At 51.9% G+C, this 115,343-nt stretch carries 108 protein-coding genes, 1 tRNA gene and 1 other RNA gene (1 of these 110 only partly in view); 52 read left to right on the top strand and 58 right to left on the bottom strand.

The features are described 5' to 3' along the window. The 4 genes from AACH41_RS02170 to AACH41_RS02155 all read right to left on the bottom strand — a co-directional run. Positions 1-194, bottom strand: the 5' portion of a protein-coding gene (locus AACH41_RS02170; RefSeq protein WP_338656422.1) for a hypothetical protein. Its footprint begins 40 nt before the window's first position; only the first 194 of its 234 coding nucleotides appear in the window; the start codon lies at positions 192-194; the stop codon falls past the left edge of the window. A 321-nt stretch (positions 195-515) separates the two neighbouring features. Then, positions 516-845, bottom strand: coding sequence for an HNH endonuclease (locus AACH41_RS02165; protein ID WP_338656421.1), 330 nt, complete (start codon positions 843-845; stop codon positions 516-518). A 206-nt stretch (positions 846-1,051) separates the two neighbouring features. Then, positions 1,052-1,927: a PA4780 family RIO1-like protein kinase gene (locus AACH41_RS02160; RefSeq protein ID WP_338656419.1), complete on the bottom strand. Its 876-nt coding sequence runs from the start codon at positions 1,925-1,927 to the stop codon at positions 1,052-1,054. Between the two features lie 187 nt (positions 1,928-2,114). Beyond that, positions 2,115-2,963: an SDR family oxidoreductase gene (locus AACH41_RS02155; protein ID WP_338656418.1), complete on the bottom strand. Its 849-nt coding sequence runs from the start codon at positions 2,961-2,963 to the stop codon at positions 2,115-2,117. 89 nt (positions 2,964-3,052) lie between these two features. On the opposite strand from AACH41_RS02155, the gene AACH41_RS02150 reads away from it, so the two are divergent. Then, the gene (locus AACH41_RS02150; RefSeq protein ID WP_338656416.1) at positions 3,053-3,451 is read left to right on the top strand and encodes a helix-turn-helix domain-containing protein; all 399 of its coding nucleotides are present in this window, start codon (positions 3,053-3,055) and stop codon (positions 3,449-3,451) included. A gap of 93 nt (positions 3,452-3,544) precedes the next feature. Here the strand turns inward: AACH41_RS02150 and AACH41_RS02145 are convergent, their stop codons facing one another. After that, positions 3,545-3,880, bottom strand: coding sequence for a zinc ribbon domain-containing protein YjdM (locus AACH41_RS02145; protein WP_338656414.1), 336 nt, complete (start codon positions 3,878-3,880; stop codon positions 3,545-3,547). Between the two features lie 140 nt (positions 3,881-4,020). Here AACH41_RS02145 and AACH41_RS02140 point away from each other — a divergent pair, with 140 nt between their 5' ends. Next, positions 4,021-4,818: a transglutaminase family protein gene (locus AACH41_RS02140; protein WP_275356588.1), complete on the top strand. Its 798-nt coding sequence runs from the start codon at positions 4,021-4,023 to the stop codon at positions 4,816-4,818. A gap of 19 nt (positions 4,819-4,837) precedes the next feature. After that, positions 4,838-5,698 carry a transglutaminase family protein gene (locus tag AACH41_RS02135; protein WP_194749225.1) on the top strand — a complete coding sequence of 287 codons (861 nt, stop codon included), beginning with the start codon at positions 4,838-4,840 and terminating at the stop codon, positions 5,696-5,698. 100 nt (positions 5,699-5,798) lie between these two features. On the opposite strand, the gene tkt is transcribed toward AACH41_RS02135, so the two are convergent. Beyond that, complete coding sequence (tkt, locus tag AACH41_RS02130; protein WP_275356586.1) at positions 5,799-7,784, bottom strand: transketolase; 1,986 nt, start codon at positions 7,782-7,784, stop codon at positions 5,799-5,801. A 273-nt stretch (positions 7,785-8,057) separates the two neighbouring features. Between tkt and fae the strand changes: the two genes are divergently transcribed. Next, positions 8,058-8,609: a formaldehyde-activating enzyme gene (fae, locus tag AACH41_RS02125; RefSeq protein WP_049639931.1), complete on the top strand. Its 552-nt coding sequence runs from the start codon at positions 8,058-8,060 to the stop codon at positions 8,607-8,609. Positions 8,610-8,703: 94 nt separating this feature from the next. On the opposite strand, the gene AACH41_RS02120 is transcribed toward fae, so the two are convergent. Both AACH41_RS02120 and AACH41_RS02115 read right to left on the bottom strand, forming a co-directional pair. Continuing rightward, positions 8,704-9,717: a Gfo/Idh/MocA family oxidoreductase gene (locus AACH41_RS02120; protein WP_338656410.1), complete on the bottom strand. Its 1,014-nt coding sequence runs from the start codon at positions 9,715-9,717 to the stop codon at positions 8,704-8,706. A gap of 112 nt (positions 9,718-9,829) precedes the next feature. Further along, entirely contained in the window at positions 9,830-10,468 is a 639-nt protein-coding gene (locus tag AACH41_RS02115; protein WP_338656409.1) for a response regulator transcription factor, read from the bottom strand. Between the two features lie 157 nt (positions 10,469-10,625). Between AACH41_RS02115 and AACH41_RS02110 the strand changes: the two genes are divergently transcribed. The 6 genes from AACH41_RS02110 (at position 10,626) to AACH41_RS02085 (ending at position 18,391) form a co-directional block, all read left to right on the top strand. After that, positions 10,626-11,882, top strand: a complete 1,257-nt coding sequence (locus tag AACH41_RS02110) for a hypothetical protein (RefSeq protein WP_338656407.1) — start codon at positions 10,626-10,628, stop codon at positions 11,880-11,882. Between the two features lie 8 nt (positions 11,883-11,890). Beyond that, positions 11,891-13,762 (top strand): ATP-binding protein, encoded by a 1,872-nt coding sequence (locus AACH41_RS02105; protein ID WP_338656406.1) that lies wholly within the window; start codon positions 11,891-11,893, stop codon positions 13,760-13,762. 77 nt (positions 13,763-13,839) lie between these two features. Further along, positions 13,840-14,523: a PEP-CTERM sorting domain-containing protein gene (locus tag AACH41_RS02100; RefSeq protein ID WP_338656405.1), complete on the top strand. Its 684-nt coding sequence runs from the start codon at positions 13,840-13,842 to the stop codon at positions 14,521-14,523. A gap of 164 nt (positions 14,524-14,687) precedes the next feature. Beyond that, a complete protein-coding gene (locus AACH41_RS02095; protein WP_338656403.1) occupies positions 14,688-16,256 on the top strand; it encodes a hypothetical protein in 1,569 nt (522 codons plus the stop codon). Between the two features lie 83 nt (positions 16,257-16,339). Continuing rightward, the gene (locus AACH41_RS02090; protein WP_338656402.1) at positions 16,340-17,023 is read left to right on the top strand and encodes a PEP-CTERM sorting domain-containing protein; all 684 of its coding nucleotides are present in this window, start codon (positions 16,340-16,342) and stop codon (positions 17,021-17,023) included. A gap of 156 nt (positions 17,024-17,179) precedes the next feature. Further along, positions 17,180-18,391, top strand: coding sequence for an NnrS family protein (locus AACH41_RS02085; RefSeq protein WP_338656401.1), 1,212 nt, complete (start codon positions 17,180-17,182; stop codon positions 18,389-18,391). A 3-nt stretch (positions 18,392-18,394) separates the two neighbouring features. On the opposite strand, the gene AACH41_RS02080 is transcribed toward AACH41_RS02085, so the two are convergent. Continuing rightward, positions 18,395-18,946 carry a thioredoxin family protein gene (locus AACH41_RS02080; protein WP_338656399.1) on the bottom strand — a complete coding sequence of 184 codons (552 nt, stop codon included), beginning with the start codon at positions 18,944-18,946 and terminating at the stop codon, positions 18,395-18,397. A gap of 111 nt (positions 18,947-19,057) precedes the next feature. Between AACH41_RS02080 and AACH41_RS02075 the strand changes: the two genes are divergently transcribed. The 13 genes from AACH41_RS02075 (at position 19,058) to AACH41_RS02015 (ending at position 30,442) form a co-directional block, all read left to right on the top strand. After that, the gene (locus AACH41_RS02075) at positions 19,058-19,792 is read left to right on the top strand and encodes a 16S rRNA (uracil(1498)-N(3))-methyltransferase (RefSeq protein WP_338656397.1); all 735 of its coding nucleotides are present in this window, start codon (positions 19,058-19,060) and stop codon (positions 19,790-19,792) included. Positions 19,793-19,833: 41 nt separating this feature from the next. After that, positions 19,834-20,301, top strand: coding sequence for a nuclear transport factor 2 family protein (locus AACH41_RS02070; RefSeq protein ID WP_338656395.1), 468 nt, complete (start codon positions 19,834-19,836; stop codon positions 20,299-20,301). Between the two features lie 8 nt (positions 20,302-20,309). Then, a complete protein-coding gene (locus AACH41_RS02065) occupies positions 20,310-21,239 on the top strand; it encodes an AEC family transporter (protein ID WP_338656394.1) in 930 nt (309 codons plus the stop codon). Between the two features lie 162 nt (positions 21,240-21,401). Continuing rightward, on the top strand, positions 21,402-22,574 hold the full coding sequence (cfa, locus tag AACH41_RS02060) for a cyclopropane fatty acyl phospholipid synthase (RefSeq protein ID WP_338656392.1): 1,173 nt from the start codon (positions 21,402-21,404) through the stop codon (positions 22,572-22,574). A 316-nt stretch (positions 22,575-22,890) separates the two neighbouring features. Further along, positions 22,891-24,459 (top strand): amino-acid N-acetyltransferase, encoded by a 1,569-nt coding sequence (gene argA / locus AACH41_RS02055; RefSeq protein WP_338656391.1) that lies wholly within the window; start codon positions 22,891-22,893, stop codon positions 24,457-24,459. A 171-nt stretch (positions 24,460-24,630) separates the two neighbouring features. Next, positions 24,631-25,467 carry a Tim44-like domain-containing protein gene (locus tag AACH41_RS02050; protein ID WP_338656390.1) on the top strand — a complete coding sequence of 279 codons (837 nt, stop codon included), beginning with the start codon at positions 24,631-24,633 and terminating at the stop codon, positions 25,465-25,467. A gap of 131 nt (positions 25,468-25,598) precedes the next feature. Next, entirely contained in the window at positions 25,599-26,483 is an 885-nt protein-coding gene (argB, locus tag AACH41_RS02045) for an acetylglutamate kinase (protein WP_194749209.1), read from the top strand. A gap of 33 nt (positions 26,484-26,516) precedes the next feature. Beyond that, positions 26,517-27,134 (top strand): glutathione S-transferase family protein, encoded by a 618-nt coding sequence (locus tag AACH41_RS02040; RefSeq protein WP_338656388.1) that lies wholly within the window; start codon positions 26,517-26,519, stop codon positions 27,132-27,134. Positions 27,135-27,149: 15 nt separating this feature from the next. Beyond that, a complete protein-coding gene (locus AACH41_RS02035; RefSeq protein WP_275356569.1) occupies positions 27,150-27,815 on the top strand; it encodes a pyrimidine 5'-nucleotidase in 666 nt (221 codons plus the stop codon). A gap of 58 nt (positions 27,816-27,873) precedes the next feature. Beyond that, positions 27,874-28,467 carry a nucleoid occlusion factor SlmA gene (gene slmA, locus AACH41_RS02030; RefSeq protein ID WP_275356568.1) on the top strand — a complete coding sequence of 198 codons (594 nt, stop codon included), beginning with the start codon at positions 27,874-27,876 and terminating at the stop codon, positions 28,465-28,467. A 22-nt stretch (positions 28,468-28,489) separates the two neighbouring features. Then, complete coding sequence (locus AACH41_RS02025) at positions 28,490-28,714, top strand: DUF2788 domain-containing protein (RefSeq protein ID WP_194749205.1); 225 nt, start codon at positions 28,490-28,492, stop codon at positions 28,712-28,714. A gap of 71 nt (positions 28,715-28,785) precedes the next feature. Then, the gene (locus tag AACH41_RS02020; RefSeq protein ID WP_338656386.1) at positions 28,786-29,433 is read left to right on the top strand and encodes an SGNH/GDSL hydrolase family protein; all 648 of its coding nucleotides are present in this window, start codon (positions 28,786-28,788) and stop codon (positions 29,431-29,433) included. A gap of 67 nt (positions 29,434-29,500) precedes the next feature. After that, positions 29,501-30,442, top strand: coding sequence for a sensor domain-containing diguanylate cyclase (locus AACH41_RS02015; protein WP_338656385.1), 942 nt, complete (start codon positions 29,501-29,503; stop codon positions 30,440-30,442). A gap of 22 nt (positions 30,443-30,464) precedes the next feature. Here the strand turns inward: AACH41_RS02015 and AACH41_RS02010 are convergent, their stop codons facing one another. The 21 genes from AACH41_RS02010 to mraZ all read right to left on the bottom strand — a co-directional run bounded on the left by AACH41_RS02010 (position 30,465) and on the right by mraZ (position 53,498). Then, on the bottom strand, positions 30,465-31,682 hold the full coding sequence (locus AACH41_RS02010; protein WP_338656383.1) for a multifunctional CCA addition/repair protein: 1,218 nt from the start codon (positions 31,680-31,682) through the stop codon (positions 30,465-30,467). A 21-nt stretch (positions 31,683-31,703) separates the two neighbouring features. Continuing rightward, positions 31,704-32,663, bottom strand: coding sequence for a complex I NDUFA9 subunit family protein (locus tag AACH41_RS02005; RefSeq protein WP_338656382.1), 960 nt, complete (start codon positions 32,661-32,663; stop codon positions 31,704-31,706). A 68-nt stretch (positions 32,664-32,731) separates the two neighbouring features. Then, positions 32,732-34,711 carry a transglycosylase SLT domain-containing protein gene (locus AACH41_RS02000; RefSeq protein WP_338656381.1) on the bottom strand — a complete coding sequence of 660 codons (1,980 nt, stop codon included), beginning with the start codon at positions 34,709-34,711 and terminating at the stop codon, positions 32,732-32,734. Positions 34,712-34,743: 32 nt separating this feature from the next. Then, entirely contained in the window at positions 34,744-34,926 is a 183-nt protein-coding gene (locus AACH41_RS01995) for a hypothetical protein (RefSeq protein WP_194749199.1), read from the bottom strand. Between the two features lie 21 nt (positions 34,927-34,947). Next, on the bottom strand, positions 34,948-35,883 hold the full coding sequence (lpxC, locus tag AACH41_RS01990; protein WP_338656380.1) for a UDP-3-O-acyl-N-acetylglucosamine deacetylase: 936 nt from the start codon (positions 35,881-35,883) through the stop codon (positions 34,948-34,950). Positions 35,884-35,990: 107 nt separating this feature from the next. Continuing rightward, the gene (ftsZ, locus tag AACH41_RS01985; RefSeq protein ID WP_194749197.1) at positions 35,991-37,151 is read right to left on the bottom strand and encodes a cell division protein FtsZ; all 1,161 of its coding nucleotides are present in this window, start codon (positions 37,149-37,151) and stop codon (positions 35,991-35,993) included. 83 nt (positions 37,152-37,234) lie between these two features. Beyond that, complete coding sequence (gene ftsA, locus AACH41_RS01980; RefSeq protein ID WP_194749196.1) at positions 37,235-38,473, bottom strand: cell division protein FtsA; 1,239 nt, start codon at positions 38,471-38,473, stop codon at positions 37,235-37,237. A 36-nt stretch (positions 38,474-38,509) separates the two neighbouring features. Next, positions 38,510-39,214 carry a cell division protein FtsQ/DivIB gene (locus AACH41_RS01975; RefSeq protein WP_275356562.1) on the bottom strand — a complete coding sequence of 235 codons (705 nt, stop codon included), beginning with the start codon at positions 39,212-39,214 and terminating at the stop codon, positions 38,510-38,512. Positions 39,215-39,231: 17 nt separating this feature from the next. Beyond that, positions 39,232-40,152 (bottom strand): D-alanine--D-alanine ligase, encoded by a 921-nt coding sequence (locus AACH41_RS01970; RefSeq protein WP_194749194.1) that lies wholly within the window; start codon positions 40,150-40,152, stop codon positions 39,232-39,234. Next, entirely contained in the window at positions 40,149-41,054 is a 906-nt protein-coding gene (gene murB / locus AACH41_RS01965; protein WP_338656376.1) for a UDP-N-acetylmuramate dehydrogenase, read from the bottom strand. Before murB ends, AACH41_RS01970 begins: the two co-directional genes overlap by 4 nt. After that, the gene (gene murC, locus AACH41_RS01960; protein ID WP_338656374.1) at positions 41,051-42,460 is read right to left on the bottom strand and encodes a UDP-N-acetylmuramate--L-alanine ligase; all 1,410 of its coding nucleotides are present in this window, start codon (positions 42,458-42,460) and stop codon (positions 41,051-41,053) included. Before murC ends, murB begins: the two co-directional genes overlap by 4 nt. After that, positions 42,457-43,551, bottom strand: coding sequence for an undecaprenyldiphospho-muramoylpentapeptide beta-N-acetylglucosaminyltransferase (gene murG, locus AACH41_RS01955; protein ID WP_338656372.1), 1,095 nt, complete (start codon positions 43,549-43,551; stop codon positions 42,457-42,459). Before murG ends, murC begins: the two co-directional genes overlap by 4 nt. Next, positions 43,548-44,714, bottom strand: coding sequence for a putative lipid II flippase FtsW (gene ftsW, locus AACH41_RS01950; RefSeq protein WP_228518902.1), 1,167 nt, complete (start codon positions 44,712-44,714; stop codon positions 43,548-43,550). The genes murG and ftsW overlap by 4 nt, the downstream gene beginning before the upstream one ends. Beyond that, complete coding sequence (gene murD, locus AACH41_RS01945; protein ID WP_338656370.1) at positions 44,699-46,069, bottom strand: UDP-N-acetylmuramoyl-L-alanine--D-glutamate ligase; 1,371 nt, start codon at positions 46,067-46,069, stop codon at positions 44,699-44,701. Before murD ends, ftsW begins: the two co-directional genes overlap by 16 nt. Before the next feature lie 28 nt (positions 46,070-46,097). Beyond that, positions 46,098-47,201, bottom strand: a complete 1,104-nt coding sequence (gene mraY / locus AACH41_RS01940; protein ID WP_194749189.1) for a phospho-N-acetylmuramoyl-pentapeptide-transferase — start codon at positions 47,199-47,201, stop codon at positions 46,098-46,100. An 8-nt stretch (positions 47,202-47,209) separates the two neighbouring features. Further along, positions 47,210-48,574 carry a UDP-N-acetylmuramoyl-tripeptide--D-alanyl-D-alanine ligase gene (murF, locus tag AACH41_RS01935; protein ID WP_338656368.1) on the bottom strand — a complete coding sequence of 455 codons (1,365 nt, stop codon included), beginning with the start codon at positions 48,572-48,574 and terminating at the stop codon, positions 47,210-47,212. Next, the gene (locus AACH41_RS01930; RefSeq protein WP_275356555.1) at positions 48,571-50,001 is read right to left on the bottom strand and encodes a UDP-N-acetylmuramoyl-L-alanyl-D-glutamate--2,6-diaminopimelate ligase; all 1,431 of its coding nucleotides are present in this window, start codon (positions 49,999-50,001) and stop codon (positions 48,571-48,573) included. The genes murF and AACH41_RS01930 overlap by 4 nt, the downstream gene beginning before the upstream one ends. Beyond that, positions 49,998-51,725 (bottom strand): penicillin-binding protein 2, encoded by a 1,728-nt coding sequence (locus AACH41_RS01925; protein WP_194749186.1) that lies wholly within the window; start codon positions 51,723-51,725, stop codon positions 49,998-50,000. The genes AACH41_RS01930 and AACH41_RS01925 overlap by 4 nt, the downstream gene beginning before the upstream one ends. 25 nt (positions 51,726-51,750) lie before the next feature. After that, positions 51,751-52,029, bottom strand: a complete 279-nt coding sequence (gene ftsL / locus AACH41_RS01920) for a cell division protein FtsL (RefSeq protein WP_313988604.1) — start codon at positions 52,027-52,029, stop codon at positions 51,751-51,753. Between the two features lie 36 nt (positions 52,030-52,065). Continuing rightward, entirely contained in the window at positions 52,066-53,055 is a 990-nt protein-coding gene (gene rsmH, locus AACH41_RS01915) for a 16S rRNA (cytosine(1402)-N(4))-methyltransferase RsmH (protein WP_338656367.1), read from the bottom strand. Next, on the bottom strand, positions 53,052-53,498 hold the full coding sequence (mraZ, locus tag AACH41_RS01910; protein WP_275356553.1) for a division/cell wall cluster transcriptional repressor MraZ: 447 nt from the start codon (positions 53,496-53,498) through the stop codon (positions 53,052-53,054). Before mraZ ends, rsmH begins: the two co-directional genes overlap by 4 nt. 331 nt (positions 53,499-53,829) lie before the next feature. On the opposite strand from mraZ, the gene AACH41_RS01905 reads away from it, so the two are divergent. Together AACH41_RS01905 and AACH41_RS01900 are read left to right on the top strand one after the other, a co-directional pair. Further along, complete coding sequence (locus AACH41_RS01905) at positions 53,830-54,213, top strand: glutaredoxin family protein (RefSeq protein WP_338656364.1); 384 nt, start codon at positions 53,830-53,832, stop codon at positions 54,211-54,213. A 323-nt stretch (positions 54,214-54,536) separates the two neighbouring features. After that, positions 54,537-55,730, top strand: coding sequence for an outer membrane protein transport protein (locus AACH41_RS01900; RefSeq protein WP_338656363.1), 1,194 nt, complete (start codon positions 54,537-54,539; stop codon positions 55,728-55,730). A 69-nt stretch (positions 55,731-55,799) separates the two neighbouring features. Here AACH41_RS01900 and AACH41_RS01895 read toward each other — a convergent pair whose 3' ends face one another. The 4 genes from AACH41_RS01895 to rnpB all read right to left on the bottom strand — a co-directional run bounded on the left by AACH41_RS01895 (position 55,800) and on the right by rnpB (position 59,334). Next, positions 55,800-56,426, bottom strand: a complete 627-nt coding sequence (locus tag AACH41_RS01895) for a hypothetical protein (RefSeq protein WP_338656361.1) — start codon at positions 56,424-56,426, stop codon at positions 55,800-55,802. Further along, positions 56,381-56,899, bottom strand: a complete 519-nt coding sequence (locus AACH41_RS01890; RefSeq protein ID WP_338656360.1) for a hypothetical protein — start codon at positions 56,897-56,899, stop codon at positions 56,381-56,383. Before AACH41_RS01890 ends, AACH41_RS01895 begins: the two co-directional genes overlap by 46 nt. 105 nt (positions 56,900-57,004) lie before the next feature. Next, positions 57,005-58,615, bottom strand: coding sequence for a diguanylate cyclase (locus tag AACH41_RS01885; RefSeq protein WP_338656359.1), 1,611 nt, complete (start codon positions 58,613-58,615; stop codon positions 57,005-57,007). A gap of 376 nt (positions 58,616-58,991) precedes the next feature. After that, an RNA gene (rnpB, locus tag AACH41_RS01880) (RNase P RNA component class A) lies at positions 58,992-59,334 on the bottom strand. Positions 59,335-59,395: 61 nt separating this feature from the next. On the opposite strand from rnpB, the gene ung reads away from it, so the two are divergent. Continuing rightward, positions 59,396-60,088, top strand: coding sequence for a uracil-DNA glycosylase (ung, locus tag AACH41_RS01875; protein WP_338656357.1), 693 nt, complete (start codon positions 59,396-59,398; stop codon positions 60,086-60,088). Here the strand turns inward: ung and pyrC are convergent. Then, complete coding sequence (gene pyrC / locus AACH41_RS01870) at positions 60,085-61,119, bottom strand: dihydroorotase (RefSeq protein WP_338656356.1); 1,035 nt, start codon at positions 61,117-61,119, stop codon at positions 60,085-60,087. The genes ung and pyrC overlap by 4 nt on opposite strands. Before the next feature lie 12 nt (positions 61,120-61,131). Beyond that, positions 61,132-61,989, bottom strand: coding sequence for a 16S rRNA (cytidine(1402)-2'-O)-methyltransferase (rsmI, locus tag AACH41_RS01865; RefSeq protein WP_338656355.1), 858 nt, complete (start codon positions 61,987-61,989; stop codon positions 61,132-61,134). Positions 61,990-62,081: 92 nt separating this feature from the next. Between rsmI and AACH41_RS01860 the strand changes: the two genes are divergently transcribed. The 3 genes from AACH41_RS01860 to AACH41_RS01850 all read left to right on the top strand — a co-directional run bounded on the left by AACH41_RS01860 (position 62,082) and on the right by AACH41_RS01850 (position 63,500). Further along, positions 62,082-62,438: a YraN family protein gene (locus AACH41_RS01860; RefSeq protein WP_338656354.1), complete on the top strand. Its 357-nt coding sequence runs from the start codon at positions 62,082-62,084 to the stop codon at positions 62,436-62,438. Positions 62,439-62,517: 79 nt separating this feature from the next. Beyond that, entirely contained in the window at positions 62,518-63,087 is a 570-nt protein-coding gene (locus AACH41_RS01855) for a BON domain-containing protein (RefSeq protein WP_275356544.1), read from the top strand. A gap of 125 nt (positions 63,088-63,212) precedes the next feature. Continuing rightward, a complete protein-coding gene (locus tag AACH41_RS01850; protein WP_194749175.1) occupies positions 63,213-63,500 on the top strand; it encodes a DUF3579 domain-containing protein in 288 nt (95 codons plus the stop codon). Between the two features lies 1 nt (position 63,501). On the opposite strand, the gene AACH41_RS01845 is transcribed toward AACH41_RS01850, so the two are convergent. Further along, positions 63,502-64,002, bottom strand: a complete 501-nt coding sequence (locus tag AACH41_RS01845; protein WP_338656353.1) for a TlpA disulfide reductase family protein — start codon at positions 64,000-64,002, stop codon at positions 63,502-63,504. A 269-nt stretch (positions 64,003-64,271) separates the two neighbouring features. Here AACH41_RS01845 and trxA point away from each other — a divergent pair, with 269 nt between their 5' ends. The 4 genes from trxA (at position 64,272) to AACH41_RS01825 (ending at position 68,053) form a co-directional block, all read left to right on the top strand. Beyond that, entirely contained in the window at positions 64,272-64,598 is a 327-nt protein-coding gene (gene trxA / locus AACH41_RS01840) for a thioredoxin TrxA (RefSeq protein WP_194749174.1), read from the top strand. Between the two features lie 81 nt (positions 64,599-64,679). After that, a complete protein-coding gene (rho, locus tag AACH41_RS01835; protein ID WP_194749173.1) occupies positions 64,680-65,939 on the top strand; it encodes a transcription termination factor Rho in 1,260 nt (419 codons plus the stop codon). 103 nt (positions 65,940-66,042) lie between these two features. Continuing rightward, positions 66,043-66,243, top strand: a complete 201-nt coding sequence (gene rpmE / locus AACH41_RS01830) for a 50S ribosomal protein L31 (protein WP_018987393.1) — start codon at positions 66,043-66,045, stop codon at positions 66,241-66,243. Between the two features lie 124 nt (positions 66,244-66,367). Further along, complete coding sequence (locus AACH41_RS01825; protein WP_338656351.1) at positions 66,368-68,053, top strand: glycosyl transferase; 1,686 nt, start codon at positions 66,368-66,370, stop codon at positions 68,051-68,053. A 42-nt stretch (positions 68,054-68,095) separates the two neighbouring features. On the opposite strand, the gene AACH41_RS01820 is transcribed toward AACH41_RS01825, so the two are convergent. From AACH41_RS01820 to AACH41_RS01800, 5 genes are read right to left on the bottom strand one after another with little or no spacing between them, the layout of a single operon-like run. Next, complete coding sequence (locus tag AACH41_RS01820) at positions 68,096-68,293, bottom strand: formate dehydrogenase subunit delta (protein ID WP_275356542.1); 198 nt, start codon at positions 68,291-68,293, stop codon at positions 68,096-68,098. 55 nt (positions 68,294-68,348) lie between these two features. Further along, positions 68,349-69,251, bottom strand: coding sequence for a formate dehydrogenase accessory sulfurtransferase FdhD (gene fdhD, locus AACH41_RS01815; protein WP_338656349.1), 903 nt, complete (start codon positions 69,249-69,251; stop codon positions 68,349-68,351). Beyond that, entirely contained in the window at positions 69,251-72,142 is a 2,892-nt protein-coding gene (gene fdhF / locus AACH41_RS01810; RefSeq protein ID WP_338656348.1) for a formate dehydrogenase subunit alpha, read from the bottom strand. Before fdhF ends, fdhD begins: the two co-directional genes overlap by 1 nt. An 18-nt stretch (positions 72,143-72,160) precedes the next feature. Further along, positions 72,161-73,726, bottom strand: a complete 1,566-nt coding sequence (locus AACH41_RS01805; protein WP_338656347.1) for an NADH-quinone oxidoreductase subunit NuoF — start codon at positions 73,724-73,726, stop codon at positions 72,161-72,163. Then, positions 73,719-74,198 (bottom strand): formate dehydrogenase subunit gamma, encoded by a 480-nt coding sequence (locus AACH41_RS01800; RefSeq protein ID WP_194749169.1) that lies wholly within the window; start codon positions 74,196-74,198, stop codon positions 73,719-73,721. The genes AACH41_RS01805 and AACH41_RS01800 overlap by 8 nt, the downstream gene beginning before the upstream one ends. Before the next feature lie 131 nt (positions 74,199-74,329). On the opposite strand from AACH41_RS01800, the gene moaA reads away from it, so the two are divergent. From moaA to lplT, 8 genes are all read left to right on the top strand, one after another. Next, entirely contained in the window at positions 74,330-75,340 is a 1,011-nt protein-coding gene (gene moaA, locus AACH41_RS01795) for a GTP 3',8-cyclase MoaA (RefSeq protein ID WP_338656345.1), read from the top strand. Further along, complete coding sequence (gene mobA / locus AACH41_RS01790) at positions 75,340-75,918, top strand: molybdenum cofactor guanylyltransferase MobA (protein WP_338656344.1); 579 nt, start codon at positions 75,340-75,342, stop codon at positions 75,916-75,918. The genes moaA and mobA overlap by 1 nt, the downstream gene beginning before the upstream one ends. After that, complete coding sequence (gene glp, locus AACH41_RS01785) at positions 75,915-77,183, top strand: gephyrin-like molybdotransferase Glp (protein ID WP_338656343.1); 1,269 nt, start codon at positions 75,915-75,917, stop codon at positions 77,181-77,183. Before mobA ends, glp begins: the two co-directional genes overlap by 4 nt. An 89-nt stretch (positions 77,184-77,272) precedes the next feature. After that, the gene (locus AACH41_RS01780; protein ID WP_338656341.1) at positions 77,273-78,055 is read left to right on the top strand and encodes a TonB family protein; all 783 of its coding nucleotides are present in this window, start codon (positions 77,273-77,275) and stop codon (positions 78,053-78,055) included. Between the two features lie 6 nt (positions 78,056-78,061). After that, a complete protein-coding gene (locus tag AACH41_RS01775; RefSeq protein WP_338656339.1) occupies positions 78,062-79,543 on the top strand; it encodes a HAMP domain-containing sensor histidine kinase in 1,482 nt (493 codons plus the stop codon). Between the two features lie 109 nt (positions 79,544-79,652). Then, complete coding sequence (locus tag AACH41_RS01770) at positions 79,653-80,114, top strand: peroxiredoxin (protein WP_194749399.1); 462 nt, start codon at positions 79,653-79,655, stop codon at positions 80,112-80,114. 12 nt (positions 80,115-80,126) lie between these two features. Then, positions 80,127-81,521 (top strand): PhoH family protein, encoded by a 1,395-nt coding sequence (locus AACH41_RS01765; protein WP_194749163.1) that lies wholly within the window; start codon positions 80,127-80,129, stop codon positions 81,519-81,521. Between the two features lie 21 nt (positions 81,522-81,542). Next, positions 81,543-82,709, top strand: a complete 1,167-nt coding sequence (gene lplT, locus AACH41_RS01760) for a lysophospholipid transporter LplT (protein WP_194749162.1) — start codon at positions 81,543-81,545, stop codon at positions 82,707-82,709. Positions 82,710-82,775: 66 nt separating this feature from the next. Here lplT and AACH41_RS01755 read toward each other — a convergent pair whose 3' ends face one another. The 5 genes from AACH41_RS01755 to AACH41_RS01735 form a co-directional block, all read right to left on the bottom strand. Further along, positions 82,776-84,101 carry an NAD(P)/FAD-dependent oxidoreductase gene (locus AACH41_RS01755; protein ID WP_194749161.1) on the bottom strand — a complete coding sequence of 442 codons (1,326 nt, stop codon included), beginning with the start codon at positions 84,099-84,101 and terminating at the stop codon, positions 82,776-82,778. Between the two features lie 74 nt (positions 84,102-84,175). Beyond that, complete coding sequence (locus AACH41_RS01750; RefSeq protein ID WP_228518896.1) at positions 84,176-84,685, bottom strand: c-type cytochrome; 510 nt, start codon at positions 84,683-84,685, stop codon at positions 84,176-84,178. Between the two features lie 140 nt (positions 84,686-84,825). Continuing rightward, complete coding sequence (locus tag AACH41_RS01745) at positions 84,826-85,308, bottom strand: cytochrome c (protein WP_194749160.1); 483 nt, start codon at positions 85,306-85,308, stop codon at positions 84,826-84,828. 222 nt (positions 85,309-85,530) lie between these two features. After that, on the bottom strand, positions 85,531-86,406 hold the full coding sequence (locus AACH41_RS01740) for a quinoprotein dehydrogenase-associated putative ABC transporter substrate-binding protein (RefSeq protein ID WP_194749159.1): 876 nt from the start codon (positions 86,404-86,406) through the stop codon (positions 85,531-85,533). A gap of 245 nt (positions 86,407-86,651) precedes the next feature. Then, positions 86,652-88,517, bottom strand: a complete 1,866-nt coding sequence (locus AACH41_RS01735; protein WP_194749158.1) for a PQQ-binding-like beta-propeller repeat protein — start codon at positions 88,515-88,517, stop codon at positions 86,652-86,654. A 302-nt stretch (positions 88,518-88,819) separates the two neighbouring features. On the opposite strand from AACH41_RS01735, the gene pip reads away from it, so the two are divergent. The 7 genes from pip to AACH41_RS01700 all read left to right on the top strand — a co-directional run bounded on the left by pip (position 88,820) and on the right by AACH41_RS01700 (position 98,537). Continuing rightward, positions 88,820-89,776, top strand: a complete 957-nt coding sequence (pip, locus tag AACH41_RS01730) for a prolyl aminopeptidase (protein ID WP_338656335.1) — start codon at positions 88,820-88,822, stop codon at positions 89,774-89,776. A 15-nt stretch (positions 89,777-89,791) separates the two neighbouring features. Beyond that, positions 89,792-91,066 carry a YhjD/YihY/BrkB family envelope integrity protein gene (locus AACH41_RS01725; RefSeq protein WP_338656333.1) on the top strand — a complete coding sequence of 425 codons (1,275 nt, stop codon included), beginning with the start codon at positions 89,792-89,794 and terminating at the stop codon, positions 91,064-91,066. A gap of 123 nt (positions 91,067-91,189) precedes the next feature. Beyond that, positions 91,190-92,698, top strand: a complete 1,509-nt coding sequence (locus AACH41_RS01720; protein WP_313988526.1) for a tetratricopeptide repeat protein — start codon at positions 91,190-91,192, stop codon at positions 92,696-92,698. Positions 92,699-92,922: 224 nt separating this feature from the next. Then, a complete protein-coding gene (locus AACH41_RS01715; protein WP_313988524.1) occupies positions 92,923-93,462 on the top strand; it encodes a YfiR family protein in 540 nt (179 codons plus the stop codon). 6 nt (positions 93,463-93,468) lie between these two features. Next, positions 93,469-95,544 carry an EAL domain-containing protein gene (locus AACH41_RS01710; protein ID WP_275356528.1) on the top strand — a complete coding sequence of 692 codons (2,076 nt, stop codon included), beginning with the start codon at positions 93,469-93,471 and terminating at the stop codon, positions 95,542-95,544. Between the two features lie 72 nt (positions 95,545-95,616). Then, positions 95,617-96,891, top strand: a complete 1,275-nt coding sequence (locus tag AACH41_RS01705) for an outer membrane protein transport protein (RefSeq protein WP_338656329.1) — start codon at positions 95,617-95,619, stop codon at positions 96,889-96,891. A gap of 173 nt (positions 96,892-97,064) precedes the next feature. Continuing rightward, positions 97,065-98,537: a porin gene (locus AACH41_RS01700; protein ID WP_338656327.1), complete on the top strand. Its 1,473-nt coding sequence runs from the start codon at positions 97,065-97,067 to the stop codon at positions 98,535-98,537. Between the two features lie 61 nt (positions 98,538-98,598). On the opposite strand, the gene AACH41_RS01695 is transcribed toward AACH41_RS01700, so the two are convergent. From AACH41_RS01695 to AACH41_RS01685, 3 genes are all read right to left on the bottom strand, one after another. Further along, the gene (locus AACH41_RS01695) at positions 98,599-101,166 is read right to left on the bottom strand and encodes an EAL domain-containing protein (RefSeq protein ID WP_338656326.1); all 2,568 of its coding nucleotides are present in this window, start codon (positions 101,164-101,166) and stop codon (positions 98,599-98,601) included. Between the two features lie 306 nt (positions 101,167-101,472). Further along, positions 101,473-102,132 (bottom strand): pyridoxamine 5'-phosphate oxidase family protein, encoded by a 660-nt coding sequence (locus AACH41_RS01690; protein ID WP_194749152.1) that lies wholly within the window; start codon positions 102,130-102,132, stop codon positions 101,473-101,475. A gap of 287 nt (positions 102,133-102,419) precedes the next feature. After that, positions 102,420-102,875, bottom strand: coding sequence for a hypothetical protein (locus AACH41_RS01685; protein ID WP_275356524.1), 456 nt, complete (start codon positions 102,873-102,875; stop codon positions 102,420-102,422). Between the two features lie 300 nt (positions 102,876-103,175). Between AACH41_RS01685 and AACH41_RS01680 the strand changes: the two genes are divergently transcribed. Further along, positions 103,176-105,422: an EAL domain-containing protein gene (locus AACH41_RS01680; protein WP_338656325.1), complete on the top strand. Its 2,247-nt coding sequence runs from the start codon at positions 103,176-103,178 to the stop codon at positions 105,420-105,422. Positions 105,423-105,447: 25 nt separating this feature from the next. Here the strand turns inward: AACH41_RS01680 and AACH41_RS01675 are convergent, their stop codons facing one another. The 3 genes from AACH41_RS01675 to AACH41_RS01665 form a co-directional block, all read right to left on the bottom strand. Then, entirely contained in the window at positions 105,448-106,182 is a 735-nt protein-coding gene (locus tag AACH41_RS01675; protein ID WP_338656324.1) for a hypothetical protein, read from the bottom strand. 206 nt (positions 106,183-106,388) lie between these two features. Beyond that, complete coding sequence (locus AACH41_RS01670; protein ID WP_338656322.1) at positions 106,389-106,823, bottom strand: hypothetical protein; 435 nt, start codon at positions 106,821-106,823, stop codon at positions 106,389-106,391. Between the two features lie 444 nt (positions 106,824-107,267). Continuing rightward, positions 107,268-107,591, bottom strand: a complete 324-nt coding sequence (locus AACH41_RS01665) for a hypothetical protein (protein ID WP_275356520.1) — start codon at positions 107,589-107,591, stop codon at positions 107,268-107,270. A gap of 339 nt (positions 107,592-107,930) precedes the next feature. Between AACH41_RS01665 and AACH41_RS01660 the strand changes: the two genes are divergently transcribed. After that, on the top strand, positions 107,931-108,248 hold the full coding sequence (locus AACH41_RS01660) for a DUF4398 domain-containing protein (RefSeq protein ID WP_338656320.1): 318 nt from the start codon (positions 107,931-107,933) through the stop codon (positions 108,246-108,248). Then, positions 108,248-109,186: an OmpA family protein gene (locus tag AACH41_RS01655; RefSeq protein ID WP_338656319.1), complete on the top strand. Its 939-nt coding sequence runs from the start codon at positions 108,248-108,250 to the stop codon at positions 109,184-109,186. The genes AACH41_RS01660 and AACH41_RS01655 overlap by 1 nt, the downstream gene beginning before the upstream one ends. 87 nt (positions 109,187-109,273) lie before the next feature. Here AACH41_RS01655 and AACH41_RS01650 read toward each other — a convergent pair. From AACH41_RS01650 to rpsU, 5 genes are all read right to left on the bottom strand, one after another. Further along, positions 109,274-109,352 (bottom strand) — tRNA-Ile (locus AACH41_RS01650). Between the two features lie 20 nt (positions 109,353-109,372). Beyond that, positions 109,373-111,322, bottom strand: coding sequence for an RNA polymerase sigma factor RpoD (gene rpoD, locus AACH41_RS01645; protein WP_338656318.1), 1,950 nt, complete (start codon positions 111,320-111,322; stop codon positions 109,373-109,375). Between the two features lie 149 nt (positions 111,323-111,471). Further along, entirely contained in the window at positions 111,472-113,211 is a 1,740-nt protein-coding gene (dnaG, locus tag AACH41_RS01640) for a DNA primase (RefSeq protein WP_338656316.1), read from the bottom strand. 78 nt (positions 113,212-113,289) lie between these two features. Beyond that, positions 113,290-113,733: a GatB/YqeY domain-containing protein gene (locus AACH41_RS01635; protein ID WP_194749142.1), complete on the bottom strand. Its 444-nt coding sequence runs from the start codon at positions 113,731-113,733 to the stop codon at positions 113,290-113,292. A gap of 151 nt (positions 113,734-113,884) precedes the next feature. After that, entirely contained in the window at positions 113,885-114,097 is a 213-nt protein-coding gene (gene rpsU, locus AACH41_RS01630; protein ID WP_018987466.1) for a 30S ribosomal protein S21, read from the bottom strand. Between the two features lie 139 nt (positions 114,098-114,236). On the opposite strand from rpsU, the gene tsaD reads away from it, so the two are divergent. After that, positions 114,237-115,259: a tRNA (adenosine(37)-N6)-threonylcarbamoyltransferase complex transferase subunit TsaD gene (gene tsaD, locus AACH41_RS01625; RefSeq protein ID WP_338656314.1), complete on the top strand. Its 1,023-nt coding sequence runs from the start codon at positions 114,237-114,239 to the stop codon at positions 115,257-115,259. Positions 115,260-115,343 lie beyond the last annotated feature (84 nt).

The following is a 115,343-nucleotide window of genomic DNA, read 5'->3' as shown; positions in this document are numbered from 1 at the left end:
GGCAGTTTGCCGTTTTCAATGCTATCGACGCCTAAGCCGCCGATTATCGTTTCCTCGTTGATGGCAGTTGCAATCAGGCTCACCTTGTTGCTTTTGCGCAAGGCATGCGTGAATTTGAGTGACGCCACGACGTCATCAAAGTCCTGATATTTGACTTGGCCTTCTTCAGTCCAATACACGCGATTAATCATCATTTTCGGTACATTCAAATGAGTGAATATTGTGATGAAGCATCACTGGGCCAATACATTCCATTATTTAATCAGGCCTTTGAGTGTGTTTTTAATAAACTGATTTTTATAATGCCGGTCGCGCCTGCTCTTTTTTTCGTGGCTGCGTTTTGCATTACGCTTATCAAACACCACCTCGTCGATATTGGTTAGATCATCGAGTGATTGTATGTCTTGCGGTGAGTTTCTCTTGGGCATGGCAATAAAAAGATGAGTTAATATTTAGCCAAGACCATATTTGTTACATTTTAGTTTTCCTCGCCAGCACAACTGAGGGGCCTGGGGTCATAAATACCCCTTTTCTTTACTGCGCTTGATGGCTGCACGAATATGATTGGGTTTATCACTGATCCACGCAATAAATTTAGCTAGCTCAGGGTGTGCCCTCAAGGCCTCAATGGTTGAATACTGCCGTGCCAGCTGGGTTTCGGTAAGCAAGGCATGAATCTGTCGATGACAAAGCCTGTGCAAAATGACGGTTTCGATACCTCCACGAGATTTGGGAATCAGATGATGGGCATCCTGCTGCGCTTTTGGAATCGGCCGTAAGCACAGTGGACAGATAATCTCTGCTGCCACTAAAGCAGCCTGATAAGACTCACTGATAGCAGCCATCTGCTTCTTTTTTACGCGTCCACTCATGATTTGTTTTAATGTCTCTTTCCCATAAAACTAGAGACATCGCTTCTCGTAGAAATGTTGCTCGACATGCATGCTAAGCTGCGTAAATGCGTGACTAAACTTTTGCAAGCACACGACTGGATATCTAGAAAAGTCACTCGCGCAAACTGGACTAGAAAAACATTCAATGATTTACGCTCTTAAAAGCGTTTAGGCTTGGGCAGCGCTGCTTTGGCTTCTGCCAGCCGCATTTGCTTTTTGGCTTCATCCTCACGCACGGCGTCTATCACACGCACCACGCTTTTTAAATCTACCGGTTTACTGTCTTGTTTGAATTGTCCAGTCAGCACCGTTTCGGGCGTGAGTGCGCCTTTTGCGTAGAGCGCCCAGATTTCTTTGCCATAGTGTGTGTTGATGAGCTCGGGCGCAAATTGGCCGAAAAAATCAGCCAAATTGCCGACATCACGTTCTAGCATACTCATGGCGTGGTTGTTGCCTGCGGCATCGACGGCTTGGGGTAAGTCGATGATGATCGGGCCATCGCTACTCAGCAGGATATTGAATTCTGAAAGGTCGCCGTGGACGATGCCAGCGCATAACATGCGCACGACTTCTTTGAGCAGCGACTGGTGATGCTGGCGGGCTTCTTCTGCGGTGAATACCACGTCATTGAGGCGTGGCGCGGCATTGCCTTCGGCGTCGGTGACTAAATCCATGATCAACACCCCTTCGTAAAACTGATAGGGGGTGGGCACGCTCACACCTGCCGCAGCTAACCGATACAGCGCATCGACCTCTGCACTTTGCCAGGCTTCTTCTTGTGCCTGTTTGCCGTATTTTGAGCCTTTTGCCATGGCCCGCGCCTGACGGCTGCTTTTAACTTTGCGGCCTTCGGTGTAATCGACACTTTGGCGGAAACTGCGTTTGTTGGCTTCTTTATACACCTTGGCACAGCGTGTTTCTTCACCGCAGCGCACCACGTACACCGTGGCTTCTTTACCGCTCATCAACTGGCGCATCACTTCATCTACCACACCATCTTCAAGCAGCGGCTCTAATCTTTTTGGGGTTTTCATCTTACGGGCTATTAATAATTTTGGTCAGACTATCATTAAACCGTAGGATAGAGGCGTGATTGCAGTGTGCGTAACGTATTTATCTGCCAATTACCATAAAAAACACCGCCCCCTGAGAGGCGGTGTTTATCTGTCAAGCTGTTTTAAATGACAGAACAAGAGTCATTGAGCTCAGCGTCATCTTCATTTATAGACCAGCTTTGATGACCACCTCTAATGCCGTAGTTGGGCGACCAATGAGCTGACTTAATTGCTTGCCATCATCAAACAACTGACCGTTTGATACGCCAGTATCCGAGTCAGACAACAACTCGGCAATGGGCTCAGGCAAGCCGGCATTGAGTAATGCTTGCTTGTATTCAACTTGCGGTAGATTCACGTAGGGAATAGCTTTACCGGTTTGACGTGAGAGTTCGGCGGCAAACTCGTCCAGCGTAAATGCCGTGTCCCCTGCCAGTTCATACACTTTGCCTGTGTGGTGATCCGTGGTCAGTACCACACTGGCCGCTTCTGCATAGTCAGCGCGTGCTGCAGCTGAGATCTTGCCTTGTCCAGCCGCACCATACACTGCGCCCAATGCTAATGCCGCTGGAATCCCCGCGGCATAGTTTTCTGTGTACCAACCATTTCGCAATATGACAAACGGCAAGCCAACGTTTTGTATCGCAGCTTCGGTCGCCTTGTGTTCGGCAGCAAGACCCAGTGACGAAGTATCCGCGCGTAACAGGCTGGTGTAAGCCAATAAGCGCACATTTGCTCGCTTGGCGGCATCAATCACGGTTTGATGCTGCTTCACGCGCAAGCCGATTTCGCTCGATGAGATCAGCAAGATTTTTTCTGCGCCAGACAATGCTGCATCCCAGCTTTCAGGTTGGTTGTAATCGGCAAAGCGTACCTGCACGCCCAACGCCGCAATGTCTTGCGCCTTTTCAACATTGCGCACCGCAGCCACAATACTGCTTGCAGGCACTTTTTTGAGTAAATGTTCAATAACTAAACGACCCAACTGGCCCGTAGCGCCGGTAACAACAATCATAATATTCCCTTTCAACACATGAAATAAATTGAGAACGCGCAGGTTATCACCTATACTTACTAAAAGTAAGTACGCACAAAAAGGTAAGTATGAAGATAGATCAGAAGACAGGTGTATTGGCCAATGCCATGCGACGCGGAGAAGTGCTCTCGCCTGATTGCCCGTCACGAGAAATATTGAAGCACGTGACCAGCCAATGGGGGGTATTGGTATTGGTGGCGTTGTTGGGCGGGACGCTCCGCTTCAGTGAGCTGCGGCGAAGAGTGGGGGTGATCAGTGAAAAAATGCTCACACAAACGCTACAACAATTAGAGCAGGATGGCTTTGTACAACGCGTGTCTTACCCGGTTGTACCGCCGCATGTGGAATACTCGCTGACCCCGCTAGGCGAAGGCATCAGCCTGAAAGTGGAGGCGCTGACAGATTGGATAGAAGTCAATCTGTCAGACATCCTTGAGAACCAAAAGTTGGGGCTACAAAAGAAATAAGCAGTTGGGGCTAAAAAGAAATAAGTGTCGTATTGAAATATGCTCGCTATGCAGCTAGATCGAGCGGCTTTAAGAGCCGGCCAATAAAACCAACTAAGCCTTTTTCACAAACTCCGACTTCAGCTTCATCGCGCCAAAGCCATCAATTTTGCAGTCGATATCGTGGTCTCCGTCGACCAAGCGGATGTTTTTCACTTTGGTGCCGACCTTAACGACGGATGAAGAACCTTTGACTTTCAGGTCTTTGATCACGGTGATGGTATCGCCATCTTGCAGCACGTTGCCGTTGGCATCACGCACGACTTTGACTTCTTCTGATTCGGTGGTGGCCACTTTGCTCCACTCATGCGCGCACTCTGGGCAGACGTAGTTATCACCGTCTTCGTAGGTGTATTCGGATTGGCATTTTGGGCAGGCTGGCAATGACATAAAAAACTTTCTGGCTAAAACTGTAAAACCATAAATTTTACAGGGTTATTATTGATATGTCTTAGTTATTCATTCACTTTTGCACATATGCCTTGAAAGCAGGCTAGAATGGGTTGGCTTGCATCACTTAAGGATTGCACATGTGGTTACGTACTGAATGTGATATCAGCTTTGTTGTCAGTATTCCCACACCGTTTATTTTGATGCTGAGGCCGCGCAGTGGGGTGCATCAGTGGGTGGCTCGGCAGTCTTATACGCTTAAGCCCAGTGTGCCGGTGGAAGAATATACCGACACTTATGGCAATCTTTGCCAGCGCCTGATTGCGCCTGTGGGTGAGTTTTATATCAGCACATCGGCGGATATTTTGACCGCTGACAAGCTTGAGACTGCGCCCGGCGGGCGGTTTGAAGAGGTTCAGCATTTGCCTAACCATGTGCTGACTTATTTACTGCCGTCACGCTATTGTGAGTCAGATAAATTCATTGATCTGGGCCAGCAAATTGTCGCCAACGTGTTGCCTGGATACGACCAGGTAAAGGCCATCGAACAATGGATACGCCAGAATATTCGTTTTAATCCGGATTCTCCACATTTTCAACTGTCTGCGGTTGAGGTGAACCAGCAGCGCGAAGGCGTTTGCCGTGAGCTGGCGCATTTGGGCATCGCCTTGTGCCGAGGGTTGTGCATCCCGGCACGCATGGTGGTGGGGTATTTGCACGGGCTACAACCGATGGACTTTCATGCCTGGTTTGAAGCGTATGTGAATGGTGGATGGTACACGTTTGATCCGAGCCAGTCAGAATCCATGGGCGGACGCATTACTGTGGCCTATGGACGTGATGCGGCGGATGTTGCCATTTTTAACCAGTTTGGCCCGGCCTTGTACCCGGCGCTGATGCAGGTGCGTGTCACGCAACTGGCCGCCGCACCGATTTAGGCGGCGCGAGAAACACATCATGAAACGATTAAGAATCAAACATCTGACTGAATACCTGTTCTCGGGCACAGTCACACTGCAGCAGCATTATTTATTGCTGCGGCCGCGTGAGGGGCACGATTTGCGCATTGAGTCTTCTATCCTGAATATTACGCCAGCGTATCAGATCAAATGGTATCGCGATGTGTTTGATAACTCGCTGGCGGCTGTCACGTTTTTGCAAGCGAGCGACAGACTCACCATTGCAAGTGAAGTGGTGATTCAACACTATGAAGAGGCCCCACTGGACTTTTGGATTGAACCCTATGCGGTGAATTATCCGTTTGCCTATGCGCAGGCTGACTGGGAAGACCTGGCGGCTTTTCAGCGCCCCACATTTGTGGATGATCAAGATGCGGTGAGCCAGTGGCTGCTACAACTGGGGCTGAGAAACGGCAGCATCAATACATTTGAACTGCTGACCCGCCTGAATCAGGCGATTTATACCCAGTTTCGCTACCAGATTCGCGAAGAACCTGGCGTGCAGACCCCGGCCACCACTTTGAATAAGCTGAGTGGCTCTTGCCGTGACTATGCCACCTTGTTTATTGAAGCTTGCCGCCTCTTGGGACTGGCCAGCCGGTTTGTCAGTGGCTATTTGCATGCCCCGGCGACTGAGGCCGGTAACGCCACCACGCATGCCTGGGCTGAGGTATATTTGCCAGGCACCGGCTGGAAAGGCTTTGACCCCACCGCAGGAAAGGTGACCGGCACACAACATATTGCCGTGGCGGTTTCCCGTAACCCGGAAACGATCCCACCAGTGGCTGGCAGCTTTATCGGCCCCAATATTCAGCCTAAGTTGATTGTGAATGTACAAGTGAATTTGCTCACAAGCTAAGCAAGAGTAACCTTGCCGTGAATGGGTTGTTTCACGGCATATAGGCGAAAAAAAACCGCTTCACGAGGAAGCGGTTTTTTATGCAGCAATCTGGTCTAAATTACAAAACAGATTTCACTGTGTTCACAACATTCTCTACGGTGAAGCCGAAGTGTTTGAACAGTGCGCCGCCTGGTGCGGATTCGCCGAAGGTATCGATACCTACAACTGCACCTTCAATACCGACATACTTACGCCAGAAATCTGGGTGAGCAGCTTCAACAGCCACGCGTTTAACGCCTGGAGTCAATACGCTGTCTTTGTAAGCTTGGTCTTGACGGTCGAATACGTTGGTGGATGGCATGGAAACCACACGCACTTTAGTACCCGCAGCGTTCAATTCAGCAGCCGCTTGAATCGCCAGATCCAACTCGGAACCGTTAGCAATGATGATCACATCCGCTTTACCTGCAGCGTCAGAGAACACATAGCCACCCTTGCGGATCAGTTCAAAGTCTTTAGCATCGTGCTTGATGCCTGGCACCGCTTGACGGCTCAATACCAAGCTGGTTGGGCCTTCAGTGCGCTCTACGGCAGCAACCCAAGCAACGGTTGTTTCTGTAGAGTCAGCTGGACGCCATACATCCATACGAGGAATCATACGCAGACCAGAAGTGTTTTCAACTGGTTGGTGTGTAGGACCGTCTTCACCTTGACCGATAGAGTCATGGGTCAGCACGTAGATCACACGTTGATGCATCAACGCAGACATACGCATGCCGTTTTTCATGTAGTCAGAGAACATGTGGAAAGTACCGCCGTATGGCAACAAGCCACCGTGCAATGCCATACCGTTCATGATGGCAGCCATACCGAATTCACGTACACCGTAAGAGATGTAGTTGCCTGGCTCTTTACCACTCACGTGTTTGAACTCTTTAGCCGCTGTCAGGTTAGAACCTGTCAAGTCAGCTGAACCGCCCAGGAACTCTGGCAAGATTGGCGCCAACGCTGTAATTGCTTTTTGTGAAGCTTGACGAGTAGCCAATTTCTCAGCTTTTTCGTTCGTTTCAGCGATGATTGCGTCAGTCAGTGACTTCCAGTTAGCTGGCAATTCACCGGCCATACGGCGTTTGAATTCTGCAGCTTCTGCTGGGTAGGCTTTAGCGTAAGCGTCGAACTTGGCGTTCCAGTCAGCTTCGCGTTTTGCGCCTTTGTCTTTTTGGTTCCAGCCTTCGTACACGTCAGCAGGAATCACGAATGGCTCGTGTGGCCAGCCGATTTCAGCACGGGTTGCTGCAACTTCAGCTTCGCCCAATGCGGAACCGTGGCAGTCGTGTGAACCGGATTTGTTTGGAGAACCTTTACCGATGATGGTTTTACAGCAGATCAGTGATGGTTTGTCAGTCACTGATTTCGCTTCGTCGATGGCTTTCTGAATCGCAGCCTGGTCGTGACCATCGACTGAAACAACGTGCCAGCCGTATGCTTTGAAGCGGCCTGCTGTGTCGTCTGTGTACCAGCCTTCGATGTGGCCGTCGATAGAAATACCGTTGTCATCCCAGAAAGCCATCAGTTTGCCCAGGCCCCATGTACCAGCCAGTGCGCAAGCTTCGTGAGAAACGCCTTCCATCATACAGCCGTCGCCCAGGAACACGTATGTGTAGTGGTCAACAATGTCGTGGCCTGGCTTGTTGAACTGGCTAGCCAGCAGTTTTTCTGCCATGGCGAAACCAACGCCGTTAGCGATACCCTGGCCCAATGGACCGGTAGTTGTTTCAACGCCTGGTGCGTAGCCGTATTCTGGGTGACCAGCGCAACGGGAGTGCAGTTGACGGAAAGACTTGATGTCGTCCATGGTCACATCGTAACCAGTCAGGTGCAGCAAGGAGTAAATCAGCATTGAGCCATGGCCGTTGGACAATACGAAACGGTCACGGTTAGCCCATTGTGGGTTGTTTGGGTTGTGGCTCAGATTGTGGTTCCACAATACTTCAGCAATTTCAGCCATGCCCATAGGTGCGCCTGGGTGGCCGGAGTTTGCTTTTTGTACAGCGTCCATGCTCAGAGCACGGATGGCGTTGCACAAGTCGACACGAGTTGCCATTGTTTTCTCCCTAGAGTGAAAGTGAACGGTCTTACACAAAAAGCTGCAAAACCTTGATTGAATTCTTTAAAAAAGCCAGAAAACCAGCCTTTTACGGAAAGGCTAGATTATTCCCTAGAACCTGCTTTTCTTCAAGCTTTAATGGTTATTAAATTCATGCATGCGCTTGGTGCCTCAAGCGGTAAAACCGCGATACCGAGCGCATGCAACTAGCCATGGTGGGAGAATTCCCCTACCATGTTGCAATACATTGATAGCAAAGGAGCTCCAAAGATGTCTGATGATCGAATTATTATGCGTGTGGGTGAAGCACTGGTGGCCGGCGGCCCACCCGGCACGGCAGCTGAACCCGAGGTGGCGATTGGTGAAATGAATGGCCCGATGGGCACGGCATTTGCCAACTTGCTGGGCGACCAGGTCAAAGGCCATACCCGCGTACTGGCGATTATGAACACCGACATTATGGTGCGCCCAGCGACGCTGATGGTGAGTAAGGTGACCGTGAAAGATCCGCGTTACACCAATATTTTGATGGGCACCGTGCAGGGCGCCATTGCCAACGGCGTACTGGATGCCGTACGTAGCGGCGATATCCCGAAAGAAAAAGCCAATGACTTGGGCATTATTGTTTCAGTGTGGCTGAGCCCGGCGATTCTGGAACAAGAGAAGATTGACCACAAAGCACTGTTTGATATTCACCGCGAAGCCACTTTCAAGGCGATCCAGAAAGCCTTGCGCAACGAACCGAGCATAGACTGGCTGCTAGAAAACCAGGAGAAGATTGTGCATAAGTATTACCAGATGGGCCTGGATAATAAGATTTAGAGCCTAATAAGATTTAGAGCATGGCAAGTTTTAAAACACCAACTCAGCAATAAAAAAAGGATGCCTTGGCATCCTTTTTTTATTGTGCAAAGCCTTAACGTTTCAACGCCGCAATCACCGCTTCAATTGCTTTGCAATTACCACGCGCATCATCAAAAGTGAGCAAAGGCGCTTTGCCATTGAGCACACAATCACCAAAGTGCTCGATCTCAAGGTTAAAGTGGTTAGCCTTGGGCAAAACGATGGTTTCTGACTTGCCGCCCGCTTCCCAGCTAATGACCGGATCATCGCCCGGGTAAGACCACATATTGTGGCACTTGATCCAGCCCTTATCGCCAATCAGCTCATACTCGGCTTTGCGGCCACGCTCAAAACTCACATCAAAGTGGCCGAAACGCGCACGTCCCTGTGCATCAGGGCCAAAATCGAGCACACCACTGGCAACCACATCGGCGCCATGCTCGTTGAGTTTGCCATAGGCCAATACATCTTTAGGTTCGGCAGGGACGCCGTTTTGCGCAAAACACCAGCGCAAGGCATGGATGGCGTAAGGCCCAATATCCCACATGGCACCACCACCGTTGGCCATATCACGGGTAATGCGGTACATACGTGCAGGCGCCATCAGGAAAGAAAAACTGGCACGGCATGAAAGCACATCGCCGATGAGCCCGCTGTCGATTAATTCTTTAACCTTGGCATGCTGCGGATGAAAGCGGTACATAAAGCCTTCCATCACGGTCACCCCTTTGGCTTTGGCGGCAGATTCAATCGCATCAATATCTGCCAACTTGGTGGTCATCGGCTTTTCTATCAGCACATGCTTGCCTGCCGCAATCGCCTTGAGCGCCCATTCGGCATGCTCTTCGTTGGCCATGGGGCAATAGACAGCTTCAACATTGCTGTCTGTGAGCAGGCTGTCCATATCGTCATAACAACTAACACCACCCGCATTGGGTGCGTATTTATCCAGCGTGGCCTTGGCGGCGCCCGGGCGGCGGCTGGCGATGGCGACCAGTTGTGAGTTGCTGGCCTCTACAATCGCAGGTAGCAGGCGCTCATTCACACGCGCAGCACCGAGAATGCCCCATTTTAGTTTTGTCGTCATGATGCTCTTCCCATGTTTTAATTTGGCTGATTATACCTTGCAGAAAATGGCGGGGTCATGCGCCTTTGCATTAAGAAAGACAGGGCAAGAGCTTTGTAAGTGCCCTAAAAGATTAAATCAGCCCCATGCGTTGTGCCGTGATGGCGGCTTCAGCCCGCGAAGAAACATTTAATTTGCGGTAGATTTCCTTGACGTACCCAGCCACCGTATTGCGCTTGAGACCGAGAATATTGGCGGTTTCTGCCATGGTCATGCCTTTGGCAATAATCGACAGCACTTCTTTTTCACGCTCGGTGAGAGCGCCTTGTGCAGTCGCCTCAACATAGGGCTCGTGAAAATGCCGCAATAACTTGCGCGCAATCGCGGGTGACAGTGGCGGCTGCCCCGTCACAATCCCATTCAGCGCCTGTACGATGGCGGTTTGCGGCTGGTCTTTCAGTAAATAACCATGCGCCCCTGCACGCAATGCCGGGAAAATGTGGCTATCATCATCAAATATGCTGGCTACCACACAAATTGTTTGCGGTGAATGACGATTTAACCATTCAATCACCGCAACCCCGCTACCATCTGGTAGACTCAAATCAATGAGCGCGATATCGATTGCTGATAGATGGTTCAACGCAGTGAGTGCCTGCGCGATGTGATTGGCTGCGTGTATCTGGATATCTGGAAAACTCTGTTGCAGGACCTCAGACAGCCACAATTGTGACTCGGGAGTATCCTCAAGAATAAAAGCAGTTTTCATCATAGGGCAGTGGCTAGGACAGCAATAGCGTTGGGATAAAAACTATATACCAAATTCAACGTATAACACCCCCGCAAACAGGGGGCTCCGATCAAAAAATAATTCGAATACACTCATGACTAAGACTCTTTTGTGTTTGACTGTTCTGTTGCCGAATCTAATGCGCCCCCTATTACGCCCGAACTGGATCAGTTTATTGATGGGCGGGCTATTGCTGGGCAACTTTCTAACCCAAGAGGCATTCGCCATGGATGAATTACCCATACCCACGGCATTTGGCCTTAACACCATGGCGCCTGAAAGTAGCTGGGGCATCCGCTTTGAGCAACGCAACAACGACTACCACCAGACCTATGATCAACATGGCAACTTGCAGGGACTAGGCGCCAGCTTTGACGGCATTCAATTAAATAGCAGCATTTTCCCTTCGCTCGCACTATTAGGTCCCGGTGCCTCGCTGGGAACGACGCGCTTCAAGAGTGAGGTGCGTAACCAGATCAGCACATTGACCATCGGCTATGGCATCACGCCGGATATCACGGTAGGCGCGATCATCCCTTATGTGAAATCACACACGCACGTCAGTTTTGGCGTCGACGGTGGTAATGTCGGCGCAAACCCCGCGTTTGACGCGAGTCAGCCCATCAGCGCAGGCAACTTTCCGTTTGCGCCTGCGGGTGGCGCGGTGGCTCCCATGGATACGGCTGGCGTGCAAAATATCCTGACGAATCCGGCGTACGGTTACCAATACAAGCGGATTGCTTCTCAACAGTCAGAGGGATTTAGCGACCCGACCATAGGCGTACTCTGGCGGGCCTACAAGGCGGCAGACCAGAGCCTGATTGTGGGCATCGGCTGGCGTGTCGGCCTGGCCAGAAAAGACGACCCGGATAACTTGCTGGATACGCCGCCCGGCGACGGTAGCGACGACCTGCGCACCCGCATAGAATATTTCAAGAATATAGGCAGTCACCTCGACTTGCGGTTACTGGCCGATTACAACTGGCAAACCCGCGACAAAGCCAGCATGCGCATCCCCTCTTCAGGCCAGTTACTGGCCCTCGCCAGTAGCAAACAAAGATTACAGCGCGACCTGGGGGACTTTTATGAAACCGATATTGAGTTGGGGTATCGCTGGTCCAACTGGCGCTGGGCGGCCACCTGGCACCGTTATGAAAAGCAGTCTGACACTTACCGCTCTGACCTTGGCACCGATACCAGCAGCCTGGAAACGAACACCTACACCCGCGCCGACCAGTACCGGCTGAGTGCGACCTGGAGTGGTATCCAGGCCTGGCAACAAGGCAAGTTACCGCTGCCGCTGATCGTCAGGCTCGAAATGCAGGATACTTTTTCCGGGCGCAACTTTGTCGATGTCCGAGACATTTACCTGCAAGTGACGGCCTTGTTTAGATGAGTTTTTGCGTGCATGCCCTGTTAAGACCATTGCGCGATAGCTGCATTTTTTTGTGGCTGTTGCTCGCCTCTCTGAGCACATTTGCAAGCCCTGAGGCGACCAGCAACGCCCTAGTCAGCATGACACAAGGAGAGTTTGTCCAAAGTGCTGTAACCCAGCCCCCAGGTGATCAGGCTGACTGGCAAGCTGCCAGCCTGCCGGATATATGGAAGATCAGTCATCCGACGGCAGAGGGCATCGGATGGTACCGCTTTCGTTTTGATTACCCGACACTCAGCCAGAAGGCTTTGTATGGACTCTACCTTTCCAGGCTCAGCCTGAATGCGGAAGCGTTTCTCAATGGTGAGAAGATAGGCTCTGGGGGTGCGTTTGAAGAACCCGTCGCCAGGCACTGGAACCGCCCCTTGTTATTTGCCATCCCGCCCCACCTGCTCAAGCCCCGCGACAATCTGTTACTCGTAAGAGTCATTGCCCCCACACACTCTCAAGGCATGCTCGCTCCGCCGCAAATAGATACCTTGGAGCATCTGCAGCCGCGCTTTGAAGAAGCCAAATTTATCCGCATCACCCTGAACCAGACGTCCAGTTTATTGATTGTCGGTATCGGGCTGCTGATGCTGAGCCTTTGGTGGCGCAGAAAGCAGGATACGGCTTACGGCCTGTTTGGACTGGCAGCCTTTGTCTGGGCACTGCAATCCCTCAATTTTTACATCATCACAGCGCCCTTGCCGACGCCGCAATGGGAGTTGTTTGTGAATGCAAGTTTTCAGGCGATTGCCACCTTGTGGCTGATCTCACTGCTCGATTTTGTCGGCATCCGTCTCAAGCGCTTCAATCAGTTACTGTGGGCGATTCTCATCCTGTCACCGCTGACTTTGTTGTGCACTCCCGATACTTACTTTACTGACGTCACCGATGTATGGCACCTGGTGACCATGGGTGTAGTGGTGTTCGGCCTCTGCTTGCTGGCAAAAGAAGGCATTTTGCACCGCAACAAGGACGCCAACTTACTGTTGCTGACCTTGAGTTTGATCCTGCTATTTGCCTTTCATGACTGGTTGATACACACCAATATTGCTGCACTCAACCACTGGGTGAGCAATGAGGAATATCTGATGCAATTCTCGGCCCCCGTGCTGTTTTTGATTGTCGGGCTCATGATGACTTCAAGGTATGTGGGGGCCCTCAATGATTACGAGCAACTGAATCAGCAACTCGAACAACGCGTGGTTTCCAAGCATGAAGAGCTGAATCAAAACTTTCAGCAATTGCAGTCCATTCTCAAAGAGCAGGCCTCACTGGAGGAGCGCGAGCGGATTTACCAGGACCTGCATGACGACTTGGGTGCAAAACTGCTGACCCTGGTATACCGCGCCCAAGACAGCAACAATGCCGAACTTGCCAGGTCTGCCCTGCAAGACCTGCGCGATGTGGTTTCACGGGCCGGGACAGAACATATCCCATTGACGGATGCCATGGCGGACTACCGCATCGAGTGCGAAAAACGCTTGAGTGATGTCCATATCCAGCTGGTTTGGCAAATTGAGATGAAGGAAGACCACCTGCTCCTGACGCAACCGCAAGTCCTCAACCTGGGCCGCATTATCCGCGAGGCGGTTTCAAATGTGATCCGCCACGCCCAGGCAAGCCAGGTCACAGTCAACCTGCGTTGTAGCGACAGGCATCTGTTACTGACGGTGAGTGACAATGGCATCGGGCTGCCCGTCGACTCGGCCAGAAACAAAGGCCGCGGTTTGAACAATATTCAGAAACGCGCGACGCTGCTGGGCGGTGAAGTGCACTTTGAAGCCTTGTCCGCAGGCGGGCTCAAGCTCTGTCTGCAACTGCCGTTGCAAGCATTCGCGCAAGCTCCCCATTAACACCCCCTATCCAGGGGGTGCAAGCAAAATGGCAAAGTCTCTAAGATGAGCACTCCAATCATCAGGAGGAGAGAGACATGCACAGATTAACAATAGTGACCGCACTCACTGGCTGTTTATTTGCCAGTGCCAATATGGCACATGCCATGAGTAGTACCGCGATCTTCTGGGGACCCACGCCCTACCTATCCTCGAGTGACATCCCAGCTGGCTTTTACCTGGGGGGCAATCCTGTCCTACTAGATAATCTGGAAGATGGATCGCTGGATGCGTCTATCAGTGCCAGTAACGGTTCAGTGTATGGACCCACCGGCATTGCCGACTCGGTGGATGCCGATGATGGCAACATTGATGGTTTTGGCACCGCAGGACGTAGCTGGTTTTCAGGCAATGTGACCTTCACTTACACGGGTAGCGGCCCTCTGCCAACAGCCTTTGGTGTGGTCTGGACGGATGGCTCTGGCACCATTACGTTCAGCGCAACAGATGCACTGGGGCAGTCACTGGGTTCACAGTCCTATACGGGCATTCCTGATGGCACGTTTGGCGGCACCACGGGCGATGACCGCTTCTTTGGTGTGCAGTTTGCCGGCGGCATAAAATCAATCACCATAGGCACCGGGGGCGGCATTGAAGTGGATCATATCCAGTATGGGCAAATGGTGAGCAGTGTGCCAGAGCCCACCTCGGCGCTCATGCTCAGTCTGGGCTTGCTGGGCGTGGCTGGATACAGGCGCACGCGCAAATCGACTACAGAATAAAGGCGCTGTCACGCGCCAAAATCCTAGTAAAAAATAAAAACGACTGTTTCACCCTTTGAGTAGCTGTGATGGCACCCCCTGAACTGGGGGTGCCTTTTTTCGGGTGATTGCACTAGTCTAGGGACATTCTTAATCTCGTGCCCAACCAGGGCAAAGGGTTTGTCATGTTGACCTTGCAGCGCTACGCTAAACCATCTGCCGCCATCATTGTGTTGGCTGCTTGCCTGCCTTTGCAGGCCCTCGCCACAGAAATCGCAACTAACATGCGGCTATCCTTTAACGAGATTGCCATCATGAACAGAACCACCTCGGTGTCTGTCGATGGCGTGGATATCACCACTTACAGCAACCAGATTGACAAGCTGTTGACCTTGGACCCAACTATTGCCAATGCGCGGTTTTTGAGCACCCGACTTGGAACGTTCAGTAGCGGCAGCATGACGATTGAACTAAGAGGTAATCAATTTATTTCACTGAATGACCCTGGGGTTTCAGTATTGCCAGATACCCAACGCACACTGACGCGGATAGAAGCCGGCGCCACATTAAGCGGCGGCCTACTGACCACCACCGAGTCACTCAACCTCGATGCCACCTGGTTTTGCCGTGCAACCGCGCTTTCCTGTACCCGCGACGAAGTCTATAGCACGTTAAAATTTCTCTCTCCGCTCTCAAACTCAACCACCAGTGCAGCGGCACTGGTGCAACCCATACGCTTGCAAGCAAGTGGCGCACCCACGTTTACCGCGGATGGTGTGAGCATCAATTATGCCGGGCTCTCTTTATCCGGCACAGTCAATGTGAATGCCACCTTTACCGCCAAAACACGTAGCCAATATGTGGCAGATGCCCTCGCCGCCACCCCAGGGGCAGGTGGCGGAGTCGCAGCCGCACGCTGGGATGCTGCCGCAACCGATATTCAATCCCTGCGCAATAGTGTACTGACGGATGTCGCAGTCGCAAATACCCTGAAAATCGCCCGCACGCCCGAGCTAAAAGATGCACAAACACTGCTCGCAGCCGCCAGAGACAGCACCATTTTGCTCAATGCAGGCGCGACGGACCCTACCATGTTCAACTCACCCTTCGATCTCATGCGTCAGCTATGGAACGTCACCGCAACCGTGGACCCCTCTCTGGGACGCTCAACGGCTGGCTTCAGCAGCGAAGACCTGACCAGTGACAATGCAGCCCTGTCGCTGGCGGCATTATCGCTGATTGCCAGCGGCAGCAATGAGCATGATTTCGCTGCGCAACTGGACCACGCGCTGGGCGTGCCACTCACGACAAGTGCCGCCCCTCAATTGACGCTGGATGGTGCATTACTTGGCTTGAATAATGCCATGCTGTCTATCTATTACCTGGGCAATAGCAGCAGCGGCTTGGTAGAGCTCAACCTGCCAGATGCTGCTCGCTATGCTCTGTTACGGAATGGATTATATGACCGCATCAGTTTGCTGGAGGGAAATGGCCTGACGGTGATTGGTAACAGCGATTATGCCGGTTCGGCAGTGTTGCAAGGTGAAGGTGAAGTCTATATCGGCGAAATCTCAAGTGGTTTGCTAGAACTCAGCGGACAGAGCACGGCCTCGCGCTTGCAACTCAACAATATATACAGCAACCAGTTTTTGGTCGTCGCCAGCTGGGCAGTGACCCCAGTGCCAGAGCCAAGCCAGGCCTGGCTACTCATGATGGGTTTGCCGCTGTTGTTATGGCGTCGTCAAAGCGCTTGAGAAAATACAGGCATATTTTGCCAGGTCGCTTTAACACACATACAAGCATTCTCATCCCATCATTTATTTAAAAGGAGCATGTGATGTCATCCCCAGTGATTAATCCAGCTTGGTTTATCAAACTCCTTACGCTTTTTACTATTGGCCTGACTAGCATGCCCGCGATAGCAGCCTTCACGGTATACACGGATAAAACCAGCTTTTTGACTGCAGCGGGTACGGTGTCTAGCGAAACCTTTGACGCAGTGACGGCAGACCTCGATCCCAGCAGCACCGGCATCCACCTCAATGACTTCACATTGAGCGGCAGTGTCAGTGTCGATGCACCTTCTTCAGCGATAGATATCAATGGCACAACCAACCTCTATTTCAACACCTCATACGGCGGCTGGGCGGATCTGATATTTAGTCAGCCAATCACTGCCTTTGGGCTCACCATGAACAATGCCCGGCTACAATTGCTCTCCATCAGCTTGGCCCGTATCGGCCCGGCCTATGGTGAGTATCATCATATTGCCACCTATGCCGCGCCAGACCCTTACGTCAGCAATCAAACTCTAAATGGCTTTATTGGGTTCACCTCCGATGTGGCGTTTAATCGCATCGTCTTTGCTGGCACCGGTTGCTGCTCCAGTACGTTTGCCGTAGACGATGTCACCTATGCGACGACGCTGGCGACGCCAGTGCCCGAGCCGTTATCCGCCAGCCTGCTTGGCCTGGGGGTCGCAGGCTTGTGCCTGTTTAGAAAACAACCGCTGCGTGTATAACTCACCGACACCTTGGCCATCAGGCCTGATGTTGATTTAACCCCGTTCAGCGCGGGGTTTTTAATTGGCATTTTTGCATGCATCATGTTTGCGTCAGCGCAATATGCGGGCACCTCAGCGCCGTATTATTCGCTATACGCTTTTGAGGAGGCCTGCATGCAACCACTCACCATCTCACCACCCAGCCGCAAGGTACCGGCTAACCAGTTTGCACTGTTCAACCTGGGCTTCAGGCCTTTTTTCTTGCTGGCTGCCTGCTTTGCGGTGCTCTCGATTGGCCTCTGGGTGTGGAAATATGCAACGCATTCGGTGCTAGTGTTGAACACGGTGACCGCATCACAGTGGCATGCACACGAAATGCTATATGGTTTTGCCTTTGCCGTGATTGCTGGATTTTTACTGACCGCGGTCAAAAACTGGACCGGTCTGCAGACCTTACATGGTCGCCCGCTCATAGGCTTGGTCACCTGCTGGGCATTGGCCCGCGCCGTCATGCTGATGGCACCCTACCTGGTCGCATTGGCAGCTGCGTTTGACGGCCTATTCAACCTGTGGCTGCTCATCGCGGTTGCCAGACCGATTATTCAGGTGAAGCAATGGCGCCAGCTGGGCGTACTGTCAAAAGTACTGTTGCTGTCGGTTGGCAACCTGGCTTTTTATTCGCAAGCGCTGGGCTGGACAAACCAAGGTGCACATGCCGCGCTATGGATGGGTTTACTGCTCAATGTCAGCCTGATCATGGTGATGAGCCGCCGCATTTTGCCCATGTTTATTGAGCGTGGCGTGAAAGAACAGGTGACGCTCAAAAATTCAGTTTGGATAGATCGCCTGTTGATGGTCTGCCTGGCCGCACTGCTGATCAATATATTAACCGCCAATGCTGAAATTCTGAATACAGTGTTAGGACTTACTATCAGCGTCAGCGCAAGCTTTAGGTTATGGCGCTGGCATACACCCGGTATTTGGCAGGTGCCGCTACTGTGGAGTTTTTATCTGGGTCTGTGGCTGATCAACCTGGGCTTTTTACTATATGCCTTGAGTTTTTTGCTGCCAAGCATTTCGGTGATTCTGGCCATCCATTGCTGGGCGATTGGCGGCATCGGCGTGATTACGCTGGCGATGATGACTAGGGTCTCCTTAGGGCACACAGGCCGCAATATTCACAACCCACCGCGTAGCTTGGTATGGATATTTGGCCTGGTCATTTTTGCTACCCTGAGTCGGGTGTTATTGCCTATCGTGCTACCAGACTTTTACCGTTTGTCAGTGATGCTGGCTGCCAGCACCTGGATCGCCGCATTCACATTATTTACGCTTGTCTATTGGCCGATCCTCAGTCAACCACGTATTGACGGCACGCCCGGTTAACGCTCATTCTTTCCACTTGATAGAACAACCAATACTGGCGATTTGCTCTTTTGGACCCTGCCCAGTTTCGGCCACCTGTTTCATGGCTTTGAACAATTCACGGGTACTCTCAGGAGCAGTTTCCTTGCGGCTCTCGTCAAACCGACCCCGGTATTGCAACGCAAAATCTTTATTAAAGCCAAAAAAGTCTGGCGTACACACAGCATCATAAAGTTTGGCAATTTGCTGAGTTTCATCAAACAGATAAGGAAACGGAAACGCCATCTCGGTGGCAATTTTGCGCATGTTCTCAGGGCTGTCTTCCGGATAATCGGAAGGGTCATTAGACATAATTGCCACCGTATTCACGCCCAGCGTCTGTAGTTCTTTTACGTCAGCGATCAGGCGAGGCAAGATGGCTTTCACGTAAGGGCAATGGTTACAGATAAACATCACCAGCAGACCATTTGGCCCCATGCTGGTTTCAAGATTGACGAGCTTGGCATCTACATTAGGCAAATTGAATGCCGGTGCTTTCCAGCCAAAATCACATACGGGGGGGCTAATACTTGCCATCAGAGTTGCTCCTGCCATTAGATCAAACCATTATGGTACGTGATTAAGACGCCAAGGTGAATCTTGTCACCACCGTGCCCGCACACAGGCATTTTGGTTACAATGCCAGTCATGAGTAATTTACGATTTCATAGCCCGGCTGCATTGACTGTGGGCCAATCAGTCCCACTCAGTGATAACGCCATGGCGCATGCAGTCAGAGTCATGCGGCTCAAAGTAGGCGACACGTTGATTTTGTTTTGTGGGGATGGTTTTGACTATCTCTGCGCGCTGACGCAGGTCGAGAAAAAATCCGCTACCGTTGAAGTCCTCAGCCGCACACAGGTCAGCAATGAATCGCCACTGAATATCCGCCTGCTACAAGGGATCTCCAGCGGCGACCGCATGGATTACACCATCCAGAAAGCGGTGGAACTGGGTGTGCACGAAATCTTCCCGTTAAGTACCGAGCGCTGCGTGACCAAACTCAGTGGCGACCGCGCCGAAAAGCGCGTCGAACACTGGCAAGGCGTGGCAATCGCCGCCTGCGAGCAAAGTGGCCGCGCCATAATTCCTTTAGTACACGCGCCTCTCACGCTTGCACAATGGCTGAGCCAGCACGCTACCGCTGACAGCCTTAACCTGTTATTGAATCCTGTCGGTGCACAAAGGCTGGCATCACTAAACCCGCGAAAAAATGCCATTCATTTATTAATTGGCCCGGAAGGCGGCTTGAGCGCGGCAGAAATTGCACTCGCCTCGCAACATCACTTCCAGTCTATCGTGCTTGGCCCACGGATTTTACGTACTGAAACCGCAGCATTGACTGCCATGAGCGTGATGCAGTCACTGTGGGGAGACTTTTAAGCAGGTCTGACACTGCGCACTTAGCAACCCAAGGAGCTTCTATGGAAACCCGCCCACCCTTACCGCCCTTTACCCTGGAAACTGCCATGCAAAAAGTACGCATGGCCGAAGATGCCTGGAACAGCCGCGACCCGGATCGCGTGATCCAGGTCTACACGGAAGATACGGTTTGGCGTAACCGTGCCGAGTTTCCAGTAGGGCGCGCAGAGGTGCATCAGTTTTTAACGCGCAAATGGGCGCGCGAACTGGATTACCGTTTGATCAAGGAAATCTGGGCGTTTCTGGATAACAAGATTGCTGTGCGCTTTGCCTACGAGTGGCACGACGACGCGGGCAATTGGTATCGCAGCTACGGTAATGAAAACTGGATGTTTAACGACGCCGGGCTGATGATGCAGCGCCATGCCAGTATTAACGACCTGCCGATTAAAGAAGCAGACCGCAAATTCTTCTGGCCCCTGGGCAGACGCCCGGATGAGCATCCCGGACTGACCGCACTGGGTTTATAAGGCGACACATGTTTCAAGTCATGCTGCAAATGGCCTTGCTGATTATGGCAGGCATGCTCTGGCAACGGTGGGCGCCCTCGCACATCACAGCCCTGTCGCACCGTCGTGCACTGACAGATCTGGTGTTTTATGTGCTATTGCCAGCCTTGGTGCTCAATATCTTATGGCAAGCACCGTTTGATTTAAGTGCAGTCAAAATTGCGCTGACTGCCGTGTGCCGCTTGATGGTCGCGGCCTCGTGCATGTGGCTGGTACTGCAATTATTGCAACGTCTGATGACCGTGACCCGTGCCCAGCAAGGCGCACTGATGCTGGCGGCCACCTTCCCGAACGCGACCTACCTTGGACTACCGGTGACCAGCGAGGTATTGGGCGACTGGACGCATGAAATTGTGCTCAAGTTTGATCTGTTTGCCTGCACGCCGATCTTACTCAGCCTGGGCATGCTCATGGCGCAACATTTTGGCCATGCTGAACAACGCTCGCACCCGCTCAAGGAACTCATGCGCGTGCCACCGCTATGGGCCTTGCTCTTGGCGGCCATCCTCAATCTGTGCAACATTCCGCAACCGGTCATGGTTGCACATGCCTTGCATACCCTGGCGGGGGGCGTGGTGCCCTTGATGTTGATTGCACTGGGCATGAGCATCCGCTGGGATACTTTTAAACTGAAATTCATGCCCTTGTTATTGCTCGTGTGTGCCATTGGCCTGTGCGTCGCACCGCTGGTGACCTGGTGCTTTGCACAATGGCTGGGCATCTCGGGTGACACCCTGACCGCCTGCATTTTGCTGGCTGCCATGCCGACCATGGTATTTGGCATTATCATCTGCGAGCGCTATCACCTGGATGGCGCACTGTATGCCGCGGCCGTGTTTTTGAGTACCCTGCTCAGCATCGCCAGCCTGTCAGTATGGTTTGCAGCATTGCAGCCCTGACAGCAACCGCTTTAGCTCGTTAAAACCATCCTGTCCGACGGAATCTTTGCCGTCAAATCTGTCATACGTCATATGACGAGTTGTCTGCAAGCGCAACTGTTTTTATGATGCAATCCATCAGTCATGCCTCCGTGAAGTGTTATTAGGGATTATCAAACGATCATGCCGAAAACCACGACCAACTATTACCTCAGTGCGCATCCCGCGCCACCGGATACGCTGGCCAGTTTGCTGGCGGGCGCCGGGATCACGATTAATGGCAACGCGCCCTGGGATATCCAGGTGTATGAAGAAAGCGTCTACCGCGATGTGTTGACCAAAGGCTCGCTCGGACTGGGACAGGCGTTTATCGAGGGCCGCTGGGGCTGCAACCGGCTGGACGAGTTTTTCCATCGCGTCATGCGGGCGGACCTGGATGAAAAAATGGGCGGGACGGCCAGACTCAAATTATTGGCTGAGATCATTCGTCATACCCTGTTTAACCTGCAAGCGCCGCACCGGGCTTATCAGGTGGCGCAGCAACACTACGATATTGGCAATGATGTGTTTGAAGCCATGCTGGATTCGAGCATGAGTTACTCTTGCGGCTACTGGCAACATGCGCAAACGCTGGAAGAAGCCCAGCGTCACAAGCTGGATATGATTTGCCAAAAGCTGGATTTGCAACCCGGTGACCGCGTACTGGAAATCGGCTGTGGCTGGGGCGGGCTGGCCAAACATATGGCACAACACTATGGGGTGCAGGTGCTCGGCATCACGGTGTCAGTTGAGCAACAGGCCTTAGCCAGAGAACGTTGTGCAGGATTGCCGGTGGATATCCAGCTCAAGGACTACCGCGAGTTGCATGGTCAATTCGACAAAATTGTCTCGGTTGGCATGTTTGAGCATGTGGGCCAAAAGAACTACGAAACGTATTTTGCCACCGCACAGCGCTTGCTTAAGGATAACGGGCTGTTTTTGTTGCATACCATCGGCAATCATAAAACCGCCCTGCATACCGACGCCTGGATAGACCGCTATATTTTTCCGAATGGCAAATTGCCGTCGGCCAGCGAAATCACTGGGGCGATTGAAGAAAAGTTTTTAATTGAAGACTGGCATAACTTCGGACCGGATTATGACCGCACCCTGATGGCCTGGTGGGACAAATTCAACCGTGCCTGGCCTGAATTGCAGTTTAAATATGATGAAAGTTTTTACCGGATGTGGAAATACTACCTGATGTGTTGTGCAGGCTATTTCCGCGCCCGGCAAGGGCAACTCTGGCAGCTGGTATTGAGCAAACGGCAGAGCAACCGTGTCTATCGCTCAATCCGCCCGCAGCCAGTCAGTTGATGTTGACGTAGTCTCTCTGTGTTCTTGACCTTAATATGACGGCCTTGGCCGTCATTTTTTTATGTGCCGTTACCCTTGAAAATCTACAACCACAAAAATTTTTAAGCGCCGATACACGCCGATGAGCGCGGACTGCCCTGCTAACATTCTGCTGCGCTTGAAACTGCGCGCGCTTTGCTTACGCTAAAAACTCACACCGGGTCTCGCCTGATCGACGTTTATCTGCTTTCATCGGTGAAAAATCAACACCCCAATATTTGCAATAAAAACCATTTTTATTTATTATTTTGCAAATTAACCTTAAGTTAAACGCAAAATGCTCGGATCAAACATCAGGGAATTGCGTAAATCGCAAAATTTAACCTTGCAGCAACTGGCTGCCCGCATGGGCACAGATGCCAGCAATTTATCGCGCATTGAACGCGGCGAGATTGGCATCTCTGAAGCCCTGCTGCGCGCTGCCGCACAGGCACTGCATACCACGCCTGGCCGGCTCTATGATGCCAACCTGACCCCCGTCTCGCTGACCAACACGCCACCAGCCATCCTCTCTAGCACGAATAGCAAAGAGTTTGTGCATTGGTTTCGCTCTGCGGCGCCTTATATCCACGCCTTTGGCGGCAGCACCTTTGTCATTGCATTTGGCGGAGAAGTCGTCAGTGAACAACAGTTTGTGGCGCTTTCGCACGACCTCAACCTGCTGGCCAGCCTCGAAGTCAGACTGGTATTAGTCCATGGTGCCCGGCCGCAAATTGAGCAACGCCTGAAACGTGACCACCTCACCCCCAAACTGCATAACGGCTTGCGGATCACCGATGATGCCGCCATGGAGGCGGTAAAAGAAGCCAATGGTGCCATCCGGGTAGAGATTGAATCACTGTTATCCATGGGCATTGCCAACTCGCCGATGGCAGGCAGCGACATCCGTGTTGCCAGTGGTAATTTTGTCACCGCCAAACCCTTGGGCGTACGCGACGGTGTGGATCTGCAACATACCGGCGAAGTGCGCAAGATTGATGCGGTCGGCATCCAGAAACGGCTGGACGATGGTGAGATGGTGTTGTTGTCGCCCATGGGCTACTCCCCCACCGGCGAGACCTTTAACCTGACCCTGGAAGATGTCGCGGTGAGTGCCGCGATTGCGCTGGATGCAGAAAAACTGATTTTCCTGATGGACTCAGAAGGCATCCAGAACCTGCGCGGCGAATTGTTGCGCGAAATGACCTCGGCCAAGGCGCGCAACCTGCTACGTAACGTGCAGGAAAGTGATGAGCCGATTTTTTATTCTGAGGACGTCAATTATTACCTGCCCGCCGCCGTGCGTGCCTGCGAGCATGGCGTGGCCAGAACCCACCTGATCTCACGCCACATTGATGGCGCCATTATTCAGGAGCTGTTTACGCGCCAGGGCATAGGCACCATGATCACCGAACTGTCACTGGAAACCATGCGCCAGGCCAATATCGAAGATGTAGGCGGCATTTTGCGGTTGATTGAACCCCTGGAGAATGAGGGCATTCTGGTGCGGCGCGGCCGCGAACGCATCGAGATGGAGATCAACTATTTTTATGTGATGGAACACGATAACCGCGTCATCGGTTGCGCGGCTTTATATCCGTTTCACGAGGAAAAAATGGTCGAGTTCGCCTGCCTGGCGATAGATCCCGCTTACCGTGGCGGTGGCCGCGGTGACAAGCTGTTTAACTATTGCCAGCAGCAAGCCAGTCAAAAAGGCTTTAAACAGCTTTTCTGCCTGACCACCCGCACCGAGCACTGGTTTCTGGAGCGCGGCTTTAGCGAACAAAGCGTGGAGCAACTGCCGCAAGAGAAACTCAAGTTCTATAATTTCCAGCGCAAGTCCAAGGTATTTGTGAAACCTTTGTAAGGCCGCAGCCCAAAGGCTGACCCTTTTATGGCCCCTAAAAAACAAACAATGGCCTTAGCTTCTTGAAATGCAACCATTTCATGCCCACTTACGTTACATTGGATATCCGATTGCCATGCAAGCGCTCTGGCAATCCAGCATTTATTTAAAACACAGAAACAAAAGGAAAACATGAAACAGTTTTGGAAGCTATTGATGGTGTTGATGGTCTGCATGAGTTTGTTCTCTGGTGTGGCAGAGGCCAAGCGATTGGGCGGTGGCGGCAGTTTTGGTAAAAATCGGCCTGCGCCTGCCAAACAAATGCAACGTGCGCCCGAAGCGACGCCACAACCAGCCCCTGCGGCTGCACCACGTAACGGGATGAGCAAATGGATGGGGCCATTGGCCGGTCTTGCCATTGGTGCCGGCTTGGCAACCCTGTTTTCACACGGTGGATTAGGCGATTTTGCCAATAATTTCAGCACATTATTGATGGTGGTTGCAGGCTTTGCCTTGCTGATGTTTTTAGTGCGTCGCTTCAAAAATGCGCAAGCCTCGCCGCCGCAATACGCCGGCGCAGGCGCACCGTACGCCCCCGCCGGATTTCAATCTGAATCCGCATACAACGCCAGCGCTGCATCCACAATAAAAGCTGATATTCCTGCCGATTTTCCGGTGGATAGTTTTTTACGTGGTGCCAAAGCTTCATTTATTCGTCTGCAAGCCGCCAACGACCGCAAAGACATCCAAGACATTCGTGAATACACCACCCCTGAGGTCTATGCTGAAATCAGCCTGCAATTGCAAGAACGCGGCGATGCCCCACAAATAACCGAGGTATTGAATATTGATGCCGAGCTGATTGAGGTGGTCACTGAAGGCGCTTACACCATTGCCAGTGTGCGTTACTCGGGTCAGTTGCGCGAAAACAATGCTGCGATTGAACACATCAATGAAATCTGGCACTTGCAAAAAGCGCTAGAGCCAAGCAATGCGCCATGGTTATTGGCAGGGATTCAGCAAGCCTGATCTGGATGATGCATCCAGATTAAGCCACCGGCTGCCCTAAATTCGCATGAGGTGTAAGCGCTGTTTTTTAATCAGCGCTTCACATTTCTGCGGTAAAATTCACGCTGTTTTGAACTCAATACGGACCTCCGATGATGCAACATGCCACTGCCTCGCAAAAGGCAAAAACCCTGTCCGAAGCGCTGCCCTACATCAAACGCTTTTTTGATAAAACCATCGTGATCAAATATGGCGGCAACGCCATGACGGACGATCGCCTCAAAGAGTGTTTTGCGCAGGATGTGGTGCTGTTAAAACTGGTGGGCATGAACCCGGTGGTGGTACATGGCGGCGGCCCGCAAATCAATGAAATGCTGGACAAGCTGGGCAAAAAAGGCGAATTCATTCAGGGCATGCGCGTCACCGACGAAGAAACCATGGACGTGGTAGAAATGGTGTTGGGGGGGCAGGTGAACAAGGAAATCGTTAACCTGATTAACCGTCACGGCGGTAAAGCGGTGGGGTTAACTGGGCAGGATGGTAACTTTATCCATGCGCACAAACTGCTGATGGAAGACCTCAAAGACCCGAGCAAAATGATTGATGTCGGCCAGGTGGGCGAGATTTCCGGCATAGACCCCAGCATCATTACGTTTCTCGATAGCGGTGACTTTATCCCGGTCGTCGCGCCGATTGGCGTAGGCAAGGATGGCGAAACTTATAACATCAATGCCGATGTGGTGGCGGGCAAACTGGCTGAAATCCTTAATGCAGAAAAACTCATTTTGCTGACCAATACGCCAGGCGTGCTGGATAAAAATGGCCAGCTGCTGACCGGCCTGACACCCAAGCAAATCGATGACCTGGTAGAAGATGGCACCCTGAGTGGCGGCATGTTGCCAAAAATCGGTTCTGCGCTAGATGCGGCGCGCAGTGGCGTCAAGTCTGTGCACATCATTGATGGCCGCGTGGAGCATGCCTTGCTGCTGGAAGTGTTGACCGACGAAGGCGTGGGCACGCTGATCAAGGCGAAATAGCCATTCAGCCACGCTCATCAGCAGTGCCCAACCATGGCTGAGATTATTTTATACAGCAACAAACTGTCGCGTGGCCGTGCCGTGCACTGGCTGCTCGAAGAGTTGGGCATTGCGTATCAGGCGGTGTGGCTGGACTTTGGTCCGGCCATGAAAAAAGCAGACTACCTGGCCATCAACCCCATGGGCAAAGTACCTGCCCTCCAGCATGGCGGGGCCGTGGTCACCGAGACGGCTGCGATCCTGACCTATCTGGCAGACACGTTTGCCGACAAGGGCTTGATTCCAGCCGCAGGCACCCCGGAAAGGGCCGCTTTTTACCGCTGGATGTTTTTTATCGCCGGTCCGTTGGAAGCGGCAACCACGGCTGAGTTTCTGGGCTGGCAAGCGCCGGAAAAAACACCTTTGGGTACGCCTTGTCAGGCTTTTCTGGGCTTTGGCTCACTGACACTGACGCTAGATACCCTGGAATCGCATTTACGCCAGCATGCCTATGTGTGTGGCGACCAGTTCACCGCCGCCGATGTCTATCTGGCGACCCATTTGGCGTTTGGCATACGTTACACCAAAGCCTATCCACCACGTGCCGTCTTTGACGACTACTTAAACCGCCTGCTGCACCGCCCGGCCAAATTGCGGGCAGATGCCCTTTAATCTGGCACGACAGTAATGACGCGCAGGGTGTGGATTTTTGACCTGGACGACACCCTGCACAACGCCTCGGCGCACATCTTCCCGGTGATGAACCGCGCCATGACCCAATATATCCAGGATCACTTGCAGCTGGATGAACCAGCCGCCTGCGCCTTGCGCCAGCATTACTGGCAGGTCTATGGCGCCACCCTCAAAGGGCTGATGCGCCACCACGGGGTCAACCCGCATCATTTTCTTGCAGAAACCCATGCCTTTCTGACGGACGAAATGGTGCATACCACCAAACAGCTCAGACAATTATTGCAGCAACTGCCGGGACGTAAATGCGTCTTCACCAACGCACCGCGTCACTATGCGTTGCGCGTGCTGCAAGTGCTGGGCATTGAGGATTGCTTTTCACTGGTCTTCAGTGTGGAATCCAGTGGCTTTCACGCCAAGCCCAGCGTGCGCGGGTTTCAATTGCTGCTACGCCAGCTTAAATGCCGTGCGGCAGATTGCACCTTGTTTGAAGACAGCCTGCCCGCACTGATGACGGCCAAACGGCTGGGGATGCGCACGGTGTGGATCAGCCGCAAGTTACGCAAACCAAACTTTGTGCAATATAGGTTAGCGCATATGTTGGCGCTCACTCACAGCGGCCTGAAAAAAGGGCCGCTTTACATTCCCGCCGCCGGTGAATAAGGTTAAAATACGGGTCAAAATAACCACCTAACGATCAGGCTCAGGCTCCCACATCATTATGGCTACCATCAATAAAGAAGCACGCGCAAACCGTAAACAGCAAATTCTGGAAACCCTGGCAGGCATGCTGCAAACGCCACGTGGCGAAAAAGTCACCACGGCAGCCCTGGCTGCCAAACTCGATGTTTCCGAGGCGGCACTTTACCGCCACTTTGCCAACAAGGCCAAAATGTTTGAGGGCCTGATCGAGTTTATTGAAAGCGCGTTGTTTGGTGTCATGAACAAAATCACCACCGACGAAACCGATGGCCTCAAGCAAGTACAGCTGATGCTGCAAACCATGCTCAAGTTTGCCGAGCGCAATCCCGGCATGTCACGGGTGTTGATTGGCGATGCCCTGGTCAATGAAGATGACGCCTTACAATTACGTATCAACCAGTTGCTGGACAGGTTAGAAGCCAGCCTCAAGCAATCGTTGCGTATTGCCGAGGCACAGGGTCACAAAATCAATGATGCCGGCACGGCGGCCAATACCATGATCAGTTTTGTGCTGGGCCGCTGGCATGCTTTTGCCAAAAGCGGCTTCAAACGCAAACCGAGCGACAATCTTGAGCAACACTTGGCCCAGCTGATTACGGGCTGCCTGCAATAAGTTTCAACAGAAAGTATCACGGATGGAAACCACTATTTTTGGCATGAATGAAGCCCAACTCACCGAGTTTGGCATGTCTTGGGGCCTCGCGTTCCTCATGCTGTTTATTGTCTTTATTGTGGGCAACCTGGCCTGGAAATCCAAAGCGGGCAAAACCGGCACTTTTGCCTTGTTTCTTGCCCTGACGCTGGGGCTGGTCGGATTCCTGGCCAAATTTGCCATTCAGCACTATCTGAATATTCACTAGCTGAATATTCACCTGTTTTATCAAAACCAGCACCTGCTTTATACTGCATGCTCCCTTGGTGAGGTGAAGCAATGCAGCACATCCTGGTTTACTCAGACTCGTTAAGCTGGGGCATCATCCCCAATACCCGTCAGCGCCTGCCGTTTGAGCAGCGCTGGCCTGGGGTCCTCGAAATCAGCCTGAGTCAAATGCAGCAACGCGTGCGCGTGATTGAAGATTGCCTGAATGGCAGGCGCACGGTGTTCGAAGACCCGTTCAAACCCGGACGCAACGGCCAGCAAGGGTTGGCGCAGCGTATCGAAATCCATTCGCCGCTGGCGCTGGTCATCCTCATGCTGGGCACCAATGACTTTCAGTCCATGCATCCGCACACCGCCTGGCACGCCGCGCAAGGCATGGCCAGCCTGGTCACCACCATACGTCAAGCCCCCATTGAACCAGGCATGTCTGTCCCCCAAGTCATGATCGTGGCACCACCACTCATCACTCAACCACAAGGACCGATTGCAGAAAAATTCACCGGCGCCGCACAAAAATGCCAGGGACTGGCCACGGCTTACCGCGCAGTCAGCCAGGCGATGGATTGCCTGTTTGTCGATGCAGGGCGCATCGTCACCGCCAGTGAAATAGATGGCGTGCATCTGGATGTAACACAACATCTGCAATTAGGGCAAGCCCTGGCCCATGAAGTGAACGCGTTTCTTGGGCAGCAAGCCTGAATTGGCTATTGCGATCCTGCTGTCCGTCCGCTACCCTTAATCAATTTATCACACCACCGTTTTCGCCATGGATCACGTACTGCCCCCTCAAGATAACGATACTTATAAAACATTGCTGGAATCCACCAAAGCGATTCCATGGAAATTAGACTGGGCCTCCAAACAGTTCACTTATATTGGCCCACAAATTGAGTCCTTACTCGGCTGGACACAGGACAGCTGGCAATCCGCAGAGGACTGGGCCGCACGCATGCACGAGGAAGACCGCGATCGGGTATTCAATTTTTGTATCTCGCAATCACTGCAAGGCCTGGATCATGAAGCCGACTACCGCGCACTGACGGCTGACGGTGGCTTTGTCTGGATACGCGATGTAGTACATGTGATCCGTGCTGCGAACGGCGAGCCCGAGGCACTGATTGGCTTTATGTTTGATATCAGCGAACGCAAACAAACAGAGCAACAATTACTGGATTTGCAAAAACAACTTGAAGTGCTATCCTATCAGGATAGCCTGACTGGCGTCGCCAACCGCCGCATGTTTGACAGCGTGCTGGAAAAAGAATGGCTGGAAGCCAGCCGACATCAGCAGCCCTTGGCACTGATCATGATCGATATCGACTATTTCAAGCAATTCAATGATGCTTACGGGCATCTGAAAGGCGATGAGATACTCAAGCAAGTCTCCAGCCTCTTGTCTCATGCTGGCGTGCGTGTAAATGATTTTTTTGCCAGATTTGGCGGCGAAGAGTTTGCCTGGATTTTACCGGAGACCGATCTTGTTTCCGCAGGCAAGATTGCTGAGCGTTGCCGCCATCTGATTTTCAAGGCACAGATTCCGCATGCGCACTCAGCCGTCAGTCAGCTGCTCACCATCAGTGTGGGGGTGGGCAGTATCATCCCCTCAGCAACAGACCAGATGAATGATTTTTTGGCGGATGTTGACAGACTGATGTATCACGCCAAGCATCAAGGCAGAAACCGGATAGTCTTGCAGGAAGAGGTTTAGACCCTAAACGATCGCGGACTGGTTAATGCAGATGCATGGCCTGCTGGATGGCCTGTGTTCTGGCTTCCGCCACCGCTTGTTTGATCTGCACAGGTGACTGGCATTGTTTGGCAATCGCGCCCGCGTCTACGGTCAAGGCCGCCTGCAATGCGCGGCTCAGGTGCTCGGCATCCTCCAGTGGGCATCGCTCTAATCCCAGCCGGCCTCGGCTGTCACATTCACAGGCCTTGAGAAAATCCTCAAAACGGCTGCGCTGTCTGAATGCGTCCAGCTCCTCTAGAAAATGCAGCAGCGTACTTGCCTTCATTTGCCGCGCCGCATGCAATTTGCCGTGATATTTCGCCACCACCAATGACAGATCCTTGCAATCATTGGGCACTTTGAGGCGGGCCACGACATCCCTAATCAGATCAACGCTGCGCAACTCATGGCCAATATGGCGCGGCAGCACTTCAGCAGGCGTAGTGCCCTTGCCCAGATCATGGGTCAGTGCCGCAAAGCGTACAGGCAGGCTAAAGGCTTGCGTCGCAGCGTAATCAATCACCATCATGATATGGATGCCGGTATCCACTTCAGGATGATAAGTGGCGGTTTGCGGTACACCCCACAATCGGTCCAGCTCTGGGAAGATGATTTTCAACGCGCCGCAAGCACGCAGCATCTCAAACATGCGGCTCGGTTGGGACTCCATGAGGCCTTTGGCGATCTCTTGCCAGACGCGCTCGGGCACCAGGGCATCCACCTCGCCTGCAGCGACCATCTCGCGCATCAGCACCATGGTTTCAGGTGCCACAGTAAAATCGGTAAATCTGGCTAAAAAACGGGCAGCACGCAGGATTCTGACCGGATCTTCACTAAACGCGGCTGTCACATGCCGCAAGATTCTTTTTTCAATATCTGCCTGGCCACCGAACGGATCAATCAGTTGACCCTCCGCGGTCTGGGCAATGGCATTCATGGTGAAGTCACGGCGAGCGAGATCTTCCTCCAAGGTCACGTCTGGATCGGCGTGAACACTAAAGCCCTTGTAGCCTTTGGCGGTTTTGCGCTCGGTACGCGCCAGCGCGTACTCTTGCTGGGTCTGGGGATGTAAAAAAACGGGGAAATCCTTGCCGACTGCGCGGTAGCCTGCGGCTAGCATTTGTTCGGGGCTGGCACCCACCACCACATAGTCACGGTCTTTGACGGGCAGGCCGAGCAGGCTGTCCCGCACGGCACCCCCTACCTGGTAAATCTGCATGACAGGCAGCCCTGTACGCAATCAACGTCTGGCGTTGATGACACGCCCAGCGGCCGCGCGGAACTGATCATAAGCCCCCCGCGGATTGTTTTTGACCAGATACCCGGAAATCACGGCGAACATATCCGTCGGGACCACACACAGTTCGTTGGCCATCGGTTGCTGGCACACATTATCTACCTGCATGGATTTGACGTTATCGCGTGAGATCAGCTTAATGGGCAACAGCTGCATAAAGCTGCCTTGCAGCAGAGACATGCGCAGGCTCAAGCCCAGGATGGGGCGCTGCACATGGATGGTTTTCATGACCGCCTCAATAATTTGCTGCAAGGTCATGATGGCGGGGCCACCCAGCTCATAAGTCTTGCCATAGGTCGCAGGTTCATCGACAGCATTCACCATGGCGGCAGCGACGTCTTCCACCCAGATTGGCTGGAACTTGGCATTGGGCATGGCCAGTGCCAGCACGGGAATCCATTGGATCAGCTTGGCAAACAGGTTGATAAAGCGGTCACGTGTGCCAAAAATGACTGAAGGCCGGAAGATAGTCACATGCAGTTTTTTGCTGAACGCCATGACGGCACTGTCCCCCGCGGCCTTGCTGCGCAAATATTCACTGGGGGCGCTGGCAGAAGCCTGCAGGGCGCTCATATGCAGCAAACGCTGAATCCCCAACGCTTCGCACAATTGCGCGACCTGGCGTGGAAACTGGTGATGCATTTTTTCAAAGGCGTTATCACGGGTTTGATGCAAGATACCAATCAGGTTAATCACCACATCACTGCCCTGCAATTGCGCCTTGAGGGCGGCGTGATCATGAATATCACACTCAACCACCTGCACATTAGGCAGCAAAATCAAGTGCTTGGCCTGCTCGCGACGCCGCGTCAGCACTTTGACTTGGTAACCGGCCTGATCTAGCCTGGCGACCACACTGCTACCAACAAAACCGCTACCACCCAACACTGTGACTGTCTTCATTTGCTTGTTCCTGATGCGTCTTGCGTTAACTGAGTTCGTATTTGCTTATTGTACCGAAAAACCGCCGCTTACTCTTGCTCTGAAATCGTGATCGTGGTGGTGACCGTGTCAGCCTCTGCCACACTGCGTGCGGGGATCGTCCCCAGACGTTTCTTGAGGGTCACCACCGGCAAGCCCAACCGCGCAGCGTACATATGCGCATTGGCCAGTACTTTTTTCACGTAATTGCGCGTCTCGCTAAACGGGATGGTTTCGGCATAAATTGCGCCTTCCAGCGGCGTACTGGCCGCCCAGCGACGTGCACGGCTGGGGCCGGCATTGTAGGCGGCGGTGGCCATCACCTCCTGGCCATTAAACGTATCCAGCGTGTAGCGCATGTAATAAGTGCCCAGATTCACATTGGTTTCGATGTCATGCAGCATGCCATCATGGTAGCTATTCAAGCCGAGTTTTTTGGCGATCCATTTGGCAGTAGCAGGCATCACCTGCATTAAACCACCTGCGCCCACCGATGACTTGGCGTAGTGCATAAACCGGCTCTCCTGCCGGATAATGCCATAGACCCAGGCTTCATCAATCTCCCGGCTGCGAGAGGCTTTTTGCAGGTAATCGCGGTAGGGCGTGGGGTACCGTAACTCAAAATTATGGGTACGGCTGGTTTTGTCTGCCGCCAGCACCGCCAGGTCAAACCAGCCTTTCAGCATGGCATATTGTGCGGCGACGATACGTCCGGGATCATCCAGCGCTTCCAGCAAGTACATCCACTCCAGCCTGGCCTCGTAGCGTGCCTCGACGTCAAACAAGGCTTCCATGCGTTTGACTGCCGGTTGCCGTGCAAACTGCCGGACTTCGTCGTCAGCGGGTTGATAAGTGGCCGTCGGCTCACCCAGCATTGGCCCCAACTCTTCAGCGGCCAGCCAGCCATAAAAATGCCGCTCCTGCGAGAGTTTAGCCAATAAGGCATTGGCTTCTGCAGGCGTCCCCTTCATCAGCAGCGCACGTGCTTTCCAGTACCGCCAGGCAGCCTCTTCGCCCAAGACCGGCGGCATGTCAGAGATCACTTTCAGCAGCTGGTTCCAGTCCTGCTGACGCAAAGCGGCCCGTGCATACCATTCCCACTGCTCGTTATTGAGCACAGAGGCAGTCACTTTGTTAAAACTTTGCAAGGCTTCCGGCGCGTGTTTACGTGCCGCCTCCAGTGCGATATAAGCCTGAACCAGTTGTTTTTCTTCAGCATCCAGCAAGCCGTTATATTTTTGATAACTGGCCCGCGCGACCTCGATCTCCGCCTTGGCCTGTCTATGGAGGATATACATATACAACGCCCGGCCATAAGCGCTACGGTCCTGAATCGTGCCTTTTTTCAGCGCTAACGCCGGGTTTTGCGTGACTTCGTCCAGTTGTTTAAACAGCGCAGCATCTGTTTTGCTGCTGCGTTTGGCCATTGTTTTGGCCAAGCCGGGCTTGTTGGCAAACAGCGCGTCCCGATACAGGGTCAGTAACAACTTCTCGTCGAGCACGCCCACTTGCTGCAAGGCTTCCAGCATGCCCTGACAATCGGGCGGCAGGTCTTTGCCCGCCAGCAACAGTTTCTTGCCGTCCTCGTAGGCATTCGGATCATCCATGGCGATCCCAGCCTGAATCTGGTAACACTGGTTACCCACATCGTTGAGGCTGTAATACATGGGCATTTGCGCACGCATTTCAATAAACTGGTCCCAGAACTGCAAGCGGCCTAGTCGTTTCAGCCACAACTCACGCACCCGCTGTGACAGCAAGGACTCATTGTTTTCTTGCAAAAACGCCTGCACCTGGTTGTAAGAGAGTTGATCCAGTGTGAGGATCATCTGCCAGTATTGCAGATAAGGCAGCAACGGCGAGCGCTTTTGCCTGAGCGTATCAGTAGCTTCGGATAATTGGGCCAGGTTTCTGGTTTGATAGGCCTGTTTGGCCTGTGCATAGACCTCGGCGTCGCCAGCGAATGCAGCGGTCGCCACAATGAACAGCGCAGCAGCCAGTGCCACGAAAAAGGGGAATCTAGTCTTCATGCATTAACGATCACGTGATGGCGTGATCAATTTCAAATTCTGGCCAATCGACTAAGGAAAAAGAACAACAGCAACAACAGGATGACCACAAACCCACCGCGCCAGACTGCTTTGAGCCAGCGCCAGTAGCGTGGCTGCCCGGTCTGCCAGCTCAGCAAACCCAGGATCAGGGTGCTCAACACCAGCACGGCAAACAAGATTCGTATCCACCACATTGTGATCTGCCTGGACGCGGTTTACGCCGGTAACAGCGGCGCCGGACTAAAATAGTCGCGTTGTTTGACAAAGCCAACCGGGGCATGGGCGTCGTTATCAAACGTACAGTATTCCCAGGCGCTTTCATCGGCCAGCAGGGCGCGCAGTAACTGGTTATTCAAGGCGTGGCCCGATTTGAACGCAGTAAACTGTCCGATAATCGGATACCCCAGAATATACAAGTCGCCAATCGCATCGAGGACTTTGTGCTTGGCGAATTCGTCTTCATAACGCAAGCCACCGCCGTTGAGGACTTTGTATTCATCCAGCACAATCGCGTTATCGAGGCTGCCGCCTTTGGCGAGCCCATTGGCCCGCAGGTATTCGACCTCATGCATAAAGCCGAATGTGCGTGCACGGCTGATCTCGTCCACATAGCTCTGGCTGTCGTAATCAATGGTGACTGTTTTGCCAGAAAACTCGAACACGGGATGTGCAAAATCAATAGTAAATTCGGCTTTAAAGCCATGGTGCGGCGTAAATTTTGCCCATTTATCGCCTTCGCTTACTTCTACCGGCTTGAGGATACGCACGAATTTTTTCGGTGCCTCCAACTCAGCCAGTCCGGCCGTTTGCAACAGATAGATAAACGGTCCCGAGCTGCCATCCATGATGGGCACCTCGGCAGCCGTCAGTTCTATCAATACATTGTCTACCCCCAAACCGGCGAGGGCAGACATTAAATGCTCCACGGTAGCCACGCGCGCACCTGAAAACTCTAGGGCGGAGCTCAGGCGAGTGTCATTCACTGCCGTCGGGGCAACCCGCATGGCAGGCGTATCGGGCAAATCGATGCGCTGGAACACCACTCCGTGATCGGCGGGCGCAGGCTTGAGCGTCAGCGTGACTTTTTCACCGCTGTGCAGCCCAACGCCAGTGGCGCTGATCGATTGTTTAAGCGTGCGTTGCTTTAACATGGTTTTCTCTACTCTTAATGATTGGCGACATTATAAGCCAATCGCTGTACTCACTCATGATTCATCTGGCCTTCCCTGTGTTGCACTCGGTTCCGCCAGGGGCATCATTAGTCAGCCTGCTTGCGCAAAAATGCCGGAATATCGTATTCCTCAATCCCGGAGTTCTTCATGGCTTCGACCTGCGCACGGCGGCTGTTGCTGGTGAATACGGCTGGCTCGTCTTCTTCAACCGTGTTGAAGATCGGCTGGTTAGTCGTACCATCACGCAGGGTCGTCATCACCTTGAGCTCAGGTTTGGCCTGGCGTTTGCCCACGGAACCGTTCAAGCCGGTGGCCACCATGGTCACACGCAGGTTATCGCCCATGCTTTCATCCATCACGTTACCGACGATCACGGTCGCATCTTCTGCGGTGAACTCCTTGATCGTGTTCATCACGTCATAGTATTCACGCATCTTGAAGCTGCCGCTGGCACTGATGTTCACCAGTACGCCACGCGCATTGGCCAGATTCACGTCTTCCAGCAAGGGGCTGGCAACCGCTTGTTCTGCCGCAATACGTGCACGGTTCGGACCGCTGGCTTCTGCAGAGCCCATCATCGCCATGCCCATTTCAGACATCACGGTGCGTACGTCAGCAAAGTCCACGTTCACCAGGCCTGGGCAGTTGATGATTTCAGCGATGCCAGACACGGCATTGTGCAAAACGTCATTGGCTGCACGGTAAGCTTCTACCACGGTCACGTCTTCACCCAGCACGTCCATCAGCTTTTCGTTAGGGATAACGATAAGAGAGTCTACGTATTGGGAAAGTTCTTCCAGACCTTCTTGTGCGACTTTGGCACGCTTGCCTTCAAAGGCAAACGGCTTGGTCACCACGGCCACGGTCAGGATGCCCATTTCACGCGCCACTTCTGCAATGATCGGTGCAGCCCCAGTACCAGTCCCGCCACCCATGCCTGCGGTAATAAACAACATGTCTGCACCATCAATGGTTTCAGCGATACTGTCGCGGTCTTCCAGCGCGGCTTCGCGACCGATTTCCGGTTTGGCACCAGCGCCCAGGCCTTTGGTAATGTCAGAACCAATTTGCAGCACGACTTTGGCATGGCTCTTTTTCAAGGCCTGCATATCCGTGTTGGCGCAAATAAACTCAACGCCTGTCACGCTCTTGGTCATCATGTGCTCTACGGCGTTTCCACCGCAACCACCGACCCCAATCACCTTGATCACGGCGCCATCATTCTCTTTGTCAAAAATCTCAATCATACTCACCCTCCATTGCCTATTATTTGAGTGCTTGGTTTGCCCCGCACACTCGCCCTAAAACACATTAAAAAAACAACAAAAACCTAAAAGTTGCCGGTAAACCAGCGCTTCATTCGTTCAAACAATCTGCCAAATGACCCGGACTGCAGATCGCCTACCATTTGTTTCTCCACCTGCTGTTTGGCCATCAGCAACAAGCCGATGCCAGTGGCATAGCGTGGATTGCCCACCACTTCTGACAAGCCCTCCACATAGCGCGGCACACCCAGACGCACCGGCGTATGGAAAATCTCTTCGCCCAGCTCGACCATGCCGCGCATTTGTGCCGCGCCGCCGGTAATGACGATGCCGGAAGCAATCATGGATTCCATGCCACTGCGGCGCAGCTCTTGCTGTACAAACTCGTAAATCTCTTCGACGCGGTCTTCAATCACCTCGGTCAGCGCCTGGCAGGACAACTGGCGTGGCTCACGGCCATCCACCGCAGGCACTTCCACCACTTCGCGTGGGTCGGCCAGCTGGCGCAAGGCACAGCCATGCTTGACCTTGATCTCTTCTGCCGACTGCGTCGGCGTGCGCAAGGCCACCGCGATATCATTGGTAATCTGGTCACCCGCAATCGGGATCACTGCGGTATGGCGGATCGCGCCATTCTTGAACACCGCCAGGTCTGTGGTACCGCCACCGATATCCACCAGGCATACGCCCAGCTCTTTTTCATCATCAGTGAGCACAGACTCGCTGGAAGCCAGTGGCTGCAAAATCAGGTCGCTGACTTCCAGGCCGCAGCGCTTGATGCATTTGACGATGTTTTGTGCCGCGGCAATGGCACCGGTCACAATATGTACCCGCACTTCGAGGCGGATGCCGCTCATGCCCAACGGTTCGCGCACATCTTCCTGACCGTCGATAATGAATTCCTGGGTCAGGATATGCAGAATCTGCTGGTCTGCCGGCAAGGCAATCGCACGGGCGGTTTCTACTACGCGGTCGATGTCCATCTGCGAGACTTCGCTCTCTTTGATTTTCACCATGCCGTGCGAATTGAGGCTTTTCACGTGGCTGCCCGCAATGCCGGAATACACGGTATTGATCTTGCAATCCGCCATCAACTCCACTTCTTCAATCGCGCGTTGAATCGCCTGCATGGTGGAGTCAATATTCACCACCACGCCTTTTTTCAAGCCACGGGAAGCATGCTGCCCGACCCCGATCACTTTCAGGGTGCCTTCCGGCAAAATCTCTGCCGCAATCGCAACAATCTTCGAGGTGCCGATATCCAGCCCCACGATCAAATTTTTATCTTCTCTGACTCTACTCATGTGTTTTCCTTGACCTTCTTTCTGGCAATGTGCCGCCTACGCCCCAGGTCGTGGCATGCGCAAGGCAAAACCATTCGGGTAGCGTAAATCGGCATAACGCCAGTCGCTCTCTGCAATACTTGCTTGCTGACGGTAAGCCGTCACAAACTGTTGCAATCTTTGTTTCGCGGCTTCTCGCCCCAGCATCATCTGGCGGCCATCCGCTGTTTTAATTTCCCAGGCACGGCGCGAAGACAGGCTCAGCTGCTGTATCTGTAGCGGCGTGCCTGCCAGCATCTGTGCAAAACTGGCATAGCCTTGCGCCACTTCTTTCACGGCATCGCCCGGCCCATAAAAGGTTGGCAATTGCTCATCTGAGGCGGCCTGAAACAGTTCGCCATGCTTGTTGACCAGTGCCACACCGCCCCAACGGCCCAGAGCCTGATGCTCTTCAATCTGTACCACAATGGTGTCTGGCCACTGGCGACGGACGGCCACCTTGCGCGCCCAGGGCAGTTTTTCAAAAGCGGTACGCGTGCGTTGCAAATCCAGCGTATAAAAATTGCCCTTCAGGTATTTGCGCACAATGAGCTGGATCTGCTCATGGTTCACATGGTCGAGGTTGCCCTCCACCTGTACCTGCTTGACCGGGAAGATGGGCAAATGCAATACCACAAACAACAAGGCGTACAACAGCATCACCACTGCCAGTGAAAACAGCAGATTGGCGATCCAGTTCAGCAATGTTGGTCTATCCCACATCGTCTCAGTCGTCCTCGTTACGCGTCACGCAAGGTTTGTTGCAAAATACGGATCACCAAGGCATCAAAGTCCATGCCGGCCGCTTTTGCTGCCATCGGCACCAGGCTGTGATCAGTCATGCCCGGGCTGGTATTCACCTCCAGAAAATAGTGTTTACCGGCCTCATCCATCAAAAAGTCCACTCGTCCCCAGCCTTTGCAGCCCAGCACCTTGAACGCCTGCACGGCTTCAGCCTGGATCTGTTGTTCCTGCTCGGCAGACAAGCCACAAGGGCAGCGATACTCGGTGTCGTCGCGCAAATACTTGGCCTCGTAATCGTAATATTCGTTTTTGGGCACAATGCGCACGACAGGCAGTGCGGTCTCGCCCAGAATACCGACGGTATATTCACCGCCACCGACAAACTGCTCGGCAATCACCAGCGGGTCTGACTGTTTGGCCAATGCATAGGCTGCCTGCAAATCCCCCGCCTGCTTGACCTTGCTGACACCGATGCTGGAACCTTCATTGGCCGGTTTCACAAACAGCGGCAAACCCAGTGCCGTGACGACATTTTCAACATGGGTACTGTCATCCATGAGCACATAGTTAGGCGTGGTCACACCCGCAGCCGTCCACAACAACTTGGTGCGCCACTTATCCATGCCCAGTGCCGACGCCATGACGCCGCTGCCGGTATAAGGGATGCCCATTAACTCAAGCGCCCCCTGTATGGTGCCGTCTTCACCAAAGCGGCCATGCAAGGCAATAAAGGCACGGTCAAACTGCTTGAGCGCCGACAAGTCCTGGCTGGCCGGATCAAAGGCATGCGCATCCACGCCCTGGCGCTGCAAGGCCGCCAGCACAGCCGAACCACTTTTGAGCGACACTTCACGCTCGCCGGAACGACCGCCGAACAACACGGCCACTTTGCCAAATTGAGACTGACTTGTACTCATGCTTGTAAAACACCTTCCCCAATTACTTTTACTTCTTGCACCAATGCCACGCCCTGTTTGGCGCGCACGGTGGTTTTCACGTGCTCAATCAGGGCTTCAATATCCGCCGCGCTGGCCTGCCCCAGATTCACAATAAAGTTGGCATGCTTTTCAGAGACCTGCGCGCCACCGATGGTGGCCCCCTTCAACCCTGAAGCTTCAATCAGCCGCGCAGCAAAATCGCCTTCAGGATTTCTAAAGGTAGATCCTGCACTCGGCATATTCAGTGGCTGGCTGGCCAAGCGCTTGGCCAACAACTGCTTGATCTGTTCGGCAGACGCCTTGCCATCGCCGGCAGGGACGGCAAACCAGCCGCCCAAAAACCACTCATCTGCCGCCGGATGCGCCACATGACGATAGCTGGGCTGGTATTCAACTTTTGCACGGGTTTGCACGACGCCGGCACGGTTAATCGTTTTTACCTGATCCACCCATTGCCAGGTTTCCCCCCCATAACAACCGGCATTCATCGCCAGCGCACCGCCGACGGTGCCCGGAATGCCAGCCATAAACTCGGCCCCAACGCGGTCCTGGCTGGCCGCAAAGCGCGCCAGCTTGGCACAGGTCACGCCAGCATCCGCATAAATACGCTCACCGTGCATCTCCAGCGCTTGCAGCGCCTGATGCATGACCACCACTGTGCCGCGCACCCCGCCATCCCTTACCAGCAGGTTGCTACCCAGGCCAATAAAAGTCAGCGGCTCGCTGGCCGATAACTGCTGCAAAAACTGCTGCAAGGCTTCTACGCTGTCAGCCAGCACCAGGCGATCCGCCGGGCCGCCGACACGCCAGCTGGTATAGCGGGCCAAAGGCTCGTTCTTGAGCACTTGCAAGCCTGAGGTTTTCACACGGGTGGCACTCATACGCTAGCCAGCTCCCGTGTTTTGGCCGCCACGCTACCGATATTGCCAGCGCCCATCACCACCACCACATCGCCAGGCAACACACTCTCAAGAATGGCTGCAGGCAGCTCTTCCGTGGTTTCCACAAAGCGAGGCTCCACCTTGCCGTTGACGCGGATGGCGCGGATCAGGCTGCGCGTATCCGCCGCCACAATCGGTGATTCGCCCGCCGAATACACTTCGGTCAACAGCAAGGCATCCACGGTCGACAGTACTTTTACAAAATCTTCAAAACAGTCGCGCGTACGGGTATAGCGGTGCGGCTGGAAGGCCAGCACCAGACGGCGACCCGGGAAGGCGCCGCGCGCGGCTGCAATCACCGCCTGCATTTCAATCGGGTGATGTCCGTAGTCATCCACCAGCGTGAAGTGTCCACCGGCAGGCCCGCCTTGACTGATCGGGATTTCACCATAACGCTCAAAGCGACGGCCCACCCCGCGGAACTCAGCCAGCGCCTTGAGGATGGCGGCATCCGGCACATTCAACTCGGTAGCAATCGCAATTGCCGCCAGCGCATTCAGCACATAGTGGTGGCCGGGCAGGTTCAAGGTCACTTCATTACGCACGGTCACGCCGTTTTTGCGCACCAGGGTGAAATGCATCTTGCCGTTGTCGGCAACAATATTTTCCGCGCGAATCGCGGCCTCTTCGTGCGTGCCATAGGTGGTCACCGGCCGGGTGACGCGCGGCAGGATTTCACGCACATTGGCGTCATCGATGCACAACACAGCCATGCCCCAGAAAGGAATCTGCTGCAAGAACTCGACAAACGCGGTTTTGAGTTTGTCAAAACTGTGCTCGTAAGTGTCCATGTGGTCCTGGTCGATATTGGTCACCACCGCCATGATCGGCGTCAGGTGTAAGAACGACGCATCAGACTCATCCGCCTCTACCACGATCCATTCACCCGTGCCCAAGCGCGCATTGGCGCTGGCGGCTTCTAGCTTGCCGCCAATGACAAAGGTCGGATCCATGTCGGCCTCTGCCAGAATGCTGGCAATCAGGCTGGTAGTGGTGGTTTTGCCATGCGTGCCTGCCACGGCGATGCCTTGCTTGAAGCGCATGAGTTCGGCCAGCATGACCGCACGCGGAATCACGGGCACTTTGCGCGCACGCGCGGCGATGATTTCCGGGTTTTCTTCATTGATCGCACTGGATACCACCACCACATCCGCATTGCCAAGATGCTCGGTGGCATGGCCCTGAAACACGGTGGCGCCAAACCCTTGCAAGCGTCTGGTGGTGGTATTGCTGGCCAGGTCTGACCCGCTGACTTCAAAGCCCAGGTTCAGCAGCACTTCGGCAATGCCGCTCATGCCCGAGCCGCCGATGCCGATAAAATGAATTTTTTTGACTTTATGTTTCATAGTGCTTTAAGTTTTCCGTTGTTCTCGGCCAGTTGCTGGCAAATCGCTGCCACCTGGCGCGTGGCCTGTGGCCTGGCCAGTGTGCGCGCTTTTTGCGCCATCGCCAGGCAAGTGGCTCTATCCAGTGTTTGCAACAAGGCGGCCAATGACCCAATGTCCAGGTCACGCTGTTGTATCAGCTGCGCCGCGCCTGCTTGTGCCAAATACGCGGCATTGGTGGTCTGGTGATCATCCACCGCAAACGGGAAGGGCACCAGAATGCTGGCAGCGCCCACATTGGCCAACTCCGCCACGGTCAGGGCTCCAGCCCGGCAAATCACCAGATCTGCCCAGGCATACACTTCTGCCATGTCATGGATAAAGGCGCGGCAATCAGCCGCCACACCTGCCTCGGCATAGGCTTTTTTCAAAGCCTCAATCTGTTTTTCACCAGACTGATGAATGATCTGTGGCCGCGCATTGGGCGGCAACTGCGCAAAAGCCTGTGGCAACAAGGTGTTCAATGCCACCGCGCCCAAACTGCCGCCTACCACCAGGAACCGCAACACGCCGTGATGCTCGGCAAAGCGCTGTTCGGGCGTAGGCAAGGTGGTAATGCCTTCACGTACCGGATTACCGACCATTTCCCCTTTGGCTCCCAACGCATTGGGGAAACCAGTCAATACACGGTTCGCCAGCTTGGCCAGCACTTTATTGGTCAACCCCGCCACCGAGTTTTGCTCATGAATCACCAGCGGCACGCCAGCCAGCTTGGCCATGACGCCGCCTGGAAAAGCGGCAAAGCCACCCATGCCCAGGACCACATGTGGTTGATACTGCTTGATCGCCGCCCGTGCCTGTGAAAATGCACGCGCCAGTTTGACTGGCAATGTCACCCAGCTCATGAGGCCTTTACCGCGCACGCCTTGCATGGTCATCATGGCTTTTTCATAAGGTTTGTCTGCAATCAGGCGGTTTTCCATGCCCCCCTCGGTGGCCAGCCAGACGATCTGCCAGCCTTGTGCATGCAAGGCATCGGCCACGGCCATCGCAGGATAGACATGGCCGCCAGTGCCGCCCGCCATCACCAGTAATGTGTATGCACGGGTCATGACTGCAAGCCTTTCTGCAGACGTCTGTTCTCGAAGTCAATGCGCAGCAACACCGATAAAGCGATGCAGTTAGCCAATATGCCGCTACCACCGTAAGACAAAAGTGGCAAAGTCAGGCCTTTGGTGGGCAACAGGCCCATATTCACGCCCATATTGATAAAACCCTGCACGCCCATCCAGACGCCAATCCCTTGTGCCAGCAAGGCCGAGTAATAACGCTCATTGGCAACGGCTTCTTTGGCAATGCTAAAGGCGCGGATCACCAGCCAGGCAAACAGCAAGACCACGACCAGCACACCGACATAGCCCAACTCTTCCGCCACCACGGCCAGTAAAAAGTCAGTATGTGCCTCTGGCAGATAGAGCAGTTTTTCCACACTGCCGCCCAGACCCACCCCCCAAAACTCACCCCGACCAAACGCGATCAGGGCATGCGATAACTGATAACCGGTATCAAATGGATCATCAAACGGATTCAAAAAGCCTTTCATGCGCTCCAGACGATAGGGTTCCATCACCACCAGACCAATCACCGCCAATGGCAAGGCGCCCAGCATGGCCAGAAACACCTTGAGATTGACGCCCCCCAGCCACATGATGGAAAACGCAATCGAGGCCGTGACAGCAAACGCGCCAAAATCAGGCTCTTTCAACAGCAGCACGCCGACAAACACCATCACACCCAGCATGGGTAAAAAGCCTTTTTTAAAGCTGTGCATGCTGCTAGCCTTGCGCACGGCATAGTCGGAGGCGTACATGGCAATAAACAGCTTCATGAGTTCTGAAGGCTGCAGATTCATGATCAACAGGGAAATCCAGCGGCGGCTGCCATTGACCACTTTGCCGATGCCGGGGATCAACACCAGAATCAGCAGCACAATGCCGGCAATAAACAGGTAGGGCGACATCTTTTGCCACCAGGCCATGGGCACTTGAAACACCACGATGGCTGCCCCCAAGCCGACTGAAATATACAAAGCCTGGCGCACCAGGAAGTAGGTGCTGTTATGGCCAAACATCTTGCTTGAGTCGGCGTAGGCGATGGAGGCCGAATACACCATGACCATGCCAAACGCCAGCAGTGACAACACCACCCACACCAGCGACTGATCATAGCTGGGCGAGTTATAGCGCTCACGCGACATCATCAACGGCCCAAGCATGCGGCCTCCATGGCTTTCACAGCCTCGACAAATACCTGTGCGCGGTGTTCGTAGTTGCGGAACATATCAAAACTGGCGCAGGCAGGGGACAGCAAGACCGCATCGCCCGCCTCAGCCAGCGTTTTAGCAATATGCACTGCCGCAGTTAGATCAACGGCATCGACCACAGGCAATTGCAAGTGCTGCAAGACCTGTTGAATTTTGGGACCATCACGGCCGATCAACACCACAGCGCGTGCATGGTGCAACACGGCATCACGCAAGGGATTAAAGTCCTGGCCCTTGCCGTCGCCGCCCGCAATCAGCACCACTTTTTGTGGTTTGCCCTGTTTGAGCATGCCGCTGATGGCAGCGCAGGTCGCGCCGACATTGGTGCCTTTGGAGTCATCATAAAAGTCGACATCCTCAATATTGGCCACCCACTCCACGCGGTGTGGCAAGCCGGCAAACGACTGCACGGTATGCAGGATGGAAACCTTGTCTATGCCGATAGCCTGTGCCAGCGCAATGGCAGCCAGGGCATTGGCAATATTGTGTTTGCCGCGAATCTGCAGGGTATCGGCTTCAATATAGTGACGATTACCTGCGCACAGCCAGCCTGCGTCATTGAGGCCATAATCATTGATGCTAGGGGCCGGGTTCACGCCGAATGAAATCTGCGGTAAGGCACCGGCCAATGCCATGCTGGCAGGATCATCTCGGTTTACCACGGCAATGCGGGCATGCTGGTAGATACGGGCCTTAGCCTGCGCATAATCGGTCATGCTGTCGTATCTATCCATATGGTCCTCGGACAGATTGAGCACCGTGGCAACATCAATCTCCAGGCTGTGCGTGGTTTCCAGCTGAAAACTGGACAGCTCCAGCACATAAACGTCTGGCGCGGGCATGTGCAGCGTATCCAGCACGGGCAAACCGATATTGCCAGCCACAATAGTATTGAGACCGGCCTGTTTGCAGATTTCGCCCACCAGCGAGGTCACGGTGGTTTTGCCGTTGGAGCCGGTGATGGCAATCACCTTGGCATAAGGCGCACGGAAGCGCGCAAACAGCTCGACATCACCGACCACGGCTTTGCCTTGTGCCATCAGATCGGCCAATACAGGCTCTTTCAGTGCCACACCCGGGCTGGCCACAATCAAATCCATCGCCGCCAGCAAGCTGCTATTAAAAGGTCCAAGATGGTATTCGACCTCAGGAAATTCTTCTTGCAGGCGATCCAGGCCTGACGGATGCGGGCGTGAGTCAAACATCACCACTTCTGCGCCCATACCACGCAGCCAGCGCAACGCCGAGAAGCCGGTATCACCCAGTCCCAGGACAGCAATGCGTTGGTGTTCGAAGTTTTTTTTCATGTGTTTGCCTGACAATGACGTTTTCGTCTTATCTCAATTTCAGGGTGGATAATCCCACCAGCACCAGCATCATGGTAATGATCCAGAAACGCACGACGACCTGTGTCTCTTTCCAGCCCTTTTGTTCGTAGTGGTGATGCAAAGGCGCCATCAAAAAGATGCGTTTGCCGGTCCCAGTCATTTTTTTGGTGTATTTGAAATACAGCACTTGCGCGGCCACCGAGAAAGTCTCAATCACGAACACGCCGCCCATGATGAACAGCACGATTTCCTGACGTACAATCACGGCGACCACGCCCAGGGCCGCGCCCAGCGCCAATGCGCCGACATCGCCCATGAACACTTCAGCCGGATAAGCGTTAAACCACAAAAAGCCCAAGCCCGCACCAGCCATTGCCGCGCAGAACACCATCAACTCGCTGGCGCCAGCCACATATGGAATCCCCAGGTATTTTGAAAACACGGCATGCCCGGCAACATACGAGAAAATCGCCAGCGCACTACCCACCATCACAGTAGGCAAGGTCGCCAGACCATCGAGACCGTCGGTCAGGTTGACGGCATTGCTGCTACCGACAATCACCAGGTAGGTCAGCACAATAAAACCGGTGGCACTCAGCGGAAACACCAGGTGCTTGAAGAAAGGCACAATCAGTGTGGTTTCTACAGGGGTGCTGGAGGTCGCGTACAGAAAGCCTGCCACGCCAAAACCGATCAGGCTTTGCCAGAAATATTTTTCTTTGGCAGACAGGCCCTTGGGATTTTTAAAGACCACTTTACGGTAGTCATCGACCCAGCCAACCGCACCAAAACCCAAGGTAGTGATCAACACCACCCAGATAAAGCGGTTATGCAAATTGCCCCAGAGCAAGGTAGACACGGCGATGGCGACCAGAATCAATGCGCCGCCCATGGTCGGGGTGCCGGCTTTTACCAGATGGGTTTGTGGACCATCATCACGCACCGCCTGACCGACTTTGTATTCGGTCAGCTTGCGTATCATGGCCGGGCCGACCAGGAATGAAATCGCCAAGGCCGTCAGTGTCGCCAGCACGGCCCTGAAGGTGATGTAGTTGAATACATGAAACCCATGCACATCCGAAGCCAGCCATTTTGTTAGTTCTAGTAACATACTCTTCCCTATTTCCCCACCTGTTCAGTGGCTTGCGCCTCAACCAACGCCTGTACCACGCGCTCCATTTGCATGAAGCGTGACCCTTTGACCAATACGATGTCTTGCGCAGTCACCGCCTGATTTAAGGCCTCGACCAGGCTGGGCAATGACTCAAAATGTTGTGCCTGCGGCCCAAACGCCTGCGCAGCGGCTTTAGTCAGGGTGCCCAGTGCATAAAACTGACGTATGCCCCGGTCTTTGGCATAGCGGCCAATCTGTGCGTGCATGGCCTCAGCATCCGCGCCGAGTTCGCCCATGTCGCCCATCACAAACACGCTATTCGCGCCCAGGCTGCTGAGCACATCGAGCGCCGCCTTCATCGAATCCGGATTCGCGTTATAAGTGTCATCAATCAGGCGCGCACCACAGGCCGCGGTTTTTTGTTGCAAACGGCCCTTGACGCCTGCAAACCGGGCCAAGCCTTGCGCCACTTCGGTCAGACTGACACCCGCGGCCAGACAGCTCGCAGCAGCGGCAAGTGCGTTCATCACGTTGTGAGCACCTGGCACGGCCAGCGTGACCTCGACAGACTCATCTTGAAAGCTAAGCTTGAACTGACTGTCACCAGCCAGCATTTCACCCTGCACATCGGCCGCCTGCTGCATGCCAAAGCTCAACACCCGGCGCGCAGGATTCAAGCCGCGCCAGTAATCGGCAAAGTCGCTATCGGCATTGATCACGGCGACCCCGTCCGCAGCCAATCCGGCAAAAATTTCACCCTTGGCCTTGGCAATGTTTTCCCGCGACCCCAGTTCACCAATGTGCGCAGTGCCCGCATTATTGATGACCGCCACATTTGGCCGCGCCAGACGCGTCAGGTAATCAATCTCACCGAGATGATTCATGCCCATCTCGATCACGGCGCACCGGTGCGTTGCGCGCAAACGCAACAGGGTCAGCGGCATGCCGATATCGTTATTAAAGTTACCGGCGGTGGCCAACACCAGATCGGTGCCGCCGACATGCACTTGCATAATCGTGGCAATCATTTCTTTGCTGGTGGTTTTGCCGTTACTGCCGGTGACCGCAATCAATGGCAATGCCAATTGCTGGCGCCACCAGCTAGCCAATTGACCTAACGCCAGGCGCGTATCTTTCACCAGCACGGCAGGCAAATCGGTCTCTACGGGCTTGCTGATCAGCGCAGCCACCGCGCCTTGCGCAGCCACCTGCGGCAAAAAGTCATGGCCGTCAAATTTCTCACCCGGCAAGGCCACAAACAATTGCCCGGGCAGTACGCGGCGACTGTCGGTATCTACCGAAGTCACTGTGACGTCGTTGCCCAGCAAAGTGCTTTGCAATACCTCGGCGATGGTTTTCAGCGCAATCATGCGTTCACCTTTTTCTTCAATGCGCTTTGTACCCACTCCGCATCACTGAACGGATAGCGGATGCCCTGGATTTCCTGATAATCCTCATGCCCCTTGCCAGCCACCAACACCACGTCGCCTTTGCCCGCCTGGCTAACCGCCAATGCAATCGCCTTGGCACGGTCAGTCTCGACCGCGGCTTCACGGCGCATACCCTCGGCAATCGCCGCAATAATGGCGTAGGGATTCTCACTGCGCGGATTGTCATTGGTCATCAACACCAGATCGGCCAATTCATCAGCAATGCGCCCCATTTCACTGCGCTTACCACTGTCACGGTCACCGCCACAGCCAAATACACAAGTCAGCTTGCCGCGGGTTTGCATGCGCAAGGTATGCAGGGCTTTCTCCAGCGCGTCTGGCGTATGGGCATAATCCACCACCACCAGCGGCAGGTCGCCACCACCAAACATCTGCATGCGGCCAGCCACCGGCACCAGCCCCGACACCGCCTGCAAGGCGGCAGGCAAGGCTACCTGGTTGGCCAGCAGGCTGCCCAGTACCGCCAATGCGTTATACACATTGAATTGGCCCAGCGCGTGCAATTGCACTTCGCCAATGCCATGCGGTGTACGCACCTTGATTTCAAAACCGGTTGCATGCATGGTCACGGCCGTGGCACATATATCTGCTTCTGGTTGCAAACCATAACTGAGCACGGTTTTACCCTGCTTGCGCAGTTCGGCAATCAAGCTGGCACCAAAGGCATCATCCAGATTGATGACCGCGGCTGACAGGGTCTGCCAGTCAAACAATTTGCGTTTTGCAGCCTGATAAGCCTCCATGGTCAGGTGGTAATCCAGATGATCACGCGTCAGGTTAGTGAATACAGCCACATCAAAGGCCACCCCATTCACACGCCCCTGATCCAGGCCATGCGAAGACACTTCCATCGCCACCATCTGCACCTGATCCAACACAAAGTTGGCCAGCATGTTTTGCAACTCTACCGGGCCCGGGGTAGTGTTTTGCGTAGGCTGCAAGTCTTCGAGCACGCCATTACCCAGTGTGCCAATCACAGCTGACTGCCGCTGCAAAAAGCGGTAAGCCTGCGCCAGCCAATGCGTGACCGTGGTTTTGCCGTTAGTACCGGTGACACCCACACACCACAACTGCTCGGATGGATTTTTGTAAAACTGGCTGGCGATATGGCCCACCTGATATTTCAGCTCGGGAATGGCAATATTGTGGACTTGCCAGTCAGGGTTCCAGTCAAAGCCCTCACTATCCCAGATCACAGTATTCACACCTTTGGCAATGGCATCGGCGATGTAATCGCGGCCATCGCTGTGCTGACCAGGATAAGCGAGGAACAAGCCATGCTTTTCCACCTTGCGGCTATCTGCCGTGATGCCATGGACGGGCGCAGGAATAATGTATTTACTCACATCGCCTCCTTGACTTCAGCCGCATCTGCAGGCGGCGTCACAGGCAGCGCATTGCCGTCTTGCGGGATCACCAGCATGCGCAACACATCATTCATCACCGCGCTAAACACCGGCGCCGCCACACTACCACCGTAGTATTCGCCATTGCTCGGTTCGTCTATCATCACCGCCATAATCAGGCGCGGATTAGAGGCGGGCACCATGCCAACAAACGAACCCACATATTTGTCGTGCTCATAGCCATGGTCACCGAGTTTGTGCGCCGTGCCGGTTTTACCCGCCACGCGGTAACCGGTGACTTGCGCCTTGATCGCGGTGCCACCAGGCTGCACGACCAGTTCCAGCATGTCCTTGACCGAATTGGCCACTTTGGCTGAAAACACCTGACGCCCAACAGGTGGCTCGGAAAGTTTATTCAGTGTCACCGGCAGCAATTCGCCCTCGTTGGCAAACACGGTATAAGCACGCGCCAACTGCAACAAGGTCACGCTGATACCGTGCCCGTAAGACATGGTGGCCTGCTCAATCGGACGCCAGGTCTTGTAATCACGCACCTTGCCAGAGGCCTCACCCGGGAACCCGATTTTGGTAGGTGAGCCAAAGCCGAGTTGCACATAGGTGTTCCACAATTGCTCGCGGTTTAAATCGAGCGCCATTTTGGCCGAACCAACGTTGGAGGACTTCTGGATCACCTGTGACACCGTCAATACCTGATTCGGGTGGGCATCGTGAATGGTGGCGGTCCCAATACGCAAAAAGCCGGGGGCAGTCTGGATTTTGGTATCGGGCTGGTAAGGACCAAACTCCATGGCTGCCGCCGCAGTGACCGGCTTCATGGTCGAGCCCGGTTCAAAAATATTGACGATGGCCGAGTTGCGCAGCTTGCTGGCGACATTGACCGGATTGTTCGGGTTATAGGTCGGGATATTGACCAAGGCCAGCACCTCGCCGGTTTTAGCATCCAGCACCACCGCTGCGGCCGCCTTGGCTTTGTGTTTCTCAACCGCACGCGACAACTCGCGGTGCACCACATATTGCACGGTGCGGTCTATGCTGAGTACCAGATCCTGACCATCATGCGGCAGTTTGACCGCGACCAGATCCTCGACAACATGGCCCTTGCGGTCACGCACAAAGTCACGCTTGCCGGGTGTACCAGACAGAACATTGTTGCGATAGAGCTCCATGCCCTCTACGCCGGTGTCATCCACGCCCGTGAAACCGACGATATGCGCCGCCACTTCTGCCGCTGGGTAGAAGCGTTTGTATTCTTTTTGACTGAATACGCCGGGCACTTTCATCGCCATCACCTGTTTTGCCACATCGGGCGCCACTCTCCGTTTGATATACACAAATTCTTTTTTCTTTTTCTGCAACTTCTGTTGCAGCTCTTTGGGCGGCATCTCCAGCAATTTCGCCATTTGCTTAAGCTGCGCCGCGGTAAACTGTACGTCGGTCGGGTTAGCCCATACCGACTCCACTGGCAAGCTGATCGCCAATGGCTTGAAGTTACGGTCATAAATCTTGCCGCGATGTGGCATCAACACCACTTTGCGCCGCGAAAACGCCTCACCCTTTTTAATCAGGTAATCCTTGTGCAAGGTTTGCAGGTAAAACCCGCGCCCCAGCAACAGGACAAAACTCAATAGCAGCAAGACCAGCAGCGTTCTTCTGCGCCAGGCCGGCAGCTTGACCAGCTTGTGTTGGCTTTCCTTAAGCAACATGACTGTTGATCCTCGTCACGCGGACTCAGGGCGCCGCTGGCGCATCCAGCAGAATGACCTGCGTTTGCTGCATGCTCGGGCTATGCATATGCAAGCGGGTGGTCGCAAAATCTTCCAGGCGCGAATGCATGGCCCAGGTGCTCTGCTCAATTTGCAACTGGTCATACTCGGTCATGTACTGTTTGGTCAGCATTTCTTGCCGGTCCAGCTCAAAATACAGTTTGCGCGCCTTGTATTGGGCCGTGACCACACCCAGCGCCATCGCAATCGTCAATGCAAACAAAATCAAATTGAGCCGGATCACTGGTCTAAGCCTTGTTCAAACGATGGCATCATTTAACTACTGCACCGTGGTGCGTTCAGCCACGCGCAAAACCGCGCTGCGTGAACGTACATTTGCTGCCACTTCAGCCTTGCTTGGCTTGATCGCCTTGCCCACGGGCATCATGCGCGGTTGTGGCAAGTCCTTGGCGCGTATAGGCAAGCCTGCGGGCAGGTTGTCGCGATCTGCTTCCGACTGAATAAAGCGTTTGACGATGCGATCTTCCAGCGAATGGAAGCTGATCACCGCCAGACGGCCTTGCGGGCGCAACAAACGTAAGCAATCCGGCAACACTAGCGAGAGTTCCTCAAGCTCTTGATTGACGAAAATCCGTAAAGCCTGAAATGTGCGCGTTGCAGGGTTCTGGCCCGGCTCATTCTTGGGGATGGCGCCTGCCACGATCTTGGCAAGTTGTCCTGTAGTGGTGATGGCATGCCCATCTTCGCGCTCTTTAACAAGCGCCCTTGCAACCTGCTTAGCAAACCGTTCTTCACCATAATCTTTAATCACCTCCACCAATTGTTTTTCTGGCATTTCAGCCAGCCACTGTGCCGCAGTCTTGCCGCGGCTTTGATCCATCCGCATGTCCAGCGGCCCGTCAAAACGGAAACTGAAACCACGCTCACCCTCATCAATCTGTGGCGACGAAATCCCCAGATCAAGCAAAATGCCATCCACTGCCTGCACACCCAATGACTCAAGCACCTCCGCCATGGAGGAAAAATGCGCATGCACCATGCTAAAACGCGCATCGGCAATCGCCTGCCCATGCGCAACAGCCGCCAGATCACGGTCCAGTGCGATCAAACGGCCTTCACTACCCAGTTGGGAAAGAATGCGGCGACTATGTCCGCCACGGCCAAACGTCCCGTCCACATACACGCCATCCGCCCGCACATTCAAGGCGTCCACCGCCTCATGCAACAACACGGTGATATGACTGGCGGCGGCTGGTGACACTGACGTTTCCGTCAAGGACGCGGGCGCTGACTTCGCGCCCCGCGTCATAGCGAGAATCCTTCGAGTTCTTGTGGAATCTGTAATTGATCCGCCGCCATCAGGCTTTCCAGCTGCTGATCCCATGCGGCCAGATCCCACAATTCAAAATGACTACCCTGCCCGACCATCATCACCTCCTTGTCGAGCTTGGCAAATTTGCGCAGTACAGCATTCACCAGCAAGCGGCCCGCAGAATCCAGATGCATCACATCTGCCTGACCGACGATCATGCGCTGAATACCACTGGTTTGAGGATTAAAACTGGACAAACTGGTCAGCTTGGTCTCAATCGGCTCCCAAGCTGCTTTGGGATACAAAATCAGGCAACGGTGCGGATGCGCGGTCAGCACAACCTCCCCCTGCCCACCGGCCGTCAGGGCGTCACGATGCTTGGCCGGCACACTTAGCCGCCCCTTCGCATCCAAACTCAACTGTACCGCCCCGCGAAACATCAATTTTGATCCTTAACCCTATTTCTTGTTGAAAAAAGGAATAATTTCCCACAATTCAACACAAAATCACCCTTTTGCACACTATAGATAAAAAAAAAGTGCTTGGCAAGCACTTTGGGTGAAAAAATCTCTTTTAAAGACAATGACTTAGAGCATTTTAACAAAGCAATTCAAATCAACGCATTGGCGCAATTAATACATAAAGTTGTTTAATAAGGATAGCTATCTCATTGAAATTATTGAATAATTAAAAAACAGTATTTTCTGGTGATTTTTTAGGCAAAAAACAGGTCTAGGCAAACACGCCCATCATCCCTAATACACTTTTTTAATGAAACTTTCCCCACGCTTAAACTTCCTGATTTTAGGGACAGCGATTTTGCTGGCCATGCAATGGCATACCTGGTGGTTTTACCTGAACCCGCCACCAGATTTTAGCCATGGGCAAGTGGCGCTCTACGCCACCGACTGGTGCCCCTATTGCGAAAAAACGCGCGCACTGCTGGCAACGAAAGGCATTCCCTATAAGGAAATGAATATCGAAACCTCAGAAGAAGCGCGCAGCCAATACCAGCGGCTGGCGGCAAACGGCGTCCCCGTCTTATTAGTGGCAGGAGAGGTGGTGCGCGGCTACCACCAGCAGAGAATGGAAGCCCTATTAGATGCTTGGCAACGGGAACACAAACCAGCTGCTCTAACCAAAGAATACGACTGACGCTAAACCATTAAAAATGCCTGACCTGCGTTTATTTAGCCTAAGGCCCTCTCAAACAGACCACTCAACAATGATTACCGCTATAAAAATATAGGAAAACTTCCTTAAAAAAGATATGCTTTTGCAAAATTGGCCCATGCATCCCTGTTTAATCGCCCAATCAAATACGTTTTAAAAGCGGTATAACTGGCGGGTCCGAATACATAGTTAAAAAGTTAACTTATCAATTAGACCCTAGCCAAAATTAGACCTCAGTCATGCCACCGATGATATTCCGCACAATCCGTTTACTCCCACTCCTTTTAATGGCACTGAGCCTGCCAGTGCGGGCAACCAATGGCATTCTGCTCATTGGTTACGGCGCTGAATCCACCCTGATGGGCGGAGCGGATACCGCTGTGGCACAGGATACCAGCGCACTGAATACCAATCCGGCCGGGCTGGTGCAAATCAAAAGCAAGCAGTTCGACGCTTATGGCTCAGTGCTGCGCACCACCCATCTCGAACAGGTTGACGCGCGCAATGACCAACACGCAGATAATCGTTACACCTTATTGGCTGGTGGCGGATATGCACAAGCGCTGGAGGATCTACCCTGTACTGCGGGCATCGGCTTTTTTACCCAAGGCGGGGCCGGGGCGGTGTTTAAGCATATCAACACGCCGTTTGGCACCAATGATGAAATGTACTCTTTGTTTGGTATCGCCAAAATCACGCCGGGCATGGCTTGCCAGGTGAATGACCGTTTATCCGTCGGCGCCGTACTGAGCATCAATTACGCCAGCATCAAGCAAGGTTTTTTTTACAACACTTCTGTCCCGAACGTATTTTCAGGGTTTAAAAACAAAGGTGCAGATACGATACGCCCAGGGTTTAAGGTAGGCGTGCAATATCGACTGGATGAGCAATGGACACTGGGCTTTAGCTACACCGAAAAAACAGAATTGCCACTGACTGGCGGGACATCATTGGTGAATAATGGCGCATCTGGGGTGGTCCGTTATCGTGACTTGAGCATTAAGGGGTTTGCTCTGCCGCGCGAGGTAGCGATAGGTGCCGCATTCAAACCGGATGACCGTTGGCTGCTCTCCGCCAAAATCAACTGGATACAATGGAGCGATGCCATTAAAGATGTCACCACCACCTGGCAAGATCCTGACAATCCATCAGCAGCGAGTCAACTGAGAACGGTCAACCCGCAGAACTGGCATGATCAACTGGTCTACGCCCTGGGCGCGGCCTATCGCTACGACGACAAAACGACGCTATATGCAGGTTACAACTATGGTAAAAATCCGGTCCCCAGGCAAAATTCCAGCGCGCTGTTGGCGGCGACCCTAGAACAACACATCACGCTGGGCATGGCTCGCAAGCTTGATGCCAACTGGAAAATCACTAGTGGTATCGAATGGCTGCTGCCCAAAGACGTGACTTACAATAGCAATGTGTTCGGACAAAATACCGAAGCGAATAACGGCGGTTTTTTCCTGCACATGATGCTGAGCAAACAGTGGTAAACAGACACAGGTTAAGCTGAGTTCAGCTTAACCTGCCAGATGACTCTCACTGGACAATGGCGCCAGCCCTTAATGTCCCTGACCGCTCTTGAGAATGTCAGTATTAAATCCAAATACCTTGCCCGCCCAGAGAAATATGACCCAGGCGAGCACCCCAAACGGCAAATACCCGGCAAAGCCCAGCAGCGGCATTTCGACATAAATATGTATCACATTCACGTAAGGGATATCGTATACCCAATAATTAGGGTTGGTGACCGGCAATACGGGATGCGCGCTACCATAGTTCCACACCTCCCAGAACAAACCGTTAATGATGGCACTCAGCGCCATTAATAGCACTGGACTCCAATTGCCTTTTGCGACATCGGTAAATGGCGTCCAGATGCCACATATCATCAATATGGCGCTAATGCCGATTAAAGGCGCAATCCACATGGCCCAAAATAATGGATATGGCCAGAACGGTACGGCAGCCAACAAGACAAAGCTCAGGTATAACATCGGCTTGGCTGGCAGCGATAGCGCAGGACCTTGTGCATAGCGTGCGACAAATTTTGGAAACGCATTCAGCAAGGTATACCACTCAAAAATCGCTGGCCACACAGTGGTATACGCAAACAGAAAAATCCATACGATCTTGGCATGGCTTAATGCAGGAATATCATCTGTATTGGGGTAGTACCAGTTACCCAAGGCAAAATAATCAAAATACTCGAAGAAATACCAGCCGCATAGCGAAATGTCAGGCCATCGAGCACAAAGATAAATCCCCACCACATGGGGGTGAACGCGTAATACACCAGATCACCAAACGGAGTCGTACGCGCCCACATCAACCACCAGAAAAACAGCGTGACCACCATCCCGGCCCAAAACCAACAAGGCAGGGCGCTCTGGACAGGCTGCGGAGAAGGTGTGACCGGCTTAAAGCCAAACCATTGCGGGAAGATTAAAAAAATCGCGACCGCGGCTTCGAGCAGAGCAATGACAACAAACACGATCAAATTAAAGCCAGGCGGGTCTTCAACAAACTGCGGCGGAAAAATACCGAAGCCAGGCGGAAGATGCGTAGATGGATAAGCAAACCAGGATGAGATCAATGGGATGAGTATCATCGCCAAAATGGTCATCACCAGCGCAGACCGTGTTGTTGCAGCTGCAAACATAAATTCCCCCTTGATTGACTAACAATGTGTTGCCCTAATGCTGCGCACTGATGAACATGGCATCCTTAGCGCAACTGATCTTGCCGTGTTACGGCTCTTGCTTTGTTATTGTATTTTGCGCACGCGCTTATTTTCGTACATGCGCATATCCGCCAAACGCATAAACTCAGAGATATTATCAACCTCATAATAATAGGCGGACCCTGCGCTGGCTCCGGAAAACTCAAACCCCTCACGGCGCATATTTTCAACCGCCTCTTGCAGCGCCCGCTCTACAACGACCACCTCACCTTTGTGGCTTAATACGGCAAACTCGTCCCCACCCAGTCGATATAAGATGAGCGTACTGCCTAAATAATGCTGATATTTTTTTGCAAAGCAGATAAGCAACTCATCTCCACGTGCATGCCCGTAATGGTCGTTATAAAACTTAAGTCCATCCAGATCAATAAAGGTCAGGCTACTCTGCATGGGTAGCCGATCCAGCGCTTTTACAAACGCATAGCGATTAGGCAGGCTGGTTAAAGCATCCGAATTGGCTACTTTCTCCGTCATTCCCAGCGCCTCTAATGCCTCTTCTTTTTCTTTATGCAATTGGGCAAATTGAAAAGAAAGCACCAATGCCAGCAATACCACCTCAATGGCCACACTCACCAAGCCCAGATGTTCGATATACAAATCAAACTGTTGATGCATTTTGCTGAGGCTGATCGTAATAATGCCCGACACAAAAAACAGGCTAATCGCGATTAAATAGCGTTTGGCAGTGGCATTTTTACGCTGGCTTTGCCTGATGGCCGTAGCCAGCCCATAGCATAAAAACAGCCCAACTTCATAGCGGCAAAACTCCAATGCCCAATTGGGGAAAGCAATGGCCAACAACAAAAACAAGACCATCACCACCAAAATCACCCGCCCCGCCGCATAGAGTCGCTTGTGTTGATACGGGTTGATTTCCAGCAAATGCATCACAAACAGGATGTACGCAATACTGGAAAACAGTATTGGCATCGAAGCCCAATAGATGGAGTGAAGATTAAACAGGTCGGAAAGGACAAGCAGGGCGGCACTGTTAAAAAGAAAATTACCCGCAATAAAAATGGCATACATGGCTTCCACTTTACGATTACGGCTGGTCGCCAGTACCGTATAGTAGATGCCCAACCCCCAAAAGACCCCCAAGCCAAACAGCGTCAGCGCATTTCCACGCTTGATGGCATGCATGTAGCTGGCCTCATCATCTAAATAAGGCTCGGGAATCGCCAAATAATTGGTAGAAATCAGTTGCGTGGCCAAAACATATTTGCCTGGTGCCAGATTGACACTGCGGCCATGCCTCAAGAAAAAGGGATTCTCAATTCGACGGCCAATCCCCCCTTCCAGCTTCGCCACCTCATGCCCTTGCTCGTCATACACCTGATGCTGGAAATACTCTATGGTACTGGTATTTTTGAAATCAACCACATACGTGTTGTTTGTCTTGATTTCAAACGAAGCAATATAAAGATAATGCCCGCCTCTCGGACTCACCGTCGCAACAGGCGCGTACTTTTGACGCAGTGGATCAGAGAGAAACTGCTGGGGACCTTGCCCGCCTTTATAGGCATGGACTAGCGACCAGACACCCTCTATCGATTGAGGAGAGGCCTGCACCAAGCCAATGGACAGCACAGCGATGATGATCGCTATGATCCCCCTGCCCAAGCTACTCAACATCCCCATCATCCATCACCGTTTTTATTGATTAATACGCAAACTATACAAGAAAGTCTCGCGAACGCACAGCTTCAAAGGCTACCTGCCAGACTGCCCTTAACACGTCTTTTCAAAACGCCAGACTGATCGAAAATCAATCACCGCAACTGTGACAGCCCGCGAATACCTTCCCGTAGAACTAAAAGGAATATCAAGCCGTTGTAGAGACTCTACTATATTGTTGATTTAAGCGTCTTCATCTGCGTCAGGAAGAGCCCCGTCGAGGCCCAGCATGCTTTAACAGCCCACAGCACATGACTCATTGAGGAATAGATGGGTGAGGCGGCCTGATCTAAGGCCAAGGAAGCGACCACTTGGAAAGTGATCGCGAAATAAAAAGTAAAGCCAACCGGTAAGCCGGGTTCTGTAACTACTTGCGTAGCTGACAGTCATTCCTCTAGGCGTGCAATTACTCACACGCTCAAGCTATCTACCCGCTGGCAGCGCGAGCCACGCCTTATTACTTGCGTAAAATGCCAGCCTATTTGATATTGCTGCAGATGGAGGTTACCGCGTTTCACATCCACCTCACTAAAGAGGCTTACTCGTCTCTGTGGCCCTATTCCTCGCCTTATACTGTTGCCAGCTTTCAGCGTACGGCCGTTAGCCGTCATCCCGCTCTGTGCAGCCCGGACTTTCCTCCCCCTGTTTGCACAGGCGGCGACTGTCTGGTTGGCTTCAGTGCTATTTTACCATGCCTGAACGAACACCCTATAATGTGCGGAATTATCCTGGACTTGAATGCTCATGACCTCAACAGAAAAACCCGGCCAACTAGACCCGACCTGGCAAGCCGTGCTTGGTGCAGAATTCGATCAGCCTTATATGCACTCGCTCAAGGCTTTTTTGCAACAGGAAAAAGCGGCCGGTAAAACCATTTTCCCGCCAGGCCCCCTGATTTTTAATGCCTTTAATCACACGCCCTTCGATAAAGTACGCGTGGTGATTATCGGCCAGGACCCTTACCATGGGCCGGGGCAAGCCCATGGCCTAAGCTTCTCCGTGCCTGCAGGAATCGCACAGCCTCCTTCACTCATGAATATTTTTAAAGAGATTGAAGCCGATCTTGGGGTGCGCATGAGTGGGAGTGGCGACCTGACACCTTGGGCGGATCAAGGGGTGCTGTTACTGAATGCCACCCTGACGGTGCAAATGGCCAATGCCGGTTCGCACCAGAACCGTGGCTGGGAGCAGTTTACTGATGCGGCGATTGCTGCATTGAATGCACAGCGGACAGGCCTGGTGTTTGTGCTGTGGGGCAGCTACGCACAAAAGAAAGGGGCCATGATAGACCCCAATAAACATCTGGTTTTAAAATCGGTGCACCCTTCACCACTCTCGGCGCACCGTGGTTTTTTTGGCAATCACCAGTTTTCCAAAATCAATGCCTATCTGGCTGCACAGGGCCAAGCGCCGATCAACTGGCAACTTTAAACCAGCTTCCACGCCACAGTCTGCCCGGCGCGCAAGGGCACCAGCGCATCATCCGCAAAAGGAATACTCTCAGGCACCAGCCAGCTTTGTTTGTGCAAGGTCACCTGGGTGGTATTGCGTGGCAGATGGTAAAAATCCGGGCCATAAAAGCTGGCAAAACCTTCGAGCTTATCCAGCGCGCCTGCTTCTTCAAAGGCTTCGGCGTATAGCTCAATCGCCGCATGCGCGGTATACATGCCTGCGCAGCCACAGCTAGCTTCTTTGGCAGATTTTGGATGTGGTGCGCTGTCTGTCCCCAAAAAGAATTTGGGCGAACCGGAGGTCGCGGCTTTGACCAGTGCGGCGCGATGCGTTTCTCGCTTAAGCACCGGCAGGCAGTAATGATGCGGACGGATACCACCAGTAAACATGGCGTTGCGGTTCATCAGCAAATGATGGGCGGTGATGGTGGCGGCCAGATTGGCTGGCCCGGCCGCCACAAACTCGGCGGCGTCTTGCGTGGTGATATGCTCAAACACCACTTTAAGGCCAGGAAAATCCTTGAGCAGCGGTTGCAAATGGCGCTCGATAAATACTTTTTCACGGTCAAACACATCGACATCGCCATCGGTGACTTCACCGTGTATCAGCAAGGGCATGCCCTGCTTTTCCATCTCGGCCAATGCGGCTGCACATTTTTGCAGGCTGGTCACGCCTGAGTCGCTGTTGGTCGTAGCGCCCGCCGGATACAGTTTGACCGCATGCACCACCCCAGATTGACGTGCCGCAGCAATTTCACTGGCAGGCGTATTATCTGTGAGGTAAAGCGTCATCAAGGGCTCGAACACCATGCCGGCTGGCAAGGCTTGTTTAATGCGCTGATAGTAAGCCAGCGCGGCCTCGGCGGTGGTCACAGGTGGCCGCAAGTTAGGCATCACGATGGCGCGTGCAAACTGTTTAGCCGTATCGGGCAATACGGCTTTCAAGCCTTCGCCATCTCTGAGATGCAAATGCCAGTCATCGGGACGGGTGAGGGTAATTTTGGTTGTCATGCATTCATACCTTTATTCATGAGTATTGGCGGCCTTGAACGCCAGCGCCGCTTCATAGAGTTCATTTTTTTTCTGGCCAGTGATATCAGTTGCCAACGCCACCGCCTGCTTGAGGGGCAAATCCTGTAACAGGCGTTGCAGTATCCTTAATGTTTCCTCATCCAGACCCTCGGCTTTTTCCTGCACATCAGCATGCACCAGCAAGACAAACTCGCCACGTTGCTGGTTGGGGTCTGCCTGCAACCAGGCGACAGCTTCGGCCAAGCCACAGGTGTGTATGGTCTCGAAGGTCTTGGTCAGCTCGCGCGCCAGCGTCAGCTGACGGTGACCACCCAGCACAGCGGCCAGGTCAGTGACACATTCCACAATGCGATGGGGAGCCTCGTAAAACACCAGCGTGGTTGGCAACGTTTTCAATATCTCTAACCGCTTGCGCCGCTGCGAGCCACTGGCAGGCAAAAAACCCTCAAAGTAAAAACCGGGCTGTGCGATGCCTGCGGCCGACAATGCCGTAATGACAGCGCTCACGCCTGGAATCGGCACCACCGCCAATCCTGCCTGCCTCACCGCGTGTACTACCAGCGCACCAGGATCACTGACAGCAGGTGTACCGGCATCGGTCACCAGAGCAATCGACTCCCCAGCCTGCAAGCGCTTGATCAAGCCTTGTGCCGATTGCTGCTCGTTGTGTTCATGCACCGCCAGTAAAGGCTTGCTGATGCCCAAATGCCTTAACAACCCCACCGTATGCCGGGTATCTTCTGCGGCAATCGCATCCACCAGCTGCAATGTGCTGATTGCGCGCTGCGTGATATCGCCCAGATTGCCGATAGGCGTCGCAACTACATATAATGTGCCTGACTGTGTCATCGCACTATTTTATGCCATCGCAGGCATTTCGCTAAGTTGTTTCGTTGCGTATTCAACAACCCAAATGCAGGCATTATTCTGGTGAGAACCCTATGAAGCTGAATCAAAACAATCAGGGATTGGCTGCGGAGCAAGCCGCTGCGCGCTTTCTGCAACAGCAGGGCCTCACTCTGGTGACACAAAATTACAGCTGCCGCTATGGCGAAATTGACCTCATCATGCACGAAAAGAACACGCTGGTGTTTGTAGAAGTGCGCTTGCGCAGCAACCGGGCATTCACCAGTGCGGCCGACAGTATTCACTATCACAAGCAGCAAAAACTGCTGCGCGCCGCGCAGTATTACCTGCAAAGCCTGAATCGCCAGCCGCCCTGCCGGTTTGATGCCATTCTGTTTGACAACAGCCGCTACCAATCGCCAGAATGGATTCGTAATGCAATCGACACATAAAAAGCGTAGAATTTTATGCTTGAATGCCTGTCACATTAGCTCATCCGTTTGTTTCACCTAGTCATCACAAGGAATTCTCATGATCAAAAAACTCTCACTGATCGCATTGGTATTATTGACCGTGCAATTGACAGGCTGCTTCCCGGCTGTCGTTGGCGGTGCCGCAGTCGGTGGCTCAATGGCGGCAGACCGTCGCACCTCAGGCATTTATGTTGAAGACGAGAATATTGAACTCAAAACAATGAAGCGCATGTCGCAATATATGGATAAAGCTTCACATATCAATGTGACCAGCTATAACCGCATCGTGTTGCTGACTGGCGAAGTGCCTAACGCCGGACAACAAGCCCAGGCTGAAACGCTGACCCGCGAAATCTCAAACGTACGCAGCATACACAATGCCTTAACCATAGGCTTTGCCTCTTCTATCAGTGACCGCACCAATGATGCTTACATCACCACCAAGGTCAAAGCCCGTTTTGTCAGCGAAAACCTGTTTCCGGCCAATGTCGTTAAAGTCGTGACCGAAGCCGGTGTGGTTTACCTGATGGGCATCGTTTCTGAAAAAGAGGCCAATGATGCCGTTGAAATCGCAAGAAGTACCGAAGGCGTGAGCAAGGTGGTCAAGGTTTTTGAATATACCAACTAAGGATAGGCGGCATCAGTCGCGATGCGCAAACATTGCAGTCCTTCTGTGAGGTTTTTATGCATCCCAGTGCTCGTACTGATAACGCTTACCCCTGACTATTAATTTGTTTTTTTTAAGGAATCCGCATGGAAACTCAGGAAATTATTATTCAAGGCATCACACTGGCGGGGAAACCTTTCCGCCCGAGCGACTGGGTAGACCGTATGTGCAGCACCTATGCCAGCTTTGGCGTTGACAAGAAGCTGCGCTACTCGCCCTATTTGAAACCAAAACTGGTCAACAATGTACGCAGCCTGTCTGTGGATATGAAGCTTAAAGACGTGAATCCGGCTGGCTTTGAGCAGCTGATGCAGTTTGCAAAAGAGAACCAGTTGAGCGTGATCAACCCAGCCGGCGAAGCAGTCAACATTTAGACTAGGGCTTTACGGGGACATTAAACGCGGATTCCTTGAGTAACTGCTCTAACCAGGCGCGACTCAACGCGCCGCGTTTAACTTGATACAAGCGGCCATCTGGCGCATAAATATAGGTGGTCGGCAAAACTTCAGGCTTGTGAGCCGTCGGCTTTTGCGCCTCACCGAGCACCACCGGATAAGAAATCAGCATATCATCGGCATACTTCTTGACTGAGGCCACAGACTCATACTGGACCGCCACTCCGAGCACCATCACGTTTTGATTAACATGGGCATCATAAAACGTCACCAGTTCAGGCATTTCTTCAAGACAGGGCGGACACCAGGGGGCCCAGTAATTCACCACCAGCCAACGCCCCTTGTATTGGGAAAGCTGATGTTTATGACCAGCCATATCCTGCATCACCCAGTCCCTGGTCACCTCCTGCGCCAGGGTCTCGCTCATGCTTGATAATAGCCATAGACTCAGCCATCCGATGCGCAACATGTTAAATAACATCAAGCCCTCTTGTTTTTAATGAAGATATGCCGCATTTACAAACAATAATGCAGGGAAAAACTTGATTATGCTTGAAAACTGTTGCTATACTAGCTGCAATCTTTTTAGTAATTTCAGTTTTTAGCAAATTACTCATTCAAAAACAATTGATTCAACTGATTCAAATAACGTTTAGCCTAAACAATATTTAGTCAAACACATTCAGAATTTTTCTGTTGATACCCTGTCTACTATTGACTTACATCCTTCACCAATCTTAAGAGGCAATAATGAGCGACAACATTACCCATTTAAGCGACGCCAGCTTTGAACAAGAAGTATTGCAATCCACGATTCCGGTACTGGTTGATTACTGGGCAGAATGGTGCGGACCTTGTAAGATGATTGCGCCGATTTTGGATGAGATCAGCAAAGAGTATGCGGGTCGCCTGAAAGTTGCCAAGCTCAACATTGATGACAACCAGAACACACCGCCTAAATATGGTATCCGTGGCATTCCCACACTGATGTTATTCAAAAACGGCAATGTTGAAGCCACCAAAGTGGGCGCCTTGTCCAAATCTCAGCTCAGCGCGTTCATCGACAGCAATATCTAACTTCTTTACCCGGTTTCAACGTCTGCGAAACCGGGTTTCCTTTTCAATCTCTCAGATGTTTTTCAATCTTGCGAGTTATTCATGCACCTATCCGACCTTAAACACCTTCCTGTGACCGAACTGGTCGAAATGGCGATCGCCAACGACATTGAAAATGCGAGCCGTATGCGCAAGCAGGATCTCATTTTTGCCATCCTTAAAAACAAGGCAAAAAAGGGCGACAGCATTTTTGGTGATGGCACGCTGGAAGTCTTGCCTGACGGATTTGGCTTTTTGCGCTCACCCGACACCTCCTATCTGGCAGGTCCGGACGACATTTACGTCTCCCCTTCACAGATTCGCCGCTTCAACCTGCACACCGGTGATAGCATTCAAGGTGAAATCCGCACGCCTAAAGAAGGCGAACGTTACTTTGCGCTGGTCAAGGTAGACAGCGTCAATGCCGAGGCGCCCGAGAATACCAAACACAAGATTCTGTTTGAGAACCTGACCCCACTATTCCCGACCATCCCACTGACGCTGGAACGCGATATCCGCGGTGAAGAGAACATCACCAGCCGTGTGATCGACATGATTGCACCCATTGGTAAAGGTCAGCGCGCCTTGCTGGTCGCCAGTCCGAAAAGCGGTAAAACGGTCATGCTGCAAAATATTGCGCACGCGATTACGGCTAACCATCCTGACTGTATTCTGATTGTATTGCTGATCGACGAGCGCCCGGAAGAAGTGACCGAGATGACCCGCTCAGTGCGTGGCGAAGTGGTGGCTTCAACCTTTGACGAACCGGCCACCCGCCACGTACAAGTGGCTGAAATGGTGTTGGAAAAAGCCAAACGCCTGGTTGAGCACAAAAAAGATGTCGTCATCCTGCTCGACTCTATCACGCGTTTGGCGCGTGCGTACAACACAGTCATCCCGTCTTCCGGCAAGGTCTTGACCGGTGGTGTGGACGCCAATGCCCTGCAAAAACCCAAACGCTTCTTTGGTGCGGCACGTAACGTCGAAGAAGGCGGTTCGCTGACCATCATCGCCACGGCGCTGGTTGATACCGGCTCACGCATGGACGATGTGATCTACGAAGAATTCAAAGGCACCGGCAACATGGAAATCCATCTGGATAGACGCATGGCCGAGAAACGCACTTACCCGGCGATCAACGTCAACAAGTCGGGCACCCGCCGCGAAGAACTGTTGCTGGATAAAGATGTGTTGCAGAAAATCTGGGTATTGCGCAAATTGCTCTACCCCATGGACGACCTCGAGGCGATGGAGTTCTTGCTTGATAAAATCAAGGCCACCAAGAGCAACAACGACTTTTTTGACAGTATGCGTCGCGGCTAATGCTGCCAACGATACAAATATTTTTGAGATTGTGCTTGATAAAGCAGACGAATTCATAGATAATCGCGCGTTTACTGCAACTGCTTAAGATTAGAGAGAAAGCATGAAAGCTGATATTCACCCAAATTACCCGGAAATCAACGTCACATGTAGCTGTGGCAACAAATTTAAAACCCGTTCTACTAACGGTAAAGACTTGAACATTGAAGTCTGTTCACAGTGCCACCCGTTCTACACTGGTAAACAGAAGATCGTGGACACCGCTGGTCGCGTTGAGAAATTCCGCCAAAAATACGGCATGTAATTTCGGCGAAGATCGTCCAGAAAGGCAGCATGGCTGCCTTTTTTGTTTTAATCTATAGGCATTAAGCTTGAGCTGAATAATCTGTTCTTGTTAAGGGCGTTTACTTCGCGATCTGTATTCCACCATGCAGTTTTACATTGACCACGACTGGCAAGAAAACATGGCTACCCCGCGCGCCAAGGTCGGTGAGCGGGCAAAAACACATTTGCTGATCCTGCTCTGTGCCATCTGGTTGTGCGTGGGCCTGATAGGGCATTCACCCTGGAAGCCGTTCGAGTCGCAGACGGCCAGTATCGTCCAAAGCCTGTTTGAACATCCGTTCCTGTCCATGCAAAGCTGGACCGAAGGCTACTGGATTGCGCCAGTATCGGCAGGCCACCCTGCCCTGGAAACCCCGCCCTTGTTTTACTGGGTCGCAACTGGTTTTGCGCATCTGCTCTCCCCATTTTTACCTATACATGATGCAGCCCGACTGAGTGTTGGTGTCTGGATGTTGCTGACACTGATCATGATGGGCTTGAGTGGGCGGGAGCTGTGGAATTTTGGTGTTGGCAGACAAACCAATTTCATTTTCATAGGTTGCCTGGGGTTGGTGGTGAGCGCACACACCATGATGCCGGCCGTGGCGGCCTTGAGTGGCATCACCATGGCGTTTTACGCCCTGGCACTCGTCATCCGCAAGCCATTACGTGCTGCAGGTTTGCTAGGGGCAGGCTTGCTGATCTCATTTCTGGCGGGTGGCGTATTGCCTGCACTCACCATTATCGGGACGACGGTTTGCCTGCTGCTATTGCCTGCCATTCGTCAACATCGCGCACAATCCCAAGCCTTACTGGCAGGCGTGCTGCTTGCAGTACCTGGCATCTGGCTGTGGTGCTCGCTATGCCAGCAATGGGCTCCCGAACTTTGGCAGACCTGGTGGCAATCGCAATGGCAAGTGCAACTCCCGACAAAGCATGCTTATTTTGTCCGCACCTTGGCCTGGTATGCCTGGCCAGCACTCCCTTTTGCCATGTGGGGCGTTTGGCGCTTTCGCCAGAGCGTGCTGAGCACCTACCGCTTTCAATTGGGACTGATCTTTTTTACCGTAGCCTTTGTACTGATCGGCTTTTATAGCGACCGCAGTGAAGTGAATGCCTTGCCCTTGCTGGTCCCGCTGACCGTGCTGGCAGCTGGCAGCATAGAAACGCTCAAACGTGGCGCAGCAGGTGCCTTAAACTGGTTTGGATTGATCTTGTTTGGCCTGCTGATTGCCATTGCCTGGCTGGGTTGGTGGGCCATGCTCAATGGCACCCCCGTCAAACTGTTTCAGCGTCTGAGCTACCTGTCCGGCCTGCAAATGATTCCATTCAGCCTGCTCTACGGTGCGATTGCGGTAGCCGTGACCCTGATCTGGTTGTCCATTGTCTTGCGTTCCAAACACTCCAACCGATCCAGCGCCACGAACTGGGCCATCGGCATGACCTGTGCCTGGACCGTATTCATGAGTCTCTGGCTCCCGATGATTGAAGCGGCGCGCACCTATCAGCCCCTGTTTGAAGACTTGCGCAAGCATTTGCCCGCGCATTACCAATGTATTTATGCGCAAAATATAGGCAGCTCGCAAGAGGAGTTATTGCACTATCATGCCAAGATACGCCTGCAAACCCAGGCGACTGCAAAACCGGCAGACTGTGATTTGTACCTGATTGAAGACCAGCCTGGAAAACGCCACGTGTTGCCCGGGGATGAATGGCGCGTCATTTGGGAGGGGGAACAGACCCGCCAGAATCGCGAGTCTTTCAGATTATTACAGCGACACCACAAGTAATACAGAAAACGGCGACCAGAACTTCAGGTCACCCTGTTCACTTCAAGACAATTTTACATATTGCTGCACGGCCGCAATCACTTGCGGATGCAAGCCTTGCCCCTGATGTTGCTGCACATGGCTGACCAGGCTGTTGATCATGACCGAATTCCAGAATTTTTTCAGGTGGCTGGCAATTTCACGCTGCGCTTCCTCGGCATCAGGATTTGCCTCAAAAAAATCGCCAATCTGATTAGCCATTTTAATTAACTTTTCGACATCCATCTCTCTACACGCTTTCCAGTGACTATCCAGCTTAGCTTGTTTGGCCAAGCTCACCACTATACACAACACATTGGCCTGCTCTGGCAAAGCCAACCAGTAAAAAACCATATTCCTTGGCCAGATTGACGGCGAGGGCGGTGGGCGCAGACATGGCCACCAACACCTGACCACCGGCCATCGCCACTTTCTGTACCATTTCATAACTGGCGCGACTGGTCGTCAGCACCCAGTGATCCAGCCAGCATGCAGTCCACTCAACTTGCTGGCGCAACAAGCAACCGATCAGTTTATCCAGCGCATTATGCCTGCCGACATCTTCCCGCACGCACACAATGTTGCCCTGTTTGTCGGCAAGTGCTGTGGCATGCGTTGCGCCTGTCATCTGTTGCAGTGGCTGCTGTGATTGCAAGCAAGCCAGCGCGTTGGCTATCACGGCCGCATCCAGTCTGGTGGGCGCTGATGCCGTCATGCCAGGATGCTTGAATACTTGTTGCAAACTTTCTGCACCGCATAAGCCACAACCCGTGCGGCCAGTCAGATTACGGCGCTGTGCCTTAAGCAAAACAAATTGTTCTGTGGCTAATTCTATGTGCAGCTCAATGCCTTGTAATTGACCATCGTCATCCTCAATCGCTTTAGCCTCTACACCATAAATCTGCTTGCGCGCAGTAATAATGCCTTCGGTAAACGAAAAGCCATAGGCAAAATCTTCGAGGTCTGCCGGCGTGGCCATCATCACCACATGCGATATCCCGTTGTACACAAACGCAATCGGGACTTCTTGCGCCAAGGCATCGGCGACCACAGTCACTTCGCCCTGACGCCAGCGCGTCACCGCCAGCGTCGTGACTGCCTGCTCAGCAGGCTGCACCGGCATTTCCTGATAGGCTGACAGGCGACATTGCGCCTCAGCCTCCTTAATGGCCTCGCTCATCAGGAAACAACCGTCTGCGGATCCATGCCGGACAACTCAATCTGGGTATCGCTGAATGAACGATACTGTTTCTGCCAATCAGACAACTGGTTCACCTTGGACACCTGTACTGCCGTGACTTTGTACTCTGGGCAATTGGTCGCCCAATCCGAGTTGTCGGTGGTAATGACATTGGCACCGGACTCAGGATGGTGGAAGGTGGTATAGACCACGCCAGGTTGTACCCGCTCGGTAATCTTGGCGCGCAGCACGGTCTGCCCGGCGCGGCTGGTAATCCCCACCCAATCGCCTTCAACAATCCCGCGATCCTCAGCATCGTGCGGATGAATCTCGATCACATCCTCATGATGCCAAACCACGTTTTGTGTGCGTCGGGTTTGTGCACCCACATTGTATTGCGACAGGATACGGCCGGTGGTCAGGATCAATGGGTATTTCTGGTTGACGCGCTCGGTGGTGGGCACATATTGAGTAACAAAGAACTTGCCCTTGCCACGCACAAACGCATCCACATGCATGGTCGGCGTCCCCTCTGGCGCCTCGTCGTTGCAGGGCCACTGGATACTGCCCAACTCGTCCAGTTTATTGAAGCTGACTCCAGCAAATGTAGGGGTCAAGGCGGCGATTTCATCCATGATCTCGCTGGCATGGGCGTAATGCATGGGGTAACCCAAGGCGGTCGAGAATCTGGCAGTAATCTCCCAATCTTCCATCCCATTCTTGGGGGTCATGACTTTACGCACCGGGGAAATGCGGCGTTCGGCATTGGTAAAGGTCCCGTTTTTCTCAAGGAAGGACGCCCCCGGGAAGAATACATGCGCGAATTTGGCAGTTTCGTTCAGGAACAAGTCCTGCACAATCACACATTCCATATTCTCCAGTGCATGGGTCACGTGCTGGGTGTCAGGGTCTGACTGGGCAATATCCTCACCCACACAATACACCGCTTTAAAACTGCCTTCAGCGGCCAAGTCCAGCATATTGGGAATACGCAGCCCGGGGTCAGCGCTCAGTTTGACACCCCATGCCTGCTCGAACTGCGCCCGAGTTTCATCATCAGACACATGACGGTAGCCAGGGAACTCATGCGGCATGGATCCCATGTCACAAGAGCCTTGTACATTGTTTTGACCACGCAAGGGATTCACACCCACACCTTCACGCCCGACATTGCCGGTTGCCATCGCCAGGTTGGCTATGCCCATCACCGTGGTCGAACCTTGACTGTGCTCGGTGACCCCTAACCCGTAGTAAATTGCCGCATTGCCGCCGGTGGCATACAAGCGTGCAGCTTCTCTCACCTCGTTGGCAGGCACGCCCAATTCTTTTTCTAGTGCTTCTGGAGAGTTTTCAGGCTTGGCAGCAAAATCACGCCAGGCCACATAAGAATCCCACTCGCAGCGCGCTTTAACAAAGTCCTCTTGCACCAATCCTTCAGTCACAATCACATGTGAAATGGCTGAAATCATGGCCACATTGGTCCCAGGCCGCAGCTTGAGATGGTAGTCGGCACGAATATGGGGAGAATTAGCAACCAGGTCGATTTCACGTGGATCGACGATAATCAACTTGGCCCCTTCACGCAGACGGCGTTTCATCATTGAGCCAAATACCGGGTGACCATCGGTAGGGTTAGCCCCCATGACGAAAATCACATCTGATTTCATCACGGAATCGAAGGTCTGTGTGCCCGCGGACTCCCCCAGGGTTTGCTTGAGGCCATAGCCAGTCGGGCTGTGGCACACACGGGCACAGGTATCGACGTTATTCACGCCAAACACGGCACGGATCAGTTTTTGTGTGACATAGACTTCTTCATTTGTGCAACGACTGGAAGTAATTCCGCCCACAGCTTCTTTGCCATAGGTTTGCTGGATACGCTGAATTTCACTGGCGGCATAATTAATTGCCTCATCCCAGCTCACTTTTTGCCAGGGATCATGAATACTCTTGCGTATCATGGGCGTGGTAATGCGATCCGCATGCGTCGCATAGCCCCAGGCAAAGCGGCCTTTGACGCAGCTGTGACCATGGTTGGCGCCGCCTGCTTTGCTTGGCGTCATGCGGACAACCTGCTCACCTTTCATTTCTGCATCAAAACTGCAACCAACGCCACAATAGGCACAAGTTGTTGTCACTTTGTGCTCAGGCGTGCCTGCCTCAATCACGGTTTTTTCCATCAATGTGGCGGTCGGACAGGCTTGCACACACGCACCACAGGAGACACATTCTGACTCCAGAAAGTCTTTGTTGCCTGCAGAAACCTTGCTGTCAAAGCCGCGACCTTGAATGGTCAAGGCAAAGGTGCCCTGCGTTTCTTCACAGGCCCGCACGCAACGTGAACAGACAATACATTTGGAAGGATCAAAGGTGAAGTAGGGATTGGACTCATCTTTGGCCTGGCCCAGATGATTTTCGCCTTCGTAGCCATAGCGGACTTCACGCAAACCGACCGCACCTGCCATGTCCTGCAACTCGCAATCCCCATTGGCGCCACAGGTCAGACAATCCAGCGGATGGTCAGAAATATATAATTCCATGACGCCCCGGCGCACATCCGCCAATTTAGGAGTTTGCGTCTTCACCTTAAGCCCGGGGGCGACTGGCGTCGTGCAAGAGGCCGGATAGCCGCGACGGCCTTCGATCTCGACCAGACACAGACGGCAGGAACCAAACGGCTCCAGGGAATCGGTAGCACAGAGCTTGGGCACGGTGACGCCGCCCAACTGCGCCGCATGCATGATAGAACTGCCCTCGGGCACAGTAACATCCACCCCATCGATATTGAGGGTCACCATCACTGCGCTGTCTGATTTTGGCGTACCGTAATCCTTGTCTGGGTCATACTTGAGGGATTGCGGCTGCGAAGAGGAATACTTGATATCGTCCATAATAATGTCCTTTGCTGCCTAGGCTGCAGCCTCTTTACCACTTAATCCAAAGTCTTCAGGGAAATGGTTCAATGCACTCAAGACCGGGTAAGGCGTCATCCCGCCCAAGGCGCACAGGGAACCGTTAAGCATGGTGTCAGACAAATCACGCAATAAATGCACTTGCTTGGCGCGATTGTTGCCCAGCATAATTTTGTCCATTACCTCTACGCCACGGGTAGAGCCAATCCGGCATGGCGTACATTTGCCGCAGCTTTCCTCGGCACAAAACTCAAAGGCATAGCGGGCCATTTTCGCCATGTCCACACTGTCGTCAAAGGCGACGATGCCGCCATGACCGACCACCGCCCAGATTTTGCCAAACTCTTCATAATCCAGTGGCGTATCAAACTGACTCTCTGGTAAATAGGCCCCCAGCGGACCGCCGACTTGCACGGCGCGAATCGGCCGCCCAGTCGCTGAACCACCACCATAGTCGTAGAGCAATTCGCGCAAGGTCGCACCAAATGCCAGCTCGACCAGGCCGGTGTGTTTTAAATTGCCCGCCAGCTGGATAGGCAGGGTGCCACGTGAACGCCCCATGCCGTAATCCGCATAGTATTGTGCACCCTTATCCAGAATAATCGGTACGGTAGCCAGCGAGATCACGTTATTGACAATGGTCGGCTTGCCAAACAAGCCTTCAATGGCAGGCAGTGGCGGCTTGAAGCGCACCAGCCCTCGCTTGCCTTCCAGGCTTTCGAGTAAAGAAGTCTCTTCGCCACACACATAAGCGCCTGCCGCACGGCGCACCTCCAGGTGAAACGTTCGGCCTGAGCCCTGAATATTCTCGCCCAGATACCCGGCAAGATTGGCCTTGCGGATCGCCTCATTCAGTGTTTTCAAGGCATGCGGATATTCACTGCGCAAGTAGATATAGCCCTGCGTTGCGCCGACCGCAATGCCGGCGATGGTCATGCCTTCAATCAGCACAAACGGATCGTCTTCCATGATCATGCGGTCAGAATAGGTGCCAGAATCGCCCTCATCCGCATTACAGACGACGTATTTTTGTTCAGCGGGCGCATTGAGCACGGTGTTCCACTTGATGCCGGTCGGAAAAGCGGCACCACCCCGGCCACGCAAGCCTGAGTCAGTCACCGCTTTGACTATGTCAGCGCCGGACATGGTCAGCGCATTTTTGAGTCCTTGATAGCCATCATGCGCGAGGTAGTCCTCAAGAGACAATGGATCAGTGATCCCCACCCGGGCAAAGGTCAGTCGTTGCTGTTTTTTGAGCCAGGCCAGCTCTTCAGTCAAGCCGAGATATAAGGGATGGGCTTTCGCCTGGTCTGCCAAGGGCTGAGTAAACCCGGCATCAAACAAGCCTGCGACATCTGCGGGCGACACCGGGCCAAAAGCGACGCGCCCTTGCGCACTCTCTACTTCTACCAGAGGTTCCAGCCAGAACAGGCCACGAGAGCCATTACGCACCAGCGTAATCTCGAGGCCTCGCGCCTGGGCTTCCTGGATGATTTTTTTCGCGGTACGCTCAGCACCCAAAGACAGTGCTGTCGAGTCGATTGGGACATAGATCTTAACCATGACATACCTCGGCAATCAGTTCAGTCACTTTTTGCGTATTCATGCGGCCATAGACCTCTTCATCGAGCATAACGGCCGGGGAACAGCCGCAATTACCCAGACAATAGACCGGGAGCAAGGTCAGTGTGCCGTCAGCGGTGGTTTGATGATAGTCCACGCCTAGCCTTGCTTTTAATTCGGCTTCAAGCCTCTCTGAACCCATGGCCTGGCAGGATTCCGCGCGGCAGACTTGCAACACATGCTTGCCGACCGGATGCGTACGGAAATGATGATAGAAACTCACCACGCCGTGCACCTCGGCCACCGAGAGCGCCAGGGCTTTGGCAATGTCAGGATAGACGGTTTCCGGCACATAGCCAATATCCTCCTGAATCGCATGTAGCAGAGGCATTAAGCCGCCCGGTACATGCTGGTGTGCTTGAATATGCGCTTGAATTTGCGCATGCTGTTCATGGCTTAATGTGTTATCCAAACCGACCTCACATCTTAACGAGTTACAATTCAGTTACATTCTATCACCCTGGCATCATATCCTCTATTTATGCCTTGTTAAAGCAAAAAAAGGGCATAAAATGCTGATTACTTTAAATTTTAATGATTGCAATGCATACGCCAGCCACTCTGCCCACCCAATTGATCGACCAGTTTGGCCGACAGGTGGACTACATACGCCTGTCGATTACTGACCGCTGCGATTTCCGCTGCCAATACTGCATGGCAGAGGACATGACGTTTTTACCCCGTCACGAGGTCATGTCACTGGAAGAGTGTGCACGCTTGGTTAAATTGTTTGTCCGTATGGGCGTGCGTAAAGTTCGCATCACCGGCGGCGAACCGCTGGTACGCAAAAATGCACTGTGGCTGTTTGAGGAAATTGGACATTTGCCCGGTCTGGAGGAGTGCGTCATTACCACCAATGGCAGCCAACTGGATAAATACGCGCAGGCATTGAAGGCGGCAGGCGTCAAACGCATCAATATTTCCATCGACAGCTTGCAGGCTGACCGCTTCAAGGCGATCACCCGGGTAGGTGAGTTATCCAAAGTGCTGGGCGGTCTTGAAGCGGCCATCGCCGCCGGTTTTGAAAACATAAAGCTCAATTCGGTATTGATGCGCGGCATCAATGATGATGAAGCCGAAGCCCTGGTGAACTTCGCCATTCAAAAACGCATAGATATCAGCTTTATTGAAGAGATGCCCTTGGGCGAAGTGGCGCATGACCGTGAACAGAGCTGCGTCAGCAATAAAGACACCCTGGCACTGCTTAAAAGTAAGTTCTCACTGACGCCGAGCACCCATCAAACAGGTGGCCCCGCGCGCTACTGGCAGGTCAATGGCCAAGCGACCAGAATCGGCTTTATTTCACCGCATAGCCACAATTTTTGTGAAAATTGCAACCGGGTACGCATTACCTGCCAGGGAGAATTATTTTTATGCCTGGGCCAGGACCATCAGGTGAATTTATTGCCGCTGTTGCGTGCGCATCCCGACGATGACCAGCCCCTGATAGAAGCGATTTTGCACGGCATGCACATCAAACCCAAAGGCCATGACTTTGATTTACAGCGTGCAGGACCCGCTGTGATCCGTTTTATGTCGCACACAGGTGGTTAATGCAGATTACCGCAGTGATTCTTGCCGGGGGGCGTGGCTTGCGCATGGGGGGCGTGGACAAAGGTCTGGTGGATTACCAGGGCAAACCACTGGTCGCACATGTGCTGGAGCGCATCCAGCCGCAAGTGAATCATGTCATCATCAATGCCAACCGCCATCTGGACGAGTACCAGCGTTTTGGCATCCCTGTGGTCGCCGATGCCAATGACCAATTTGACGGGCCTTTGGCAGGCATGCAAGCAGGGATGCATCATGCCAGCACCGAGTGGATTGTGAGTGTCCCCTGCGATTCGCCGCTGCTGCCGCTGGATCTGGTCAGCCGCCTCAAGACTGCCCTGGAACAAACACAACACCTGCACAAGCAAGCCAATGGGCTGGCCATTGCACGCAGCCAGAGTGGAACACACCCCGTTTTCTGCCTGATGCCACGCGCCCTGCGCGAGCATTTGGATCATTTTCTCGAGCAAGGCCAGCGCAAAGTGAGCGCATGGCAAGCGCAACATCCACATGTATTCGTGAGCTTTGAAGATGAGCAAGCGTTTACTAACATTAATGAACGGCCATCATCATCGCTATGAACCAGACACAAGATTTATTACGTCAATTGGCCCACGACCCGGCGGGCGCAGAGGATTATGACCCAAATGCCATGTCGGTATCGCAAGCGCGACAATACATTCAACAATTCCTGACGCCTGTGCAACAGACCGAACGCCTTTCGATTAAACAAGCCTTGGGACGGGTGCTCGCCAGCCCTATCGCCTCTACACTCAATGTGCCAGGTCACAACAATTCAGCCATGGATGGCTTTGCTTTCAGGCTCGCTGAAGCCTCGCAGCCATTGCGTATCGTCGGCACGGCGTTTGCCGGCAAGCCTTTTAACGGCACGATTCCTGAGGGTGGCTGTATCAAAATCATGACCGGGGCAGTGATTCCGGCAGACGCTGACACCGTCGTGATGCAAGAGCATGCAACAGTGACCGGCGAGCATGTCAGCATCCAAAAACTGCCTGGCAAAGGCGCCAATATTCGCCTACTGGGTGAAGACATCGCTATCGGACAAACCGTCCTTGCTACTGGCCACACGTTGCAACCGGCAGACATGGGCTTGCTCGCCTCGCTGGGTGTCGCAGAAATTGAGGTTTACCGGCGTCTTAAAGTGGCCTTTTTTACCACGGGCGATGAACTGGTGAGCGTAGGCCAGCCCTTGCAAGCAGGACAAATTTACGACAGTAACCGCTATAGCCTGTGGGGCATGTTGCAAGCCCTGGGCGCAGAGGTCGAGGACCTGGGCAATATTGCCGACAATCCCCAAACCTTGGAGCATACCCTATTGCAAGCCGCCGCCCGCTTTGATGTGGTCATCACCAGTGGCGGCGTGTCTGTGGGTGAAGCGGACTTCATGAAACAACTGCTCGCCACCCATGGTCAGGTGCTGTTCTGGAAAATCAACATGAAGCCAGGGCGACCGCTGGCTTATGGCAAGCTGGGACAAGCGCATTATTTTGGCTTGCCCGGCAATCCGGTCGCCACGATGGTAACGTTTTACCAGTTTGTGCAAACGGCGTTAAAAACCTTGATGGGAAGCCATGAGCGCGCACAACCTTCCTTCAAGGTTGCGTGCGTGAGCCCGATTAAAAAGGCCGCAGGTCGTACCGAGTTTCAGCGCGGTATCCTGTTTAAGGACGGTGCAGACTGGAAGGTAAAAACCACAGGCGAGCAGGGCTCCGGTATTTTAAGCAGCATGAGTCAGGCCAATTGCTTTATCTTGCTCGATGAAGCCTCAGGGCCGCTACCCGCAGGCAGTTGGGTTGAAGTACAACCTTTCACCGGCATTTTCTAAGGCATCCTTGTATCTGCAAGCTGGCAAGAAGATTCAAAAATAGCTTATAGTGTCGGCTTGCGTTGGGGGTCATCAAAAGGGATATTGGCGTGCAAGCCGTTTTAAAAGAAACAAAACAATTCAGTCATTTATTAGAGTGGTGCCTGATTGCCTCACTCCTGATACATGCCTTGATCATGTTTACTCTACCCAAACCTGATTACGACCTGCCGCCCCCAAACAAGCAAGAAATCCGGATTGAGCTGGTCAAACCAGAACCACCCGCTGTCACACCCGCGCCACCTGCACCAGCCGAACCTGAAGTGGTTAAACCCACCCCTCCCAAACCGCAGCCACAGCCTCCAAAGCTAGAACCCAAGGCCGTAGAGCAAAAACCGGTGACGCCGCAAAAACCGTCGCCTATGCCAGAGCAAGCGGTAGAAACGCCCCGCCCCGTAGTGGAATCACCAGCCCCGGCCGTGATTGCCGCCAAGCCCAGCGTCAGTGAAACCAAGTCTGAAGTCGTGGTGCCGCCCCCCGCGCCCCCTGCGCCACAAGAACCAGTCAAAGCCTCTGGGCCCAGCGAAGGGGATATTGACGCCGCGCGTAATGCGTTTAGAAGTGCGGCACATAGGGAGCTGAAGAAAAACCAGCGCTACCCGCGGATTGCGCAAGACAGAGGCATAGAAGGCGATGTCAAATTAAGCATCAGCATTGACGATCATGGCAATATCACCAATATTGAAGTCGTCGAGTCCAGCGGCAACAAAGCCATTGATGACGCAGCCTTGGCGGCAGCGCAAAAATCGCAGCTGAAACCCCATTTTCATGAAATACTACGTGGCAGAATCAATAACATTATTGTCACGGTCAGCTTCAAACTGTCCAGTTAGGTGCACATGCTGTTCAAGCGCAAGCAGACAAGCTCCTCTCCCCATTGGCAACATGACAAGCCGCTGCGCTTATTATTGCTGTTTCATGACATCTATTTTATTGCACTGATCGTCCTCGCCGTCGCCAGTGGCGCTTACGGCATCTATTTGTGGGACAAAGCCTCCAAACAATCCCAGCGCATCAATGTCGTGATCCAGGAAATCTACCTGGTACGTGGCGACCTTTACCGGCAAATGAAAGAGTTGTTTGATGCATTTTTTTTGCAGGAGACGAATGCGCTCAATGAATACAACCAATACACCACGTCGATTCTGATCCATATGGAGCGCCTGCAGTCGATCGCGCTGGACCAGGAAGAACGTGATGCCTTGATGGAGATTGAGCACAAATACCGCAACCTGGTGAATGAAGCACCTGCGCTGTTCTATCGTTACCAGAACAATCCCGACCGTAATGCCCAGAAGTCGATTTATCAGGATATTGAAACCGGCATCTTCAAGCATTATGAAGAGGTGTCCAAGCGCGCAGAACGCCTGCTCATGATCAAGCAAGGTGAAATCAAGCACAGGCTGGATGAAGCCAGAAGTAACTCCATTGCCGTTTTGTCCTTGCCGCTGTTACTGGCTTGTGTGCTGATTGTCTATTCCAGGCGCATTCTCAAAGAGTCTATCGTGCGCCCGATAAATGACATTATGCAAGCCACCAATGCCATCAGCGGCGGCAGCCTCACCCATCAGGTGCCAGAAGCTGGTGCCGAGGAGCTGGCGATGCTGTCACGCGAAATCAATAAAATGGCCGAAGACCTGGCCGCCAGCCGCGATGCCCTGGTCAAGAGCGAGAAACAGGCGGCACTTGGCCTGTTGGTGCCTATGCTGGCGCATAACATCCGCAATCCCCTGGCGAGTATCCGCGCTACTGCGCAGGTGATCGATGACCCGCAGCTGGACAAGGACACCATGGAATCGATTCAAGGCATTATCCATACCGTAGACCGGCTTGAGCGCTGGACCGGCAGCCTGCTGTCTTATCTGCATCCGATCAAGCCTATGCTCAATCAGCTGCGGCTATCCAATATCGTTCAAGGTGCGGTCACTACCCTGCATCCCAAACTGAATGAAAAGCAGATCAGGTTGAAAGAAAACAGTGACACGGTGCAACAATTGATTTTGACCGACGAGCATTTACTGGAACAAATGCTATACAACCTACTTCTAAACGCGACAGAGGCTTCTCCCAAAGGCGCCGAGATTCAGCTGCAATGTGCGCTACATGATCACCTGCTAACCCTGGTGATTATCGACCAGGGGCCAGGCATGCCGTTCAAGCCTGATCCGCATGCACTGACACCGGGCCCCACCACCAAACGGTTCGGCACGGGTCTCGGCATTCCTTTTGCATTTAAAGTTTGCGAAGAGCTCGGCGGGAGCATGTCTTTTGAAAGTGGCGCAAGCACAGGTACCCGCATTACCATCTTATTACCGCAATAATCATCCACCTCTCGTGAGATGCTTGATCGCAGGCGGTGAATATGCGATTTGTGCTTGCTTAATTTTGTATTTTTATCAACAATGTGATTAAGTGATAGCGATGTCAACTATGTTAAATTCACCTGTTCCAGAACTCAGCTTACCAGCGACCTCCAGCCTGCAATTCAATAGCAAAGACTATTTGGGCAAGTTCCTCGTCCTGTATTTCTACCCCAAGGATTCCACCCCAGGCTGTACCACGCAAGGGATGCAGTTCCGTGACATGCATGCCGCATTTCTCGAAGCCAATGCCATCATTTTCGGCATTTCGCGTGATACGCTCAAATCGCACGAAAACTTCAAGGCCAAATACAGCTTTCCCTTTGAATTGATCTCGGACAGCGATGAAATCGCTTGCCAGGCGTTTAATGTGATCAAAATGAAAAACATGTATGGCAAACAGGTTCGCGGCATTGAGCGCAGTACGTTTCTGATCAACCCACAAGGCATCATTGTGCGCGAATGGCGCGGTGTCAAAGTCGATGGTCATGCCGCTGAGGTATTAGCCAGCATACAGTCTTCCCACTCATAAAAGTGATTTTCTATGGCCCGTGCTCCACAAACCAAGCTTTTTGTCCTCGATACCAACGTTTTGATGCACGACCCTTCGTCGCTATTCAGGTTTGAAGAGCACGACGTCTACCTTCCCATGGTCACCCTGGAAGAGCTGGACAACAATAAAAAAGGCTTGACCGAAGTTGCACGTAACGCGCGCCAGGCCAGCCGTTTTCTTGAAGAAATCATGGGGGGCAATGAAACAAGCAACCTTGAGGAAGGCTGTCCGCTTGCCATTCAAGGCAACCGTCATTTAACCGGCAAGCTGTTTTTCCAAACCGAGCATGTGCCAACAGATTTACCAGGCCTCGCAGGCAGCAAGGCCGACAACCAGATCATCAGCGTGGTGCTGGCGCTCAAAAAACAACACACCAAACGCAATGTCATCCTGGTCAGCAAGGATATCAACATCCGTATCAAAGCCCGTGCCATGGGCGTGGCGGCTGAAGATTACTTTAATGACAAGGTACTGGAAGACAGCGACATGCTGTATACCGGCCTGCGCGAACTGCCTGAAAACTTTTGGGACTTGCACAGCAAGGACATGCATTCATGGCAAGAATCTGGCCGCATGTACTACAAAGTCAGCGGGCCTATCGTCAAGTCACTGCTAGTAAATGAATTCGTGTTTTATGAATTCAACAAACCGTTTCATGCTATTGTGCGCAAGATTGAAGACAATACCGCCATTCTTGAAGTGGTGCAGGACCACATGAACCCCAAACACAATGTGTGGGGCATCACTGCGCGCAATCGTGAGCAGAACTTTGCGCTCAACCTGCTGATGGATCCCAACATTGATTTTGTCACGCTGCTGGGGCAGGCCGGGACGGGTAAAACCTTGCTCACCCTCGCCGCCGCCCTGACGCAAACCCTGGATAAAAAACGTTATTCTGAAATTATCATGACCCGTGTGACGGTACCGGTTGGCGAAGATATCGGCTTTTTACCTGGCACGGAAGAGGAAAAAATGGCGCCATGGATGGGTGCCCTTGAGGACAACCTCGATGTGCTCAACAAAACCGATGAAGATGTGGGTGAGTGGGGCCGTGCAGCCACCCAAGACCTGATCCGTACCCGGATTAAAATCAAATCGCTGAACTTCATGCGTGGCCGTACCTTTCTCAACAAGTTTCTGATCATAGACGAAGCACAAAATCTCACCCCCAAACAAATGAAAACGCTGATTACGCGGGCCGGACCGGGCACCAAAGTGGTCTGTCTGGGCAATATTGCCCAGATTGATACCCCCTACCTGACGGAGGGCAGCTCGGGATTGACCTATGTGGTTGACCGCTTCAAGAACTGGGCGCATAACGGGCATATCACCCTGGTACGTGGTGAGCGCTCACGCCTTGCAGACTTTGCGGCAGAGGTCTTGTAGACAGTCGTCTGCTCGCTTCTTATGGTCAAAGGCTTCTATACCTTACTGATTGCCCAGTTTTTGTCGGCAATCGCAGATAATGCTCTGCTGTTTGCTGCGATTGCCCTGCTGGCAAAGCTTAACGCACCCAGCTGGCACGAACCACTTCTACGCGAATTTTTCGTGATTTCCTATATCGTGCTCGCGCCTTTTGTCGGCCCCTTTGCCGATGCGCTGCCCAAAGGCCGGGTCATGTTTTTAAGCAATGGGTTGAAGTTTATCGGTTGCCTGATGGCACTGGCGGGCGTGCCGCCCCTGTATGCGTACGCTGTGGTGGGGATAGGTGCTGCCGCTTATTCGCCGGCGAAATATGGCATTTTGACGGAAATGCTGCCATCGCATTTGTTAATCAAGGCCAACGCATGGATGGAAGGCACCACAGTCACCGCCATTATTCTGGGGCCGGTCTTGGGTTCTACGTTATCTGCCAACAATCCATACATGGGCATAGCCTGCATCATGTGCCTATATTTGCTGGCCGCAGCGTTCAACTACTACATTCCCAAAGTACCGATTGACCACAAAGTAGCGCAAAAAACGCTCTGGTTTTTACTCAAAGATTTTTGGCATGCCTTTATGACGCTGTGGAAAGATCCGCAAGGCCAGGTCTCGCTGGCCGTCACCACTTTGTTCTGGGGCGCCGGGGCCACCTTGCAATTCGTGGTATTACAGTGGGCAGATGTCAGATTGGGCTTCTCTCAGCAACAAGCGACTTATTTGATCGCCATCCTTGCCGTTGGCATCGCCATCGGCTCAATCATCGCTTCCAAGTATGTCGAGCTGGAGAATGCCGTGAAAGTGTTACCGGCAGGCATTTACATGGGGATTCTGGTGATGAGCATGATGGTGATCCACAGCCCCATTCTGGCAGGGATCCTGCTATTTGTGATTGGTGTGCTTTCAGGCTATTTTCTGGTGCCGCTCAACTCCTTATTACAACACAGGGGCCATCATTTACTCGGCGCCGGGCACTCGATTGCCGTACAAAATTTTAACGAGAATATAGGCATCTTGCTGCTGTTGGGCGCTTACACCTGGATGGTAGGCGCCAAGCTAGACATTAATACCATTGTGGCCATCTTCGGGGTATTTATTATTTTCAGCATGTCATTGATCACACTGGTTTATCGCAAACATATCCGGCGATAAGCGCAACGCAGCTTTGATACAATCAACAAAAAAGGGCGCCTGAGCGCCCTTTTTGCTCTCTAGCGATCAATGCAATTTGACATGTGGCTCGGTACGTCTTGAGATAATACGACCGATGGTATGAACAATCACCGCCAGCACACCGTGCAATGCCATCAAGTGCATCTTGTACAAGGAACGGTACATCACGCGTGCGAACAAGCCCTGAATGTACATGCTGCCCCCCGCCACGGCACCCATCAAGCTGCCCACGGTAGAGTATTTGCCCAAATTGACCAGTGAGCCGTAATCGGTATAGTGGAACTCTGGCAGCGATTCTTTACCAGCCACACGCGCCTTCACCGTCTTGATCAGCAGCGAAGCCTGCTGGTGTGCCGCTTGCGCACGTGGAGGCACCGTCGCGTCATGCCCCAGCCATGGACAGGCTGCACAATCACCAAACGCAAAAATATTCGTATCACGAGTGGTCTGCAAATGCTGATTCACCACCAGCTGGTTAATACGGTTGGTTTCCAGCCCATCGATATCCTTGAGAAAATCCGGGGCTTTGATGCCAGCTGCCCACACCACCAACTCCGCAGGAATCGTACGGCCGCTGTGCGTCGTGATGCCTTTGGGAGACACCTCAGTCACACGCTCGCCAGTAAACACATTCACCCGCAGTTTACGCAGCTCGACATCAACCGCATAAGAAAGCTTGGGTGGTAATGCTGGCAAAATACGGTCACTTGCTTCAATCAGAGAAATCTTGACGTCACGATCGGCATCAATTTTATCCAGGCCATAGGCGGCGAGCTCACGCGTAGTATTGTGCAGTTCAGCCGCCAACTCGACACCCGTCGCCCCAGCGCCCACAATCGCCACTTCAAGCTGACCGGGTTTTAATGGTTCAGGCTGTGTTTGTGCACGCAATAATGCGTTGTGCAGATAGCGATGGAATTTTTGCGCCTGCGCCTGGGTATCCAAGGCAAGTGAATACTCACGTGCCCCTTTAATGCCAAAATCATTTGTAGTACTACCCACCGCGATAATCAGGGTATCGTATTTGAATGAACGGCGCGCAATAATTTCATTCCCATCTTCGTCATGTACCGGCGACAAAAACACTTCACGTGTTGCACGATTCAGACCATCCATCCGGCCCAGCCTGAACTTGAAGTGATGCCAATGTGCCTGTGCCAGATACTCCAGCTCATGGCGATCCGGATCCATACTACCCGCTGCAATTTCGTGCAACAGCGGCTTCCAGACATGGGTTCGCGTTGCATCAATCAACGTGATCCTTGCTTTTTTCTTTTTGCCCAAGGAGTCACCCAACTTGGTCGCCAATTCAAGGCCACCTGCACCACCACCTACAATAATGACATGGTGTAAATCATTTTCGTCAGTCACGCTCACATTAATCCTTCAATAAAAAAGCGCGCCTGCCGTACTGCCAAGCGCGCACAACACCTCAAATAACACGACTATTCGTTACCAGTAATTTTGGCATGACTACGAATAAAAGCGATGATTTTCAATACATCGTCAGGCTTCAAACCATCATCTGGCGCCATCAAGCCAAAACCTTTTGCACCCATGCCACCATTGGTGCCATGCCAGATCGTTTCAAACATGCCTTTATTGGTTGCATTCTTCGCATAACGGAAATTCTCGCCAATCAAGCCAGGCCCGACAGCGCCTTCACCATGACCACCATGACAAGCAACGCAAGAGAACAGGTTAAACTTTTTCTTGCCTTCTTTAATCGCCTCTTCGTTACCAATATAAGGGTTTTTACCCGTCGCCAAAAATTCTTTCGCAGCAGGTGTATCAAACATTTTATGGTCAATTTCCATAGGTTGACCATCTTGGGTGGTGACAAATTGTATCGCCTTGATATCGCCACCTTCTGCTGAAGCGCCAGCAGATTGCCCACCGTTGTTACATGCCGCCAACATTGCTGCCAGCAATGTCGTCAATAATAAACTTCTCATCGTTACCCCCAGGTTTTATATAGTGTTATTCCTTAAAATTCTGCCATGTCTATTATTATTTTAGCTTCACACAGCACGCTTTAATTGTGCCATAAAAACAAAAAACGGTCACCTAAGTGACCGTTTTTATTCGTAACGAGTTATTCGTTACCTGTCATGCCTACGTTGCTATTACTACGCACAAAGGCAATCACTTTCAATACTTCATCTGGTTTCAAACCATCATCTGGCGCCATCAGGCCAAAACCTTTAGCACCCATACCACCGTTGGTACCGTGCCAGATGGTTTCGAACATGCCTTTGTTCGTTGCGTTTTTAGCGTAACGGAAGTTAGCACCGATCAAGCCTGGGCCAACAGCGCCTTCACCTTTACCACCGTGACAGGCAACACATGAGTACATGTTGAAAATCTTTTTACCTTTTTTGATAGCGTCTTCGTTACCGATGTATGGGTTTTTACCAGTAGCCAAAAATTCTTTGGCAGCATCTGTATCGAACAAAGCTTTGTCAATGTTCAAGGTGGAACCGTCTTGAGTTGCTGAAAAAGTGATATCAGCCATTGCGCCTGTGGCAAATGCCATCAAGGAAATCAACAATGCTGATTTAAGTGTGTTGCCTAACATGTTTTCTCCTAATCCTAAACAAAATGAGCGGCGACAAGTGGTAAACCAAACAATTACCGCATGCTCATTTAACGAATCGTTCCAGAAACGGTTGACGAATAATTCATTAATAATGACAGAATTTATCACACAGCCATCTCAAAACAAGCCAACGATTTTACTGTGTTTTTTTTTCCTTGTCATTAGCAACTGTCTGTTTATAAAACTTTTTCAACAGTACTGTTATTTTTTATACACACTGTCGCCTTCAACAACTGGCACGGTGGGGATACCATAATCCTTAAGAATCGCATCAATCTTGTCTTTGTTGCGCTCTAAAGCTTCATTAATCATTTTGATACGGTCTTTATCCTTCATACGGACAGCTACTGAAATATTCCAATACTCCTTACCTTTGAGGTTGACTTTGTTGTACTCAGGAATCAGGCGCATTTCCAGCGGAACTTTGGAATTTTTAACGTAGTAACCAGCGATAGGACCCCACATCACAGCGACATCAATATCGCCTTTGACCAGATCATCAATAATGAAGCTGGTTGGCAAATTCAGATCGCGCTGCAAACGGTAAGGACGTGCATTCGTCATCAAGTTGTAATCATTGAGCGGGATAGTCGCTGGGCTCTTGTCAACAATCCCGATAATGCCTTTTTTCAAATCTGGCGAATCCCAGTTGGTAATGTCGTAATTGCTGTCTTTGCGCCAGACAAATACATGTCCTGAACGATAGTAGGGTTTGGACGTTCTCAACCCATCGAAGTCTGAGGTCATACCGATGATCACATCACATCTCATCGCATTGATGGTATTACGTAGAAACCCTTGACGGTTATAAGCATATTGGAAGCTCAGCTTCTTGCCCAGGTCATCGGCCAGTACTTTTGCAATCTTGTCTTCAAATCCTTCCAGCTTCAAGTTAGAGTAAGGCATATTATCGGGATCAGAACAAACCTTGAACTCTGATTCATCAGCCACACGACGTACTTCACCGATCCGGCCTTCATCCGGGTTGATTGAAGGGATTTCGATCTCCTCAGCAGACACCCATGATTGCGTTGCCAACACCAATCCCACCGCACCCAGCATATTCCATATTTTCATTTTGATTTCGTTCCTTTTTGTGATTGTTTCCTGTCGTTTTTTGAACTTAATCATATGCAAAAGTTCGATGAATTCACGACAAACTCAATCATCTTATCGCGAATACGTATTGATTTGTAGGGAAGCCCTACTTAAATTCCTGTTCATGGTTTTTAATCATGAAATTCATGAAAAAAAACACCCTGCCTAAGCAGGGTGTTAAGGAGTCAACGTACTTCTATTAGATAATTTAAGACAAGCTCAAATTACAGTGAGAATACGTTCAATGCACCGCCGCCAGGAGCAGCGTTGTACTTGGTCAACTCTTTGTAACCACCAGCAGCACCCAGTGCGTCTGTGTCGTTAGTCATACCCAAGTTCATCGCAACACCAGCCCAACCACCGATACCAGACAATACACCAACGTATTGTTTACCAGCATGGCCGTAGGTGAATGCGTTACCAATCACACCGGAACCCACTTGGAATTTCCACAGTTCTTTACCGTTTTGTGCATCAACAGCCTTGAACCAACGATCCAATGTACCGTAGAACACAATGTTAGAAGCTGTAGTCAGAGCACCACCCCAAGCAGAGAACTTCTCTTTGTTGTACCAAACTTTTTTGTTGGTCATTGGGTCGTAAGCACCGAAACCACCCATCACGCCGTCTGGACCAGCAAACATGGTCAGTGTCGCACCAACCCATGGTTGACCAGCAACGTATTTGGACTCAACTGGCTCGTATGTCATACATACGTGGTTCAATGGTGTGTACATCAAACCAGTTTTTGGTGAGTAAGCCGCTGGCTGTTGGTCTTTAGTACCCAGAGCCGCTGGACATACACCTTTAGCGTTGTAGTCTTGGTGTGTAGAAGCAGATGCCAGTTTGTCTGGTACACCTGTTTTCAGGTCAACGCTGTTAGCCCAGTTAACAAATGGGTGCACTTTTTCAGCAGCAACCAATGTACCGTTGTTAGCTTGCCATGTGTAGATAAAGCCGTTACGGTCATGGTGCCATGCGTATGTTTTGCCACCTTTGTCGAACAGGATCACTTCGTTAATACCGTCGTAGTCCCACTCATCGTGTGGTGTCATTTGCATTGCCCATTTAGCAACACCAGTGTCCAGATCACGTGCAGTGATTGTCATGGACCATTTGTTGTCACCTGGACGTACGTCTGGGTTCCAAACGGATGGGTTACCTGAACCGTAGTATACCAAGTTTGTCTTGGCATCATATGGCCACCAGCCCCATACGGAACCACCACCATGTTGCCAGCCGTCTTTCACAGCTTGTGGTTTCAACCAAGTACGTGTACCCAGTTCTTTTTCGCCGATTTTCAGTTGGTCGTTAGGGATCTTTTTGAAAGAACCGCCTTGTTTGTTACCACCGTTCACGTCTTCATAAACAGACAGCGCGTTGTACTGTGGGTTTTCTTTGTTAGTGTTAGCGTCGTGCAATGTTTCGCTATCTGGGCCTGTAGAGTAGGCTTTCCATGCCAGAGAACCATCTTTAATGTTATAAGCAACAATAAAGCAACGTACGCCGAACTCAGCACCTGAGCAACCAGTCAGTACTTTGTCTTTGATCACGTGTGGTGCGTTGGTGTTAGTTGCACCGACTTTTGGATCAGTGTTTTTAACGTCCCAAACTTTAGCACCAGTTTTTGCATCCAAAGCAACCAGCATGCCGTCGTTTTGTTGCAAGAAGATTTTGCCGTCGCCGTAGCCCAGACCACGAGAAACGTTGTCACAGCACAGAACTGCTTGTACGCTTGGGTCTTGTTTTGGGAAATAGGACCAAACGATTTTTTGGTTGTCGTTCAAATCCAGAGCGTATACGTTGTTTGGGAATGCTGTATGTACATACATCATGTTACCCACAACCACTGGAGAACCTTCGTGACCACGGTTTACACCGGTTGCGAATGTCCAGGCTGCTTTCAGGTTTTTAACGTTACCTTTGTTGATTTGAGCCAGGTTGCTGTAGCCTTGGTTGAAATGGTTAGCGCGTGGGTGTGCCCAGTTGTTGGCATCTTTCATCGCAGCTTCTTGGTCAGCAGCAGCGAATGCAACCATTGGCAAAGCAGCTACCAGACCCAGGGCCAGTTTGATTTTGTTAACTTGCATATTGATCTCCAAAGTTAGTACTAAGGGTTTAATATTAGGTGTGCACCTGATTTGCTGACACTAGGAATGAGCATAAAAGGCACACACTTTACACACCAGAGACAAGGGAAATTATCCTGAACTAACTTGGAAATTGTCACTTGCCACATGTGAGGATTGCAATATAGAACAATTTGTTTTCAATTGCAACACTTTGGTTACAAATTGGTTACAATTTTTTCAAATTATTTTTTGAATTTTTCCACCGTCTCATTGGAAATAAATTTTTACAAATAAAATCAAATAGTTAAAGAAAACCCTCTATGAAGAACCTCGCCCTCTTTCCCGAATGCCAACCATTCAAACAGTGGCATCTTGCTGCCACTTCGTTACATTCTATCTATGTTGAGCAGTGCGGGAATCCAGAAGGGGTTCCCGTGATTTTTTTGCACGGTGGCCCGGGCAGCGGCTGCAATCCTGCGCAACGGCGCTTTTTTGATCCTGCGCATTACCACATCATTCTGTTTGATCAGCGCGGCTGCGGCCGCAGCATACCGGCGGGAGAAATTCAAGACAACACAACCCAACATCTGGTTGCCGATATTGAACAGATTAGGACCAGGCTAAATATTTCACGCTGGCATGTCTTCGGCGGATCATGGGGCAGCACCCTGGCGCTGGCTTATGCCAATCAACATCCGAATCAGGTGATCAGCCTGACCTTGCGTGGCATCTTTCTAAGCAGGCCACATGAAATTAACTGGTTTCTGGGACAGGTTGCATTGTTTTTTCCTGAAGCATGGCAGGCATTACTAGCCCCAGTCCCAGAAGCGCAGCGCAGCCAGGTACTGGAGTACTATGCAACCCAGGTGTTCGATCCTGACCCTATCGTCAGTATTCCGGCGGCAATTCATTGGAATGCATTTGAATCCAGCATCATGAGCCTGCTGCCCAAGGCTGACAGCAGCGCCCCGGATGGCCAGGTGGAGCTCGCCCGCGCACGGGTACAAATTCATTACATCCGGCATCTCTGTTTTGTGGATGGTGAGCAGATGCTCTCCGATGCGGGCAAACAACTGACGCACATTCCAACGACAATTGTTCAGGGCCGTTATGACATGGTGTGCCCACCGCAAACGGCTTGGGCACTGAGCCAAGTTCTGCCTCACGCCAAGTTTGTGATGGTGCCGGATGCTGGTCACTCCGCGATGGAGGCAGGTACCTGCCTTGCCCTGCTGAACGCCACAGAACAATATAAGCATTTATCAGACGCAGACTAAGCCACTAAACGCAATATGATGCCATCCGTATTATGGTCAACCTTGCAGCAGCAATGGCAAGGCTTGAAACAGCAGCTGTCGGCTTATACCTATTGCACGCCACTATTTGTGATGCAGACCACCTGGCATGGTGTGATTCGCCACCGCCTGATGGCGCTGGCGGCAGCGTTGTCGTTTTATGCCCTGTTTGCGCTGATCCCGCTGATTGTGCTGATTTTCTTTTTACTCAGCCACTTGGTGTACTCATCGGATTATGCGATCGTGAAGCTGGCCATCCTGACCAGCAATCTGCTCCCGGAATTTAGCCAGCGCATCATGGTAGAGGTGTATCACAACACTCAAACCGAAGCCGCCTGGGGTGCTGTCGGCTTCTTTATTCTGCTATGGACCATCACCCCTCTGGCTGCACATATGCGCTCCAGCTTTTATCTGATTGCCAGCCGCCAGGATGTCCCCTCATTCTGGCATAAGAAGCTGCGGGACATCATGGCGGTACTGGGCGTGTTGCTGGTGTTCTTCCTGTTTACCGCGGCTGGCTTTGTGCTGGAATCAGTGATTGTCTTTTTGGCGCAGCACCTGCCAACAGCGATGATCAGCGTGGTCGGCTGGCTGGCTTCACTCTTGTTGACCACCTTGCTGATCGCCGGCTTTTATCATAGCTTTTGCCCTCTCCCCATCCAGTGGCGTCATTTGCTCATCTCAGCCTTGCTGACGGCGACGGTGTGGATGCTGATGCGCCCTGCCTTCGGGTTATTTTTAACGGTGAATAAAAATTTTGGCGCCGTGTTTGGCAGCATGAAAGCCATGTTTGTCTCGATCAGCTGGTTATATCTCAACTTTGCCGTCTTTTTGGCGGGCATAGAATTGATGGTCACGCTGAAACAAAAAGAAATATTGCTACTGAAAGGTCTGTTTGATGATGTGCCCAATCAGCAGCATTACCTGCAAGCGCTGACACAGATCTTTGGACAGTCCTATAGCAAAGGCGACCACATCATCCGGCAAGGCGCATTGAGTAACTACTATTACATGGTGGTCGAGGGCACCTTGCATATGACACAGCACGCTAATGGGCAGAAAAGCACCGTGCGCATTTTGCAGTCTGGCGATTTCTTTGGTGACATGGCCTTGTTTTCTCAACAAGCGGCAACCGCCAGTGTGGTGGTAGTCTCCGAGAGGGCATCCGTCATCCGCATAGAAAGCGACTACATGCACAGCTTGCTGGAACAAGCCCCTGAAATTGCCGTTAGACTGCTCAAACAGCGCTCAGACCATCCCCGCCCCCACTAACCCACCTGCTTTTTGGCACCCAATCCCCTTTTAGACAATCACCATTTGCGGGAGATCAACACACGCAATCATTGCGGAATTGTAATATCTGTTACAAAATTGTAACTATATTGGGAATTTTTCATGATGGCTATTCCACTCTCACAAGAGATCAATGCATTAATACAGCAACTGAATCGCGGCCAATTCGAGGCAGTGATTCAACGTGCTCGCCCTTTAGTGGCGCAACATCCTCGCGAATTTATCTTGCATCATTTGCTGGCGCTAGCATTCGATCAACAGCAAGCCTACCCGCAAGCGGCTGAGGCTTACCAACATGCTTTAAACCTAAACCCGCAAGTCCCTGAGCTTTGGTTCAACTATGCGATTGTTAAAACATATCTGAATGACCTGGTTGCCGCGGAGCAAGCTTATGCCCAAGCCATTGCCTTGAATCCGCAATTTTTTGAAGCCCACGGCAATCTGGGCACGATATTGCAAAAGCAAGGCCGGCTGGACGAAGCGGTCGCCAGTTATCAGCGCGGCTTGCGCATCCAGCCGCAAGATGCACGCGGTCATTTTAATCTGGGCACCGTGCTACGCGATCAAGGCGACTTGCAAGCCGCCGTACAAAGCTATGAGCGTGCCATCGATTTGTTCCCAAATTACACCGATGCCTATAACAATCTAGGGGAAACCTGGCGCGATCAGGGCGATATGACACGGGCGGTCAACTGCTATCAGCAAGCCTTGCAGCGCAATCCCCAACATGCTGCAGCCAATTACAACATGGGCGAGTTTCTATATTTGGCCAAGCGCTTCGAAGAAGCGATCCCTTACTTTGAGACATCGCAACTGGAAGATTGGCAAGCCAGAGTCTTGTATTGTTTATATCGCGCCGAACAATTTGAGGTTTTTAAACAACGTCGCGATGCAATGCTTGCGCAAGGCCCGCACACGGCACCGTTTATCGCCACCCTCTCTACGCACTACAGCATCAATCATGGCGAGCCCGACCCTTACCAGTTTTGCCCGGATGGCTTTTCGTTTGTCTATCACCGCAGCCTGCCTGAGCTGGCCCCTGGCAGCCCCTTGCTCACACAGTTATTGAACGATATCGCGCAAGCAGATATTGCTGAACGCAAACAAGCGCGGCTCACTCACGGCAAACAGTCTGCTGGCAACTTATTCAAACGGGCGGAAGCTTCGTTCCGGGCACTGGGCGAAATCGTCAAGCGAGAGTTTCGCTTATACCACGAACACTATAAACATGCGGACTGTGCCTTAATTACGCATTTTCCCTCAGCACTGGAGTTCACCAGCTCATGGTATGTCAAGATGCAAACAGGCGGGCATCTGGATGCGCATATTCATGAAATCGGCTGGATCAGCGGCGCGGTTTACCTGGCTATGCCGGAGACTGAGGATGAAAAGGAAGGCGCCTTTGAATATGGCACGCATGGCGACCAATACCCGCAATTGCATGACCGGTTTCCGACACGTTATATCAAGCCGGCGATTGGAGATATTGTGCTGTTTCCCTCTTCGCTCTTTCATAGAACGATCCCGTTTCAGGCAGACGCAGAGCGCATTTGCATTGCCTTTGATTTAAAACCCGCGACGCCAACCGGCTTCACACGTAGTGACTATTAATCTCCTACAGGTTCACAAGCCAGAAAAAATCCTTTAGTTTGATGAATTTATCAAACCGATACAGAATTTATCAATTTTGCTGATTATAGATAGGTGGCCGCAAGGTATGATAGGCATTGCATCAGACGGTAAGCTGGCCGTGGCAATGCCTTAAAACTGGCCCGCAACCCATTGTAATCTAAACCGTTCGATCAGATCCCTCACCCTTTTGGAGTCAGATCAAGATGATTTCAGCGCGCCAGTCTTGTTTTTTCCCACGCTTGCTGCTTCTCCTGCTTTACCCCTACTTCATCCAGCAAGCACATGCCAGCGTGGACGAGGCACGCACCTCAAAAAGTGAGTTACTCTACAATCTGGCCCTGTTGAGTCAGACGCCTTATCGCCCACGCCAGGAGATTTACACGGTATGTGCGTTTGAGGAAGACATTGGTCATCTCAAGGCCACCTCGCTGGAATCGCAAAAATTACAACAATCTCCGATTTTTTTGGTGACACTGAAAACACAAGCCGATGTGAAACGCTGTAATTTGCTATATATTCAAGATGTCGTCTCACAAAAGCCGTTAGAATTGCAGCAGATTATTCAAAAAGAGTCCGTGCTCACGGTTGTCCATCAGGGCAACAAGTTTGCCGAGTTTGGCCATGTAGAAATCAGCGAGCTAGACAAACGCTATCAGTTCATGCTGCGTTTGGGCGCGGCCAAACAGGCCGGCATCGTGTTCGACTCCCGCTTGATGAAACTGGCGACTAACCTTATTCAGTGATTTTGTATGTTAAAACTGCTGCCTCACCTTAAGATTGCCCATAAACTGCTGCTCACCGAGCTGGTGATGACTTTGAGTATGTTTCTGGTGTTTATCGTGTTTGCATTTGGCAGCCATTATCACAATCTGCGCACCCACATGATTCGTGACATACTGGTGCAAACTCAGGTCGTGGCCACTTCGATTGGACCCGCGGTCATGTTTGGGGAGGTCAACTCACTGACCAAAACACTGGAACCGCTGACGGATAATCAGAATATCCGCAGCATCACGATTTTTAACCAGCAGCAACAAGCGATCCAGCAACTCTATCCGCAACATCCACAATCCACTGCCGTCTGGCAATGGCTCTACCCTTTTTTCAAGGATCTGGAAGTTGAGACGCCTATCGTGGTGAATGAAAAAACGGTGGGCACCTTGCAAGCAACCATCAAGCAGGCGCAAATTGTCGATGTCCTGATTGGATTTGCCTGGTCTAACGCCATTGCGGTCCTGGCAGCCGCGCTGGTCGGCTGTCTGATTATCTGGCGACTTAACCGCAATATCGTCAACCCGATTCACGCCTTACAAAGCTTTGTCAGCAATATCACTCGCAATCATCACTATGACCAACGCATCAGCATCCGCAGTCAGGATGAAATCGGCATGCTAGGCCATGACATCAACAATATGCTGGAAAGCATCCGTCAGCGTGACGCACAGCTGCAAACCGAACTGGAACATCGCAAAGTCATTGAAGAAAAATTGCAGTTCCTGGCGCACTACGACAAAAATACCCAATTACTGAACCGTCACGCGTTTGAAGAAGCGATTACACGTAGAATCACCGCTTCCTCCAATGGCCCAGCCAATGTGTACCTGCTGTTGTTAGACTTGGACCGCTTTAAAATCGTCAATGATTCGTTTGGCCATAACACCGGGGACAAGTTGTTGCTGCAAGTGGCGCACCGCCTGCGCGGCAACCTGGCACAAAAGGATGCGATTTTCCGCCTGGGTGGCGATGAGTTTGCCATTCTGCTGGATGCCGCAGGCCGACAAACAATCGAGCAAGTCTGCAAACGGATTATCCAGACGATTTCTGCCCAATTTATCGTCGATGACCATGAAATTAATATTGGGGTCAGCATCGGCATTGCGCAATTGAGAGCCGGATTTGACTCTAAAACCGAAGTGATGAAAAACGCGGATGTGGCGCTGTATCAAGCCAAGGACGCGGGTCGCAACACCTATCGCTTTTACAGTGAAATGGATGAAGCCAATACCTCCGAGCTACGCAATCTGCGTGAGGCGCTGCACTTCGCGCTGCAAAATCAGGAGCTGGAGCTCTATTATCAGCCCATCATCCATACACAGCTGTTGAAAACCATCGGCTTTGAGGCCTTGCTCAGATGGCGTCATCCAACCAGAGGTTTACTTAGCCCTGACCAGTTTATCCATCTGGCGGAAGGCTCGGGCCTGATTATCAGCATCGGTGCCTGGGTGATTCACCAGTCACTCAAGCAACTGGCCATGTGGCAAGAGATGTTTGACCAGGATCTGTTCATGAATGTGAATATTTCTTCGCGCCAGATTGATGACGATAGCCTGTCAGACACTATCCGCCATGCGCTGGATTTTTACCACATTTCGCCACGTACCCTGAACCTGGAAATTACCGAATCCATGGTCATGCGTAATATTGATTCTGCCAAACAAATCCTTTACTCACTGAAGCAGTTAGGCATAGGCATTGCGATTGATGATTTTGGCATTGGCCACTCGTCAATGAACTACCTGAAACAATTGCCGGTAGATATTTTAAAAATTGACAAGCAATTTACGGCGGGCATTCCGCATGACAAAGTCGATATCGCGATTGTCGACGCGTTGGTTGCGTTAGCAGTCAGCCTCAATTTAAAAGTGGTGGCAGAGGGCGTGGAAAGCGCAATCCAGTTTGAATACCTGCAATACAAACTCTGCCATCATGTGCAAGGTTACTTGTTCAGTGCGGCCTTATCTGCGAGCCAAACCACCACGTTTATGGCAGACTTCCCGGAAAGCATTCCGGCAGTGTTCAGAAAAATTGCGAGTGCAGAAAATTAATGCTTTTGATCACGCCGCATGAGTGTAGTGATCAAGCTTAAAAAAATCAAAAAAGTCGTTTTAGGGGGATCCATGTTACGTTTAAAATCTACCAGTTTCTGGCTGGGGCTGGCTTTGGTCAGCACCCATCAAGTCACTGAGGCAGCAGGCTTTGCCTTATCCGAACAAAGTGGCAGCGGGCTTGGGAATGCCTTTGCCGGAGCGGCTGCCGTGGCAGAGGATGCCAGTACGATTTTCTTCAACCCGGCTGGGATGACTTACCTGGAGGGGCGTCAGATCGTGGGTGCAGTCAACCTGATTAATGTCAGGGGAAATTTTGATAATCAAGGTAGTCAAGCAGCCAGAAATCCATCTTTAAATGGAGAAGGCGGTAATTTGGGCAGTTTTGCGGCGATTCCCAATCTTTATTACAAGCAGGACATAAACGATCAACTCAAAATCGGCCTCGGTATTGGCAGCCCATTTGGACTCAAAACCGAATACAACAACAACTGGATTGGCCGCTTTCAAGCCATTAAATCCGAGCTTAAAACCGTCAACATCAACCCATCACTGGCCTGGAAACTCAATGACCAGTGGTCATTGGGATTTGGCGTGTCTGCCATGTGGGCACAGGCAGAGCTGACCAGTGCAGTCAATTTAGGGGCCGCAGAATCATCGATTAAAACCAAGGGGGACGACTGGGGATTTGGCTACAACCTGGGTGCCATTTATCAAGTCACGCCCGATACCCGGCTAGGCTTGGCTTTCCGTTCAAAAGTCGACCAGCACTTGAAGGGGGAAGCGCGCTCACCTTTCACGTTGGCCAATGCGAGTCCATCGAGCACATTGAATACCGACATTACAGCAGATTTATCCTTGCCTGAGACGCTTTCGCTAAGTAGTTTCAGCCGGCTGGACGACCGCTGGGAGCTACTGACAGACATCACCTGGACACGCTGGAGCCGGTTCAAAGCCTTGAGCATCATGCGCGATAATGGCTCGAATACTGCCATTGGGACCACGCAGGAACACTGGAATAATACCTTACGTTATTCGGTCGGGCTCAATTATCATTACTCAGACACACTCAAACTCAAGACCGGCATTGCTTACGATCAAGAAGCCATAGACAAGCAACATAGAACCCCCCGCATTCCTGGCAATGACCGTATCTGGCTGTCTTTGGGCGCGAGCTGGCAATACAGTCATGAAACAAAACTGGATGTTGGCTATGCACATTTGTTTATCCAAGAAGCCAGTATCTATGACGACCAGCGGGCGCTTACTCCAAGCAGGGGGCTGGTGGCCGGTCAATACACTGGCAGTGCTGATATCATCAGCCTGCAGTTTAACCACCAATTCTAAGGCTTAAGGGCACTGCGCGCGCAGCGCTCAACCGAGCTCCCACATTTGTGACAAGTCAATTATGACGGGCGTAAGCTTCATGTAAGCCGCATGTCATCTAATCTTCATTTGCCAGCACGAGAATGCGTTGTCTTGTGACAACCCGCAATATCGCATAAAACATTGAGATTAAGATGACCATCAGACATTTTTTTAAACTGGCATTACTTCCAGTCGCAATCGGTCAGGTCCTGACCGCCCAGGCAGAAACGCCTACAACGTCCGCCAACCAAAACGATCAGGCACCAAGCTCGTTCATGACACGTTTCATGAATGATGACAACCCGCTGCGTCTGGACTTCAACGTCGGAGACCATCCATCGAACGTACAAGTGTATGGCATCATCGATATTGCGCGCACCAGTGTTAACCACTCGTTGCCTGAAAACTACGAATTACCTAACAACTTCTATCCTTACAATGGTGCAAAAATCACACCGAGAACCACCTCAAGAACCGAGTGGGTCAATGGTGGTTTGCAAGCCTCCCGTCTGGGCATCAAGGGCGAAGTCGGCAAACTACAAATGTGGGATCGTGACTTTAAATTCATGTACCAGTTTGAAGCTGGCTTCAACCCGCTTGATATGAAGTTGCATGATGCGGCACAGACGCTGGCAGACAACTCCGGGACCAATGCCAACTCTAGCGTCAGCGCGGACTCCTCCATGAACGGTGAGTTATTTGCGCGTCAGGCCTGGGTAGGGATTGATGGCGGCAAGCTGGGGCGTGTGTCATACGGTACCCAGTACAACCCATTTTTTGAAATCACCAACCCTTATGACCCGAACAGCAAGGCAGATACCTTCTCGCCCTTGGGTGAGAGCGGCACGATTGGCGGCGGTGGCGGCATCTCCGAAAACTCCCGCATGAAAAACACGGTGAAGTATGGCAATACTTACGATGTTGAAGGGTTAGGTAAGGTCAACTACGCCGGCATGTATCAGTTTGGCAATACCGCAGGCACTTCCGAGGGTTATGGCTACACCGGTCAACTGGGCTTTGAAAATAGCGTATTTGGCGTTCAGTTTGCCTTTAACGGCTTTAACAATGCCGTCAAGGCAGGCTCTGCAGCTGCTGGCAATCCAGCCGCCAACGACACCATTACTGCGTCCCTGTATAACACGGAAGCCACTTTAATCGCGTTGAAGTGGACGCCGAACAAGGAAATCAAATTCACAGGCGGCTGGGAATGGTACCGTTTGAAGCCTTCATCAGACCGGACCATCAAATACAGCAAACTGTTTGACCAGACCGTATTTGGCGGCGTCGCCACCTCTGCATTACAACCAGGTTACAAACAAGATAACAATGTCTACTACATTGGTGCCAGCTACGACTTTTCGCAGCGCATTCCAGCCCTGGCAGGTCTGACGGCTTCTGTCGGCTACTATGCAACCCGGTTTGATGCGATTGATGGCCCAACAGTCTCTACCAACTCACAAGGTAAAATTGACACCTGGACTTCAGTGATTGACTATAAGATCAACAAGCGGGTTGATACCTATGTTGCTTACACCAATAACCACTTTTCAGGGGACAAGTTCCCGCGTTCGACCTGGTATCAGGACGTGAAGGCGGTAGGTGCCGGGGTACGTTTCCGGTTCTAAGTTCGCCGCCTGTTCATAAAAAGGCCCAAGCCGTGCTTGGGCCTTTTTTCATATGTGCGAACTAACCCTGCAGCAGCGCAGCTTCTTGCCGCGATTGTTGCACCAGCATTTGCTCAAAGGCCTCAGCAGGCACAGGCGGGGAATAGAAAAACCCCTGGGCAAAATCACAATGGATATCCATCAGCAAATCACGCTGCAGTGCGGTCTCCACCCCTTCAGCGATCACTTTCAGGCCTAGCTTATGCGCCATGACAATGATGGCCTCACACAAGACATAACTTTCATTGCCCGCATTCAGGTTACGGGTAAAGGACTGATCAATTTTCAAATAATCAATATCAAATTTACTGAGGTAAGAAAGCGAAGAATAGCCAGTTCCAAAATCATCGATCGCAACTTGAATCCCCAAGTCGCGATAGTACAATAAGCGCTGCTCGACGACCGGGTCGGGATTCAGTAACAAGCCTTCGGTAATTTCAACCACCAGATGCTTGCCTGCCAGCGCGTTATCCTGCAAGATTTTTCCCCAGTCATGATGAAAGCGTTGCGGGTCAACGAATTGCACCGGAGACTTGTTGACGCTAATGGCAAATGCCTCCCCCACCAGCGGCTGCCATTTGGACGCATGCGCGACCGCCCGAGAAAAAATCCAATTACCCATCGCAACAATGTCCCCCGTTTCTTCGGCCACGGGAATAAAGAGCGCCGGACTGATCAGTCCGCGTTCAGGATGCTGCCAGCGCATCAGCGCTTCGGCTTTGACGATCTTGCCCGTGTTCAAACTCACAATCGGCTGGTAGTAATCGCGCAACTCATCCTTTTCAAGGGCCGCCTTCAGGTCCCGTGCCAACATCACGCGTTGCGACATGGCCTCTTTAATCGCTAGCGAGAAAAAACGCAGGTTATTACGGCCCCGACTTTTTGCCTCATACATGGCCTGATCCGCATGCTGTATCATTTCTTCAGCATTGATGGCATCCTCGGGATACTGGCTGATGCCGATACTGACCGTGACATAGACGCGCTCCCCGCCAAGAATGGTGGCTTTAGAGATCTCCTGCATCAACTGCTGGCCGAATGCTTGCAAATCGGCACAGGCAGACTCTGGTGCAATAATGGCAAACTCATCCCCGCCCAGCCTGGCCACCTCCATATGATCATACAAGCATTGGCGTATCCGTTGGCCGATCTCAATCAACAACTCATCCCCATGCCGGTGACCGAGCGTATCATTGACCTCTTTAAAGCGGTCTAAGTCGAGCAACAACAGGCTGAGTTTTTGCTGTTGGGTTGCCGCCTCGGCAATCGCCTCTTTGAGGTGGCGATTGAAATAATGGCGGTTAGGTAATTGGGTCAGGCTATCATAATTGGCCTGTTGCCAAATCGCAGCATCGGCCTGCTTCTTATCCGTGATATCAATATGCGTACCGCGCATCATCCACGGCTGCCCGTCGGCTGTACGCGAAATCAGCCGCCCCCGATCCGCGATCCACAACCAGCGCCCGTCTTTATGTTGCATGCGGATATCGCACTCATAAAAGGCAATCTCGCCTTTGAGGTGCTGTTCAACCAAGGCCATGGCCATTTTCCAGTCATCCGGATGCGTCAGACGTTTTGGCGCCTCTACGCCTAAAGGCTGGATATCTTCGAGTTGATATCCCAGAATTTCTGCCCAGCGATGATTAAACTGGCACGCTCCGGTTTGTACATTCCACTCCCAGGTGCCCGCACGCGTCGCATCAATGATTTCAGTCAGACGCAATCGCTCCAGTTCCAGCTCGGCACGCTTGCTTTCAATTTCAGCGGTCTTTCTTTTCACCGCGAGTCTTAGCATAAACACCAGCAATACCAAACTCACGGCAACGATGAATGCCACAGCCAACATCCATAACGCTTGCCCTTCATAGAGGTCTTGCTGCAAGGGACGGCCCTTCCATCGTGCCTCAATCGCAGCCATTTCAGCCGGGGTGATGGCCGCCATGCCTTTTTCAATCAAGGCCAGAATGGGCTCATTGCCCTTTTTTACCGCCCGGTGAAACTCGCCGTGATAAAGGGTAAAAGCACGCAGTACTTTTTGATCCGCCTTTGCGCGATACAGATAATAGCTAGCCGGATAATCATCCATACACAGGATCTTGATTTCGCCCTTGAGCGTGGCGGTGATCATCTCTTCATAATTGTTATATAGCCGAAACGATTGAACCCCGGCTTGCTTCAGGTGAAAAATACAGCCATCGCCTTTTTGCACACCGACGGTAAAGCCACTCAGATGGCTGGAGGATGCCAGGCCACTTATGCTTTTATGCGCATAAATGCCCACCGGGAGCGTGGCATAAGGGGTACTGAAACTGAAGCGCTGTTCACGTTCGGGATCCTGATAAATCATCTCGATCACATCAGCATGCCCGCTCAACAATTGCTGTAGCGCCTGCTCCCAGACCATGGCAAGCAAGGTCACCTTCACCCCGGTTTTTTGCTCCCACAACTTCCAGGTATCCACCACAATGCCCACCGTATTGCCATTTGCGTCCTTAAACAAATAGGGCGGGTAATTATCATCACTGGTAACAGTAATGGTCTGTTCTGCACATCCGATACCAGGCTGCATCAAGCCCATCAAGCACAGCATGCAACCAGCAAGTATCGACACCTTTCGCATGGCGAAATACCGTAGAGATCTCTTTGCACCCTGATGAATCACGTTGACGCCACCCCCGCGGCACCATAGAGATGGTCACCTTATAGATTGATAACAATTCTATGTCGAACAATTATTTATCTTGAGAAATATGATGCATATCGTACATTGATAAAGATACATGAAAATAGCAAAGGCCTCTATCAGAAAACGCAAATCTATTTGCGTTCTGCTGAGAGAGGCCAGTGAATACTGCTTTCGCAGAGTCTATAAGAGCCTTATGAGGTCTGGTGTGAACTAAGCATCTGGTGCGCCAGCCTTGATCCTGGCGATCCAGTCTTCGACCTGAATGAAGCCTGCTTGTTGTGCTTTTTGTGCATCGGCTTCAGAGATCACGTCTTGCACAAATTCCAACCGTTTCCATTCAGCCAACGGGGTTTCGCATTGTGCAGAAGGGACGTAGCGCGAGGCACTTTCGCGCTGATAGCGGTGAATATAGCGTGGACAGTTTTGCCAGAGCTCGGACAAACTTACCTTGACAACAAACTCAGCCTCTTTGTAATGCGCCAACAAAGCTGGATCGGTTGAGACCTCACTGACGCCCTGCAAGCGGATACGATGCGGGCGCTCAAATGAAATAAACAGCAGCCCTACCTCGCCGTTACCCACCATATTGCCTACCGACAGCTGCATACCGTTGCCATTGTAGATCGGGAACATCAGCGTCTGGCTGTCCAGCACGCGGACAAATCCAGGAAAACCACCTTTGTAAGACACCGTAGGTCTGCCATTATGGTCCACCGTAGACAGGAAAAACATATCCAGTGACTCAATAAAGCCCTTGGCATCCTCATCAATTTCCGTTTTACAGGCAATTTCCTCAATACGGTCAGCCAGTTTTCTGGTGCCCTGGGCATCTTGCACCTGACGATGTATCTCTCCGAATAAGCGACTCATAACTCCCCCAATTGGTTAAACGTAGGTTTGCTGCAATCAATCCAATGACTGCAGCTATCTTAGCTTATTTGGCGCATCATACTTGATTTAAACGGCACTATGTATGGTCTGAACAGTGGTTTCAACGAAAGGGGAACGATGTCTACAGGCACCAAACCGGCAAGCATCGCAGATGGGAAAAGACAGGCGCGCTCAAGCCGGTGATGCCGAATGCTGTTTCACAGCAGAGCCACAAACATCAAAAAGCCCCAGTGAATGAGGGGCTTTTTGATGCGTTTTTAATGATGTTAGGACTTGAAAAACTGGATAGGAAAACTGCGCTTCTGATCATCCACACAAATTCCATCACCAATCACGTAGACGCTACCGAGCAAGCCATCGCCCTCAATATTGATTTTAAAGTCACAATTAAGCACGGCTTTTTGGTTAGCAATTAAAAAGCTTTTGCCTGAATAGGCACGACGAACCACCGCATCAGAGGCACTTTGTGCATCCACCGTACGGATCACCGGGGCCACCGTACTGGTGGCGGTCCACTTGCCAGCAAGCTTGCCATAAGGTGAGTCGTCGAAGTCGATATCGCCATCGTTACTAATATCATTAATCATGATACTTCCCGTATAGACCGCCCCATCCGTACCGATCAATTGCGCTTTATTTTTATAGACGCCCAGCTTTACCATGTTTACAGAACAGCCAGCCAACAGCAATATCGCTGTCAGCAATACACCCATTTTTTTCATTCACCGGACTCCCTTAGCCAGTTATTTATTCAATGCACACCCTCATGCGCAGCCTTACCGGTTAACACCGTTATGATTAGTCTAACAGTCCTTCACTTATTTTTGATGACAGGTGCTTTCCATTGTAGGCAGAAGTTTGACACCTCCGCGAACACGCATTATCCATCATAGTCTAACTTAACGCATACTCACAGTGTTATATAAAAAACTGTATAAAAGCCTTTATATTTTGCATTTCACGCCGTTATAGTCACATACAATTTACAGATAAATTATCCAAAAACCATTGGGGGTTGAATCATGGCTTGCCGCAGAGTGAAAGGGCTATGTTCGGTCGTCCATATTCTTGGTCGCCTGTGTCTGATGCTAGGCATAGGTTTTAGCGGAGCAATGCTACAGGCAGAAGAAATTTTGCCAGGCGAGTTCCCACCATCAAATGCATTGGCACTCACACCACAAGAGCGTGATTGGCTGCAGCAAAACCCACGCCTCAAGGTCGCAGTGAAAAGTGGCTGGATGCCCGTAGAGTTTCAGCTGGAAAATCACAACCATGCCGGTGTCTCCATCCAGTATCTGGAGCAGATCAGCCAGCTCACCGGTTTAACCTTTGTTATTGTCAACGATCATGACAATCTCACCCCGGCTGACGCGCCGCTCATGACAGGGATACGTGGTCAAAATCCGCCAGCCGGCTTTCAATTGCTCAAACAACCCTATCTGGTCACAGTCAATGCCATTTACATGGCCGCTAATCACCCTCTGGCACATCATGAAATCAGCCTGCGTGATCTCACAGACAAAACGGTTGCCGTATTCAAGGGCGGCCCCGTCGCACAAAAACTTAAAAATGAAGTCCCCACGATCAAAATCAAACTGATTGATATCGCGGATGAGGCGTTTGATGATTTGCAGTCGGGCTATGTCGATGCCTACGTTGGCAATGAGCTGGTCCTGGACTATCACATCGACTTGCATAAAATCCAGAACATCAAGAAAGTAGGCATCACCGCTATCACCAGTGACGTCTGGATGGGGGTAGACGCAAATCTGCCAACATTGGTCAGCATACTCAATAAAGCGACACAACAGATTGGCACCAATCCGCCCGAGATTATGAATACCTGGAAAGCCTCGCCTGCGCCAGAGCGGACACAATACCTGATTGCGGTCCCGGGAGTGCTTGCCTTGCTTTTGTTTCTGCAACTGCTAAAAGTCTACCGCAGCAGCAAAAAACAGGCGGTGGCCGCACAGCAGGAGATTTGGTTCCAGGCTAATCACGACTTTCTCACCAAGCTCCCTAACCGCTTTCAGTTAAAAAATGAAATTGAGCAGGCCATGCAACAGGCCCGCGAATCCAAGCAGTCCCTAGGGGTCATCATTATTGATCTCGATAACTTTAAGCAGATTAACGATACGGCTGGGCATGCTTTTGGCGACGAAGTGCTGATCCAGGTCGCCGCACGCATACAATGCATGATACAACCGCCCAGCCTCACCGCCCGCTTTGGCGGAGATGAGTTTTTGATGATGCTGCCAGGCATTGATCAAGCAGGTCTACAGGCTCTGTGTGAAAAACTATTGCAAGTAATGTCGCCACTCTTCGAGGTTCAGTCCAAAACAGTAAGCGTGTCTATGAGTATAGGGGCGGCGCTTTTTCCCGACCATGGTCAAGATGCCGACGAGCTGATTATGTTTGCCGACCAGGCGCTGTATCAGGCCAAGAAGTCAGGAAAACATCAATGTGTGCTGTTCAATCAGGCCATTTATGAAGAGTTTGCACGCAAAATGCAACTGATCGAGGCGCTTAAAGAGGCAATTCCCCAACAGCAACTGTCACTGCATTATCAGCCCATCTTTCGCTTGAGTAATCTGCACTGTGAAAAACTGGAGGCCTTGTTACGCTGGCAACACCCGCAACTGGGCATGATCCCGCCAGACGTGTTTATCCCCATTGCAGAAGAACATAATTTTATTATTGCGCTTGGCGAATGGGTGTTTGCACAAATCATTCAAGACCTGCAAAAGATCCAGCAACAGTTTGGCAAGGTAGAAATCTGCATTAATATTTCGTCCCTGCAATTTGCACACCCTGCCAGCCTGGAGCAATTTCTCGTCACCCTCAACGCACAACATATTCCCGGAGAACAGTTCTGTTTTGAAATCACCGAACGGCTATTGCTGGACTCCTCAGTCAATACAATGGCGATGCTCAGCAATCTGCATCATGCAGGGATTAAACTGGCGATTGACGACTTTGGGACGGGCTATTCCTCGCTCGCCTATCTGCATAAATTCATGATTGATTATGTCAAAATCGACAAATCCTTCATCAGCAGCCTGACAGAAAATGAAAAAAATCAGGCCTTATGCAAAACGATGATTTATATGGGCAATCAGCTCAATATCAAACTGATTGCCGAGGGCGTAGAAACACAGGATCAAGAAACCCTGCTCAAGCAGATGGGCTGTCACTACTCACAAGGTTACTTAAGAGCAAAACCGCATCCACTGATTGCTGTAAAAGAATCGCTCATTCAGCAAGATTGAATCGCATCAGATCGTTAGACAACCCTTACTGAATGGCACTGAGCCGATCAATCTCGAGGTTGTTTTCTATGGTATGACATTGCAACACTTCAGCATCACCTTTCACCAGCGTCAGCTTCTCTACCGTATTGATATTGCTGGCAAACTTGCCATCCAGTTCGCCACATTTTTTTGTACGATGGCTAGCAAAATTCAAATACTCTTTTTTTCTGCCCTCAAGCTGAACGGCAGGTACCGCGCTATCGTTCATATAGGCCGCATAGGCACTTCTGAGCCTGAGTTCGGATACACTCCAGATATTAAAAACAATCATTTTTTTGGAGCTGTCTTTTTGTAAATTCTCTTCACTTGTTGCTGCAGGCACCGGATTCGTTGCCACATGTGCATGGGGTGTTACAACTGTCGTTGAGGCTGGCTGCTCGGTGGCTGGCTCAGGCGATGCATTTTTTTTGTGAGCAAGGGTATCCGTTTTTTTGCTCGCTTTTTTCACCGGCATCTCCTCTGATTCAGGGGCTGGCGTCGTCTCAGACACAGCCTGTGTCAGCTCGCTAGTTACTTGTGCGCTCACCTCGGGGGCAGCCACGGCAGAGACCTGATTTTGAATACGCAGGGTTGCTGCGCTGCCCTCTTCGCGCTCCTCTCCCTTGATAATCAGGCCGAGCAAGATGACGATCAGCACACCTATCAATAGCACATTGATTTTACCAATCTGGATTTCGCCACGCTGAGTAGGCGCAAAATGATATGAGCAGTAGATCATGGTAGGCAAACCCTTATCCCCAAGGGTTGTGTTTGATGTTGAAGATAATGCATATTTCCACAAATTCGGTCAGGTATAGTTTTACGCCAATAGGATATGCAATCTCTAACAATGCCTTAAAAAGAAATAAATTTCAATCATTGCCATTATGTTTACACCCTTTTTCATACATTCTCACCAATGCTTAGCCAATCAAGGCAGCGCATTTAAGCCATCACACGTTTGACTGCACGAAAATGAACCGGCTGCACAGGCAAATGAGCCGTTGCAAGATAAGTGCGGGCAAGGGGTACCTCTTGCTGCAAGCGCGGCTCTGCAGACGACGCCATCTCTTCCTCGGCTTCCTCACGGAACAAGGCATCTCTCAAATGCGTATCCGCACCAGCCTCATTGATCATGGGCGCATTCGTGTAAGTCAACTTGCCATTGAATCCAACGAGTACTTGAGTATCAGCAGGCACGATCGCTGTCGCTTCCACCGCCTTTGCATGCACTTTGACTGACGTTGAATCATCTACTGACAGAATCGTGAAGTACATTCCTATGCACATCACAATTAAGGCCGCAGAAACTGCGCCCATTGTAATGGCAAGTAGAGAGAGTGCACTTGTAAATGTACGCGGTGATGTTGTTTTTGGCATATTAACCTCCCCAATCACTGATGACTGTTTTCACATAGCCTCTATGATCCAATAATCAACCACCTGAACGAATACACATCAGGCTGAACCTCTTGTAGGAATTTTCGTACAAGACAGGACAAACCAGGATCATTGGTGCCCTTGAGTTAAAATGAGAAGATTTCAGCCATACAAAGTAAAAAGCACCTCCGAAGAGATGCTTTTTTTGCATTGAGATCAATATGCGTTTAATCGAATGCAGGGTTTGGTTTACCCCGCTGCACATAACCGAGATTACGTTCAGTGGTCCTAGTGGTAAATCAAGCCCTCAGTCGCATCATGCCGGGATAGCACCAAGTTGCCTATAGGAGTTTTTCCCGAATTGATTCATTAACAACCAACCCTCCCTATTTGGTGATGGCTAAAACCATACCGCTAGCATCTTTCGTTGCCAGGCAGCGCCAGTTAGTGATGATGCTCATGCTTGTTTTCTTTGCTACCGTCTTCGTGATGATGCTCATGTTCATTTGCATGGCCGTCACTCCCATGATGGTGCTCATGTTCATCCGCATGACCATCTTTGCCATGGTGATGCTCGTGCTCATCCGCATGGCCGTCCTTACCGTGGTGATGCTCATGCTCATCCGCGTGTCCGTCTTTACCATGGTGGTGCTCATGCTCGTCCACGTGCCCATCGCTCCATTTATCCGCAGCAATCACATTCGTTGTAGCTGTCAAATAGAAAAAACCCAGCACTAAAGCCGCAATGACTTGTTTAGGATTACCCATCGTTTACCTTTCAAAAAATCGGACTTTCATTCTAGTAAGCGCGTGATTTTTAATCAAATACTTCATGGATTAATCCGTGTTTGCAGCGGTAATGACGATTCAGTTAGAGGATTATCCGATCGATGCAAGTAAAGCAAACAAGCCCGATGGCTTATGTACGCCAGTGCACGGAGCATTCAACTGTCGTCTGGAATACTTGTATGCACCAGGTACTAAGTGCCTCGATTCATACAAGGAGAAACACATGGCACACACATTACATTTACCACAGGCAAAGAGTCATCGCCTGTTGTCCTGGGGCTTGGCCTCCGCATTTACAGCATTGTTGCTGCTCAGTGGTTGCGCCTCAACACCCAAACCGCCAACTTCTGCGTGCAAGCCGCGGAGCAAGCAATCGCGAGTGCAGAAAGAGCAAGTGTTGCGGATTATGCTGCAGTCGAACTGAGTACAGCACGCGACAAACTCTCTGCAGCGCACAGCGCAGTACAAGAACAAAAAATGATTCTGGCACAACGCCTTGCCCAACAGGCACGCGCTGACGCTGAGTTGGCCTCCGCCCTAGCCGAAGTGGCAAAAGCCCGTGTGGTTAACGAGCAGATGCAAAAAGGGACTGACACATTAAAAATGGAAATGAAGCGCAAGACAGGAGATCAATAATGAAACCACAAATTTTTAACGCTAGAACACTCATATCCACCGCTGTGGCATCCATCTTGTTGGTGGCATGTACAGCCAGACAAATACAACCAGAAGCGGTCAACAATGCCCGCAGTAAATTGACCATGTTGCAATCTAATCAGCCTCTGGCAAGCCAGGCCCCCGTCGCGATCAAGGAGGCCGAAGTGGCAGTCCGTGCTGCCGAGGTATCTCAAGGCGACAAAGAACAAGTTGCGCACCTGATGTACATCGCAGAACGCAAGGTCGATACCGCACAAGCACTGGCCGAAAGTCGCCTGCTCGTTGAGCAACGCACGGCCTTGAGCCAGCAACGGGAAACTGCACGCCTCGACTCCCGGACAAAAGAAGTTGATATTGCACGCAGCAACGCTGATTCCGCGCGGATAGAAACATTAGCGGCGCAAAAGGAGGTTGAGAACGCGCGCAGCAATGCAGAATCCTCACGGCTCAAAACACTGGCTGCACAACAAGAGTCAGCGAATGCGCAACAGAAAGCTGCTGATTTGCAACGCCAGATTGCAGAACTCAACGCCAAGCCAACCGAACGTGGCCTCGTTGTAACGCTAGGCGACGTGTTGTTTGACACCGGCAAAGCTGAGCTAAAAAGTGGTGCGACGACAAATTTAGCCAAACTTGCGACCTTCCTCAATCAGCATCAAAATCGCTCTGTGATGATCGAAGGCCACACAGACACTGTCGACAATGCTGACTACAATCAAGCATTGTCACAGCGTCGCGCAGACTCGGTTAAGGGCTGGCTAATGAAACAGGGCATCCATTCAGACCGCCTCGTGACTGCTGGCAAGGGTGAAACCTCACCAGTCTCGGGCAATGATAGTGCATCTGGGCGCCAGTTAAACCGTCGTGTTGAAGTCATCATTGAAAATACAGACGCTAATGTTGATGAAAAAACATAATGACTCTCAGCTGTACCGAATGCGTATCTTCTACGCATAGCACAACAAGAAAAGGGCTTAGGATTCAACCTAAGCCCTTGATTCTATTGGTGGCCCCTCTGTGAGTCGAACACAGCACCAACGGATTATGAGTCCGCTGCTCTAACCAAGCATGAGCTAAGGGGCCGGAAAGCGTGGGATTATAAACTAATCCTGACCGTTTTCTAAGAAGCTGCGCAGACGCTCCGAGCGGGTCGGGTGACGCAATTTACGCAGGGCCTTAGCTTCAATCTGGCGGATACGTTCGCGGGTGACATCAAACTGTTTGCCGACTTCTTCCAGCGTGTGGTCGGTGTTCATTTCAATACCAAAGCGCATACGCAGCACTTTGGCTTCGCGTGGGGTCAATGACTCCAGCACTTCACTGGTGGCGTCACGCAGACTGGCATATACGGCAGCATCCATTGGGGCCAGAGTGGTGTTGTCTTCAATAAAGTCACCCAAATGGCTGTCTTCATCGTCACCAATTGGCGTTTCCATGGAGATCGGCTCTTTGCTGATTTTGAGGATTTTTCGGATTTTTTCTTCCGGCATATCCATTTTTTCAGCCAGCGTTGCCGGATCAGGTTCTAGGCCAGTTTCTTGCAGAATCTGGCGGCTGATACGGTTCATCTTGTTAATGGTTTCGATCATGTGTACCGGGATACGGATGGTACGTGCCTGGTCAGCGATAGAACGGGTAATCGCCTGGCGAATCCACCATGTTGCATAGGTAGAGAATTTGTAACCACGGCGGTACTCAAACTTATCCACGGCTTTCATCAGGCCGATGTTACCTTCCTGGATCAGGTCGAGGAACTGCAAGCCACGGTTGGTGTATTTTTTAGCAATTGAAATCACCAGACGCAGGTTAGCCTCGATCATTTCGCGTTTGGCGCGACGGGCACGGGCTTCGCCGGTGGTCATTTGCTTGTTGATTTCACGCAACTCTTTAATTGGCAAACCAACGCGGGTTTGCAGGTTTTGCAAACGCTCTTGCTGGTCGAGGATAGAGTGTCTAAAGCGCTCTAAACGCTCACCGTAGGCAGGTTTACCTGCCAGCTCGTCATCCAACCAGTTAAGGTTGATTTCGTTGCCAACAAAGCTCTTGATGAATTGCTGGCGTGGCATATTGGCTTTTTCTACGCAGAAATCCATGATTTTGCGCTCGTGCGTACGCACTTCTTCGACCATGTTGCGCACTTGGTCGCACAATGCTTCAACCTGTTTGGCAGAGAAGCGGAAAGCGGTCAGCTCGTCGAGCACTTGCTGATGCAAAGTCTTGTACTCGGCATCGTTTGTACCTTTAGCCTCGCGGATATTGTTCATTTTGGTATTGGCGGCACGAATCACGGCAAAGCGTGACAGGACCTCTTCTTTGAGTTTTGCCAAGGCCTCGGCCGAAAGCGCAGATGCTTTGGCATCGCTGTCTTCGTCCTCGTCTTCGTCTTCTTCGTCGGCGGCTTCCTCTTCTTCAGCATCCGCCACGGCCAAGGCGTCATCCAGACCGAGGTCGCTGTCGATCAAACCATCGACCAGCTCATCCACGCTCATTTCGTTTTTTTCGACTTTGTCCACCATCTCCAGCAGTTGGGCGATGGTGGTTGGACAGGCGGCAATCGCCTGCACCATATGCTTGAGGCCGTCCTCAATACGCTTGGCGATCTCAATCTCGCCTTCACGGGTCAACAGATCAACGGTACCCATTTCGCGCATGTACATACGCACGGGGTCAGTTGTACGCCCAAACTCTGAATCAACCGTAGCCAATGCCTGCTCTGCTTCTTCAGCGGCATCTTCATCTGTCACGGCAGGGGGTGCATCAGACATCAGCAACACTTCGGCGTCCGGGGCTTCTTCATACACCTGGATACCCATGTCGTTGATCATGCCGATAATGCTCTCGATCTGCTCGGAGTCTTGTACATCATCCGGCAGGTGATCATTAATTTCGGCGTAAGTCAGGTAACCGCGCTCTTTACCTAATACAATCAGGGTTTTGAGGCGTGTACGACGTGCCTCGGCATCCATTGCCTGGGTGGCGGGGTCTTTGTGTGTTTCGACTTCGTTGATTCCGAGTTCTTTGTCTAAACTTTTATCTGCTTTGGGTCTGGCCATGGCCGATTCCACCTCTAAAATGATTGATGCCGAGTGCTGGCAAACGCTGCAGGCACATCACTCGATTTAACATTACGGGAAACCCTCTATTTTACCAGATTTTTGCACGTTTTTTAAGCATGCCCTCACGGTTTTTAGGGAATTACCGACTAGCGCTTGCTGGTTAATTGCCGCAAGGCTTCACGATCTGCTTCAGACAACATTGAAAATGGCTTTTCAGTTAACTGCCCCAACAGGGAATTTTCACGTGCAGTGACCGCCATGTCTGATAATTGGGTACATGCCCCCTCAAATTCAAGCGTAAAGTCCAGGCTTTCATCCAACAAAGACAACTCGCGCTGCAATTGGTGTCGTAGCGACTCAGAAATATACGGCGCAATCATCTGCAACAGCACCACAGGACGAGACTCAGGCTTGGCAATCGCCGCCTTCAACACCACGCGCAACATCTGCGCCTCATCACTCTCACCCGCCACCTGCTCGAGTAGCGCGGCCTGCGCCCATTGTGGCCGCATGAGCAACATCAACGCCAAACGCAGATGCAAAGATAACGGCGTACGCGAGCGTTGACGCACGGCTTTTTCCTTGGCTTTGGCGGTATTCGGCAATTTCAGCATGCGCTGCATTTCGCCTTGCGCCAGGCCGGTCATCTCGGCAACCTTTTTACGCAACAGCATGGCATAACGCGGCGCCTGAATTTGCTTAAGAATGGGCTCGGCGTCATTCAAGAATTGCACTTTATCCTCTTGCGAGGCCAGCGGGTTATGCTCACTTAAATGCTGAATGATATATTGCGACAAGGGCATGGCCTGATTCATCTCGGCCTCAAAGGCTTCTTTGCCAAACTCGCGCACAAAGCTGTCGGGGTCATGCTCGGCAGGCAAGAATAAAAACCGCAACTTGAGGCCATCTTTGATGGCAGGCAAGGCATTCATCACCGCGCGCCAGGCCGCAGTCCGCCCGGCTTTATCGCCATCAAAACTGAAAACGATTTCATCGGTTTGCCGCATCAGCTTGGCAATATGAAAAGGCGTAGTCGCCGTGCCCAACGCCGCGACGGCATATTCAATGCCATACTGCGCCAGCGCCACCACATCCATATATCCCTCCACCACCAACACCCGCCCCGCATCACGGATGGCGCGGCGCGCCATAAACAAGCCATACAATTCGTGCCCTTTTTGAAACACGGGCGTTTCCGGCGAGTTGTAATATTTGGGACTGTCTTCAGGGTTAATTACACGCCCCCCAAAGCCGATGACTTCCCCTTTTTGGTTATGGATAGGGAACATGATGCGGTCACGGAAACGATCGTAGCGACGACCCTGCTCGTTTTGCACCACCAGCCCGGCAGTTTCCAGCGGCTCGGCATCATATTGCGGAAAAACGGTTTGCAAATTTTGCCACCCGGCTGGCGCATAGCCAATCTGGAATTTTGCCGCGACCTGCCCGCTTAAGCCGCGTGCTTTCAGATAATCAATCGCCCGCGGTGATTTTTTTAACTCGGCTTTGTAATAATTGGCGGCCTGCTGCAAGGTCTCTTGCAAACTGAGTAGCACGGCTTTAGATGTTGGTGCAGGCTGGTTGGGATCACGCTGCTCCTGCGGCACGATCATGCCAACTTGCTTGGCGAGATCATGCACGGCCTCGACAAAGCTCAAGCCGTTATATTCCATCAAAAAACTCAAGGCCGAACCATGCGCGCCACAGCCAAAGCAATGGTAAAACTGCTTGGTCGGACTCACGGTAAAACTGGGGGATTTTTCGTTATGAAACGGGCAACAGGCTGAATAATTGGCCCCGGCTTTTTTCAGCGGAACAGACTTGTCGATGACATCGACAATATCTACGCGATTAAGCAGTTCTTGAATAAAACTTTCCGGGATCATAAATGCAAGTATCGCTGATGCGGGTCAAAAAAACAAAGGGCGCAAATGCGCCCCTGACTCAATGCCTGCAAAAACACACTATCCCAAGGCCACCTTGATCAAGCCAGACACTTTCGCCATATCTGCCTTACCGGCGACCAATGGTTTCACTGCACCCACCACTTTACCCATATCCTTGGCACCCGCTGCACCCGTTTCAGCAATCACTTTGGCGATCACCGCATTGATTTCCTCTTCGCTCAACTGGGCAGGCAAATAAGCCTGCAACACGGTGACTTCAAATTTTTCCTGATCAGCCAAATCCATGCGGTTAGCGCCTTCAAATGCAGCAATCGAATCACGACGCTGCTTGAGCATTTTCTCAATGGCGGCAATCACGGCATCATCGTCCAACTCAATACGCTCATCCACCTCGCGCTGCTTGATGGCGGCTTGCAACAAACGAATCACGCCCAGCTTGGGCATGTCTTTCGCCCGCATCGCGGTTTTCATGTCTTCAGAGATTTGTGCTTTCAGGCTCATAGCGGGGATTATTCTCAATTAAAGAAGGGCGTTAAAGCGTATGCTTTAAAAACAGCTAAAGGTTGCGGAAATCCACAACCTTCGCATATTTGTTTTTTCAAACCGGGTAGCCAAGGGATGACTTACCCGATTTGCACATCTACTTAAAAAATTAGTAGAGTTTGGTAGGCAACTGTTGGTTGCGCAGACGACGGTACTGACGCTTCACCGCGGCAGCTGCTTTACGCTTACGCTCCCAAGTTGGCTTCTCGTAGAACTCGCGAGCACGCAAGTCGTTCAACAAACCGGTTTTCTCAATCAAACGCTTGAAACGGCGCATTGCAACGTCAAACGGTTCGTTCTCTTTCACACGAATAGCGGTCATGTAATTCCCTATCCTTCAAATATTTGGTTAGACAATGGTGCTTGCGGATTGATGCAGCACTGAAAACCGCGTATTCTATCGCGCTTATTTGGATTTATCAATCCTTTCTGCAAAAAAACGTATGCGAGACTTATCTTAGATGTTGGTATTGGGTATCGAGTCTTCTTGTGACGAAACCGGAGTGGCATTATATGACACGCGCCGTGGGTTGCTGGCGCACGCCTTGCACTCGCAAATCGACATGCATGCAGCCTATGGCGGCGTCGTGCCGGAACTGGCCTCCCGTGACCATATCCGCCGTGCACTCCCACTCACGCAGCAAGTTCTGGCGCAAGCAGATAAAACCCTGCAAGACCTCGAAGGCATCGCTTACACGCAGGGTCCAGGCCTGGCGGGCGCCTTGCTGGTGGGCACCAGCATTGCACAATCGCTGGCCATGGCCCTGAATGTCCCGTCTGTGGGGGTGCATCACCTGGAAGGCCATCTACTGGCACCCATGCTCGAAGAAAACCCACCCGCCTTCCCGTTTGTCGCCTTGCTGGTCTCAGGCGGACATAGCCAACTCATGCGTGTGGATGGCATTGGCCAATATGAACTATTAGGCGACACGCTGGACGATGCGGCTGGCGAAGCCTTTGATAAAACGGCGAAACTCCTGGGTCTGGGCTATCCCGGCGGCCCAGCGGTGTCTAAACTGGCCGATCAGGGCAAGCCACAGTTTCAACTGCCACGCCCCATGCTCAACAGCCCGGATTTAAACTTCAGCTTTAGCGGCCTAAAAACGGCCGTGTTGACGCTGGTGAACAACCAGCCTGAAGTGAATGAAGAAACAATTAAAGATATTGCCTGGGAATTTCAAGAATCCGTCACCGAGATTCTGGTGCACAAATGCCTGAAGGCACTCAAACAGACCAAACTCAAACGACTGGTGGTGTCTGGCGGCGTAGGCGCCAACAAACGCCTGCGTACCCGGCTCAATGAAGCCGCCGCCAAACGTGGTATCAGCGTCAATTATCCACGCCTGGAGTTCTGCACCGATAACGGCGCCATGATTGCCTTTGCCGGTGCGATGCGCCTGCACGCCATGCAGCCAGGCAAGCAGGATTACAGCTTTAGCATCCGGCCGCGCTGGGATTTGGCTGAGCTCAAAGCCCCTCAGTGATTGCCTGCTAAAGGTCGTTGCTAGGCTGTATTTCTACCACCGATAAAATCTAAAAAAGATTCTCAAAACTATCTCCCCAGTTTT

Origin of the sequence: Methylophilus sp. DW102, assembly GCF_037076555.1 — a bacterium.
Lineage (GTDB): Bacteria > Pseudomonadota > Gammaproteobacteria > Burkholderiales > Methylophilaceae > Methylophilus > Methylophilus glucosoxydans.
This window is presented reverse-complemented; position numbering and strand designations above follow the sequence as displayed.

What these genes read in the sequence shown, in the direction of transcription:
- argB (WP_194749209.1), top strand. Translation starts at nt 25,599, where the DNA reads ATGATGCAACATGCCACTGCCTCGCAAAAGGCAAAAACCCTGTCCGAA.
- AACH41_RS02165 (WP_338656421.1), bottom strand. Translation starts at nt 845, where the DNA reads ATGGCTGCTATCAGTGAGTCTTATCAGGCTGCTTTAGTGGCAGCAGAG.
- rpsU (WP_018987466.1), bottom strand. Translation starts at nt 114,097, where the DNA reads ATGACCGCTATTCGTGTGAAAGAGAACGAACCGTTTGACGTTGCAATG.
- AACH41_RS01740 (WP_194749159.1), bottom strand. Translation starts at nt 86,406, where the DNA reads ATGAAAATATGGAATATGCTGGGTGCGGTGGGATTGGTGTTGGCAACG.
- AACH41_RS01860 (WP_338656354.1), top strand. Translation starts at nt 62,082, where the DNA reads ATGAAGCTGAATCAAAACAATCAGGGATTGGCTGCGGAGCAAGCCGCT.
- AACH41_RS01850 (WP_194749175.1), top strand. Translation starts at nt 63,213, where the DNA reads ATGGAAACTCAGGAAATTATTATTCAAGGCATCACACTGGCGGGGAAA.
- fdhD (WP_338656349.1), bottom strand. Translation starts at nt 69,251, where the DNA reads ATGAGCGAGGCCATTAAGGAGGCTGAGGCGCAATGTCGCCTGTCAGCC.
- AACH41_RS01770 (WP_194749399.1), top strand. Translation starts at nt 79,653, where the DNA reads ATGTTAAATTCACCTGTTCCAGAACTCAGCTTACCAGCGACCTCCAGC.
- AACH41_RS01905 (WP_338656364.1), top strand. Translation starts at nt 53,830, where the DNA reads ATGAAACTTTCCCCACGCTTAAACTTCCTGATTTTAGGGACAGCGATT.
- AACH41_RS02020 (WP_338656386.1), top strand. Translation starts at nt 28,786, where the DNA reads ATGCAGCACATCCTGGTTTACTCAGACTCGTTAAGCTGGGGCATCATC.
- AACH41_RS02005 (WP_338656382.1), bottom strand. Translation starts at nt 32,663, where the DNA reads ATGAAGACAGTCACAGTGTTGGGTGGTAGCGGTTTTGTTGGTAGCAGT.
- lplT (WP_194749162.1), top strand. Translation starts at nt 81,543, where the DNA reads ATGGTCAAAGGCTTCTATACCTTACTGATTGCCCAGTTTTTGTCGGCA.
- AACH41_RS01970 (WP_194749194.1), bottom strand. Translation starts at nt 40,152, where the DNA reads ATGAGTACAAGTCAGTCTCAATTTGGCAAAGTGGCCGTGTTGTTCGGC.
- rsmH (WP_338656367.1), bottom strand. Translation starts at nt 53,055, where the DNA reads ATGACGCGGGGCGCGAAGTCAGCGCCCGCGTCCTTGACGGAAACGTCA.
- pip (WP_338656335.1), top strand. Translation starts at nt 88,820, where the DNA reads ATGAAGAACCTCGCCCTCTTTCCCGAATGCCAACCATTCAAACAGTGG.
- rsmI (WP_338656355.1), bottom strand. Translation starts at nt 61,989, where the DNA reads ATGACACAGTCAGGCACATTATATGTAGTTGCGACGCCTATCGGCAAT.
- AACH41_RS01700 (WP_338656327.1), top strand. Translation starts at nt 97,065, where the DNA reads ATGACCATCAGACATTTTTTTAAACTGGCATTACTTCCAGTCGCAATC.
- AACH41_RS01775 (WP_338656339.1), top strand. Translation starts at nt 78,062, where the DNA reads ATGCTGTTCAAGCGCAAGCAGACAAGCTCCTCTCCCCATTGGCAACAT.
- AACH41_RS02135 (WP_194749225.1), top strand. Translation starts at nt 4,838, where the DNA reads ATGAAACGATTAAGAATCAAACATCTGACTGAATACCTGTTCTCGGGC.
- AACH41_RS02040 (WP_338656388.1), top strand. Translation starts at nt 26,517, where the DNA reads ATGGCTGAGATTATTTTATACAGCAACAAACTGTCGCGTGGCCGTGCC.
- fae (WP_049639931.1), top strand. Translation starts at nt 8,058, where the DNA reads ATGTCTGATGATCGAATTATTATGCGTGTGGGTGAAGCACTGGTGGCC.
- tsaD (WP_338656314.1), top strand. Translation starts at nt 114,237, where the DNA reads ATGTTGGTATTGGGTATCGAGTCTTCTTGTGACGAAACCGGAGTGGCA.
- mraY (WP_194749189.1), bottom strand. Translation starts at nt 47,201, where the DNA reads ATGTTACTAGAACTAACAAAATGGCTGGCTTCGGATGTGCATGGGTTT.
- AACH41_RS01705 (WP_338656329.1), top strand. Translation starts at nt 95,617, where the DNA reads ATGTTACGTTTAAAATCTACCAGTTTCTGGCTGGGGCTGGCTTTGGTC.
- AACH41_RS01890 (WP_338656360.1), bottom strand. Translation starts at nt 56,899, where the DNA reads ATGTTTGCAGCTGCAACAACACGGTCTGCGCTGGTGATGACCATTTTG.
- ftsW (WP_228518902.1), bottom strand. Translation starts at nt 44,714, where the DNA reads ATGCTTGGGCCGTTGATGATGTCGCGTGAGCGCTATAACTCGCCCAGC.
- AACH41_RS01805 (WP_338656347.1), bottom strand. Translation starts at nt 73,726, where the DNA reads ATGGTTAAGATCTATGTCCCAATCGACTCGACAGCACTGTCTTTGGGT.
- AACH41_RS02070 (WP_338656395.1), top strand. Translation starts at nt 19,834, where the DNA reads ATGGAAACCCGCCCACCCTTACCGCCCTTTACCCTGGAAACTGCCATG.
- trxA (WP_194749174.1), top strand. Translation starts at nt 64,272, where the DNA reads ATGAGCGACAACATTACCCATTTAAGCGACGCCAGCTTTGAACAAGAA.
- AACH41_RS02120 (WP_338656410.1), bottom strand. Translation starts at nt 9,717, where the DNA reads ATGACGACAAAACTAAAATGGGGCATTCTCGGTGCTGCGCGTGTGAAT.
- pyrC (WP_338656356.1), bottom strand. Translation starts at nt 61,119, where the DNA reads ATGACAACCAAAATTACCCTCACCCGTCCCGATGACTGGCATTTGCAT.
- murG (WP_338656372.1), bottom strand. Translation starts at nt 43,551, where the DNA reads ATGACCCGTGCATACACATTACTGGTGATGGCGGGCGGCACTGGCGGC.
- AACH41_RS02095 (WP_338656403.1), top strand. Translation starts at nt 14,688, where the DNA reads ATGTTGACCTTGCAGCGCTACGCTAAACCATCTGCCGCCATCATTGTG.
- argA (WP_338656391.1), top strand. Translation starts at nt 22,891, where the DNA reads ATGCTCGGATCAAACATCAGGGAATTGCGTAAATCGCAAAATTTAACC.
- AACH41_RS02150 (WP_338656416.1), top strand. Translation starts at nt 3,053, where the DNA reads ATGAAGATAGATCAGAAGACAGGTGTATTGGCCAATGCCATGCGACGC.
- ftsA (WP_194749196.1), bottom strand. Translation starts at nt 38,473, where the DNA reads ATGAGTAGAGTCAGAGAAGATAAAAATTTGATCGTGGGGCTGGATATC.
- AACH41_RS02080 (WP_338656399.1), bottom strand. Translation starts at nt 18,946, where the DNA reads ATGGCAAGTATTAGCCCCCCCGTATGTGATTTTGGCTGGAAAGCACCG.
- murB (WP_338656376.1), bottom strand. Translation starts at nt 41,054, where the DNA reads ATGAGTGCCACCCGTGTGAAAACCTCAGGCTTGCAAGTGCTCAAGAAC.
- mraZ (WP_275356553.1), bottom strand. Translation starts at nt 53,498, where the DNA reads ATGTTTCGCGGGGCGGTACAGTTGAGTTTGGATGCGAAGGGGCGGCTA.
- AACH41_RS02025 (WP_194749205.1), top strand. Translation starts at nt 28,490, where the DNA reads ATGGAAACCACTATTTTTGGCATGAATGAAGCCCAACTCACCGAGTTT.
- rpmE (WP_018987393.1), top strand. Translation starts at nt 66,043, where the DNA reads ATGAAAGCTGATATTCACCCAAATTACCCGGAAATCAACGTCACATGT.
- AACH41_RS01690 (WP_194749152.1), bottom strand. Translation starts at nt 102,132, where the DNA reads ATGAGTCGCTTATTCGGAGAGATACATCGTCAGGTGCAAGATGCCCAG.
- lpxC (WP_338656380.1), bottom strand. Translation starts at nt 35,883, where the DNA reads ATGTTAAAGCAACGCACGCTTAAACAATCGATCAGCGCCACTGGCGTT.
- ftsZ (WP_194749197.1), bottom strand. Translation starts at nt 37,151, where the DNA reads ATGATTGAGATTTTTGACAAAGAGAATGATGGCGCCGTGATCAAGGTG.
- AACH41_RS01855 (WP_275356544.1), top strand. Translation starts at nt 62,518, where the DNA reads ATGATCAAAAAACTCTCACTGATCGCATTGGTATTATTGACCGTGCAA.
- AACH41_RS02145 (WP_338656414.1), bottom strand. Translation starts at nt 3,880, where the DNA reads ATGTCATTGCCAGCCTGCCCAAAATGCCAATCCGAATACACCTACGAA.
- murD (WP_338656370.1), bottom strand. Translation starts at nt 46,069, where the DNA reads ATGAAAAAAAACTTCGAACACCAACGCATTGCTGTCCTGGGACTGGGT.
- murC (WP_338656374.1), bottom strand. Translation starts at nt 42,460, where the DNA reads ATGAAACATAAAGTCAAAAAAATTCATTTTATCGGCATCGGCGGCTCG.
- AACH41_RS01725 (WP_338656333.1), top strand. Translation starts at nt 89,792, where the DNA reads ATGATGCCATCCGTATTATGGTCAACCTTGCAGCAGCAATGGCAAGGC.
- AACH41_RS01635 (WP_194749142.1), bottom strand. Translation starts at nt 113,733, where the DNA reads ATGAGCCTGAAAGCACAAATCTCTGAAGACATGAAAACCGCGATGCGG.
- AACH41_RS01670 (WP_338656322.1), bottom strand. Translation starts at nt 106,823, where the DNA reads ATGCCAAAAACAACATCACCGCGTACATTTACAAGTGCACTCTCTCTA.
- rpoD (WP_338656318.1), bottom strand. Translation starts at nt 111,322, where the DNA reads ATGGCCAGACCCAAAGCAGATAAAAGTTTAGACAAAGAACTCGGAATC.
- AACH41_RS01745 (WP_194749160.1), bottom strand. Translation starts at nt 85,308, where the DNA reads ATGTTAGGCAACACACTTAAATCAGCATTGTTGATTTCCTTGATGGCA.
- AACH41_RS01845 (WP_338656353.1), bottom strand. Translation starts at nt 64,002, where the DNA reads ATGTTATTTAACATGTTGCGCATCGGATGGCTGAGTCTATGGCTATTA.
- AACH41_RS02110 (WP_338656407.1), top strand. Translation starts at nt 10,626, where the DNA reads ATGCGCCCCCTATTACGCCCGAACTGGATCAGTTTATTGATGGGCGGG.
- AACH41_RS02075 (WP_338656397.1), top strand. Translation starts at nt 19,058, where the DNA reads ATGAGTAATTTACGATTTCATAGCCCGGCTGCATTGACTGTGGGCCAA.
- AACH41_RS02035 (WP_275356569.1), top strand. Translation starts at nt 27,150, where the DNA reads ATGACGCGCAGGGTGTGGATTTTTGACCTGGACGACACCCTGCACAAC.
- AACH41_RS02085 (WP_338656401.1), top strand. Translation starts at nt 17,180, where the DNA reads ATGCAACCACTCACCATCTCACCACCCAGCCGCAAGGTACCGGCTAAC.
- rho (WP_194749173.1), top strand. Translation starts at nt 64,680, where the DNA reads ATGCACCTATCCGACCTTAAACACCTTCCTGTGACCGAACTGGTCGAA.
- AACH41_RS02010 (WP_338656383.1), bottom strand. Translation starts at nt 31,682, where the DNA reads ATGCAGATTTACCAGGTAGGGGGTGCCGTGCGGGACAGCCTGCTCGGC.
- AACH41_RS01695 (WP_338656326.1), bottom strand. Translation starts at nt 101,166, where the DNA reads ATGCTGTGCTTGATGGGCTTGATGCAGCCTGGTATCGGATGTGCAGAA.
- AACH41_RS01925 (WP_194749186.1), bottom strand. Translation starts at nt 51,725, where the DNA reads ATGTTGCTTAAGGAAAGCCAACACAAGCTGGTCAAGCTGCCGGCCTGG.
- AACH41_RS01765 (WP_194749163.1), top strand. Translation starts at nt 80,127, where the DNA reads ATGGCCCGTGCTCCACAAACCAAGCTTTTTGTCCTCGATACCAACGTT.
- AACH41_RS01825 (WP_338656351.1), top strand. Translation starts at nt 66,368, where the DNA reads ATGCAGTTTTACATTGACCACGACTGGCAAGAAAACATGGCTACCCCG.
- AACH41_RS01750 (WP_228518896.1), bottom strand. Translation starts at nt 84,685, where the DNA reads ATGAGAAGTTTATTATTGACGACATTGCTGGCAGCAATGTTGGCGGCA.
- AACH41_RS01720 (WP_313988526.1), top strand. Translation starts at nt 91,190, where the DNA reads ATGATGGCTATTCCACTCTCACAAGAGATCAATGCATTAATACAGCAA.
- glp (WP_338656343.1), top strand. Translation starts at nt 75,915, where the DNA reads ATGAACCAGACACAAGATTTATTACGTCAATTGGCCCACGACCCGGCG.
- mobA (WP_338656344.1), top strand. Translation starts at nt 75,340, where the DNA reads ATGCAGATTACCGCAGTGATTCTTGCCGGGGGGCGTGGCTTGCGCATG.
- AACH41_RS01735 (WP_194749158.1), bottom strand. Translation starts at nt 88,517, where the DNA reads ATGCAAGTTAACAAAATCAAACTGGCCCTGGGTCTGGTAGCTGCTTTG.
- AACH41_RS01885 (WP_338656359.1), bottom strand. Translation starts at nt 58,615, where the DNA reads ATGTTGAGTAGCTTGGGCAGGGGGATCATAGCGATCATCATCGCTGTG.
- AACH41_RS01715 (WP_313988524.1), top strand. Translation starts at nt 92,923, where the DNA reads ATGATTTCAGCGCGCCAGTCTTGTTTTTTCCCACGCTTGCTGCTTCTC.
- dnaG (WP_338656316.1), bottom strand. Translation starts at nt 113,211, where the DNA reads ATGATCCCGGAAAGTTTTATTCAAGAACTGCTTAATCGCGTAGATATT.
- AACH41_RS02000 (WP_338656381.1), bottom strand. Translation starts at nt 34,711, where the DNA reads ATGAAGACTAGATTCCCCTTTTTCGTGGCACTGGCTGCTGCGCTGTTC.
- cfa (WP_338656392.1), top strand. Translation starts at nt 21,402, where the DNA reads ATGCCGAAAACCACGACCAACTATTACCTCAGTGCGCATCCCGCGCCA.
- AACH41_RS02140 (WP_275356588.1), top strand. Translation starts at nt 4,021, where the DNA reads ATGTGGTTACGTACTGAATGTGATATCAGCTTTGTTGTCAGTATTCCC.
- AACH41_RS01995 (WP_194749199.1), bottom strand. Translation starts at nt 34,926, where the DNA reads ATGTGGTGGATACGAATCTTGTTTGCCGTGCTGGTGTTGAGCACCCTG.
- slmA (WP_275356568.1), top strand. Translation starts at nt 27,874, where the DNA reads ATGGCTACCATCAATAAAGAAGCACGCGCAAACCGTAAACAGCAAATT.
- AACH41_RS01665 (WP_275356520.1), bottom strand. Translation starts at nt 107,591, where the DNA reads ATGGGTAATCCTAAACAAGTCATTGCGGCTTTAGTGCTGGGTTTTTTC.
- AACH41_RS02090 (WP_338656402.1), top strand. Translation starts at nt 16,340, where the DNA reads ATGTCATCCCCAGTGATTAATCCAGCTTGGTTTATCAAACTCCTTACG.
- AACH41_RS01685 (WP_275356524.1), bottom strand. Translation starts at nt 102,875, where the DNA reads ATGAAAAAAATGGGTGTATTGCTGACAGCGATATTGCTGTTGGCTGGC.
- AACH41_RS02160 (WP_338656419.1), bottom strand. Translation starts at nt 1,927, where the DNA reads ATGAAAACCCCAAAAAGATTAGAGCCGCTGCTTGAAGATGGTGTGGTA.
- AACH41_RS01680 (WP_338656325.1), top strand. Translation starts at nt 103,176, where the DNA reads ATGGCTTGCCGCAGAGTGAAAGGGCTATGTTCGGTCGTCCATATTCTT.
- AACH41_RS01710 (WP_275356528.1), top strand. Translation starts at nt 93,469, where the DNA reads ATGTTAAAACTGCTGCCTCACCTTAAGATTGCCCATAAACTGCTGCTC.
- AACH41_RS01655 (WP_338656319.1), top strand. Translation starts at nt 108,248, where the DNA reads ATGAAACCACAAATTTTTAACGCTAGAACACTCATATCCACCGCTGTG.
- AACH41_RS01820 (WP_275356542.1), bottom strand. Translation starts at nt 68,293, where the DNA reads ATGGCTAATCAGATTGGCGATTTTTTTGAGGCAAATCCTGATGCCGAG.
- moaA (WP_338656345.1), top strand. Translation starts at nt 74,330, where the DNA reads ATGCATACGCCAGCCACTCTGCCCACCCAATTGATCGACCAGTTTGGC.
- tkt (WP_275356586.1), bottom strand. Translation starts at nt 7,784, where the DNA reads ATGGCAACTCGTGTCGACTTGTGCAACGCCATCCGTGCTCTGAGCATG.
- AACH41_RS02015 (WP_338656385.1), top strand. Translation starts at nt 29,501, where the DNA reads ATGGATCACGTACTGCCCCCTCAAGATAACGATACTTATAAAACATTG.
- fdhF (WP_338656348.1), bottom strand. Translation starts at nt 72,142, where the DNA reads ATGGACGATATCAAGTATTCCTCTTCGCAGCCGCAATCCCTCAAGTAT.
- ung (WP_338656357.1), top strand. Translation starts at nt 59,396, where the DNA reads ATGCTCATGACCTCAACAGAAAAACCCGGCCAACTAGACCCGACCTGG.
- AACH41_RS01975 (WP_275356562.1), bottom strand. Translation starts at nt 39,214, where the DNA reads ATGTGGGATAGACCAACATTGCTGAACTGGATCGCCAATCTGCTGTTT.
- AACH41_RS02155 (WP_338656418.1), bottom strand. Translation starts at nt 2,963, where the DNA reads ATGATTGTTGTTACCGGCGCTACGGGCCAGTTGGGTCGTTTAGTTATT.
- AACH41_RS02050 (WP_338656390.1), top strand. Translation starts at nt 24,631, where the DNA reads ATGAAACAGTTTTGGAAGCTATTGATGGTGTTGATGGTCTGCATGAGT.
- murF (WP_338656368.1), bottom strand. Translation starts at nt 48,574, where the DNA reads ATGATTGCGCTGAAAACCATCGCCGAGGTATTGCAAAGCACTTTGCTG.
- AACH41_RS02100 (WP_338656405.1), top strand. Translation starts at nt 13,840, where the DNA reads ATGCACAGATTAACAATAGTGACCGCACTCACTGGCTGTTTATTTGCC.
- AACH41_RS02115 (WP_338656409.1), bottom strand. Translation starts at nt 10,468, where the DNA reads ATGATGAAAACTGCTTTTATTCTTGAGGATACTCCCGAGTCACAATTG.
- AACH41_RS02065 (WP_338656394.1), top strand. Translation starts at nt 20,310, where the DNA reads ATGTTTCAAGTCATGCTGCAAATGGCCTTGCTGATTATGGCAGGCATG.
- AACH41_RS01675 (WP_338656324.1), bottom strand. Translation starts at nt 106,182, where the DNA reads ATGATCTACTGCTCATATCATTTTGCGCCTACTCAGCGTGGCGAAATC.